Origin of the sequence: Aeribacillus composti, assembly GCF_007827555.1 — a bacterium.
GTDB lineage: Bacteria > Bacillota > Bacilli > Bacillales > Aeribacillaceae > Aeribacillus > Aeribacillus composti.
In genome coordinates this window covers 115,343-211,619 of record NZ_VISS01000002.1, presented here as the reverse complement: position 1 = coordinate 211,619, position 96,277 = coordinate 115,343, and the positions used below count along the sequence as shown (strand labels likewise).

Genomic DNA, 96,277 nt, shown 5'->3' with positions numbered 1-96,277 from the left:
TTTGGTGACACATCTATTCTAATCAAGGAATCGGGTTCATGTCTCCTTTTTTGTTCGGATGTAAATTTATGTTAGTGAATTTGCTCATCTACAGTTAATAAGTGTAAATTATTACAGGAGCTAAGAAAATAATTCTCTTACTTATTCCAGAAAATGACCCTATAGTGGCAGAGTGAAACTTAATTGTTTTTAGTTAACCGTGAATGTCACTTATTCACTAACGGGTGCTTTTTTAGTGAAAGAAAAATTAATTGATTTTAAGATTGAGATCATGTTTTAGTTATTCCATTATAGGACGCCGATGGTAGAGTAGCAAAAAGCCCAATTTCTCAAATTTTTAGAAATTGGGCTGTTAATTATCGTCATTTTCTAAGCGTTGTAAATCTGCATTTTCCTGACCTTACGCTACCCCTATTAAATTTGTATTTCTAATGCTGTTTTCTTAGTATTGCTCAATTTCAATAATATCTCCTAATTTTAAAACATGTTTTTTGGTCAAGTAATCAACAATTCGTAATTCTCTTTTTAGCTGATCGATATAATGAATATTGCCGACAAGCTTCTTTATTTCACCTTTTTGATAATAGGTGAATTGTAGAGTAATGTTCTCTTCCATAGCCTCACAGATAACTTCATTAAATTCTTCATATTTTTGTTCATCTAAAACCGGTTTTTCGACTTTATCTAAACTTTCATTGTATTTCCTTAGTAATTTCACATGCTCGGGCAGCATCATAGCTGTCCACTTTATGCTTCCACGATCCTGAATCATTGTTTATCCCATCCTTTGCTTTCTTTTCTTCATATTCGTTACGCATAATGCCCGCCGATCAGCTTGTTGCGGTGAAGACTCGTTCCTGCCTTCGTATACGAAACAGCGCGCAGCAGTGCATTGGAGCCGTGCTTGTTCCGAATCGCATCCATTACATATCCTAAACGATGCTCTTTTATGCGGTTCGGCCTAAACAAATCAAGCTGCATGCCGCTGTCTTTTTCCACGTTGGAAAGAGAGATGGAAATTTTTCTGACTGTCTTCCCCTCATAAAAACGATCAAACAGCAAAAGGCAGGCTCGATAAAGATCCATCGTAATATTTGTTGAGACATCCATCGTTTTGGAACGGTAAAATCCTCCTCCGCCTTCCTTTTGGCTGTAGCCGATTCCAAGGCTGATTGTTCTCCCCGCCATCCGGTGTTCCCTCGCTCTTTTTGCCACTTCCTCGCACATTTCTAAGATGACGCATTTCACCTCTTCGGGGTCCGGATAGTCGCGAAGCAATATTTGATTTTTTCCAAAACTGATTTGCCCCAGCATAATCGGAGAGCCTATGTCGGAAAGATCTATTCCCCATGCGTGGTAATAAAGCTGATTCCCCATGACGCCGAACTTCTTTTCAAGGAGCTCTAACGGATAATTTGCGAGCTGACCAACTGTAAAAATTCCCATTCGATTTAACGTTTTTTCAAGTCTTGTCCCAATCCCCCACATCTTACGCAACGGCTTGATGCTCCACAGCTTCGTTTTGACATCATCATACGTCCATTCCGCTATACCTTTCTTTTTCGCCTCCAAATCTAGACAAAGCTTCGCCATCAATATGTTTGGACCGATCCCAACCGCGCATGGGAGAGAAAATTCATTTCGTAAATCTTCCACAATTTTTTCGGCCAGACTATGCGCATCCCCCCAAAGTCTTTCTGTTCCATCCGCAGTAATAAAACATTCATCTACGCTGTAAACATGAATGTTTTCTTTCGGAACATAGCGGTTCAGCAGCCGAGTAATTTCAGCAGAAATCCGTAAATACGTCGCCATTTTCGGAGTGATGAGGCGGATGCGGGGGTCGTTTGGAATTTGAAATAAGCGGGATCCGGTTTGAATTCCGAAATCTTCCTTCAGTTTTGGTGAAGCGGCCAATACAATGCTTCCTGTCCGCTCTTTGTCCCCAACGATAGCAATGTGGGCTGTTAAAGGATCAAGCCCAAGTATGACCGCCGCACAGCTCGCATAAAAGCTTTTCATATCGATGCATAATATATGCCGGTTTGGAAACGATTCATAATTCATTCCATCATCCCCTCATGAGAATGTATGTTCGGTTTTATTTTATTTTTATTGTATGGGAATATACGTTCGGTTTCAATGGGAATTTGCGCCATTTTTCGCGGTACAAAAGGAGCATAACAACGAAGTACGGCATCGAAAAACAGATATTAAGCTTGGAAAGCTTATTCAAAATACAGCCGCGTTTTTTAGAAGATTTAAGTTGGAGACAAATCGGTGAAAGAGCTGAATTTTTTATCAAAATAAAAAGACGCTTGACGCGCCTTTTCAGAAGTGAGAGCGGAGATTTTAGCGAAAAGTCCGCCTTCAGCTTTCTGTTCATTTCCTGCATCATGCTCCCGGTCATTTTTGCCGAAACAAATTTCCGGCAACTTTTTCAAATAGGGAGGGCATGAGACGATAAACAAGCCCGCCAAGCTCCATCCAAACAGGCATATTAATTTCCCGTTTATTTGTCAGCATCACGCTCACGATTTTTTGTGCAACAGCTTCCGGATTAAGCATCCAGCGTTGGACGTTTTTCACATAATCCCCTGACGTATCGGCAAGATTGAAAAAATCCGTTTCAATTGGACCCGGATTGACAGATGTTACAAAAATCCCGCGGTCCGCCACTTCCATCCGCAAGCTGTTCGTAAAGCCTAAAACAGCATGTTTTGTAGCAGAATAGATGCTTGATTTCGGAGTAGCTATTTTGCCAGCCTGAGAGGCGACATTAATAATATGCCCTTCCCGTTGGGCCAGCATCTTCGGAAGAACCAGCTTTGTCGCAGCAATTAATCCGAACACATTTACTTTAAACATTTGCTGCATCTCTTCGAATGTTGCTTCCTCTGCATTTCGAAAAATACCAAAACCAGCATTATTGACTAAAACATCCACTCGGTCAAAATTCTCTGTGATGTCCGTAAATACTTCGGAAACTGCGTCAAGGTCACTGACATCCAGTTCGTAATATGTACAAGAAATAGAGTGAGAGGCTTGAAGCTCATCCGAAAGTTTCTTGAGACGATCCTTCCTCCTAGCCAGCAAAACTAAATGTCCACCGCTTTCTGCAACGATCCTTGCGATTTTTTCCCCGATCCCGCTCGATGCCCCCGTAATAACTACCAATCGATCTTTAAGCCGCGAATTCATTTATTTGTCACCTCTTCGTTGCGCGGAAAAAAGTAAAACGCCATTTTCTATTCTTTTGTTAATTTTTCCATATTGTTCTAAATAATCAAGCTGAGCAACAGTTTCTGATATAGCAAATAAAAGCTCTTGTTGATAAGCAGACGGAAAAAGAAGCTTGCAAAGAGCAAACACCGTCATTTCCTGTTTTTCTAAATGCTTTAATACGGTGAGCGCGCGTTCATGCTGTTTGTCTAAACGGTTCCGAATCAACAGGTGAGGATCGAAAAATTCATCTTTATGACCCGGAAAGACAACAGAAATCGGAATATGCAAAAGCTTTTTCAAAGATTCATTATATTGCAGCTGAGGTTTTGGACGCTCTTTTCCTTCATACGGCATTTCAAGAACAGGATTGGAGGAAATGGTTTTCAGCAAATGATCGCCGCCGATCATTCGGCAGTCTTTCTCATTGTACAAAACGATATGGCTTTGGGCATGACCAGGAGTCTCAATGACCGTAAACCCAGGCATCCCGTCTATTTCATCTCCTTCTTGAATGGAGGAGGTCAGCGGATGATTGCGTGGATATAAGGAAAGATCAAGATGATCTAAGTGTGACGCAAACGACTCCGGGACGGCAAACTGCTTCAATAATTCTAAAAAAAAATTCCTTTTGCCGATCAAAAAAACGCACATCATGAGAAAGCCAAGGAGCAAGCAAACGATGGCCCAAAACACGAAGATCGCCATCAAAAAAATCGAGCAAACCGATATGGTCAGGATGATGGTGGGTAAGAATGACTTGCTCAATATCCTCAGGCACAAGCCCTATTTCCTTCAGCTTATGTTCAAAAACTCTCCACGCTTCCTCCGTTTTCATCCCTGCATCCACTAATGTCAATGCGTCCCCTTTTACAACATACACGTTCACATCTTTAATCGGATAAGGTATAGGGATCGTTATTTTATAAATTGCATCTTTGCTGAACATTTTTGCAAACCGCCTTTAATTTTTTAATATAACTTATTTTACACATGATAAATCAATTTGTCATTTTATTCGAATAATTCATAAGTATACTTGACAAGCCGTAGGAACTGATAAAAAATTAATTCTACAACGCTTTTAGAATTTAAGGCAGGGAAACATTTCATCATACAAGCCTATCCAAAGCATGCGCTTCTGTTGCTTAACAGATGAATAGTAAAACGTTTTCTCGCTACCTTTCCCACTGAATCTCTTCTCTTTTAAACTAAGTTTATAGGGAAGAAGTTCAAAAGAAACATATAAAACGATCAGGAAGGAGTCTCTTTTTATGTACAAGTTTGGATTTATCGGAGCCGGATCTATGGCGGAAGCTATTATATCCGGATTGATCAACGGGAACAAGTGCCGGAGAGAAGAGATCGTTGTGACAAACCGTTCCAATGAAAAGCGGCTCGAGGAGTTGCAAAAAACATACGGTGTCACGATTACAAAAGATAAAAAGCATTTGTTTGACAACACAAAAACGATTTTTTTCGCGATGAAGCCGAAGGACGTTGACGAGGCAGTAAAAACAGTCCGCGAATACGCAACAGAAAACCATCTTGTTATTTCCATGCTCGCAGGCGTTTCAACGAAAGCAATTGAAACATTATTCAACAAACGTATTCCCGTCATTCGAGCAATGCCGAATACGTCCGCTACCATCAGACAATCAGCAACCGCCTTGGCACAAGGACAATATGCAACGGATGGTGACCTGTCAGCAGCTGTTGAACTGTTTCAATTGATCGGAACAGTTGAAATTGTTGAAGAAGACAAGCTCGATGCCGTCACAGGACTGGCAGGAAGCGGACCAGCCTATATTTATTACATAGTAGAAGCAATGGAAAAAGCAGCAGAAGAAATCGGTTTAGAAAAGTCCATGGCACGCTCCCTCATTGTTCAAACACTTTATGGGGCAGCATTAATGTTAAAAACGTCTGACAAAGAGCCGTCTACTCTAAGAAAAGAAATAATGAGCCCAGGCGGCACAACTGAAGCCGGCTTAAGCGTCCTAAACAATCATCACGTAGATGAAGCTATTATAAGCTGTGTGAAACGGGCAGTCGAACGGTCAAAAGAATTAAACAGCGCTTTGGAGGAAAAACTGGTGAACAAACAATAATCTGAAATCGGACTCGGGTTCAGCGAGCAATACTGAACCCCTTTTTTATATTTACCAAGCAGATCATATGACAAAAATAATCATAATTGCTAAAATTTTAAAGGAAATATTTAGGGAGGCGAATAAAAGATGAAAGACCGATTATTATTTTCTCCATTTACGATTAAAGATGTCACATTGAAAAATCGAATTGTCATGTCGCCGATGTGCATGTACTCAGCCGCAAATAAAAAAGGATTTCTTGAAGATTTTCATTTCACACATTACATTTCAAGAGCGGTGGGACAGGTGGGCCTCATCATTCTTGAAGCAACAGCTGTTACGCCGGAAGGCAGAATTTCTGAATTGGACCTCGGTATATGGGAAGATGACCATATTATAAAATTGGCTGAACTTGTGCAGCAAATCAAATCATACGGAGCGAAAACAGGCATCCAGCTTGCTCATGCAGGAAGAAAGTCAAATGTGAGCGGAGACATATTCGCCCCATCTTCAATTCCTTTTGATCAAAACAGCCGTACACCGAAAGAACTGACAAAAGAACAAATAAAAGAAACGGTTGAAAAATTTCAATTAGGAGCAAAACGAGCTAAGGACGCAGGCTTTGATATCATCGAAATCCATGCAGCCCACGGTTATCTCATTAACGAATTTTTATCTCCGCTATCAAACAAGCGCAATGATGAGTACGGAGGAAGCTTAAAGAACCGCTACCGGTTTTTAAAAGAGGTTATCCAAGCCGTAAGGAAAGTGTGGGAAGGCCCGTTGTTTGTTCGTGTTTCCGCCAGTGACTATGTTGAAGGCGGATCGACGATAAATGATTACGTACAAATTGCTAAATGGCTGAAAGAGGATGGTGTCGATTTGATTGATGTCAGCTCAGGAGGGCTTGTCCCGGCAAATATAGATGTTTATCCCGGGTACCAAGTGCCATTTAGCGAAAAAATCAGACAGGAAGCAAACATCAAGACAGGGGCAGTCGGCTTAATTACTTCACCTTTGCAGGCGGAAGAGATTTTAAAAAACAACCGGGCGGATCTTATTTTTGTCGCCCGCGAATTATTGAGAAATCCATATTGGCCTTACCATGCAGCTAATGAACTAAACGCAAAAATTGAATCGCCGACACAATATGAACGCGGATGGCGCGTATAAAAGAAGAAGCTGTCTCAAAAAAGCCTTTTGAGGCAGCTTTTGTTTGCATATTGCATTTTCCAAAGCATACAGTGAGTGTTGAATCAACATATAATTCTTTCATTGCCGCAACCGAAAAAATTTTGAAAGTTCAGAGATTCTGCAAGAATCATGTCGACGATTTTTTTGCCCGATTATAGGACTAAATATGCCTGTAGACGATTCTTTTATTCTATGTAAAAAAGGCGGCGAAAGTTTCATTTTTGGCATCCCCATACCATTTTCTACTTTTTAGGAATTGGGACACATAAAAAATCATGGGCAAGGCTTGCTTCTGGAAATACAGCCCTTGCTTCAGCAAGAAGCATTTGACAATCCTCTTCGCCTTGATATCGCGAGCTAATATGCGTCAGCCATAACGTTTTTGCGTTTGCCTCTAAAGCAATTTGCGCTGCTTGAACTGTTGTCGAATGAAAATAATTGTAGGCCAAAAGCTCTTCATCCTTTGCAAATGTCGCCTCATGCACTAAAACATCCGCATCCTTTGATAATTCGACGCTTTGCTTGCAATATCTTGTATCACCCAAAATCGAAACAATCCGTCCTTTTTTGACAGGACTTAAAAAATCTTTTCCATTCAAAACTCTTCCATCAGCAAGTTGGACTGTTTCGCCATTTTTTAATTTTTTGTATATAGGTCCAGGTTTTACTCCAATTTCTTTTAATCGATCCGCTAAAAGTGTTCCGGGCAGATCCTTCTCTATAATCCGATAACCGAATGAAGGGATACCGTGCTCCAATTTCTTTACCTTAACGATGAATTGATCATCCTCAAAAACGGTTTCATCGTCAAATATTTCTTTTGTAATAAGCGGATATTTAAGATGAGTAAAGCTTAACTTCAAAGTTTGTTCCACAAATTCTTTAATGCCGGGAGGACCGTAAATTACGAGCGGGCTCTCGGCGCCATGAAAGGATCTTGTTCCTAACAAACCGGGAAGTCCGTATATATGATCACCATGCAAATGCGTAATAAAAATTTTTTCAATTTTTGCCGGTTTGATGTTCGTATATAAAATCCGGTGCTGTGTCGCCTCGCCGCAATCAAACAGCCAAATAGAACCGCGTTCTTCAAGCAATTCAAGCGCAATGGAAGACACATTTCGATGTTTGGCCGGCAGACCAGCACCTGTTCCTAAAAAATAAAGATTCAACGTTCGCTCCTCCAAATGTCTTTTTATCTGTTATTATAATACATTCATTCAATATTTAGCAGAAAAATCAGCAAATATTATTTGCGTTACAGTACGTTTACCTTTAAAATTAAATATTTGAACGGGTACATATTTTTAGCAAAATTTATAGCAAAACGATAAAGTGAGGTACGTTCAGTGAATACAATCCAGTTACCAAAAGCAATCATCATTATATTCGGAGCAACAGGAGATTTAGCAAAAAGGAAATTATTCCCATCCATTTACCGTTTATATCAAAGCGGTAAGATCAGCGAAGAATTCGCGGTCGTTGGCGTGGCAAGAAGACCATGGACGAACGAAACGTTCAGGGAAAATGTTAAAGATTCCGTTGAAAATGCAGTTTCCGTCAACAGCGATCTAACATCCTTTACTTCGCATTTTTATTATCATCCGTTTGATGTATCGAACCAGTCTTCGTATCACAGCTTAAAAAGCTTACTTTCCGACTTGGATGAAAAATATCAAACGGAAGGGAACCGAGTCTTTTACTTGGCGATGGCGCCTGAATTTTTCGGAATCATCGCTAACAATTTAAAAGAGCACGGTTTAAAAGATACAAACGGATGGACAAGACTTGTCATTGAAAAGCCGTTCGGCCATGACCTAGCTTCCGCCCAAAAATTAAACGATGAAATCCGCGCCGCATTCGATGAAGAGCAAATTTACCGAATCGACCACTATTTAGGAAAAGAAATGGTGCAAAATATTGAAGTCATTCGATTTGCCAATGCGCTTTTTGAACATTTATGGAATAACCGTTTTATTTCCAATATTCAAATTACTTCAAGCGAATCACTCGGCGTGGAAGACCGGGGCAACTATTATGAAACATCCGGTGCGCTCAGAGATATGGTGCAAAACCATATGCTGCAGATGGTGGCCTTGCTTGCGATGGAACCGCCAATTAAATTAACGACTGACGAAATTCGTTCCGAAAAAATTAAAGTGCTTCGTGCTTTACGGCCAATTCAGGAAAATGAAGTCGACAGCTATTTTGTAAGAGGCCAATATACAAAGGGAATAATTAATGGAAAAGAGGTTATCGGCTACCGAGAAGAAGCAAATGTAGATCCCGATTCCAATACAGAAACGTTTGTGGCCGGAAAGATTTTGATTGACAATTACCGTTGGGCAGGCGTTCCTTTTTACATTCGCACAGGAAAGCGGATGAAAGAAAAATCAACAAAAATTGTTGTCGAATTTAAAGATATTCCAATGAACCTATACTTTAAAAAGGAAAGCGACCGCGTTCCAAACTTGCTTGTCATCCATATCCAGCCTGATGAAGGGATTACGCTTCATCTCAATGCCAAAAAAGCGGGAGTAAGCTCAGAGGCTACACCAATTAAGCTTTCTTACAACAATAACGGCATCGACGGCATGAACACTCCGGAGGCATATGAAAGATTGCTATATGATTGCATGCAAGGCGATGCCACGAATTTTACCCACTGGGATGAAGTCGCCTTATCATGGGCATATGTTGATCCGATTTCAAATGCATGGTCCCGCAAAAAAGCGGCCTTCCCTAACTATGAGGCAGGCTCGATGGGTCCTAAAGAAGCGGATGAACTTCTTGCCAAAGACGGCTTCCATTGGTGGCCGATCTAATGACATTTTTCAATTTAAAAGTGTTGCCTTATTAAAACACCCCTTGTACAAATAGGGGTGTTTTATCATATTGATGCTTTAATGATTAATAACGAATATCAAACTTTTGAAAGCCTTCCACTTCATCATGTTCCGTTAATTGTATATTTTCAACTTTTGAAAAAGGACTACCTTTTTGAATAGAGGCAAGAAAGTTCTGTAAATTTTGCTCCTCTCCTTCTGCAACGATTTCAACCGTTCCGTCCATCTTGTTTCGAACCCAACCGGAAATTTGGTGCTCGACCGCGTAAAATATCGAAACCCCACTCCTTGCACACGTCCTGAAACAATGATATGGTATTGCTTCATTTTTTCACTCCTTTCATAAATATTCTTCATTTCTATCTTAATTTATTTTTTACCGAATTTAGATATAAACGAAACGGTTTGTGAAAGAATTAATCAAAAAAGTGATAGTTAAAAAATATATCCAATAGAGGCTGTCTAAAAAGTCAAATCCTCATTGAAAAATATCAATCTATCAACATTTCTAAAACATTAAAAGAGCGTCTATAAGCCGAAAAACGACTTATTAAACATCCCCATCCAAATTATAGAAAGTAAAGTTCGTAGGGGGGAATTTACACAATAATTTGGACTTGACCAAAGAATTTTGCAAGTTAAAAAGATAGAAAATCAATATAAGATGGAAAAAATCCAATCACAACTAACGCCAACCGAATGAAAAATATTAGAGTTCATAGATAATACGTGAAATTGCAGATGAAATGTTCATTTCCATCCGAACGGTCAAAAACCATGTCAACAACATTTAAAAAAATGGAAGAAAAAAGCAGCAAAAAAAAATTAGGCTTATTTAAGAGGTAAGTTTAGTTATCGAACTTCTTAATTGTTTCTGGAGTTACCTATAGGCTTTTTTATTTATGTGATTTTACATTTAATAAATCACATTCCGTCCTTAGTGATTTTCCTTCGTTGAAATACGATGCCTAAATGACCACAAGGATAGGAAATGAAATGAGGTTTATTCCAAGCTTTCCATAGTTTGATATAGTCTTCATAATTATATACAGCATACTGGTACATTTTTTACCAATACAAATAGGGCTGAAACTATGAATGATATCCAAAGTTCAGCCCTTTTGTCGCAGATTTTTAACTACTTATTTTTTTTACGGCTTGCAATATCTATCCAGACTGCTAGTACAAGAATACTTCCTTTCACAATGTACTGCCAATAGGTGTCCAGCCCCATAAGGGACATTCCATTATCGAGCGATGTCATGACCATGGCCCCTATAATCGCACCAATAATCGTTCCAGATCCGCCCATTAAAGAGGTTCCGCCAATGACACATGCAGCGATAGCATCTAATTCATACATCTGACCAGCCGAAATGGTAGCAGAAGAAAGACGAGCTGTTAACACAATTGCTGCAACGGCTGATAACAATCCGCTAAATACAAACAGCATCATCGTGCGACTTTTAATATTAATTCCTGATAAACGCGCAGCTTCTGAATTTCCGCCAATTGCATAAATATGACGGCCAAATGTTGTGTTATTCGCAATAAATGAAAAAATGACGGCCAAACCGATAACAAATATAATGGGAAACGGAATTCCTTTATAGCTGTTCATCGTGATGACGAATAAAACAATGAGTGAGCTAAGAAAAAGTATTTTCATGATTTCCAATGAAAGCGGCATTACTTCAAATCCATAATTTAAGCGAGTTTTTCGTTTTCTTATTGTTAAAATAACCAAAATGACTACTGCTAGTATGGCCAACACAATCCCAAACATATTTGTAAAATAGGCACTTCCAAGGGCAATAAAATTCGCATCAAAAATAGGAATGGTTGTTGATTTCGTTATTCCCATTAAGATACCGCGAAATGCCATCATACCGCCTAAAGTGACAATAAATGCAGGAATTGCCTGATAGGCAACTAGCCAACCCTGAAGTAGGCCAACAATTGCACCAGCAACTAACGTGACAACAATGACAACAATCGTTGGCATTCCCATCCAGTTACTAAATATGGCAGCAATACCTCCTGTAAGACCTACAATGGATCCGACAGATAAGTCAATGTGTCCGGCAACAATAACGAGGACCATTCCAATCGCTAAAATAGAAGTAACAGACATTTGAGTGAATAAATTTGAAAGGTTACGCGCTGTTAAGAATGTATCGTTCAAAATTCCAAAGAACAGCCAAATCGCAACTATGGCACCAATCATCGTGTAAGCCCGTACGTCAATTTTTCCGATTATATCTTTCAACGACTTTTTTTTGACATTTGTCTTTTGTTGAGCCGTCACTTTTAATTCCATTTATTTCCCTCCTCCCGTTGCTGCTGACATAATTTTTTCTTGTGTGGCTTCTTCTTTCGTCAGCTCTTTCACAAATCTGCCTTCGTTCATGACCAGAATTCGATCACTCATACCAAGTATTTCAGGCAGCTCTGATGAGATCATAATGATTGCGACTCCTTCATTAACCAGCTGATTCATTAATTGATAAATCTCATATTTTGCCCCTACATCAATTCCCCGTGTAGGTTCATCTAAAATTAAAATTTTCGGCTTAGACATCAACCATTTGGCAATAACGACTTTTTGCTGATTCCCTCCCGATAATGCTCCAACTTTCGTTTCGAGAGATGCCGTTTTAGTTTTTAACTTCTGGACAAACTGTTGGCTTGATTTCATTTCTTCATTATGGTTCATAACGCCCCATTTGCTAATTTTTTTCAAACTGGCAAGAGTGGTATTTGTTTTCACATCCATGCTTAAAACAAGACCAAAGCGTTTTCGATCCTCTGTCACTAATGCTATCCCTTCATTAATAGCATCTTGAACGTTGCGAATGTGAACCTTTTTACCTTCTATCCATACCTCGCCTTCCCGTTTTCCCTCATATGCTCCAAAAAGACTTGTGGCAAGCTCTGATCTACCAGACCCCATTAATCCAGCTATTCCAAGGATTTCTCCTTTTCTAAGTGAAAAGGAAATATTATCATTTACCTTCATTTTTGGCATGTCTGGATGCCAGACAGAATAGTTTTTCACTTCAAGAATCGTTTCTTTTGGAGTTCGTTCAGCTTGCGGATATCGTTCCGTTAATTCTCTGCCGACCATTAAAGAAATAATTTCATCTTCACTTGTTTCATCTTTGGATAGAGTTGCAATGGATTTTCCATCACGTAAGACGGTTATGGAATCAGCTAAACGAAAAACTTCAGGCATTTTGTGAGAAATGTAAATACATGTTACCCCTTTTTTTCTTAATTCCTCTAAAATTCCCATTAATATTTCGACTTCACTCTCTGTTAAGGCAGCTGTCGGTTCATCTAAAATCAATATCTTCGTATTTTTAGACAAAGCTTTGGCAATTTCCACAAGTTGTTGCTGCCCGATGCCAAGTGAATAGATTTTCGTTTGAGGGGCCACATTTAAACCTACTGCATTTAACCATTCGGATGACTCATAAAACAATTGATCCCATTGGATGACGCCATATTTTTTCGGTTCTGCTCCTAGAAAAATGTTCTCTCCAACTGTCAAATCTTTAACGAGTGCAAGTTCTTGGTGAATAATTGCAATCCCTGCCTTTTCTGCATCTTTAATATTGCGGAAATGTACAGGGGTTCCGTTTATACGAATCTCTCCTGAATATGTTCCAGTTGGATATAATCCACTTAATACTTTCATTAACGTCGATTTACCCGCTCCATTTTCACCACAGAGCGCATGAATTTCACCTTTTTTCACTTTAAATGTTACACGGTCTAATGCTTTCACTCCGGGAAACTCTTTTGTTATTTGATCCATCTCTAACGAATACAACCATCTTCCCTCCCATTCGCAGCATGATAGAATGAGAAAGGTCTGACTCTTTTGTAAGAGTCAGCCTTTATAACATTTAATTCTGTTTTGGCCATTGATCTTTTGGAACATTTTGATAGACATCTTCTAATTTGTGAAATCCATCTTTAATGACAGTATCTAGAACATTTTCTTTCGTTACAGCAATAGGATCGAGAAGGACAGATGGAACATCGATTTTACCGTTCGGTATTTTTTGATCTGTTTCGATTTTTTCTCCTTTTGCAACAGCTACAGCTATTTCAGCCGCTTTCGTGGCAATAGCATGAATTGGTTTATAAACCGTCATTGTTTGCGTTCCTTCCACGATGCGTTGCAGCGCAGCCAGCTCTGCATCTTGACCAGACACAGGGATTTTCCCTGCCAGTCCTTGAGCCGCTAATGCTTGAATGGCGCCGCCAGCTGTGCCATCATTTGCTGCTATAACTGCTTGAATATTATTTTTATTTGCTGTTAAAGCGTTTTCCATATTTTTCAATGCTTCTTCAGGCTTCCAGTCCTTTGAGAACTGATCATAAACAATCTTAATATCCCCTTTTTCTTCAAGCGGTTTTAACACATTCATAGCTCCTTCACGGAATAGGTGAGCATTATTATCTGTATCGGCACCACCGATGTATACATAGTTTCCAGTCGGTGCTTGCTTAACAATCTCTTTCGCCTGCATTTCCCCAACTCGAACATTGTCAAAAGATACATAGTAGTCTACATCTGCATTTTTAATCAGGCGGTCATACGAAATAACCTTAATTCCTTCTTTATGCGCTTTGTCAACAATAGCTGCTGTAGCTTCTGCATTATGTGGTACAACAACTAACACATCTACCCCTTCGGAAATTAATTGTTCTGCTTGATTCAATTGAGCAGCATCATCGCCATTAGCCGCAAGCGTTTTTACTTCTGCTCCTAATTCCTTTACCTTTGCTTCAAACAGGTCTTTATCGCGCTGCCAACGCTCCTCCTTTAACGTATCCATTGAGAAACCAACCACAATTTTGTCGCCATCTTCTTTTGCTTGACTGCTTTTGTCCTCGCCTCCCGATGAAACAACGCCGCATCCTGTTAAAGCAGAAGCTAAAACAAGTGATGCAGCTGCCATAGATAAAGTTTTCCACCATTTCTTCATTTGAAACCCCCCTCGTAATGTTTACGCTTTCATTTTTAAGCCTATCACGCATATGAAAACGATTTCTTTCTTATTTCCTTCACTTTTTCGACTTATAAAGAGACATTTTTCACCTGTAAAAATTTGACCGACTATCAAAATAGGATTCTTTTAATATTTGTCAAAAAAGTGCTAAAAAAAAAGATCACCCCTCCTGCACGTATAGGAGAAGTGATCGAATTTATCATTTATTTTTCTGCAGTTGGTTTCGATACTCTTTTGGCGTCATTTTCGTAACTTTTTTAAAAACTCGACTAAAATAGTTAGGATCGTTATAACCAACATAATAAGAGATTTCTTTTACGTTAAGATGGTATTGTTTCATCAGTTCTTTCGCTTTTTCAATACGCATATGTGTTAAAAAATCAGAGAACGTTTGGCCCGTTTCCTGTTTAAATCGTTTACTAAAATAGTGTGGATGAAAATTCATCAATTGAGCGACTTCCTCTAGTGTAATATCTTCGTGAAAATGATCAGAAATAAATTGAAGTGCTATATCTAGTCCCTTCGTATTCTCTGAATTTAGTAAAGCTCGATTCTTTTCTTTCTTGTCTGAATCTTGTGCAGCCTCTACTTCTGAAATATGTTTTACCCGTCCAAAATACGGTTGAGATGTTACAGCCAGAAGAGCTTCTTGATACGACTTTTTAAAGCCTTGAATATCCTTTTGTAAGGTACCAATTCCTATTTTAATTTTTTTGTTTGTTCGTTTTTCGATTTCCTTCAACCATTTCATGGAAAGAGTAATCCATTGATTTCTCGTCATATCCTGATCGGAAGGAAAAGAAAATATCGTCATACGATGATCGATTAAAGGACTGCATAAACACTCTTGTTTATTTTTCATATACCTTTTGACAATTTGGTATAAATCTTGTTTCTCTTCCATCTTTATATCGGAAAATTCAATGACTAAGGCTACGCTAGTTCGGTGAGGGATTTTTAACAGAGAAAGCAATTCATCCACGTCTGTTTCTGATACTGCATCCATCATAATCATTAGGGCACATTCGGATTCACTAATTGAAAAAAGGTGTCCCAGCTTTTCTTTCATTTTCAGTTCCTTCTCACGATTTTGCAATTCTTCTTCTAATTCTGATATACATTTTTTCAACACAGAGACAATTTTCTCTTTTTTAGCCGGTTTTAAAATATAATCATTCACACCGAGTTCAATGGCTTCTTTTGCATAGGAAAAATAATCAAATGCAGTTAATATAATGATTTTAATCTTAGGATTTTGTTTTTTTATTTCTTCAATCGCCTCCAGTCCTTGAATACCAGGCATTTTTAAATCCATAAATATAATTTCCGGCTGATGCTTTTCCATCTGTTGTATCGCCAATCGGCCATTTTCAGCATGAAAAATTTGAAATTGATTGGGCAAACATTTTTGAATCATCAATTCTAACCCTTCACGCTCTAGAGGTTCATCATCTGCAATGAGAAGTTTATACATGCATCTTTTCCCCCCTTACTCTTGGTAATGACAACAAAATCGTGGTGCCGCGACCTTGCTTGCTTTTAATATCCACGATATCATGTACTTGGTAAAATAATCGCAAACGTCGAAACACATTTTCCATTCCTAATCCTGTTGAATGTCCTGTTGATTTTTTAATTGAAAAAGATGGTGACTCGAGTATTGTTTTCACAATCTTTTCATCCATCCCTACACCATTATCCGAAATTTTCACCAACACTCTTCCTTCTTTTTCTTTGACGCTTAACTCAATAACAGCTCCTGATTCCATTGATTCGATCCCGTGAACAAAAGCATTTTCAAGCAAAGGCTGAATCGTAAGTGCAGGTATTGATTGGTCTAAACAATGATTATCAATCTCCATTTGAAATGAAATACGGTCACGAAATCGTGCTTTTTGTATGGCAAAATACTCTTTTGCATTTTCAATTTCTTCACGCAGCATGACAGGTTCGTTTAATTTCCGCAAATTATATCGTAATAAATTGGAAGTAGAAATGGTTAGTTCACTCGTTTTTTCAGCTCCTTCAATATATGCAAGCTTTGAGATCACATTTAATGTGTTAAATAAAAAGTGCGGGTTAATTTGACTTTGAAGTGCTTTTAACTCTAATTCTCTCATTAATTTTTCTTTTTCTAGTATTTCCATATTTTTAGAGATTAATTTTCGTAAATTTTCAATCATCTGATTAAACACTTTTCCTAGTACCCCAACCTCATCATTTGGCTGGTATATCGGCACGTTCGTATTTAAGTCTCCCGCAGCGACTTGTTTAGCTGTTTGAACAAGCTGCTGAATGGGAATGACGATACTTCGAGACAGCCAGATAGCAAATACGATACTTAATGCTGTGGTTACAATAAACAAACTTCCTCCCCATTTATTCATATTTTCGTTAATTGCCAACATACTATTATACACAGGCTGGTATTCACTCAATTCCATGTCTACTAGTTGTTGGCTATCCTCCCGAATGAAAGAAGCAACTCTTTCTATTTCTTTGAATTGATCAGCTTGATCCAGAAATTTTTTTTCTTTTAAGTTTGTTAAAATAGCTTCTTCCAGTTGGAGAAAAGTATTGATCATATTTTTGTAATTATCAACTACTAAAGCATTACTGGCCGAATTGTTGCTTAAATTATTTTGCAGAGCTTCTAAATTAGCTTTATGTTTAATTAGCAAGTTAAGATTTTCTTTGTCTTGATATATGAGATAGCTACTTAAATAGCGAAGATTTTCTTGAGTTTCATTGGAAATTTGTTTGTATAAGTAAATACGATGGACCATGAAGTCATAGCTCTTTTGAACTTTTTTTCCACTATCAAAAATAAAAAATGCTATAGTATTGAGTAAAATGACGAGCAATGGAATAAAGATAAACAATTTTGTCCGTATATTCACGGTGTTACCTCCATTTGTACGTTTGATGCATCTACTTTTTTGCTTGAAGTAAAATATACGTTTGGAATAGGTTGTCCTTGCAAATGCTTGGACATTAATTGAACAGCAATAAAACCCATTTCATATGGTTTTTGAATGATGGTCGCTGTAATCTCTCCTTTTTTTATTGCCAATAATGTTTCTTCGACGTCATCAAATCCAAAAATTTGAATATCGGATCGTTGCAAATTTTTCACAGCCACTGTCATACCAATAGCATCTAAAGCACTTGTCCCAACCATCACTGAAATATCGGGATATTTTCTTAACATAATATCAGCTTGAATGGACGCTTGTATTCTTGAAATATTGGATGCTTGGACTTCCACTACTTCTAACCTTGGATGTTGTTTAATAACTGACAAAAAACCATCTAGCCGCTCCTGTTGATTGTCAGATGATTCACTCCCAATAATAACCCCAATTTTATGCTGCCCTGTTGTCATATCTACCACGGTTTTCCCAAGCAATTGACCAGCTGCAAAATTGTCTGTCCCTATATAGGAAAGACGACGGCTCGCTTTAGCATCTGTATCAATTGTGATAATTGGAATATTTTTTGATATTGCTTTATTAATGATGGGAGTAAATGTTTCTTCATCCAAACTTTGAACAATGATTCCATCTACTTTAGAAGCAATTGCTTTTTCTAATAGCTTAATCTGTTCTTCAATACTTGTTCGTAACGGAGCGACATATTCAACTTCTACTTGAAACTTTTTTGCAGCATCCTGAGCACCTTTTTCTACTTTCCGCCAGTATGGATTATCGAATTCTTGAGCAATAAGAATAAAATGCGGAGGTTCTTCATGTAGGGAAACCCTTTTGTCAAGAGCTTCCACTGTCTCTTCCATCTGCTTTGACGTCCATATAAATTGAATAAAAACATATAGAAACAAAATAATTAAGAATAAAAAAGTTAATGTCCATCTTTTGTTTGACATATATTTCACCTTTAGCTCAAATAAATTGTAACCGTTTACAGTTAATCCCATTAAATATTTTGATAATCTACAAGCCTTCTATCTATTAATATTATTATAAACTAGTGCGATTTCCTTTTTATTTTTCATAAATTTCTCATGTATGACTCCTCATAGGGAAATAATTCATAGCTTTTGTCTTACACTGATCGCTTTTTCCCTTTAGGAGTCTCGCGAATTTCACTTTAAATGAGGATAGCTTTCCATTGAAACATCGTTCTACTATTTTTCGGTAAAAAGGTTAAAAATTAATTATCAAAAATGTTACGGCCGTAGCTTTTTGCGTACAAATTTCCATCCTCTAATCACCATTTCTTTACAAAATGAGCCAATGCCAGCAAAGGAAAAATATATTCATAGCTTGGATAATGATTGTAAAATCCGCCAGGTAAGCCTTGACCTTTTGGGTATGTGATTGTCCATGAATTTTCATCTTTTGAATTTAATAAATAGTTCACTGCTTGATTCATTTGTGGTGTAACCGTTTCTTCTGTCGCTACCAAAGCGTCTAATGCCCATGCGGTATGCACTCTAGTGCTAGCTGGTAAAGGGATAAATTTTTTCTGTATATCACTTTTACAAGACTCTCCCCAGCCCCCATCGTCATTTTGAATGGAGTATAACCATTTCACAGCCTTTCGTACGGCAGGGTGATCTCTTCTCACCTTTACTGCGATTAAGCCTGTTAATGCACACCATGATCCATAAATATAACAAATTCCCCATCGTCCATACCAAGAACCATCGCTTCGTTGATTTTTTAAAAGCCACTTTACCCCTTGCTTTATAAACGTTTGATTGTAGCTTGATCGTGTAAAATTACCTAAAAACTCCAACGTTCTTCCCGTTAAATCAGGCGTTGATGGGTCAAGAAGCATTTTTCCCCGCCTTCTATCGGAAGCCAAGATAGCGATGAATTATTGACATTTTTTTCGAACGATCCCCAGCCTCCATCATCGTTTTGCATAGACAGGAGCCATTTCATTCCTCGATCCCAAAAGGAGCGATTATTTAATGCTTCTTTTCGCAACGCGCGTAAAGCCGCTGTTGTATCATCAATATCCGGATTCATCGTATTAATATTTGAAAATCCCCATCCCCCCGGTATTTGATACGGATTATGAACAGCCCAATCACCATATAGATAGTGCTGGCGAGAAAGCAAATATTGATTTGCTCTTTGAATAGAAGCTGACGCAGATGGTACACCAGCTTCTTGTAATGAATAGCTTAATAATGCCGTATTCCAAACAGTTGCCGTCGTGTATTGAATATGAGTGTGTCCATCTATTGTTGTCTTCATTGACTTTAGCCCTTGAACAGCCCGAACAATAACTGGATGCTTTTTCGAATATCCTAGAGCCATCAGAGCAAAAATCATTAAAAATGTTGAACTAAAGTAGCTATAAAAGGTACCATCTTGTTCAATTCGATTTAACATATATTGTTCTGCTCGATGTAATGCCAATCGATGAAGCTCAAAAGGAATACCTACTAATTGTTTCATGCCGTCATATATAAACGAAAAAAAAGAACGCCATTCAGAAGAGCCCAAGTCCCAAAGGTCTTCATTTCTATGAACATATAAGTCTGATAAGTCAGGAGTATGCTTTGTCTTTATACTAAACTTGCGATCAGCAGCAATCAATATTGGTATTAAATTGGCTCTTGCATAAACGGAAAAGTCAAAAAAATTTACAGGAAAAGTAGTCGGAAATAAAATGAATTCGATCGGCAGATGAAAGGATTTAGGCCATTTGATTTGGTCCGTTAAAGCAAGCATGACTTTCGTAAACATATTTACTTTTCCAATGCCACCATAGTTTATGATAAACTTCCTAGCTAGTCGCATGTTTGTATTGTTTTGATCGATGAATCCCGAATAAAGTAAAGCATAGTATGCTTCAACTGTTGTGGATAGATTTCCCTTCTCTTCATCGTAAAACAGCTTCCATGCTCCGTTTTTCTCCTGTTTACTTAATATCCTGTCAACGAGTGATTGAATGAATTGTTCATCATGAATTTCCAATGTTCGTAATAAGATAATCATATAACAATCTGTGGCAATACCCGTTTCAAATGGGAAATCCCAAGCACCGTCAAAATTTTTCCTCTTTAGGATGAATTCCGCCAATCGATTGATTTCAGCTTCAATTCGTTGTTTCATCCTATTCACCACCACTTCATGTAGTAAGTTTTAGCTTATTCTTATACATATTCAGCTTTTATGGAAGCTATTCGATGAGGGAGGAATAGGATGGTCTTTCCATGGTTGAACAACAATAAATTGATCGATCAACAGCTTTTGAAAATTAAGGAAGATCTCGTCGAAAAAATGAAATGTAACGTAAATCAGCCTATGCCTCCATTACAAACATGGGAACAAAACATCATTGATTCCATTGTGAACGTGACAAATACACTCAACGCTAACAACGTAACTAGAACAGCTGCATATTTAAAATTTTTATATCAGGCATCCAGACATCCATTGGGCGCTCTTAGGACATATGGTTTCCCGGAATGGAGGATGGCATATGACAGATTTAAAAGGAGACTTGTTAACAAGGCTAATATCAGAAAAGGAGCAAAAAAACTACTTTTTATTTTTAGAACGTGGAAATTGGTTAATCTTTCAAGATGTATTCCCGCAATTTTTACTTTATCACCACAGCTTGCGCATGAAACGAAACTTATTTTACCTCCTCCCCTATTTAAACGTATCAACATTTATGGAAACAATCTGGAATCACTATTGGGAAAACAGAAACTATTATCTACTGGCAATCGCAACGGTCATCAATGAACAAAACTATTTAGAAAAACATGTTATTCAAAATCATCATTTTCAAAAGACCGTATTAAACACGATTGGTTTCAAGCTTTATGATTTTTTGCGATTTAATCACATCATCTTTCCGTATGTTGAAAATGAAACAAAGCCTGCTTTAATCGGAGCGACACTGCAGCATTTTGCATCGCTTCATGAACGAATTATGTTAGGTAAACGTTTATATTCTTTGCTTTTTCACCAAGAGAACGTTTTACAAGGAGTGCTGCGTTGGGCCAAAAAAAATAAGCATACAGGTTCGAGAGCAGATTACTGGGGGCACCTCTTTCATCATGTGAAAGAATCATTGCCAGGCACAATCTATAAACGAAGGACAAAAAAGTGCGAGTTGAAAAAAGGAGAGCCGCGCATTTACAGCCCTCAATTAAAATTCGCTTGGGGAAATATCAAACACGAAGACGCGGACAGTGGAGATTGGTTCCATGATTGGAAGGTCATCCACTATTTAAAAGAAGAAACATTTTCAGGCGGGGATATTTATGAAGATTATTGTAAAACAATCGAAAAAATTGAACTTACCATCATGGCGAAAAAAGCAATTTTTCTTAGAAAGGAATAATATTGCTTTACTTGCTGCAACACTTTTTGCCTCTTTACTTGGAACATACTTAGATTTGATTTTTGTTGAATGCAGATTTTACGCCTTTCCAAAACGATTGTTCCCGAAAATCTTCTCTATTAACATCTTGTTTACGCTCGTCATTCTACCTATTATCACCGCCTCATTTTTAATCGTCATGCATAAAATCCGTCCTTTTGTTCGCCCAATCCTACTTTGCTTAATTGGTATTTTAGCCTGCATTTTTGAACAAGCGGCTGAACGAGCGGGCGTGTTTATCCATTCTTCTGATTGGAATCATTTCTATTCTTTTTTTGGATATATCCTTTTCTTTATAATTATATGGAGATTTTACAGCATACTGGTGAATTCTCCCCAAAACAATTAGGGCTGCAACGTTCAGCCCTTTTGAAGCTGTCGATTACGGGAAAAGAGGCTCCCAATAAAAGGATCAATGAGATCTTTCTGGAGAATGATAAATCGGTGATTTTTTCGGTCTTGACAATAATTGATGTTTTAAGCACGACAGCATAATTAACGGCATCGATTTTGAAATGGCTGAAGCATCTAGCAAAAATATTATTATATTTGATTTAACACATAATCTTCCAATTCGCTTTCGCTGTATTGATTGGCAACTTGATGAATTTTCCCGTTTTTCAGCAATAATATTTCATCGGCCAATTTATGGGCGATCGGGATCATATGCGTGGAAAGAAGAACAATATTTCCCCTTCTGGCATAAGAAACGAGCTTCTTATAAGTTTCAGCAATGTTAATCGGGTCTAAAGATACTAGCGGCTCATCCAACAGCAATACCTTCGGTTTTATTAAAAAAGCAACGGCTAAAGCCAGCTGGTGCTTCATTCCATGCGAATAATTGATGACCAGTTCGTGGATAAACGACTGAATTCCTTGTTCTTCACAAAACCTTTCCAATTCATCTTTCGACATATTCAAATGATAGATTTTTTGAATAAAATCTAAGTTGTCAAAGCCAGATAAAAAATCTAGAAAAATTGGCTTCTCTGAAACATAATGAACAAGCTCATTAAGCTTTTTGTTATCTTTTATTATAATCGTGCCGGAATCATAAGCTAGAATGCCGGACAAAATTTTCATCAATGTCGTTTTTCCCGCACCATTCCTCCCTAATAGACAATAGATATTATTTGGTTCTAATGTAAATTGAACTCCTTTTAATATTTCCATTTTCGCCAGATACGACTTTTTTAAATCCGCAACTTGAATCATCTTTTTCAACCCTACTTTATGTTAATTTTTAACATTTCCCTCTATATTTAAAGAGGAGACAACATAATCCCATTGTTGATTCGAACTTTTTATCAAGAAAAATTTTGTATTTTTCTTTTTCAAAATGAAAAATAGCAGAACGGTGCTCACGAGAAAGGAAAATCATGGCGAAATGAAAAAGCATCGGTTAAAACCGATGCTTTTTATCGTTATTTATTCAGCCAATCTGTATGGAAGATGCCTTCTTTGTCAACACGCTGATACGTATGAGCGCCGAAATAATCGCGCTGTGCTTGAATTAAGTTTGCCGGCAATGTTTCAGTGCGGTAGCTGTCATAATAAGCAAGAGCGGCAGAGAAGCACGGCACTGGAATTCCTCTTTCGATGGCAATCGCAATAACTTGTCGTAAAGCTCCCTGATAGCTTTCAACAATTTCTTTAAAATAAGGGTCCAACAGTAGGTTTGGAAGATCAGGGTCGCGATCGTAAGCGTCTTTGATTTTTTGCAAAAACGCTGCGCGGATGATGCAGCCGCCGCGGAAGATCATGGCAATATCGCCGTATTTTAAATTCCAATTATATTCTTCGCTTGCTGCTTTCATTTGCGCAAACCCTTGAGCATAAGAACAAATTTTACTCATGTACAGCGCTTTTCGAACGGCTTCAATGAGTTCTTCCTTGCTTCCTTCATAAGGCCGTACATTCGGTCCGCTCAACAGTTTGCTTGCTTTAACACGCTCTTCCTTCATGGCGGAAATAAAACGGGCAAATACTGATTCAGTAATGATCGGAAGAGGGATTCCTAAATCGAGCGCGTCTTGGCTTGTCCATTTTCCTGTTCCTTTTTGCCCGGCGGTGTCAAGAATGACATCGACAAGCGGTTTTCCTGTTTCTTCATCGATTTTTGTGAAAATATCTGCTGTAATTTCAATTAAATAGCTGTCGAGCTCTCCTTTATTCCATTCAGCAAACACTTCATGAAGCTCTTGAGCATTTAACCCAAGAACATGTTTTAAAATGAAGTAAGCTTCGGAAATTAATTGCATATCTCCGTATTCAATGCCGTTATGCACCATTTTTACGTAATGTCCTGCTCCATCTGGACCAATGTAGGTGGTGCACGGCTCACCATTTACCTTAGCGGCGATCGCTTCAAAAATTGGACGCACAAGCTCATGAGCCTCTTTTTGTCCTCCCGGCATGATGGAAGGGCCTTTTAAAGCTCCTTCTTCCCCGCCGGAAACCCCTGTGCCAATAAAATGGATGCCGCGTTCAGCGAGCTGTTTGCTGCGGCGTTGAGTATCTTTATAATATGTATTTCCGCCGTCAATTAAAATATCTCCTTCATCGAGATATGGAAGAAGCTGTTCAATAGTTGCATCAGTCGCAGCACCCGCTTTAACCATTAGTAAAATTTTTCGAGGCTTTTCAAGAGAATTGACAAATTCCTCTATACTATACGTTCCGACGATTTTTTTTCCTGCTGCTTCTTTTAGCATTTCGTCTGTTTTTTCTGAAGAACGGTTGTAGACAGAAACGCTGTAGCCTCTGCTTTCAATATTCAATGCTAAATTTTTTCCCATTACTGCTAATCCGATAACACCTATTTGCTGTTTTGACATATGAATACGTCCCTTTCTATTTCGAATAACTATTCTACAGAACTGAAAATACCATAATTAATAGATTGTTTTCAAGTCAAAGCCATATACAAAGTACAGGTTTAAAAAACTTATTTAAAGAAAAAATCTTTCCCGAAGCTCGAGCCGAAAGAATCAATCTCTTTATGCATGCTCAGTCCTTTTTTGATAATTCCTTCTCCATATTTTTCAGACAATTTTTCTATCGCCTGATGGAGCGGTTCATTTTTCGCTTCTTCTTCAAAAGTAAATAGATCAAGCTGTTTAAAAGCATTTTTTTTGTGCATCACATCCTGCCCTGTTATTCCGAGCAGGCGCACAGGCTCGTTTTTCCACAGCTTTTGAAAAACAATCAAAGCATGCTGGAAAATTGTTCTTTCATCATCGGTTGGGTTTTCTAATTTCATACTTTTTGTTACAGTCGTCCGGTCTTTATAGCGAAGCATCACTGCAACTTTTGTCGCTACCGCCTCTTTTTTCTTCAATCGGAGACTTACCGATTTCGCCAAACTTTTTAGGGCATTCTTTAACTCTTCTTCATTTGTTTCATCTTCGGGCAGCGTCATCTGATTTCCGACGCTTTTAAAATCATAAACGGACGATGGATCAACCGGGCGATGGTCAATGCCGTTTGCTTTTTCTTTTAACCTTAATCCATTAATACCAATTATTTTTTCTAGTTGAACGTCGTTTCCTCTTGCAAGGTCACCGATTGTCCGAATTCCGATCTTCTTTAATTTTTCAGCTGTTTTCGCCCCTACGCCATGCATCTCTTCTACATCAAGAGGCCACAATTTCTCTTTAATATCCCTCTTCCTTAAAACCGTTATGCCTAAAGGCTTTTTCATATCAGAAGCTGTTTTAGCCAAAAATTTATTCGGGGCAATTCCGATGCTGGACGGCAGCTCCAACTCATCAAGAAGCCGCTGTTGAATTTCCTTTGCCAGATCGAGCGGATGTCTTGCGACGTCTGTGACATCCATATATCCTTCGTCTATAGAAACCGGCTCTACAATCGGTGTGTATGAACATAAAATCGCAAACATTGCTTTCGATGCTTTTCGATAACGATCAAAACGGGGCTTTTTGACAATTAAATTCGGGCAAAGCTTCTTTGCCTCCCATACTGGCATGGTCGTCTTTACCCCAAACGCTCTAGCTTCATAGCTGCAAGTCACAACAATTCCTTTCCTCTCCTCCGGGTTGCCGGCTATCGCAAGCGGCAGCCCTTTTAACGACGGATCAAAGGCAGCCTCAACAGATGCGTAAAAACTATTCATATCAATATGCAAAATAACGCGGCTCATACACATCACCCAATATCATTGTACCATACATAAATAAAAGAGGCTCCCTTGTTCTTTTGAATGGGCGGACAGAGCTGAATGAAGCTGGCATTTCTTGCTGCCTGCTATGCAAATGCTTTAAAAATAAAGGAAAGGGGGTGTCTAATAAGTCGTTTTTACGGCTTATTGACACCCCCATTAATGTTTTAGAAACGTTGATATATCGGTGTTTATGATTTTTTATTTTCAATGGCGATTGGACTTTCTAGACAGCCCCGGGATTTCAAAATATAATTTTAAGGTAAATTCGTCGCTCCCATTAAGAAGCGATCCACTTCCCTTGCGGCACCTCTTCCCTCATGAATCGCCCAGACAATCAAGCTCTGTCCTCTTCTTGCGTCACCTGCGGCAAATACGCCTTCTACATTTGTTGTAAATTTGCCGTACGGAGCGTTCACTTTCCTGTTTACCGTTTCAACGCCAAATTGCTTCAGAACAGGCTGTTCCGGCCCTTCAAAGCCGATTGCGATAAAGACTAAATCGCACGGCCATACTTTTTCTGTGCCGGGTATTTCTTTAAACACCGCATTGCCGTTTTCATCAAATGATTTTTCCATTTGAATCGTATGCAATTCTTTTACATTGCCATTTTCATCGCCGACAATTTTCTTTGTTTGGATGCAAAATTGACGAGGATCCTGTCCGAATTTGCTTTTGGCTTCCTCATATGCATAATCTAACGTAAAGACCAGCGGAGCTTGAGGCCATGGATTGCCTTCCGCCCGCTCCTTCGGCAAGGCTGGATGTTTACCAAATTGCACAACGCTTTTACACTTTTGCCGCAATGCTGTCGCTACACAGTCAGCACCTGTATCACCGCCGCCAATGACGATGACATGCTTATCTTTTGCATCAATAAACTTTTTGTCTGCAAAATTAGAATTGAGCAGGCTTTTCGTCGTTTCTGTTAAATAATCCATCGCAAAGTGCACGCCGTTTAATTCTCTTCCTTCAATCACAAGATCACGCTGCTTTTGCGCTCCTGTGCATAAAACAACAGCATCATATTGGGAGCGAAGCTCATCAGCGGTGATGTCTTTGCCTACTTCCGTATTAGTTATAAACGTAATTCCTTCTTCTTCTAAAAGACGCACTCTTCTTTCAACAATTTCCTTCTCAAGCTTCATATTCGGAATACCGTACATTAATAACCCGCCGATTCGATCAGCCCGCTCATAAACCGTAACGGAATGTCCCGCTTGGTTCAATTGATCCGCACATGCCAGACCGGCAGGACCTGACCCAACAATAGCGACTTTTTTACCTGTGCGCTTTTCAGGAATTCTCGGCTGAACCCATCCTTCGTCAAAGCCCTTATCGATTATTGCGCGCTCGATGCCTTTAATGGCAACAGCAGGATCTGAAATCGCAACCGTACAAGATCCTTCACACGGTGCAGGGCAAACCCTTCCGGTAAATTCAGGAAAATTATTTGTTTTTAAAAGACGGTCCAGCGCTTCCTTCCATTTACCTCTATAAACAAGATCATTCCATTCAGGGATTAAATTATGAATCGGACAACCTGATGTTAAGCCGTTAATCTCCATTCCCATATGACAGAAAGGAGTCCCGCAGTCCATGCAGCGGGCACCTTGTCTGGCAAGTGTTTCATTTGAAAACGGGAATGAATATTCCTTCCAATCATCAAGGCGGGAAAGCGGATCACGTTTTTTCTCTTCTTCTCGTACATACTCCATAAAACCTGTTGCTTTTCCCACGAGTCTCCCCCTCCTTTTCATCCATTCACTAGGTGTGCAATGAGGTTAATTTGCAACAGCCTGTAAAGCGAATGGTTCACCGGCGGTTGTTTTCTCATTCGCAACCGCTTCAAATGCTGCAAGTACAGCTTCTTCTTTCGTAAGACCTGAATTTTCCATTTTTTCAATCGTGCTGATCATTAGTTTGTAGTTTCTAGGTATCACTTTAATAAATCTTCCGACATACTCTTCCCAATGATCTAATATATGCCGGGCCTTTGGACTTTCTGTATATTGGAAATGCTTCGAAATCATGTCATATACAGTGCGGATTTCTTCTTCATCTTCAAGAGATTCAAATAACACTAATTCCTTATTGGCTGTTCGTTTGAATTTCTCCTGATCATCCGCCAATACGTAAGCAATGCCTCCGGACATACCAGCTGCAAAGTTTTTGCCGACAGATCCGAGAATGACAACACGTCCTCCGGTCATATATTCACAACCGTGATCGCCGACACCTTCAACAACAGCATTCACACCGCTGTTTCTTACACAAAATCTTTCGCCGGCTCGCCCTTGAATATATGCTTCACCGCTCGTTGCACCGTAGAACGCCACATTTCCAATAATGACATTGTCACTTGATGCAAAAGATGCTTCTTTCGGGTGACGGACAATTACTTTTCCGCCGGATAAGCCTTTTCCAATGTAATCATTGGCGTCGCCAGTAAGCGTCATCGTCATTCCTTTCGGTACAAACGCTGCAAAGCTTTGACCTGCTGAGCCGTAGAAATGAAGATTGATCGTATCTTCCGGCAGCCCCTCTTCGCCATATTGTTTTGCAATTTCGCTGCCTGTAATGGTTCCAACGACGCGGTTCACATTTTTAATGTTCAAATGGAGTTCAACTTTTTCTTTCCGTTTAATTGCCTCTTCAACTTTCGGCAATACTTCGTTCACGTCTAATGACTGGTCGATTTTATGGTTTTGCGGACGTGCAAATGTTCGCGGACCCTCCACTTGATAAAGCAAGCGGGATAGGTCAAGATGCTTTGCTTTCCAATGTTTTTTTGCACGGTCGCTAACCTTCAATACATCTACTCTTCCAACCATTTCATCAATAGTTCGGAATCCGAGGCTTGCCATGATTTCGCGAACTTCCTGCGCGATGAAATACATGAAATTAACAACATGCTCTGGCTTGCCCATAAATTTTTCACGAAGTTCAGGATTTTGCGTTGCCACTCCGACTGGACATGTATCAAGATGACATACACGCATCATGACACATCCTAGAACGACTAGAGGAGCGGTTGCAAAACCAAATTCTTCTGCCCCGAACAATGCCGCCATCACAACATCACGGCCTGTCATCAGCTTGCCGTCTGTTTCAAGAACGACTCGGTCACGCAATCCGTTGAGCATAAGCGTTTGATGTGTTTCACTAAGGCCGAGCTCCCACGGAAGTCCGGCATGCTTAATGCTCGTCTTTGGAGATGCCCCGGTACCGCCGTCATAGCCGCTGATTGTAATAACGTCCGCTGCACCTTTCGCAACTCCAGCAGCAATCGTTCCTACTCCAGCTTTTGAAACAAGCTTGACGCTGATTCGGGCATCTCTATTCGCGTTTTTCAAATCATGAATAAGCTGCGCCAAGTCTTCAATTGAATAAATGTCATGGTGCGGAGGCGGTGAAATCAATTCCACACCCGGTGTAGAGCCGCGAACTTTTCCGATCCAAGGATACACCTTTTTGCTTGGCAGCTGTCCGCCCTCACCTGGCTTTGCTCCTTGAGCCATTTTAATTTGCAGCTCGTCAGCATTGACTAAATAATGGATTTTCACGCCGAAGCGGCCGGAAGCTACTTGTTTTATGGCACTTCGCTTCAAATCTCCATTTTCATCTGGAACATAGCGGTTCGGATCTTCTCCACCTTCACCGCTGTTGCTTTTTCCACCGATGCGGTTCATCGCAACCGCCAATGCTTCATGCGCTTCCTTGCTTAAGGAACCGAAGGACATTGCTCCTGTTTTAAAGCGGCGTACGATCGATTCCACCGGCTCAACTTCTTCAATAGGAATCGGTTTTCTAGATTCATTGAATTCAAACAAGTTGCGCAAAAACGTCACTTGCTCTTCATTGGCCATCTTCGAGTATTCTTTAAATAACTTATAATCGTTTTTCCGGCATGCCCATTGCAGCGTATGGATCGTTTTCGGATTGAATGCATGGTGTTCTCCGTTTCTTCTCCATTGAAATTCGCTGCCTGGATCGAGCGTTTCATCTCGATAAGTTGTTTTAAATCCTTGAGCATGACGCATTTTCGCTTCTTTTTCAATTTCTTTTAATCCGATTCCTCCAATTTGCGAGGCTGTTCCAGTGAAGTATTCCTCGATAACTTCTTCTCCAATGCCGACCGCTTCAAAAATTTGGGCTCCGCGGTAGCTTTGAATCGTAGAAATTCCCATTTTTGACATGACTTTGACGACCCCGTCTGTCACCGCTTTTTTAAATCTTTTTACTGCTTCTTTATATGAATATGGAATCGTTCCCTTTCGAACAGCATTTCGCACTGTTTCTAAAGCTAAATAAGGATTGACCGCATCTACACCATATCCTATTAGAGCCGCAAAATGGTGCACTTCTCTCGCTTCTCCGCATTCAACAATAATGCTTGCTTTCGTGCGGGTTCCTTTTTTCACCATATATTGATGCAGAGCGCTTCCGGCAAGCAGTGCTGGAATTGCTGCATATTCTTCATTTACTCCGCGATCTGATAAAACTAGAAGTGTAGCGCCGTTTTCCACCGCTTCATCAGCAGCTTGAAAGAGCTGATCTAATGCATTTTTCAAATCATCTTTAAACAAAGCTGGCAAAGTGACGCATTTAAATTCAGGATACGGATTATTTTTCAAAGCAGCGAGTTCTTCATTCGAAAGAATTGGAGATTCTAAGCGAATGCGTCGTGCTGCTGATGGATCAGGATCGAGAATATTTCCTTCTTTTCCTAACAGTGTCATCGTAGAAGTGACGATCGATTCACGAATCGCATCAATCGGAGGATTCGTTACTTGGGCAAACAATTGTTTAAAATAATTAAACAAGCTTTGCGGGCGATCTGACAGCACTGCAAGAGGAGTATCATTTCCCATTGCGCCGATCGGATCTTTTCCATCGATCACCATTGCTGCAATTGTTTTTTCAACATCTTCATACGTATAACCAAACGCTTTTTGGAGTTTGGTTAGATCGTCAACCTTTTCAACATCTTCAGGGACATTGATGTCGAAAATAGAAATCATCTGATCATTGATCCACTGGCGATATGGTTTTTCTTTGGCGATTTCTTCTTTGATTTCCTGATCAGAAATGATTCTTCCTTCTTCCAAGTCAATCAACAGCATTTTTCCTGGACTCAGCCGGTCTTTATAAAGCACATTTTCCGGTTCAACATCAATCACACCGACTTCTGATGAGAAAATAATGTAATCATCTTTCGTCACATAGTAGCGGGCTGGTCTAAGTCCATTGCGGTCCAAAATAGCTCCGATCTGCTTTCCGTCTGTAAACGAGATGGCCGTTGGACCGTCCCACGGCTCCATAAAACAGCTGTGAAACTCATAAAATGCTTTCTTATCATCATCCATTTCATCATCCCAAAACCACGGTTCAGGAATAAGCATCATCGCCGCGTGCGCCAGCTTTTTCCCTGCCAGCACAAAAAATTCAAAAGCGTTGTCTAAAATGGATGAATCGCTTCCGTTCATATCTAAAATAGGTGTGATTTTTGTCAAATCATCCCCGAAAACGTCTGAAACAAACAGCTTTTCCCTTGCAGCCATCCAATTCACATTGCCGCGCAATGTGTTGATCTCGCCATTATGGATTAAATATCTGTTTGGATGCGCTCTTTCCCAGCTTGGGAACGTATTGGTGCTGAATCGGGAGTGGACTAGAGCAAAAGCTGATTGAAATCTCTCGTCCTGCAAGTCTACATAAAATTCATCTAATTGTTCAGGCGTCAAGAGACCTTTATAAACAATTGTCCGGCTTGATAAACTTGCAAAATAAAATTCATTATTTTGAACAAGACGTTCTGCTTGTTTCCGAATAACATACAGCTTTCTCTCAAAAGTAAGCTCGTCTTGAATATCATCGCTCGCCCCAATAAATACTTGTCTGATGAAAGGTTTGCTCTCTTTTGCAAGCCAACCGATCTTTTCAGAATTTACCGGCACAGTTCTCCAACCTAATAATATTTGTCCTTCTTTTTCAATGATTTTATTGATTTCTGTTTCATAATGTATCCGATCATGTTCACGACTCGGCAAAAAGACCATTCCGACTCCATATCGTCCTTTTTCTGGAAGGTTCATTCGTCCGCAAGCAACTTTAAAATAATTGTGCGGAATTTGAACCATAATGCCTGCACCGTCTCCAGTTTTCGGATCGCTTCCTTGTCCGCCGCGGTGCTCCAATTGACAAAGCATGTGAAGGCCTTTTTTGACAATATCATGAGAAGGTTTCCCCTTCAGATGAGCATATAAACCGATCCCACATGCATCATGTTCAAATTCAGGACGATAGAGACCTTGTGCCTTTGGTAATCCTATCTGTTTCATCTCTTCTCCCCCATTCTCATGCCGATAAGTCTGTATGTATAATTGTAGTTTTCAAAAATAATATTAACAATATATAATTTAGATAATAATAATCTCATTTTGATATAAATTGCTTGGGGGTGAGTCAAATGGAACTGAGACAGCTTATATATTTTTGGGAGGTTGCGAAGCGGGAGCATGTTTCAGAAGCTGCTGAAGCCCTTCATGTCGCACAGTCGGCTATCAGCAGGCAAATAGCAAATTTAGAGGCGGAGCTCGGAGTGGAGCTTTTTGAAAGGGAAGGAAGGAATGTTAAGCTTACTCCAATTGGACGTCATTTTTTGCCCCATGTCGAGACGGCTTTAAAAGCGATCGAACACGCCAAACAGCAAATTGAAGAATTTTTGGATCCGGAAAGAGGAACAGTTAAAATCGGCTTTCCGACCAGCTTGGCAAGCCATACAATGCCGACTGTTATTTCCGCTTTTAAAGCAAAACACCCGAACGTTTCCTTTCATTTGCGACAAGGTTCTTATAAATATTTAATTGAAGCCGTCAAAAAAAGAGAAATCGATTTAGCTTTTCTCGGTCCTATTCCGACGGATGACAACGATGTGAAAGGGGATATTTTATTTACGGAATCCTTTGCAGCCCTTTTGCCGCACAATCATCCGCTTGCGCACAAAAAAAGCTTAGTGCTGACTGAATTGCGTAATGAACCGTTTGTGACGTTTCCAGAAGGTTATATTCTGCATAAAATCGTGCATGAAGCGTGTCAACAGGCTGGATTTTCCCCAATTATTTCATCGGAAGGGGAAGATTTAGATGCCATCAAAGGGCTCGTATCGGCAGAAATTGGCGTAACATTGCTGCCTGAAAGCACTTTTTATGAAACAATGCCTCGTTTTACGGTAAAAATTCCGATTGAAATGCCTCGTGTAAGCAGAAATGTCGGCATTATTATATCGAAAAATTACGAGCTGGCCCCGTCCGTTAAAGTGTTTTATCAATTTGCTAAAGAGTTTTTCTCAGTACTAGAAAAATATCAATAAAAAAGATGCTCTTCCAACACGACGCTGGAAGAGCGGAACGGCTGTCAATATTATAGAAGCCGGAGGTTGTAAAAACTATCAGAGGTCTTGCAGATGTTTTGGAGCTGTCAATTCTTATTATGAAGCCTAAGGCCTGGCACATCGGATCGTTTGCTGAGTGACGAGCTTCCGGCTTCAAATTTTCAAAGCTCTATTGGTTTGCTACCTCTTTTATAATGGCGACAACTAATTCTGCTGTTTTGACAAGCTCCTCAATCGGCATTTTTTCATTTGTTGTATGAATTTCCTCATAACCAACAGCAAGATTAACAGTCGGAATACCGAAGCCAGCGATAATATTCGCATCGCTTCCGCCCCCGCTTTTTAACAATCTGCTCTCTCTGCCGATTGTTTTGATAGCTTTTTTAGCAATTTGAACGACCTTATCTTCATCGGTAAACGTAAATCCGGGATACATTACGTTAATATCCACTTCTGCTTTTGCTCCCATTTCGGCAGCAGCTGTTTCAAAAGCTTCCTTCATTTTTTGTACTTGCTGCTCCAATTTTTCAGGTACAAGTGAACGCGCTTCAGCTAAAATATCAACGCGGTCGCATACGATATTTGTTTGCGTTCCCCCTTCAAAACGGCCGATATTTGCCGTTGTTTCTTCATCGATTCGGCCTAAAGGCATATTGGCAACTGCTTTTGCTGCAACCGTAATAGCGGAAATTCCTTTTTCTGGCGCAACCCCGGCATGAGCGGTTTTTCCGTGAATCGTCGCTTTAATTTTTGCATGTGTCGGCGCCGAAACAATAATGTCTCCAACTTTTCCGTCACTGTCCAATGCATACCCGTATTGCGCGGTAATCAGTTTTGAATCGAGCGCTTTTGCCCCAATTAAACCTGATTCTTCTCCAACCGTAATGACAAACTCGATTTTCCCGTGAGGAATGTTATTTTCTTTTAATACACGCACCGCTTCCAGCATTGCGGCAAGGCCCGCTTTATCATCAGCGCCTAAAATCGTTGTTCCGTCCGTCACAATATATCCGTTTTGTATAGAAGGTTTTACCCCTTTTCCAGGTACGACCGTATCCATATGAGAGGTAAAATAAATCGTATCAACGCCTTCTTTCGTCGCCTCTAGCGTACAAATTAAATTTCCTGCTCCATGTCCTGTTTTTTCAATTGATTCGTCTTCTATTACTTGTAGTCCAAGCTCGGTAAATTTTTGCTTTAATACATTTGCTATTTCCCGTTCAAATTTTGTTTCTGAATCAATTTTCACGAGTTCTAAAAATTCATTCACTAGCCGGTTTTCCTGAACCATTTTGTCTTTCCTCCTAATTATGTATTCATGTTTAGTGTAACCGATTTTGATTCCGCTTGTGAAATCAAAAAGAAGCTGTCGATGAAGGTTGTCCCCTCTAAAAAATCGTTGTACAATGTTTTATAAATCATGTATGTGGAGGGAATCATGATGACAAGCAAAAAAATGCAAAAGTGGGTTGTTTATATTATGTTAGGTTCATTGCTGATCACCTCAATTTTAACAGGCATCACTATGTGGCTTTAAAAATTCAACATGCACTTTTTACACCACATAGGCTGTTTGGTGAAAAACAATTTCTTTCAAATCGGTGCTTCCTCCTCTCGATTGCTCGTCCTCATCCAACCTTTTGTTACATTTTTTCCGATAAAGTCCATGAATTCCGCACATTCATTTTCGCAAAATCAATCTCGTCCGCTGCGGACTTTTGGCATCGTTGCCGCGAATTTTTTTACAGATCACGCTGATTTATTCCATAGCTGTTCACGAATATTTTCAGATCATGCGAACCGATATGGTGAACATTCTTAGCCGATTTTTTTCAGCAGACACGGTCCATTCTTCTGTTTGTATTTTGAAAAGTGCAGCTCATAAAGGCGTTTCTTCTAAACATATGTACGAAAAAAGCATTGACACGATCTCTCGTTTTATTGTGCTCAATGACAAGCGCTTCATCCTTTTCCTTTTTTGGCGTCGGCAAGACCTTTAAACTGGCTTTTAATAATTAAATATTGCTCCATTTCATATAAAAAATGATAAAGCCTTGCTCTCGTTTCAAATTCCTTTCTTGTTTTCGGAAGCGGTGCCCTTTCCATCTCTTTTTTGATGTCATCTAGCTTTTTTAAAAATTTCTTTGCTGTATTTCCGGAATGAATGTTGTCTTTTAACTCTTCAATAAACTGTGCAATAAGGTGCGCTTGTTCTACGTTTGCGGTGATCATCGTGAACGTCGGCAGCACTCGTTCAATGATTTCAAATTGTTTTTCTCTCATTTTAAAATATGCATAATATTGGTCTTCATGTCTTAGCAAACGATTTTCTACATTTCGGAGCGCCAATCCTTTCCCTTTTTCAATGAGATCGGCTGTCTCAGGAATTTCTTTTCCATCCCACGTATAGTCGCCTTCTCTTAAAAAAGCTACAATTTTTTCAAAAATAACCGCAAAGTTTTTTTCTACTTCTTTTCGATAAACATTAAGGTCATTTTCCAAGCTCGGCATATACAGATTCATTAAGAGCGCTACTCCGATCCCTGTCACAATAATCAAAAGTTCGTTTTGAACAATATCCAGCGTTATTTGACCTGCTTCATATAAGTGCAAAATAATAACAGCGCTCGTTACAATGCCTTCTGTCGTTTTAAAAAGCACCATTGTCGGTATGAAAAAAAGCAACAGAAATCCAATGACAATTGGATGGTAACCAAAAATTTCAAAAAAAAGAAAAGAAAACATCATTCCCGTTATACAAGCAAAAAACCTGGACCAAGCGCTTTTCAATGATTTCTTTTTTGTTACTTGAATACAAAGAATCGCGATGATGCCGGTGGAAACAAAATGGTTTAAATCCATCAGCTGTGCTAAAAATATCGATAGAGAAGCACCTATCGCTGTTTTTAACGTACGATAACCGATTTTAAATTTTCTCATTACTCATCACCATCATTTGCCTATTCTCTTTTCGAAATAAAAAAGGCGCCACATCTAAAAATGGCAGCCTTTTCTTTTTATACTTCGTCACAATATTGCTCGAATGCCTCTTGCAATTTTTGGACAACAGACATCGGCTCATGTCCTTCGATTTCATGGCGTTCAATCATGGTAACGAGCTTTCCATCCTTGAGCAGCGCAAAAGATGGAGAAGACGGCGGATAACCGGTAAAATAAGATCTAGCTCGTTCCGTAGCTTCTTTATCTTGACCTGCAAATACAGTCACTAATTGATCAGGACGTTTATCATAATGAAGCGCATGATATGCAGCCGGTCTTGCGATTCCGCCTGCACAGCCGCAAACAGAATTAACCATTACTAAAGTGGTTCCTTTTTTCGTTAAAGCTTCATCCACTTCTTCCGGTGTTTTCAATTCCGTATAGCCAGCGGCAACGATTTCCTCACGCGCTTGGCGAACTATGTCGTTCATGAAGAAATTAAAATCGATGCTCATTCATTCGCACCCCTTTCCCTTTTTTTCACCATTATATTGTTATCTTACAATAACAGCAATCTTTGAAGCAAATGTTAACCAATGTTGCTTAAGCATTATTTCTAATAACTCAAAGGACTAATATACGGATGTTGTTTCTTTCGAAATACCTTCTAATATTTGTTTTACTCTTTGCAAAAATCTTCCGCATACAACCCCATCTAATACTCTATGATCGAGAGAAAGGCAGAGATTCACCATATCGCGCACGGCGATCATTCCGTTTTTCATGACAACTAATCTTTTCACAATCGTTTCTACTTGCAGCAAAGCCGCTTGTGGATAGTTAATAATTCCCATTGATTGAATAGAGCCGAATGAACCTGTGTTGTTAACGGTAAATGTACCGCCTTCCATTTCCTTCGCTTCAATCGTTCCCGTTCTAACCTTTAAAGCAAGCTCGTTAATTTCTCGAGCAATTCCTTTAATGGATTTTTCATCAGCATGTTTAATAACTGGTACATAAAGCGCATCATCTGTTGCAACAGCGATCGAAATATTAATGTCTTTCTTTTGAATAATTTTATCCCCCGCCCAAGTCGAATTCATTTGCGGATATTCTTTCAACGCTTCTGCAACGCTTTTCACAAAAAACGGGAAAAATGTTAAAGGAAAACCTTCTTTTGCTTTAAATTCTTCCTTGATCGAATTTCTTAATTCAACTAACCCAGTTACATCGACCTCAATCATCATCCAAGCATGGGGAATTTCTGTTTTGCTTCGCGCCATATTTTGAGCAATGGCTTTGCGCACCCCAGAAACAGGAATTTCAGTATCACCGGCTGTTTTAGGTGATTTATAGGATTTCGTTTCTTGGATCAAGGAGCCCTTTTTCGGTATATTACCTGCTTCAATCAGCTTCAACACATCTTTTCGGGTAATTCTTCCGAAAGCTCCCGTTCCGTTGACTTTTTCTAAATCAATATCATGTTCTTGAGCTAGCCGGAGCACTGCCGGAGAATACCTGTTTTTCATAGTCTTCTTTTCCGTTTCTTCTTTTTCAGCCGGCTGATGGTCATTAGCATAAAGACTGTCTTTTGGCTGAATGTTTTTTTCTTGTTCAACCGCCACAGCCTCCACTTCAATTCTGCAAATAACTTCGCCAACTTGGAGAGTATCTCCCTCCTCAGCTAAAAGCTCTTTAATTACACCTGTATATGATGAAGGAACTTCTGCATTTACTTTATCCGTCATAACTTCTGCAATGGGATCATATTTGTTGACCTTATCGCCGATGGAGACGAGCCACTTGCTGATTGTTCCTTCTGTCACGCTTTCTCCTAATTGAGGCATTTTCATTTCTTCGATTAGCACGTTGATTCCTCCTTGAGATTAGGGTCAACTTTTAAAACTCTGCCAATTCTCTCATCGCTTTTTCAATTTTTTCTGCATTCATCATAAAAAATTTTTCCATTGTCGGTGCAAATGGCATCGCAGGTACATCCGGGCCTGCAAGCCGTTTAATTGGTGCATCAAGATCAAACAAACAATGCTCTGCAATAATGGCGGATACCTCGCTCATTACACTGCCTTCTTTATTATCCTCAGTCACGAGAAGCACCTTGCCGGTTTTTGAAGCGGCCTCAATAATAGCCTCCTGATCAAGCGGATATACCGTTCTTAAATCTAAAAGGTGGACAGAAATTCCATCTTTTTCTAATCGTTCAGCTGCCTGCAGAGCAAAATGAACGCACAATCCATATGTAATAACGGTAATGTCATCCCCTTCCAGCTTGACATCCGCCTTTCCAATCGGCAAAACATAATCATCTGCCGGAACTTCCCCTTTAATGAGCCTGTATGCCCGCTTATGTTCAAAAAATAAGACAGGATCATCATCGCGTATCGCTGCTTTTAATAATCCTTTTACGTCATACGGCGTAGAAGGTATGACAATTTTCAAACCGGGCTGGTTGGCAAATACCGCTTCAACAGACTGAGAATGGTATAAAGCACCGTGCACTCCTCCGCCAAACGGCGCCCGAATCGTAATCGGACAGTTCCAGTCATTGTTGGAGCGATACCGTATTTTCGCTGCTTCTGAAATAATTTGATTGACAGCCGGCATAATAAAATCAGCAAATTGTATTTCACAAACAGGGCGCATTCCGTACATGGCCGCTCCTATTCCAACGCCAGCGATAGCAGATTCAGCAAGGGGAGCATCGATTACCCTCTCTTCTCCAAACTGTTCATATAACCCTTGAGTCGCTTTAAAAACTCCTCCTTTTTTCCCGACATCTTCTCCTAGTAGAAATACTTTTTCATCTCGCTCCATTTCCTCACGAAGTGCAGCTGTAACTGCTTCGATATATGACATAATTGGCATCTTTTTTCCTCCTTCAGTTTCCATACACATGTTTCAGTGCATGTTCCGGAGCCGCATAAGGCGCATTTTCTGCATAATCAGTTGCTTCATCGATTATGCTTGCAATTTTCGTCTGCATATTTTGTTCCAATTCCTCTGTTAACAATCCAATTTCTTTTAAATAGGATGCAAACGTATAAATCGGATCTTTTTTCTTAGCTTCTTCGATTTCTTCTTTTGTCCGGTAGCTCCGATCATCATCATCGCTCGAATGGGGTGTAAGGCGGTGCACAAGCGTTTCAACCAATGTCGGTCCCTCTCCTCGGACAGCTCTTTCTCTCGCTTCCTTCACAACTTTATACACTTCAAGAGGATCGTTTCCATCTACAGTCACCCCGTGCATGCCGTACCCTGCTGCTCTGTCTGACACTTTTTCGCAAGCTAATTGCTTTTGAATCGGAACGCTGATGGCGTATTGGTTATTTTCACACATCAAAATGACAGGTAATTTATGTACTCCAGCAAAATTCGCCCCTTCATGAAAATCTCCTTGGTTCGATGATCCTTCCCCAAAGGAAACAAATGTGACAAAATCCTTTTTATCGATTTTTCCTGCTAAGGCGATCCCAGCTGCATGAGGAACTTGAGTTGTAACAGGGGATGAACCAGTTACAATCCGATTTTTCTTTTGGCCGAAATGTCCTGGCATTTGCCTGCCCCCGGAATTCGGGTCTTCCGCTTTTGCAAATGCTGATAGCATTAATTCTTTCACGGTCATTCCAAAGTGCAGGACAACGCCTACATCACGGTAGTAAGGCAAGATATAATCCTTTGTTTTGTCCAAGGCAAAGGCTGCACCAACTTGAGCGCCTTCATGCCCTTGACATGAGATGACAAATGGGATTTTTCCTGCTCGGTTTAAAAGCCACATCCGTTCGTCCACTTTTCTTGCAAGAAGCATCGTTTCATACATGTTTAATACGTCCTGATCCGTTAAACCTAAAGACTGATGACGATTTTTGGGCATGACAAGACCTCCCTAGCTTATATATGTATTGCTTTGCCATTTACCGCAAGAGCCGCTTCCATTATCCCTTCTGACAATGTTGGATGGGCATGAATCGTACGGGAGAGTTCCCAAGAGCTTGCATCGAGAAAGCTTGCTAAACTTCCTTCAGAAATCAGCTCTGTTGCATTTGGTCCGATAATATGAATTCCTAAAAGATCATCGGTCTTTTCATCTGCGACAATTTTGACAAACCCTTGCGGTTCTCCATAAATGAGCGCTTTTCCAACTCCTTGAAAAGGAAATTTTCCGATTTTGATGGTATAGCCTTTTTCCCTCGCTTCTTGTTCTGTTAAACCGATACTTGCAGCTGCAGGATTCGAATAAATACATTTAGGGACTTTTTTGTAGTCAATTGGCAAAACATTCTCTCCTGCAATATGTTCTACGGCGCGTATTCCTTCTTGCGATGCGACATGGGCAAGCTGAAGACCGCCGATGACATCACCGACTGCATAGATGTTTGATTCCTTTGTTTGATAAAACTCGTTTGTCACAATATAGCCATTATGGATTTCAATTTCGGTATTTTCCAATCCAATTCCTTCTGTGTTCCCTTTTCTCCCTATTGACAACAGCAGTTTTTCACTGTGCAAACTGATTTCTTGTCCATCCTGTTCGATGAACACTGTGATTCCGTTTTGTATTTCTGTTTTTTCAGGCAAAATCGATATATTCGTAAAAATGCGGACTCCTTTTTTCCTCATTAGCCGTTCCATTTCTTTACTTATTTCAATATCTTCTGACGGCAAAATTCGATCCGCCATTTCAAGGATCGTGACTTCAACTCCGAAATCAGAGAGCATAGATGCCCATTCCATTCCAATCACTCCGCCGCCCACAATGATCATAGATGAAGGAAGGCGTTGTAATTGCAATGCTTCATCTGACGTCAAAATAGTCTCGCCGTCAATCGTTAATCCAGGCAATTCACGAGGGCGCGATCCAGTTGCAATAATAACGTATTTCGGAAGTAAAATTTGGTTTTCCTCCCCGTTTTCCATCTCTACAGAAACTGTTCCTGGCTGCGGAGAAAAGATGGACGCACCTAAAATTCGTCCGATGCCATGAAACACATCGATCTTTCCCTTTTTGACTAATTGCCTGACCCCTTGATAAAGTTGAGAAACTATCTTTTCCTTCCGCTCCTGCACTTTATCAAAATTGACTTGAACATTGGACAGCTCGATTCCAAAGTCGCTGCTTTTTTTTGATTGAGCAAATATTTCAGCGCTTCGCAATAAAACTTTGCTCGGGATGCAGCCCGAATGCAAACAGGTCCCTCCAAGCTTTGATTTTTCAACAATAGCTGTTTTCATTCCGAGCTGGGATGCCCGGATCGCTGTAACATATCCTGCCGTTCCTCCTCCTAAAATCACTACATCATATTCTTTGGCCATGAAACTCTCCTTCCTTCATCTCTTCTATGTATGCTAAAAAACCGATTTTTAAAAATATTTATATAGAAAAGACGTATGCTCCTTGTCCATTCATCGTTAATAAAATGGCATATCTTCATCATAACATGTTTATTTGTATTGACAAATTGTAATATGATCGTAAAAATGAAATTGATTCGCTCTATTTTAACAGAAAGGGATATAAAGTCAAATGATAAGGCTTATTGCATTGTTGATTATGGTGATTCCAGGGATCCTGGCGGTTTACGGAATTAAATTAATGAGAGACATGCTTTTTGGCATTTTACAGCCCCCGTTTCCTTACTTATGGCTGCAATTTTTAATGGGTTTATTATTTTTCCTAGCAGGATTGTTCTTTATAGGAGGATTTATTTTGCATAGAGATAGAAAACGCAATCGAGTTCAGCCGCGTTTTCAGAAAAAAAGTAACCGCCGTTAGGCTCAGCGGTTACTTTTTTTTCAGGAGGCCTTATGCTCCAATCTCAATTTATCTGCCACCATTGCAATAAATTCCGAGTTCGTCGGTTTGGCTTTTGACATGCTGACTGTGTAGCCAAACAGCGATGAGATAGATTCAATGTTGCCGCGGCTCCATGCTACTTCAATAGCATGGCGGATAGCACGTTCCACACGGCTTGCCGTTGTGTTAAATTTTTTCGCAATATCTGGATAAAGCACTTTTGTAATCGATCCTAACAGCTCGATATCATTATAAACCATGGAAATCGCTTCTCTTAAATATAAATATCCTTTGATGTGCGCAGGAACCCCGATTTCATGAATAATGCTTGTAATACTAGCGTCTAGATTGTCATTTTTATTTTCAGAAACAGCAGAGCCAGATTTATGTAAAGATATATTTTTCATTAGAGGCGAAGGCTTTCCACTCACTTGACGAATATTTCCAGCCAGCTGTTCCATATCGAACGGTTTTAAAATAAAATAAGCAGCCCCTAGGTCGACCGCTTTTTTCGTTACATCCTCCTGGCCAAAAGCAGTTAACATGATTACGTTCGGCTTTTTCGCTTTGTTTAGCTCCTTGAGCTTTTGCAGTACTGCTAATCCATCTAAATGGGGCATAATGATATCCAAAACAAGGACGTCCGGGCTTTTTTCATTCAAAATATTTAAACATTCCTGACCATTGTAAGCAACGCCGATTACTTCCATATCCTCCTGGCTGGATAAATATTCATCCAAAAGGGCAACAAGCTCTCGATTATCATCAACGATACATACTTTAATTTTTTCCACACGCACTCCTCCCAATCCTCTTTACAAAATTATACATTGTTTGATCTACAAGATATTTTCGACAACTTTACAGAGAATCCTTTTCCTTTTTTAAAAAAAGTGAAAAATTATGTGTTTTTTCAAAGTTCTTCTTATTATGAATAAAGTTTTCGATTTCAAGCAAAATTCTCCTCTAACAAACATAAACAGCGTTTTTGTAATAAATATGTATGTCGAATTAAATAAGTTTATACATAAATTTTCGCTTGATTGAGCCAGTACACTTCCCTTGCTTTTAAAGCAAACAGCCCACTTCACAAAACTCCTTTATGTGAACGTGACGTTTTTCGCAAAAGGATTTATTTAAGAACGCTGCATCATGTAATAAGAAAAAGCGAGTGCGTTAACTCGCTTTTTGCTGCTTTTCGTCCATACTAATCCCTGCGTCTTGCAGCATCCATTCAATGTGAACACCGTAACCAGATGTCGGATCATTGACAAATACATGAGTCACAGCGCCAACCAGCTTTCCATCTTGAATGATTGGACTGCCGCTCATTCCTTGAACAATGCCTCCTGTTTTCTTAAGCAACTCCTTATCTGTCACTTTTATGACCATACCTTTTGTTGCAGGAAACTTTTGATTAACGGTACTGACAATTTCTACATCAAATGCTTCCACTTTATTTTGATCTACCACTGTTAAAATTTGTGCAGGACCTTCTTTCACTTGATGTGAAAAAGCAACTGGTATCGGTTTGTCCATAATTCCGTTTTTCACTTCTTGATTCAGCCTGCCAAATATGCCGAATGGACTGTTTTTTGAAATAGAGCCGATCACTTCATGTTTTTCTGAAAATCTTGCTAATTTTTCACCTGGACTTCCGCCTCTTCCTTTTTCAATCGACGTTACCGTAGACCGGACAATTTTTCCGTTTTCAACCACAATCGGTTTTTTTGTATCCATATCTGATATAACGTGCCCAAGAGCACCGTATTTTTTTGATTTCGGATCATAAAACGTCATCGTTCCAATGCCTGCTGCAGAATCCCGTATATAGAGACCGATACGATACGTTTTGTCGCTTTTGTCTTTGACTGGTGTCAATTTCGTGTTGAGAACTTTGTTGTTGCGTTTTACTTCGATCGCTAAAGGGCGGCCTGTTCTTCCTGCTTCTTGTATAAATGGAATAATATCACTCATTTTTTCTATTTTTGTCCCATTAATTTTTGTTATCATATCGCCGACTTCTACACCTGCCGATTCACCCGGTGATTTTTTTCCGGCTTCAGTTTCAATTTGGTGAAAGCCGACTACTAAAACACCAAGTGTATTTAACTTAACACCGATCGATTGGCCTCCAGGAATTACCTTTAATTCCGGGAGAACTTTGACATTCACGTTTTTAACCGGCATGCCTTTTATTTCATAGAGAATTTGTCCATCTCCAGATTTCGTGCCTTTTAGCTGCAATTCGTCCCCGCTTTCCGACACTTTGAAAGCGTTTTGAACATCCTGAACTTGAGCTTGAGCTGGAATAACATTTTTTTCTATTGTATAAACGTCATTTTCAAAAATGGTGATTGTTTTCGGAATGTGTAAATATTGTCGCACCTCTTTTGAAAAGCCTAAACTGATTAAAGAAACAAGGAGAATCGTACCAATTATTTTTCTGATGTATTCTAAAGTCATTTCTTCACTCTCCTCGCTCCTAACCCACACCATATGACTATTTCACATGGCTACATCTAATAATTTTTCCTTGAGCGAGGTCATTTATAACTTTTTCTTAAAGAAATTATTTCCGCTAGGAGGATTTCACCGATATAGCCAGATCCAACAGCTCTTTTGCATGCTGCTTCGACAATTCCGTCACTTCCGCTCCAGCAATCATCCGGCCGATTTCTGCAATTTTTTCTTTTTCAGAAAGCGGAATAACCTTTGTTTTCGTTCTTCCCTCTTTGCTTACTTCCTTAGCAATTAATAGATGGTTGTCAGCCATCGCTGCAACTTGAGGAAGATGCGTGATGCATAGCACTTGAGAGTTAATCGACACCTGATAAATTTTTTCTCCGATCGCTTGGGCGACACGGCCGCTTACACCAGTATCCACCTCGTCAAATATGATGGAAGTAATTCCTTGATGCTTGGAAAAAATCGTTTTTAAGGCAAGCATGATTCTTGATAATTCCCCGCCGGAAGCAATTTTCGCAAGAGGCTTAAGAGGTTCGCCTGGATTGGTGGAAATGTAAAATTCCACAAAATCCATGCCGTCACTTCCAAATTTCGTTGGAATTCCATCGATCAAAGCGGAATCTTGGGCCTCTTTCTGCGAAAATTGAACCTTAAATGTAGTTTTATCCATGTACAGCTGTTTTAATTCAGATGTGATTTGAGCAGTTAGCTTGTTTGCATATTTTTTTCTTATTGCCGTTAAATGTTGGGATTTTGTCAGCAGTTCTTCGACGACAGATTTAAGCTCATTTCTAAGCGTTTGAATATGGCTATCACGGTTTTCAATCGTATCGATCTCTTTTTCAATTTCATCTCTATATTGCAAAATGTCTTTGATTGTTTGCCCGTACTTTCGTTTTAACCGATGAATGACATGGAGGCGGTCCTCTATCATATTTAACCGATCAGGATTAAATTCCATGCGTTCTAATTCATTTCTAAGCTGAAACGTTAAATCCTCTACAACGTAAAAACTGTTCGACAGCGTTTCGGACATTTCTTTTAACTGTTTATTAAATTCTGCTGCTTCTTCTAAATGATTCATGGCAAGTCGTAAAAAATCAAGCCCGCGCTGCTCTCCCTGCAGCGATTCATAGCTATTTTTCAAGGCTTCATAAATTTTTTCAAAATTTAACATTTCCTGCCGTTCTTCCTGAAGCTTTATATCTTCATCCATTTTTAAATCGGCATCGTCAATTTCCTTTAATTGAAACTTCAATAAATCCAATCGATGCGCCATCTGCTGCTCATTTTCTGAAAGGGCTTTTAACCGCTTTGTTAAGTCCGCGTATTTTTTATAAAGCTTTACGTATGCATCCTTTGCTTTTTTCACTTCTTCGCCGCCATATTCGTCGAGAAGATGAAGATGCTTTTGCTCGTCCATCAGCTCTTGATGATCGTGCTGTCCATGTATATCGACTAATGTGCTCCCAATATCCCGGAGAATTCCGATTGTGACAAGCTTTCCATTAATTCTGCAAATGCTTTTTCCGTTAGCGGAGATATTCCGGTTTAAAACAATCATGCCTTCACTAGCATCTATTCCTAATTCATGGCATTTTTTCAAGCACGGATGGTCCTCTTCTTCCAATATAAACAACCCTTCCAATTCAGCGCGCTTTTCACCGGCTCGGACAAATTCAGAAGAACCGCGTCCTCCTACAAGAAGAGATATAGCATCAATAATGATCGATTTCCCAGCACCTGTTTCTCCCGTCAGCACTGTCAGCCCTTTTTCAAAAGAAAGAGATAGGGATTCAATAATGGCAAAATTTTTAATCGACAATTCCGCTAACATCGCATTTTCACCCCAAACTTGTTAAAGCATGTCCAAAAATTTTTCCGTCAACGTTTTGGTGTCTTCATTCTTCCTGCATATAATTAAAATCGTGTCATCGCCGCAAATTGTCCCTAATATTTCTTCCCAGTCCAAATTATCAATTAATGCACCAATTGCATGAGCATTTCCCGGCATTGTTTTCATCACAAGCAAATGTCCGGCAGAATCGATTTTAACAAACGCATCCATCAATGCTCTTTTCAGCTTTTGATGGGGATTGAAGCGCTGATCTGCGGGCAGGCTGTATTTATAACGTCCATCAGATGTCGGAACCTTCACTAAATGGAGCTCCTTGATGTCGCGGGATACGGTTGCTTGGGTGACATTAAAACCTAAATTTTTCAGCATTTCAACTAGTTCATCCTGCGTTTCGATTTCGTAATTTGTGACAAGCTCTCTAATTTTAATAAGACGCTGTCCTTTTGTCATTAGCGACCACCCCTATTCTCTTTCCTGTTATGATATCTCATAGAAAAACAGGAATAACTTGTATTCGTTATCCCTGTCTCTTTATTTTTAACGTCGAATGAGCGTTTTTCACAATTTCTTCAATTGTTTCCGTAAATTTTATGTCACCTTTTTCTTTTGCCCCTCCCCAATACAAATGGAGCAAAAACTCTATATTTCCGTTGCTGCCAGTGATCGGAGAGTACGATAAATGTAAGCAATCAAATCCTTCATTGATTGCAAAGGCCGTTATGTCATGCAAAACTTCCTCATGAACCCGAGCATCTTTCACAATTCCTTTTTTCCCGACTTTTTCTTTTCCTGCTTCAAATTGCGGCTTAATTAGCGCGACGCATTCACCAGTGGGCACCAAAATGGTTTTTAAAACAGGGAGGATCAATTTTAAAGAGATAAACGATACATCAATGGTAGCAAATTCCGGAAGCCCCTTTTGAAAATCCTCCGGCTTTACATAACGGAAGTTTGTCCGTTCCATCACGATAACACGTTCATCTTGACGCAGCTTCCAATCCAATTGATTATACCCGACATCCACCGCATAACATAATTTTGCGCCGTTCTTCAAGGCGCAGTCGGTAAATCCTCCCGTAGAAGAGCCTACATCTACCATAATTTTTCCTGCCACACTGATTTCAAATTGTTTCAATGCCTTTTCCAGCTTTAAACCGCCTCTTGAAACATACGGGATCGCATCTCCCTTTACAGTTAACGGGATGTCGCGATCAATTTTTTCGCCAGGCTTATCCAATCGTTTTTCATTTGAATAAACAAGCCCGGCCATAACGGCTCTTTTTGCTTTTTCTCTCGTTTCTGCAAGTCCTCTTTCTACAAGCAATACATCTAAACGTTCCTTTTTACCCATATTTGATTCCTTTTTCTTTTTTTGGTATTACTTCGAGCACATTTTTTATTATTCCTTCTTTTGTTAATCCAATCTCTTCTAACAGTTTTTCCACGCTTCCATGCTCGATAAAGCGATCTGGAATTCCCATTCTTTTCATTGTAAGATTTGTAAAGCCATGCTTTTCAGCAAATTCTAATACCGAGCTGCCAAAACCGCCTTCAAGAACTGCTTCCTCTACTGTTAAAATCGGTATTCCTTCGTTGAAAATCTCAAGAAGCATTTTCTCATCAAGCGGCTTTAAAAAGCGGGCATTGACGACTCGAACGGAAACATTATTTTTGGCAAGTGCTTTCGCTGCATCCAATGCCATTTTAATCGTCGTTCCAAATGTTAAAATGACAGCATCTTTACCTTGTAAAAGAACTTCCCACGTACCGATTGGAATTTCTTTCAGCTCAGGATCAAGAGGCACACCCAATCCTGTTCCTCTCGGATAGCGAAGAGCGATCGGCCCTTCATCGTACTTCAGAGCCGTATAAACCATATGCTGTCCTTCATTTTCGTCTTTCGCCATCATTAATACAATGTTTGGTATATGGCGCAAAAAAGCGATGTCAAATACTCCCTGATGGGTTTCTCCGTCAGCTCCGACGAGTCCTGCGCGGTCAATTCCGAAAAACACATTTAAGTTTTGTCGGCAAATGTCATGAACCATTTGGTCATAACCGCGCTGCAAAAAGGTTGAATAGATTGCCAAAAACGGCTTCATATTGGCAGCAGCAAGTCCTCCTGCAAGCGTCACCGCATGCTGCTCGGCAATACCGACATCAAACATTCTGTCCGGAAATTCTTCTCGGAATTTTTCAAGTTTCGAACCAACCGGCATGGCTGGTGTAATTGCAACAATTCTTTCATCGTTTCTCGCTAATTTTCGAACTGTTTCACTTACTAATTCACTCCAAGACGGAGCCGATATTTTCGGTTTAACAAAATCGCCTGTTTCAATTTTATACGGGCCTGTTCCATGCCATGTTCCAACCTTGTCTTTTTCGGCAGGCAAATAGCCCTTTCCTTTTTTCGTGATAACATGCAGCAAAACAGGGCCTTTTGTTTTTTTGGCATAACTAATGTTTTCCATCAATGCCTGAAAATCATGTCCGTCAATCGGGCCAAAATAGGTAAAGCCAAGCTCCTCAAAAAACATGCCCGAAACGAATAAATATTTCAGACTGTCTTTAAGCCGTTCTGCTGTTGAGGCAAGCTTTCCTCCGACAGCTGGAATTTTTTTTAACAAGTATTCCAACTCTTCTTTTACCCAGTGATATTTGCCTGTTGTTCTTAATCTTCCAAGTATATGATGAAGAGCACCGACGTTTGGAGCAATAGACATTTCATTATCGTTTAACACAACAATAATATCCTTTTGTTCATGGCCGATGTGATTCAATGCTTCAAGCGCCATGCCTCCGGTTAAAGCACCGTCGCCGATAATCGGCACAATATATTCATCCGTTCCTTTTAAATCGCGGGCAATAACCATTCCCATTGCCGCAGAAAGTGAAGTTGAACTGTGCCCCGTTTCCCAAACATCGTGCTCGCTTTCTGAACGCTTCGGAAAACCGGACAATCCTTTATACTGCCTCAACGTATCAAACTCTTTCGCCCTGCCTGTCAAAATTTTATGAACGTACGCCTGGTGACCTACATCCCAAATAAATTTATCTTTCGGGCTGTCAAACATTTTATGTAAAGATATTGTCAGCTCAACTACTCCTAAATTTGGTCCAATATGTCCGCCGGTCACTGACAGCTTTTCAATTAAAAATTGGCGAATTTCCGCGCTCAATTGCTCCAGTTCTTTTATTGAAAACTTTTTCAGAAATTTTGGATTTTCGATGGACAATAGATCCAAAACGGATCACTCACTTTCGCTTTTTAGATATGCTTGCTTTTTTATGATTCTTTCCTTTTTTCTCTTTCATCAAAACAATATTAAATCTTTTTTCAAAAAAATAAAATATCTTTCCGACATAAAAAATAATCGGAGTTGAAAAACGGATTGCAAACGCCTTTCCAAACGCTTTTCCTCCGACAGTAAGAGCGGCTACAATGCTTGTGAATACGATTGAAATCGTAAACTCAAGCGCCGAAGTTTGACGGTCGGCAAACGTCACCGCCAGCTGCACTACGACAACAGCCGAGGCTGTTCCGCTGATTATGCCGGAAATATCGCCAATAACATCGTTGCAAAAGTTCGAAAAGCGATCGGCATTTCGGATAATTTGAATGGCATGCTTGGCACCGCTCACACGCTTTGACGCCATCGCATGAAACGGTACCTCATCTGCTGATGTGGCAGCAATGCCGAGCATATCAAAAAAAATGCCGATTAAAACGATCACAAAAACGATCATCATACCGGCAGCCCATCCGACGCCTTCCAGAAGAACAGTTGATACAATTGAAAAAAGAGCCGCTAACACGAATGTGATAACGGCAATTCCTAAACTCCATCGTATTGAATATCGAATTAGCTCTTTCATCATGAAATGCATAACACCTGATTTCTATGTAAAAACTATATATAACGAAATGGAGTGGTCATATATAGAGTAAACATTACGGCTTAGGTCCAGTAGGTTTTCCCAGTCAAGTACCAGGCGTTGCCGCCCCGGCGGTTTCCCTTTAAACCTGACTTAGCGCTGTCGCCAAACGCTAGACTGGATTGCCACTTAGTCCGTACTACAATCCTCTATATATGTCATGTGAACAGTCTAGGAGTTTTCCTCAAACAGCCTTTAGCCGGTTCCTAGCCTCTTTTGCAGAGCCGATTTCATATGTCACATAAGAAACTCTTTCATTGGCCATATGAAAAAGTTCCTTGTTTCCATAATCCCCTCGGCCTCCACTCAAGGCAGGCTACGCTGTCCGCGCCTCATTGCACTATGAAGCGCGTAGACAGGTTCATACCCATTTTGCACATAAAATGGGCCTCCGCGGAAAGAGGGTCAACGCCCACATGCCATTGTGGATCGCCCTCTAACCTTAACCCCCAGCATCAACCCAAGGCTGGGCGCCTCAAGCCAACACCAGGAACTTCATCGATGTGCCCTTTAGCGGATTTTTAGGCCCGCCTTCAGAACCGGAGGGCTGACTAGAATACTGCACCACTCCATCATGTTTTCTGACAGAATTATATCATATAGGAGTGTTTTCCTCAACTTGTTGGAGAATGCACACATTCAAATGCGAATCCCGTTCCTCACATTTTGTCAACCCGTTGGAGGTGCACCGAATTTTCATCGTTTAATGTTCGCGCTCCCCAATTAAATCACAAAACGATAATAGAAGCTCATTGTTTATGGAACATGTTTGCAAAATAGCCTTTGATGTTTCAATATGCTCCGACAATTTTTCCTTTGCGCCTTCCAAAGACAGTACGGACAAATACGTTGTTTTTTTATTCTCTTCATCGGAACCAACAGGCTTTCCGATCTTTTCTTCGTCTCCTTCAACATCTAATATGTCATCTTTAATTTGGAAGGCAATGCCTATATGGTATGCGAATTCCTTTAATTTATTTATTTCTTCAATCGACGCCTCAGCAATGATGGCACCTGCAATAATACTGAAAGCCAGAAGCTTTGCTGTTTTATGCTCATGAATATATTCAAGCTGTTTTAAAGTTAATTGTTTGTTTTCTCCTTCCATGTCGGCAACTTGTCCGCCAACCATTCCTTCTGCACCAGCCGCCTTTGAAAGCTCTGAAATGAGCGTCAATTTTACGCGATCTGAAAGCTCTTCAGCATCAGCAATCAGCCGAAAGCTTTCAGTCAGTAATCCGTCACCTGCCAGCACGGCTATGGCTTCTCCATATACTTTATGATTGGTCGGCTTTCCTCTTCTAAAATCATCATTGTCCATGCATGGAAGGTCATCATGAATGAGCGAATACGTATGAATCAATTCCACCGCACATGCGACCGGGTAGCCAATTTTCTCTTCTTTTCCATACGAATGGAGAACGGCAAGCAAGAGCATAGGGCGCAGACGTTTCCCGCCGGCATTTAAGGAATAAATCATCGATTCTTTAATAATTTTCGGGGCATTTAATCTTTCAATATATGTGGGAAGAACGGAATCAATGGCAGCTTTGCGCGTTTTTAAGTATTCCGGAAAAGACATCACTTTTGTTCTTCCTCCTGTGCTTGGAAAGGTTTGATCGTTCCATCTTCATCAAGAATAAAATCCAATTGCTTTTCAGCTTGCGTTAATTTTTCATGGCAAAGCTTTGAAAGCTTCATTCCTTCTTGAAAATATTGGATCGCCTGTTCTAATGGAACATCTCCGTCTTCTAATTTTAAAACAATTGCTTCCAGCTCTTTCATCGCTTCTTCAAACGTTAATTCTTTTTGATCATTCATGATCTTCTCTCCTCAATTTCAGATACTTCACAATGGATGGTCCCGTCCTGCAATTTAATTTGAATAAAATCCCCTTCAGCCGTTTGTTTTACGCTCTTTACCAGCTTATCTTGTTTATACACAAGGCTGTATCCACGTTCCATAATCTTTAATGGGCTGAGCGCATCAAGTTTAGAAGCCAATGCTTGAAAGCGATTCAGCTTCTGTTGATATAAAGCTGTCATCTCGCGCAGCATTTTTTTGTCCAGATCCTTCATTCTTGTCTTCGCCCGCTCAATTTGGTCATATGGAAGTTCGTTTTTAAGACGATTCGTCAATAACAAGTATCGGTTCGTTTGATCGTTTAAGTAACGTTTTCCTGCTTTTTTAAAACGTTCGAATAAAATGTCCAGCTCCTGTTCTTTTTGCATATAAAGCTTTTTCGGATATTTGAATGCATATGAGTTGGTTAAGCGGAAAAGCTTGAGCTTTTCCTTTTTGATCCGTTCCTTTAAAGCGTTCGTCATTCTAATGTTCCGTTCCCGGATCTTTTCGATTAAATCCGTTATATTAGGAACAGCCAGCTCTGCTGCTCCGGTTGGAGTCGGCGCCCGAAGATCGGCGACAAAATCTGCGATTGTATAATCTGTTTCATGGCCTACAGCAGATATAACGGGTATTTTTGATTTAAAAATTTCCCTTGCCACCACCTCTTCATTGAAAGCCCACAACTCTTCAATCGACCCGCCTCCTCTTCCAACAATGAGGACATCGAAATAACCGAGGGAGTTGGCAAGCTGTATTTTATTCACAATCGATTTTCCCGCTTGTACACCTTGAACAATTGCGGGAATAACCACCACTTTTGCCACAGGGTATCTTCGTTTGATCGTTGTGATGATATCCCTGACGGCTGCACCTGTCGGCGATGTGATCACACCGATCGTCTTTGGAAAGGCAGGAATCGTTTTTTTATGCTTGACATCGAACAGCCCTTCTTGCTCCAATTTTTTTTTCAGCTGCTCGAATGCAAGATAAAGCCCTCCTACTCCATCAGGCTCCATTTCCTTTGCATAAATTTGGTATATTCCTCCGGGCTGGTAAATGGTAATTTCACCGCGTACCAATACGTTCATCCCGTCCTCTGGGCGAAATGGAAGAGAACGGTTAAAACTTGAAAACATAACCGCCTGTATTCTGGCATGCTCGTCCTTTAACGTAAAATAAATATGTCCGCTGTCATGAATTTTTACGTTTGATAATTCGCCTTTTACCCAAATATCGCGCAAATGTGGATCAACATCAAATTTTCGCTTAAGGTATTTTGTTAACGCCGAAACGGTTACAAATTTTTTGTTACTCATGAACAACTCCTTTAAAGCAAGTTTATGGACGTACCCGCTTCTTTGCGGATTTAACCGTATTATAAACCAGCATCGTAATCGTCATTGGACCTACTCCGCCGGGAACAGGAGTAATGGCGCTTGCTTTTTCTTTTGCCTCATCAAATTTTACATCGCCTACAAGTTTTCCGTTCTCAAGTCTATTGACGCCAACATCTATTACGACTGCACCTTCTTTAATATGATCAGCACCTATGAAATGAGGACGCCCGACAGCAACGATTAAAATATCTCCTTGGATCGTATGCTCCCGCAAATTTTTCGTTTTCGAATGGCAATATGTAACCGTTGCATTTTCGTTTAGAAGCAATTGTCCGACCGGTTTTCCGACAATATTGCTTCTGCCAACAACGACAACATGCTTTCCGGCAATTTCGATATTTGCAGATTTGATCATTTCAACAATTCCGGCCGGTGTGCACGGCAAAAACGCATCCTGTCCCGTCATCATGCGTCCAACATTAATCGGATGAAAGCCATCCACATCTTTTTCTGGAGAAATTTTTTCAATGACTGCTGTTTCATCAATATGGTCAGGTAACGGAAGCTGAACAAGAATTCCGTCATAACGATCGTCCTGATTATATTTTTCTATCACTTCAAGCAGTTCTTCTTGTGAAATCGACTCCTCCAAATGTTCCAGCTTAAAAGAAACGCCGATTTCCTCCGAAGCTTTTTGCTTCCCCTTAATGTAAGAAAGGGAAGCAGGATTATTCCCAACTAAAATAATGGCAAGGCCGGGTGTTACCCCTTTTTCCTTTAATTGTTCCACTTCTTTTTTTAACTCGCTTCGCATTTCTTTTGCCAATTCTTTTCCGTCAATAATCGTCGCCACCATCTTTTTCCTCCTAAGCTTTTTTTTCTAACTCTTCTTTTATACTTGAGAGGACACCATTTACAAATTTGCTCGACTGAACATCTCCGAACATTTTAGCAAGTTCAATCGCTTCATCAATTGTTACATTGAACGGAATATCCGGTTCATATTTCATCTCATATACAGCTAAACGCAAAATGGCACGGTCAATGTTAGCCAATCTTTCCAATTTCCAATTGGTTAAATTCCTTTTTATCAATTCGTCAATTTCGTTTTGATGTTCAACCGTTCCGAGTACAAGCTTATTTAAAAATGGATCATGTTCATTACCGTCCAAAACATGATTGATGGCTTCCTCAGGAAGCGCTTCAGCCAAGTCAATTTGAAACAGTGCCTGCAATGCCTTTTTCCTAGCTGTTCTCCGTTTCATCTTTTTGCTCCTTTTTTCAAACTATGTCGAAATGTCATATATGAATCATATCATAACTGCCTCTTGTATCACATATGAAAGTTCATCCGAAAAGAAATTTCAGAATCTTTCTTATTATTCTTTATTTTAAACAAAAAAGGGGAGGATATCCTCCGCCTTTACATTTCCTCTTGAATTTCAGGCTCTTCCGTCTTCGTTTCAAACTGAATGCCCACTACATGAATGTTGATTTCGTTGATTTCAAGCGCCGTCATCGTTAAAAGCGTTTGACGAATGTTTTCTTGTACTTTCTGTGCAACAGCCGGAATGGAAACCCCGAAATTCATGACACAATATACATCAATGACAATGCCTTCTTCACCTAAGTCTACTTTTACGCCTTTACCATGATTTTTTTTGCCAAAGCGTTCAGCGACTCCTGAAGCGAAATTGCCGCGCATTTGGGCTACCCCTTCTATTTCAGATGCGGCAATTCCGGCGATGACTTCAATGACTTCCGGAGCGATTTCCACTTTTCCAAAGCTTGCTTCATGATTCATTTCCAATCCTGTATCTTTCAAATAGTACACCTCCAAAATTATGACATGATTTTATAATTTTCAAGAAATCTAGTGTTGAACTCCCCGCTGATAAATTTTTCATGATCCATTAATTTCAGGTGGAAAGGTATGGTTGTATGCACTCCTTCTATAACAAATTCACTTAAAGCTCTTTTCATTTTGGCTATCGCTTCTTCCCTTGTCGCTCCGTGTGTAATCAGCTTTGCGACCATTGAATCATAATATGGCGGAATGGAATAGCCAGGGTAGCAGGCAGAATCAATGCGGACACCCGGTCCGCCCGGAGGCAGGTACATTTCGATTTTACCAGCTGAAGGCATAAAATTCTTTTCCGGGTTTTCTGCGTTAATTCTACATTCGATCGCCCAGCCGTTAAATGTAATGTCTTTCTGTTCAAAGCTTAGTGGTTCGTTTGCTGCAATCTTGATCTGCTCTTTGATCAGGTCAATGCCTGTGACCATTTCAGTAACAGGATGCTCAACTTGAATGCGGGTATTCATTTCCATGAAATAAAATTGCTCATTTTTATAATCAAAAATGAATTCCACTGTACCTGCACCGGAATAACGCACCGCTTTGGCTGCTTTTACAGCCGCTTCCCCCATTTTATGTCGCATTTTATCAGATAGTGCAGGAGAAGGAGTTTCTTCCACCAGCTTTTGTAAGCGCCTTTGAATGCTGCAGTCCCTTTCACCTAAATGAACGACGTTTCCATGGTGATCGGCAAGAATTTGGATTTCAACATGGCGGAAATCTTCAATACATTTTTCAATGTAAACGCCTGGGTTTCCAAATGCTGTTTGCGCTTCCTGCTGAGTAATTTGGATCCCTTTCCGCAAGCTTTCTTCGTCATTCGCAACGCGTATTCCTTTTCCTCCGCCTCCGGCGGCTGCTTTAATAATGACTGGATAACCGATTTGATTTGCGATCTCAACTGCTTCCTCTTCGCTTTTAATGATCCCTTTTGACCCAGGCACAATCGGAACACCCGCCTGCCGCATTGTTTCCCTAGCAACATCTTTTTTTCCCATTTTTGTGATTGCTTCTGGACTAGGGCCTACAAAAACAATGTTGCAATCATTGCAAAGCTCGGCGAAATCAGCGTTTTCTGCCAAAAATCCGTAGCCTGGATGAATGGCTTCTGATCCAGTCAGCGTCGCTACACTCACGATGTTCGTAAAGTTTAAATAGCTGTCTTTAGATGCAGTCGGTCCTATGCAATACGCTTCATCTGCAAGCTGAACATGCAAGGAGTCTTTATCCGCCTCAGAATATATGGCGACTGTTTCGATCCCTAATTCCTTGCAGGCGCGTATGATTCTTACTGCAATTTCTCCTCTGTTTGCTATCAGCAATTTTTTAAACATTTTCTTTCCCTCACTCTGGTTTTACAAGGAATAATGGTTGTCCGTATTCAACAAGCTGACCGTTCTCAACTAAAATGTCGACAATTTCGCCTTTTACTTCCGCTTCAATCTCATTAAATAATTTCATTGCCTCTACAATGCAAACAACGGTATTCTCTTTTACTTTTGATCCTATTGTAACATAAGGATCTGCATCTGGGTTTGGAGCAGCATAAAATGTGCCGACCATCGGTGAAGTAATTTTATGTAAATTTTCTGTTTTCTGCTCGCTTTCTTCTTTCGGCAAATGCACCTCTTTTTTCGGCTGTTCTAAAGATTCAGCAGCTGGCTGCTTTGGCAAAGCTTGAATTTCAGAAGCATTGTTATAGACAACATGCTGATTAGCGCGAGCCGCAGTTTTTTTTAATTGGACCTTTGCCCCTTCGCTTTCATATGTAAATTCATCAATGGATGAATCATCGATCAATTTGATGATTTCCTTTATTTCTTTAAAATTTAACATAAAAAAACACTCCTTAAAATGAATTCCAATTTGCTAGATATTATCATCAAGTATTAAAAGTAGCTATCATTTATGATACGATAACTTTTTGCTAAAATTCAATAACTATTAAAAATATGAGCAAACAATTCAAAGCAGCTTTTTCTTCACATGAAAAAATCCCCGATTTTTTTCGGGGAGTCATGTTACTTTGCTATTTCAAATGTTACGGCAACATCTTGCATGGACTGGATTTCATCCTTCACCAATTGAATCAGTTCGTTTGCTTGCTGCGGGGAGTGTTCTTTCGCTTTTACGGTAATTCTCACCTTGTCTCCATCAGCGCGAACTAATGCATCCTCGTAGCCTTTTGTTTTGATAAGTGTTTCTAATACCTTCTCTTTCTCTGACAGCTTGGATAATTCGCGCATCTCCTCATATGCATTGTTTTTTTCCTCAGATGAGACATCATTGGACCCAATAATTGTCTCCAGCTCCTGCTTGCGTTCACTTCTTTCATCTTCCACTTCCATTCTCAGCGCAGTAAATAAATCATCGTCCGTTATTGTGGAGACTACCGATCCATCTTCTGAGCTGGACTGCTTGCTCGATTGTTCTTTTTCTTGCTGCTTCGCATCAGTTTTTTGTTGCTCTGTTTGTTCTTTATTATTGTCATTTCCGCTTTCTTTTTCATTCGAATTCGTCTCTGTATCCGTCAACACCACATCAGGGGAAGATCCTCCTTCAGGAGATGTAATGTAATAAACGGACAGCACAACAACTAAACTTAACATGGTTAATAACCAAACAGTTTGTTTTTTTAACATGTCAAGCATCCTCCTTTACTTTTTTGGCAATACGGCTACTCTATGACTATCGACATCAAGCACCCTTGTAACTGCATCGGTGATCATTTTTTTAATTTGAACGTTTTCAGCACCTTTTGCTACTACTAACACCCCGCGTATTTTCGGCTTTTCGGTTTTTACAACGATGGGCGATTCTTGATCCCCTTTTCGAATGATTACCACTTGTTCGTCAACAGATTTATCTTCCACCTGCCGCTTTCCGCCTTCACGGTCCGTCTCATCTGTCGTTTGGTTTTGAATCGAGCGATTTTTTTCCAACACACTTTCAGATGAAGAGTCAACATTGACAATAACTTCTACCTCACCTACGCCTGAAATGGACTGAAGCGCTCCTTTTAGCTCATTTGCATACTGCTGTTCATAACGTTCAATTGTTCCTTTTTCACTTGTTGTTTGTTTAAATGCGGGCTCAACATCCTCTTCTTCTGCAGCGGTGTTTATCGTTTCTACTGTTTTGCTTTCGCCGGATAAAAAACTGCCGATCAGCATAAAAGCGATTCCAAGCGTCAAAAGTATAAGCATGAATGGATAGGTGGCTGATTTTTTGAGCATATTTCGTCCGGGAAGAAGAGAGGCTAGTCGCTGCAAAAAATTTTTCCTATCATTCACTTAGGCCGCCTCCTTCCATTTCAATCGAAATTTTTTCTTTCGATACTCCCCATGTTTCAGCAAGCTGGGCAATTATTTCGTTTTCATTTGCGAGCATTTTTTTGTCTTCTTCGTTCATGTTGATTTCAACCGGTTTAACCGTTTCAACCGTGTGGGGAAGATCTTTTTCTTCCACGAAAACTGTAACTTGCTTTAAATCGTTTTCTGATTCAATCTTCTCTTTTGTTTCATCAACCGAAAGATGAATTTTTTGAACCTTTAAACCATAGTTTTCTACCAGCTCCTCTTCCGCTAAATTTTTCATTTGGACAGCCATTTGTTCTAAAATATATGCACGGTTGTTAGCTTGTATTTCATTTTTCTTAAATTCTATTGATTTTTTTATTGAATCTTCTTTTGCTTCCGAGTTCAGCAGCTCCTCGGATAACAAGTTCGGAAAATCATAGGAAAATATTTTTAAAATCGGCGTAAGAATGACAGACACTAATAATAAACTAACAACGACTTTTACATATTTTTGCATTGCGGATCTCGGCAGCAGCATATCTAAAATAATGGCAATAAAAATAAATAATATGATATTAGTGACCCATTCGGTGATGAATGACATATACCACCACTCCTATCGAACCATCATGGTGACATTGCTCGCTGCGATAATAACTGTAATGCTTAAAAAAAACATGAACGATACAAGGATCAGTGCCGCTAGTATATAGATGATGCTCTTGGAGATGATGTCTAAACAGGAGATAATCTCTCCCGGCCCTAAAGGCTGCAAAACGGCAGCAGCAAATTTATAGATGAAGGCAATCGCCAGTACTTTCATTGCCGGAAAAATGGTGATCAAAAAGAGAATGGCAACACCAATGACGCCAATTGTGTTTTTTAACAGCATCGATGCGCTGAAGAGCGTATCAGCCGCTTCCGTAAACATTTTTCCAAGCACAGGTATAAAGTTTCCCGTTATAAACTTTGTCGTCCGCAAGGCGATCCCGTCTGTCACAGCTGCCGTCGCCCCCTGGACAGAAATCACTCCTAAAAAAATGGTTAAGAAAATGCCTAAAAGCCAGATGCTAATGCTTCTGAACAGCTGAGCAAGCTGAGTAACTTTATATTGATCCGTCATCGTGCTGATTAAAAATAACAAAGAAGACAAAAACAGCAGAGGGAGAACAATTTTTTCAATCAACAAACCGCTTCCGTTCATCAAGAAAATGGTAATGGGGTGAAAAAATGCAGCCGAAGCAACTCCTCCAGATGACGCCATTAAAGCTATTAACATCGGAATTAAGGCTAGAAGAAAGCTTGTCATCCCGTTAATCGCATTCGTTGCATAGGAAATGGCTACGTGAAAACTGTTTAAAGCTAAAATGACAAGCACCATATAAACAATGGAGTAAGCAACTTTGCTCACATTTTTTTCTTCAAAGGCGTTTTGTAAATGCTGGAGAAGAACGCTAAATATCGTTAAAATGATAATGGTTCCAAGAAGCTTTCCGTTTGCCAAGATTTCATGTAAAAGAAATTTCAAAATGCCAACGGCCCACTCTTTTATAGAAAATTGTTTTTCACCTTTAATAAAATCCATCAAGCTTCCCTTCTGGCTTTCCGGAAGAAGTCCTCCGTATGTCGTCATAATGTCATTCCAAAAATTTTTAATTTCCTCAATCCCAAGCTCGTCCATTTGTTCTGCCATATATTCTTGTTGAATCGCTTCTTCTTTTGGAGGATCTGCCGATGAATTTTGTTCTTGAGAGGCTTGTACCATGTTTGGCACAGCGAAAGCAAAAAACGCCAAAAAAAGGATGCCGCGAAAAAATGATAACTGAATCCCCATCACCCCCTAAAACTTATATATTTGGGAGAAGCTTAATCATCGTTTGTATAATCACCGTCATGATCGGAATTGCCATAGATAAGATTAAAATTTTCCCTGCCAATTCAATTTTGGATGCAATGGAGCCTTGTCCGGCATCTTTCGTAATTTGCGCACCAAATTCAGCAATATAGGCAATTCCGATGATTTTTAAAATGGTTTCGACATAAATCAAATCAATGCTTGCTTCATTCGCAATTCTTTCGACCATTCGAATCAATTCATAAATTTGATCCACTAAAAAAAGAAAAATGGAGACACCGGTAAAGACGATTAATAGAAAGGCAAAGGTCGGCTTTTGTTCTTTTATGACAAGAGCGAGCAAAGTTGCAATCAATCCTAGCCCGACAATTTGAAAAATTTCAATCTCCAAAACCTCCTATCCTTGAAAAAGAAAAACCGCTTTAATTTTTTGGAACAAATCGTTGACAATGGAAGCAACCATAAAAAGTATGTAAATAAATCCCAACAATGTAACCCATTGGGCGTACTCTTTCTTCCCCATTTGATCTAAAATGGTATGAAGAAACGCAACGATAATTCCGATTCCAGCGATTTGGAAAATTGTGTTGACGTCAACACCCATGTCCCTTTCTCCTCCCAGCTTATATCGCTACATCAAAAGAATGATAATGAGCAATCCCGCTAAAAATCCTAAGCTTTTCGTCATTTTTCCGTAATGCTCTTGATTAAACAGCGCTTCTTTTTCTTCTTTTTCCAAATGAGCCATTGTCAATTTAATATGCTTTTGCTGGCTGATTAAATCATGCTGCCCCAATGTTTCTCCAAATTGCTTTAAAACTTCCAATTCCCCTTCCTTCAGCGATGTATAAGGCCATATTTCAAGCAGACTGCTTTCCCATGCGCTTTTCACATCCATGTCGCCTTGCGATAATTTCTCAGAAAATAATGTAAATAGATTAGAAAGCGGAGGGGCTGCCTGTTTGGCAATATGAAGCGATGCATCCTGCAATGGTGTGTGGCCGTACATGATCTCAGCTTCCAAGCTTTGCAAAGAAACCTTTAATTGCCGCAATTGTCTTGTCCGCTCTGTCAATCTTTTAGCCGAATCAAACCCAATCCATGTTGTTGCTAATAAGATGAATAAAGACCCTAGCAATTTCATCGCTATTTCACACCTGCTTTATACACAATCTCTTTTTCTTTTTTTCCAAATATACGGGAAACCGTCCCTGGAGTACCTTTTTTCTCCAATTCCATGTATCGGTCAAAAATGCCTAATTGAATAAGTTCTCTTAAGGTCGGACGGTGCAGCAAATCTTCAAAGCATTCGCCATGAGCGCTCACAAACAGCTGAACACCGCTGTTCACAGCTTCCATTAATGCATCGGTATCTTCCTTACGCCCTATTTCATCAGCAATAATGATGTCAGGGCTCATCGAACGGATCAACATCATCATCCCTTCTGCTTTCGGGCATCCGTCCAATACATCAATGCGAAGACCAAAAGTAAATTGCGGAATTCCTTTTACACTGCCGGCTATTTCTGATCTTTCATCCACAATGCCGACCTTTTGAGGCGGGATCGTTTTAACCCCAGTACTTATGATCCGGGCAAAATCGCGCAGCAGAGTCGTTTTTCCTGATTGGGGAGGTCCAAAAATAAGCGTATTTAACCATTTTTTTTCATATACATAAGGAATATATTGCTCAGCTAGGCCTATTTTCTCCCTTGCTATCCGGATATTAAAAGATGTAACGTGCCGTATGGCTTTGACATTGCCGTTTTCTGTAATCACTTTTCCAGCAAGGCCGATCCGGTGCCCTCCTCCAATCGTAATAAAACCTCTCTTTAATTCTTCCTCCAGTGTGTAAATCGAATATTGGCTGATCTTGTTTAAAATCATCATCCCGTCTTCTTTTGTCGCCTCGTAGTGAAGAAAGTGCGGTTTGCCGAAAGCGATGATTTCAATCGGCTTGTACAAACGTATGCGAATTTCTTCCATCTGTTCAAAAAAAGAAGAAGGAAGCTGCTTTAATTCATTTGCAATTGTTTCGGGAAAAATTGAGATGATTTCTTTCAATCTTCCTTCCCCCTTTAATACCTTATTTATTTTCAATGTATGCAAGCTTGGCCACTTTATGACTACCGTTTCTCTTATTCCTTTTTTTGCATTTATCATTTCAATAGAATTTGATAGAATTTTCTGATTTTAACAGTTATAATGGAGTTAGGGGGTGGTGATTGAATGTTGGTTCAAATTTATGATGGACTTGTATGGCTTCTTGCGGCTTTTATTTATATTGTTATACCTTTTGCCGTTTTCAGTGAATTGAGGAAAAAGAAAAAAGCGTGGATGGATCATTAAAGGTGGACAAGCTGTAATTGAATCCTGTTCAAAAAAAGGCCAGGTTGGAAAGCTTGTGTATTCTGATCTTTTATAAACGATTGCGAAAATAGCTATAAAATCTTTCTTTTCAAAAAAATAACCCACAGAAATCAGTTATGAATTCTGCGGGTCTTTTCGTTTTCTTTGACTTTTTTCATTATTTTTTTAAGAATAATTACGCACGGGAAACATAAGAACCGTCAGAAGTATTGACGATAATAACGTCCCCTTCATTAACGAAAAACGGCACTTGCACGACAAGCCCTGTTTCAAGCGTAGCCGGTTTAGAGCCGCCTGATGCAGTGTCCCCTTTAATGCCAGGTTCTGTTTCCGTAACAGTTAATTCAACCGTGTTCGGAAGCTCAATTCCGATTGTTTCGCCTTGATACATCATGATGTATACTTCCATATTTTCTTTCAAAAACTTCAACTCATATTCAATTTGTTTTGAAGTAAGCTCAATTTGTTCATACGATTCTGTGTCCATGAAAACGTGCTGATCGCCATTTGCATACAAATATTGCATTTTCCGGGTGTCAATTTGAGCACGTGCTACTTTTTCGCCAGCCCGAAACGTTTTTTCTTGGATGGCACCTGTCCGAAGGTTGCGCAATTTTGAACGAACGAACGCCGCCCCTTTACCAGGCTTTACATGCTGGAATTCAAGAACGCGCCAAATCCCCCCATCGACTTCAATCGTTAAACCTGTACGAAAATCATTTACAGAAATCATATTTGGTCCTCCTATTACATTTTCTTTAACAACATTGATTGGGGCACTCGCTAGAGAATGATGAGCTCTTTCTTCGAATGAGTCAACACTTCATTTCCGTGCTCAGTGATCAAAATATCATCCTCAATTCTTACCCCGCCTTTTCCTGGAAGGTATATACCAGGTTCAACCGTGACCACCATGCCTGGATGAAGAACGGTATCAGAGCGAGCTGATAGTGTCGGTCCTTCATGGATTTCAAGTCCGATTCCATGTCCAGTTGAATGACCGAAATATTCCCCGTACCCTTTATCCTCAATGTAGGTACGTGTAACAGCATCCGCTTCCCTTCCAGTCATTCCAGACTTGATTTCGCGCACGCCTTTCTTTTGTGCTTCAAGCACGATGTTATAAATTTCTTTCATTTCATCTCCAGGATCTCCAACAGCAATTGTCCGCGTCATATCTGAACAGTATCCTTTATAATAGGCGCCAAAGTCAAACGTTACAAGCTCTCCCTTTTCAATTGGTTTTTCACTTGCTACACCATGGGGAAGGGCTGACCGATAACCTGACGCGACAATCGTATCGAAAGATGAGGAAGCTGCTCCTTTTTTTCGCATAAAAAATTCGAGCTCATTCGCTAGTTCAATCTCTCTCACACCTGGACGGATCATATGTAAAATGTGTGTAAAGGCAGCATCAACGATTTCAGCGGCTTCCTTTAATATCTTAATCTCTTCATCAGTCTTTATCAAGCGCAACTTTTCCACAATATTTGAGACAGGAACGAATTCAATCCCTTTTAAAACATCCTTGTACGATGTGTATGTTGAATAAGAAAGATGATCCTGCTCAAACCCGAGCGTTTTGATCCCCATTTTCTTCGCCTGTGCAGCGACTTCTTCAAAAATCGATCCTGAATGCTGCACGATTCTAAAATGCTTTACTTGTTTTTTTGACTGTTCTACATACCGGAAATCGGTAATAAAGCATGCATCCTCTTTTGCCACCAGTGCGACCCCGGCCGTACCTGTAAATCCCGTCAAATAGCGGCGGTTATATTCGTTTGTAATGAGCATGCCGTCAATATTTAACTGTTCCATTTGTGAACGAACTTTTTCAAGCTTCATGTGTTTCCTCCCTGATCAAATGTAGTAAAGATAAAGCTGCCAATTGATAGCCGTAAAACCCTAAGCCAATTATTTGCCCTTGTGTCACCGGTGCTGTGACAGAATGATGCCGGAACGGTTCCCGTTGATTTGTATTGGAGATATGGACTTCAATTACCGGTTTTGAAATGCTGGCAATTGCATCCCGTATCGCATAGCTGTAATGAGTAAAAGCTCCTGGATTTAAAATCACTCCATCAAATTGTTGATCGGCTTCGTAAAGCTTATCGATAATCTCTCCTTCATGATTCGATTGAAAAAAAGAAAATTGAACTTGTTTTTTTTCACCGAGAGATTTCAATTCATTTTCCAAATCTGCCAATGTTTTTTTTCCGTAAATATGCGGCTCCCTCACGCCTAAATAATTTAAATTCGGGCCATTGATCACAAGTATTCTCTCCATCGATTACACCTTTCTATCATGTATTAAAAAAGAATGTCCAGTATTATGAACATTCTACCATAAGATTCTTGATCTCTCATCATTTAGTTTATGATTGGATCTTGTGACCCTGACACAGTTCTATAATCTAGTTTATGATTGACGCTCCCCATATTCGTAGGAAATGGAATACCCGACAAAAACGCCAAACAGCACATACAAGCAGATGGAGGTGACAATGGTATTTGTACCAAGCCGACCGAGCGGATCGATTTTTAGAAAAGCCGGTCCCAGCCAGCAAAAAACAACGGCCCACAGCGCGACTCCGAAAACAATGCCTCCCCATATTGACCGAACTTTTTTGAACAGAACATAATATAAAAATGCAGTAAGTATAGAAATGATGCCTATGAAGGCAGCTCCCGCAAAATGCCCAGCGACTCCGTTCTTCCAATTATCAAAGGCAAATAACATGAGAGCTCGATTTGGCCCGATTTTCGTAAAGTTCAACACATACGCTAAATATCCTATCAAACTCCATAATACTCCGCCAGTAAAACCAATGACAACAATTTTCAGAAAAAAGGATCGGAATGGTTCTTTTTTCTTTTCCTTACCAGTAGAATTCTTTTTTTCGCTGTTAAGCATCCGTCCACCTCCCTTTTTTAATATGTCCACTTTTCTTTTCTTGATGAATTTTTCATGAAAAGTTTATTTTTTGTATAAAAAAATTTATTTCATTCATACTAAATAATGATAAAGTTTTTCACGCCGCCCTATTGGAAAAAAGACACATCCAACCTAGAGGTTTCATCTAATTTTTTGTAGAATAGTAATAAATAAAACTTTTCAATAGCTTTTTTATTATATAGATAGGCAGGTTGGTGCGTCATGAAAAACGAAAAGACTATGTATGGCGGGCAAGCGGTAATTGAAGGAGTTATGTTTGGAGGGAAGCATCATTTCGTCACAGCGATCAGGAGAAAAGACAATTCAATTGATTTTTTTCAATTGCCGCGAAAAAAACATCCTATATTATCCCGCTTCAAAAAAATTCCTTTTATTCGCGGAATTGCCGCCATTATTGAAGCAAGCGCAAACGGCTCCAAGCATTTAAGCTATTCTTCAGATCGATACGATGTTGATCCAGCCGATGATGAAAAATTATTGTCAGAAGAAAAAAAAGAGTCGAAGCTTTCACTCATTTTAGGAGCTGCTGCTGTCGGAGTGCTGTCATTTTTGCTTGGCAAATTTATCTTTACTTTAATTCCAGTGTTTATCGCAGAATGGTTCAGGCCGATCATCTCATCGGATGTGGGGCAAATTTTGCTCGAAGGCTTTTTTAAGCTTTTGCTGTTGCTTGCTTATATTTATTTCATCTCGATGACTCCTTTAGTAAAGCGTGTTTTTCAATACCATGGGGCTGAGCATAAAGTGATTAACGCCTATGAAAACGGGCTCGCTTTAACTGTTGAAAATGTACAAAAACAATCAAGACTTCATTATCGATGCGGTTCCAGTTTCATTTTGTTTACGGTTATTGTTGGAGTATTTGTGTATCTGCTCGTTCCGACAGACCCGCTTTGGCTTCGCGTTGTTGACCGAATCGCTCTTATACCGGTTGTTCTCGGCATTTCATTTGAAGTATTGCAGTTTACAAATAAGCTGCGGCATAAGCCTGTTTTAAAATATCTTGGTTATCCAGGACTATGGCTTCAGCTGCTGACGACAAAAGAACCTACAGACGATCAAGTGGAAGTAGCGATTGCAAGCTTTCAAAAGCTGCTTTTATTGGAAGAAGAGACGGAAAAAATGGAGCGTATTGGTTGATTTGATAAACGAGAGCTTTTCTTTTTCTTGAAAACGACTGATGGAGGTGGCCTTTAGATGAACCGTTTTCCCGTCCATCCCGTATTCGCCGTTATCGCTACTTTAGGAGGTTTAGGGCTTATTTATATGCTCTTTTTCAATCCAAAGACTTTTTTCAAATTGTTTATTTGGGCGGTTGTCATCGGGATCATCATCCTCATTTATCGCTTAGTGATGAAAAAACGTACAAATAATGAGTATTCACAGTTTTTAAAAGCTGCGAAAAGATCGAAAAAAAGATTTAAAGATAAAAAGATACATTATGCTCAAAAGCACGTACTCCACAAAAAAAACAAAACGGCTATCTCTGCTAAAAGGCGGAGAGAAAACAATCATTTGACAGTCATCGAAGGTAAAAAAGGAAAAAAGAAAAATAGAGCTCTTTTCTAATAGGACCACTTTTTTAAAAAGGTTTCCGTTTTTTCTTTGCCGAGCTGAATTAATTCCTGTTTCTTCTCATTCGTAATTTTAAATTCCGTCGTTAAAATATTTTCAACCGGAATAAAAACGATGCTGCGTTCATGCCTTGTGGCAATATGCCTTGCATCGTGCGCTTCCTTCATCGTTTCAAATAACGCGTGAAACATTGATAAAGCGTTTTTTATTTCATTTCTTGGCCTTTCCTCTATATGCGCGCTAAGCTGAAAACCGAGGATCGGTCTTTTTTTTATTTTTCCATCAAAAAGCCAAATCGGGAAATTGCTGAGCACTCCTCCATCGACAACAATACTGACGCCATCCTTCGTCCATAGTTTGACAGGTTCAAAAAAATACGGGAGGCATGAGCTCATTCTGACTGCCTTTGCAACAGAAAATCTATTAGGATTGATTCCATATTTGCTTAAATCGTCCGGCAATACAACAATTTTTCCGTTCGTAAGGTCGGAGGCAATCACACGAAGCTTTCCTTTCGGCAAATCTGCAAATGTTGAAACTCCTTTTGCTTTTAATTTTTCTTCCATCCATTCTTCTAAAAATTGTCCTTTATATAGTCCCATCCGCCAATAAACACTGATCCATTTCATGAGCATAAATGACATAATTCCTTTTCTTTTATCTAAAAACTTTCGCAGCTCTAAGCTGTCCATCAAAGAAAGGATTTCATCACTTTTGTAGCCGGCTGCAATGAGAGCGGCAATGATCGAACCGGCGCTCGTGCCAGCAACCCTGGCGAATTCAAATCCTTTTTCCTCCAAGGCCTTGTATGCTCCAATAAAAGCGAAGCCTTTGATCCCTCCACCAGAAAAAACACCGTCAATTTTCAAAGCATTCCCTCCTTACTATTCCGTTACTACATTTTAAGAAGGGAAAACGATGTTTAGAAGTTTGTTTTCAATAAAAGAATAAAGCAGCAGAACAAGTCTGCCGCTTTATTATAATCCACATTTCAATTGGGCACCGCATTTTGTACAAGTATTGCAGCCGCCGATTTCTTGAACCTTTCCTTCCCGGCAAACAGGACATGTATTGCCGACTTCGTTGCCATATGTGACATCAGTTGAGCGCAAATCTTGAACAGTGTTCATTAACACAACTTTACCTTCATTTTCTTTCGTCGATTCCGGAATGTCGTCATTCAATACATTTTCTTCCGCTTTTAATGTCAGGACTTGGGTATCACGGCTTCCGTCTACATAAACAGTTCCGCCTTTTGCTCCGCCCTTCCATAGGCGCTCATATACTTTTTGCACTTGATCAACTGTATAGCCTTTCGGCGCATTTACTGTTTTTGAAAGGCTTGAATCGACCCATCGTTGAATGATACATTGCACATCGGCATGAGCTTCAGGCGACAAGTCCATCGCTGACACAAACCAATGCGGTAAATGATTCGGATCAGCTTCCGGATGTTCGTTTAAATATTCTTGAACGATATCCGCTTTTACTTCAATAAATTTGCCAAGACGCCCGCTTCGGTAGTACGAGAAGGAGAAATATGGCTCAAGACCTGTAGAAACGCCAACCATAGTGCCAGTTGATCCTGTCGGTGCTACCGTCAGCAAATGCGAGTTGCGAATACCATATTTTAAAATGTTTTCGCGAATATCTTCCGGCATTTTTTTCATATATCCTGTATTAATGAAGGCTTGTCTTAATTTTTGCGTCTCTTCCTCCGTTTCGCCGACTAGGAACGGGAAGCTGCCTTTTTCTTTTGCCAGTTCTATTGATGCCCGGTATGCGGTCGTTGCAATTACCTTAAACACTTCATCAACAAGCTTGTTGCCGTCCTCTGCTCCATATTCTTTTTCGCAGTAGATAAGCAAGTCCGCCAAACCCATAACGCCTAAGCCGATGCGCCGTTCACCCAGCGCTTGCTTTTTGTTTTCTTCGAGAAAATAAGGCGTAGCATCAATGACATTATCTTGCATTCTGACGCCGATTTCCACAGTTCGTTTGAGCTTTTCATAGTCAACAGCTTTCTTTTCCTTGTCGACCATCTTCGCCAAGTTTACTGCTGCTAAGTTGCAGACGGAATATGGTGCAAGAGGCTGTTCACCGCACGGATTTGTTGCAACAACCTTTTGACCGTATGCTCTTGCGTTCGTCATATCATTGGCATTGTCAATGAAGAAAATACCTGGCTCCGCTGAATAGGTTGCACAAATGTTAATCAGCTTCCAAAGCTCTCTTGCGCGAATTTTGCGGTACACGCGCACGCGATGCCCCATTTTCTCCCACTCGCGCACATCGCCAACTTTATGCCATTCTTCATTGTAAATCTTCATTTCTTCATCATTGTAGCTTTCCACATCTGGGAAGCGAAGCTCATACTCCCGATCTTCTTCCACTGCTTCCATAAACTCTTTCGTCAAGCAGACAGAAATGTTAGCGCCTGTTAAAAATTCCGGATTATGAACAGTATATGTTCCTCCGACTCGAAGCTTTAATTCCGCCTCTCTAATAACAGCGTCTGAAAAGCCTCCTTTGCCCGGAACATTTTTAAAGTTGACAATTCCTTGATACATGTCGCGCTCTTGCTGTGTAAGAGGAACAAATTTGAGCTTGTCTTCAGCCGCCTTCTTAATTCCTTCATCATTTGTATTTTCAATTAAGTAGCGCAAAATGCGCGGGTTTTGCATTTTGGAAACGATAAATTCAATGATGTCAGGATGCCAGTCGGCCAGCATAATCATTTGGGCTCCTCGCCGTGAGCCACCTTGTTCAACAAGATGGGTTAATTTTGCAATGTCATCCAGCCACGACACAGATCCTGATGATTTGCCGTTTACACCTCGGGCTAATGTGTTTCTTGGTCTCAATGTTGAACCGTTCGTGCCGACACCGCCTCCGCGGCTCATAATTTCCATTACTTGTTTGCGGTGTTCAGAGATCCCTTCACGGGAATCTTTTACAAAGGGCATGACATAGCAGTTAAAATACGTCACTTCGGTTCCTGCTCCTGCGCCGTAAAGAACCCGGCCAGCCGGAATAAAATGCAGATTGACGAGCTCTTGATAAAATTTTTCAAACCATTCTTTTCTTTTTTCTTCTGTTTTTTCAACAGCAGCAAGACCTGTTGCATTTCTTTTGGCAATTTGTTCATAAAAAATTTCAAGCGGTTTTTCGATGACATCTAAAGAGCGAACGATGATTCCCGTCTCCCGTTCTTCAGGCTTTTCAAGAGTATGACGAAACTCTTCTTCGACCTGAACCTTTGCCTTTTTATTTTCCCAATCAATTTCTTTAATGTAGCCTAGCCCTCTTGCAGGAAATTTTGGATCTTCCTTGATCGTCAGCACTACAAAATCGCCTTCAGATAGCGTAATTTTTTCAGTGTCTTTAAATGAATACCTGTCCAGCATTACAAGGCGCGAAACACCTTTGTGCGTGATTTTCATATCTTCCGTAATCGGATGCACCTGCGGGAAAAGGCTGATATCTTTATTCAGCTTCTCCACATCAATTTTCATTTTCTCATTCAGCGCCACTGTCATATTCACAACTCCCTTAAAAATATCGTACTTGATATACGTTACCACATTTAGATGATATTATCAACGAAAAAATAACAATATATTGTGCTAAAGAACATTTGTTTGCTCTATATATTGTATGATATACGCTACATTATGAAAATGTCAAATGTAAAACTAACCAAAAAAAGAAGCAAGGAAAAGAAATTTAATGATCTTAGAATCATTCCGGCGGTATTTGAAGAAATTTGTCAGTTGCAGTTTTTGAAAACACATCGGCACCTTGATTTACAAGCAACGATCCATTTCATTTTGATCATACAAAAAACGGCATGTTCGCCGCTTCATCTTCTAAAATTCCATTCTTCTGTTTCATATTTCTCTTTAGCCAGTTTTTTCACATACTCTTCTTGTTCGCTAGACAATTGGTACGGTCTCAACTCAATATCAAGCCCGTATTCAAACCCTTTTTTAAAGGCGCTCCATGCCTCTTCCATTGTGACTGGAGTTTCTCTAAGGTCGTTGATCGCCACCGCTTTATTTTTAAAGTTTTTCTCTAATCTTTCCCTGACTCGCTCATTAGGATATTTAAACAAGTCGAACAGCAGCTTTTCATCTAAATCTAGCAATATCGAGCCGTGCTGCAGGATAACGCCTTTCTGGCGAGTTTGGGCACTCCCGGCAACTTTTCTTCCTTCAACTACCAGCTCATACCAAGACGGTGCATCAAAGCATACAGATGACCGCGGATTTTTTAAATGCTGTTTTTCTTCATCCGTTCTTGGAATTGCAAAATGAGCGTCTAAGCCTAACAAGCGAAATCCATGTAAAATTCCTTCCGAAATTACACGATAAGCCTCTGTCACGGTTTTGGGCATTCGCGGATGATCTTCGGATACGATGACACTATATGTAAGCTCCTTGTCATGCAGCACGCCCCTTCCGCCTGTTGGTCTTCGTACAAAGCCAAGGCCGTGCCGTCTTACAGCATCCATATCAATTTCTTTTTCAACCTTTTGAAAATAGCCGATGGATAATGTCGGCGGATTCCATCCGTAAAAACGAATCGTCGGAGCGATTTTTCCTTCACTGTGCCAGTCCAATAAAGCTTCATCAAGAGCCATATTGTAAAAAGGGGATGAAAAGCCAGAATCAATATAATTCCATATTTCTTTTCCCATATCGCAACCCTCTTTATTTTATATTTGCTTTTTTAGTCTATCAAATGAAGAGGATATTGTTAAATAAAACGCCCGAAAAGAAATGACATTTCCATTCTTGTTTTATATAATAAATGTTGTCCAACATTCGTATGTATGTTCACATGAACTTCAAACAAATAAATTCAAACAAATAAAAAGGAGTCGAACAAGCGTGGAATGGTCATTGCTCATTCTTGCAGCTATTATCATTTATTTTTTGGCCACATTTTTATATCAAAAAAAGATTATGAAAGGATTAACGGAGGAAGAATTTAAAGCCGGCTATCGGAAAGCGCAGCTCATCGATGTGCGGGAGCCGAATGAATTTGAAGGTGGCCACATTTTAGGAGCAAGAAATATTCCCCTTTCCCAATTGAGACAGCGCTATAAAGAAATCCGCCCAGACAAACCGGTTTATTTATATTGCCAGTCAAGTGCAAGAAGCGGGCGAGCCGCACAAATGCTGAAGAAAAAAGGCTATCAGGAGCTCTATTATTTAAAGGGCGGCTTTAAAAAGTGGACTGGAAAAATTAAAAAAGGGAAATAAAATGAAGTATAAAAGATAAGGATTCGCAAAACGCGAATCCTTACTTTTTTTCATATTTTAATATCGGATTTCTTGCTGCGAGTGTTTCATCGAGCCTTTTGACGACTGTTGTATGAGGAGCTTCTTGAACGATTTCCGGTTCTTCCTCCGCTTCTTTAGCAATTTGAATCATCGCTTCGATAAAGGCATCCAATGTTTCCTTTGATTCCGTTTCAGTCGGTTCAATCATCATGCATTCTTCAACATTGAGCGGAAAATAAATTGTCGGCGGATGATACCCGAAATCGAGAAGCCTTTTTGCAATATCAAGCGCACGGACACCGAGCTTCTTTTGCCGTTTCGCAGATAAGACAAATTCGTGTTTACAAATGCGGTCATACGGCATTTCGTAATAAGGCGCTAATTTTTTCAGCATATAATTCGCATTTAATACCGCATTTTCAGAGACCGCCTTTAAACCGTCCGGACCCATGGAGCGGATGTATGTGTATGCCCGCACATTGATTCCAAAATTTCCATAAAACGATTTTACTCGTCCGATCGATTGCGGCCTGTCTTCGTCGAAACGAAGTCCATTTTCATCCTTGACAAGCACAGGCTTCGGCAAAAAAGGAATTAACTCTTTTTTCACACCGACAGGTCCTGAACCGGGACCCCCTCCCCCGTGGGGGCCTGTAAACGTTTTATGAAGATTTAAATGAACGACATCAAAGCCCATATCCCCTGGTCTCGCTTTGCCTAAAATTGCATTTAAATTCGCTCCGTCATAATACAATTTTCCTCCAACTGAATGAACAATCTCCGCCATCTCTACAATATGCTCTTCAAACAAACCGAGCGTATTTGGGTTTGTTAACATAAGAGCAGCTGTATTTTCTCCTACCACTCTCTTTAAGTCGTCTAAGTCGACAAGTCCGTTTTGATCAGATCGCACCGTGACAGTTTCAAAACCGGCAACGGTCGCTGAAGCAGGATTTGTTCCATGGGCTGAATCAGGTACAATCACTTGTGTTCGATGTTTTTCTCCATTTGCCTCATGGTAGGCGCGAATCATCATGAGCCCCGTCCACTCTCCGTGCGCCCCTGCAGACGGCTGCAATGTAACAGCATCCATACCTGTAATTTCTTTTAAATGTTCTGATAAATCATACATTAATTCCATTGCTCCTTGAACCGTCGCTTCATCCTGTAATGGATGAATATAAGAAAAGCCAGTTAATCTTGCCACATTTTCATTTATTTTCGGATTATATTTCATTGTACAGGAACCAAGCGGATAAAAACCGGAATCCACACCGTGGTTCCGCTTCGACAAAGCAGTATAATGGCGCATAATGTCAAGTTCTGATACTTCCGGCAGCTCGGCATCTTCTGTCCGCAAATAGTCACTAGGAATCAGCTGATCAATATTTTCCTCCGGTACGTCTAAATCAGGCAAGCTGTATCCGATCCGTCCCGGTTTTGATATTTCAAAAATTAACGGTTGATCCTTCATTGCCATCCCTCCAACTCGTTCACAAATAAATCGATTTCTTCTTTCGAACGAAGCTCTGTTACCGCTACAAGCATATGTTTTTCAAGTTCCGGATACGTTCTGCCAAGGTCGTAGCCGCCGATGATTCCCTTTTCGAGCAGCTTTTTATTGGCCAAAGAAACTGGTTTGGACAGCTTCACGACAAACTCATTAAACATTGGACCTTGAAACGGAATGGAAAAACCTTTCTTCTCAAACATCTTTTTCGCATAGTTTGCTTTTTGGATATTTTGATAAGCCATTTCTTTTACACCTGTTTTTCCAAGAGCAGTCATGGCAACAGAAGAGGCAAGAGCATTTAACGCTTGGTTGGAGCAAATGTTTGATGTAGCTTTATCCCTTCTGATATGCTGCTCCCTTGCCTGCAGAGTGAGAACAAAGCCTCTTTTCCCCTCTTCATCTACTGTTTGACCGACGAGTCGCCCAGGAATTTTTCTCATCAGCTCTTTTTTTACGGCGAAATATCCACAAGTTGGACCGCCAAAAGACATTGGAATTCCAAACGGTTGAACATCGCCTACTACGATATCCGCACCAAATGAACCAGGCGGTGAAAGCACACCTAAAGCAAGAGGATTGCTTGAAACAATCAATAAGCTTTTCTCGGAATGGGAGATGTCTTCGATTTGGTGAAGCGGTTCAAGTTGGCCGAAAAAATTTGGATGCTGTACAATGACTGATGCTACTTCGGCGTTCATCATTTCTTTTAATGCCTCTACATCGGTCACTCCGTTTCGGTAAGGGATTTCCACTACCTCAACGTTTTGTCCTTTTGCATAAGTTTTTAGCACATCTCTCGTTTCAGGATGCACCGTTTGCGAAACGAGCACCTTTTTCTTTTTTGTTTGACCTGCAGCTAATAATGCAGCTTCTGCTAAAGCTGTCCCTCCGTCGTACATCGACGAGTTGGCGACATCCATTCCTGTCAATTCACAAATCATTGTTTGAAATTCGAATATTGCTTGGAGCTCGCCTTGAGAAATTTCTGGCTGGTATGGCGTATAAGCCGTATAAAACTCTGATCGGGAAATGACATGATCGACAATTGCCGGAATATAATGGTCATACACTCCAGCTCCTAAAAAGGAAACGTTTGTTTTTACATCTTTATTTTTGGCAGCAAGTTGAGATAGCTCGCGAAACAGCTCGGTTTCCGGTTTCGCAGCCTTTATGTTGTATTTTCCTTTAAACCGTACACTTTCTGGAATGTCGGCAAACAGGTCATCGATCGATTCGACTCCGATCGCCTCCAACATCTCTTTTCGATCAGTTTCTGTCATCGGTAAATAGCGATGCTTCATCGAAAGCTTCTCCTTTCTTTATTTTCCATTTTTTGTTGGTCGTTTATAAAATGGAGTTGGTACTACTCTTGCTTTTAATCGTTTTGTCCGAACTTCCACCTCAATTTCATTCCCGATCTCCGAAAATTCTTTCTTGACGAGAGCGATTCCAATGCTTTTATTCAAAGTAGGAGAGTGCGTCCCTGATGTAACAACTCCAATTTGTTGATTTCCAGAAAACAATTTATAGCCTGAACGGGGAATGCCTTTTTCGATCATTTCCAAGCCGACCGCCAGCCTCGATACCCCTTGTTCTTTTTGTATTTGCAATACATCTTTTCCGATAAAATTCTCTTTTTTCGTAAGCTTCACTGCAAATCCGACTCCTGCTTCTATCGGAGTAATGTCTTCCGAAAGATCTTGACCGTACAACGGCAAAGCTGCTTCCAGCCGCAACGTATCACGAGCGCCCAATCCGCATGGAACAACTTTTTCTTTATCTCCTGCTTGCAAAATCTTCTCCCATAAATAAACGGCGTCCTCACTTTGGCAATAGATTTCAAAGCCGTCTTCCCCGGTATAACCAGTTCGGGCAATGAGCGCTTTTTTACCTGCGATCTCAGCACTTTCAATAAATTCAAAAAATTTCAACTCAGATAAGTGTACGTCTGTTAAAGTTTGCAGCACCTTTTCCGCTTTCTGGCCTTGCAATGCAAGGAGAGCACAGCTTTCAGAAATATTTTGCAATTCAACATCTCCGTGTTTTTGAGACATGAGCCATTGAAAATCTTTTTGAATATTCGCTGCATTGACTACTAAAAGATATTTTTCCTCGTTTAGCCGATAAACGATTAAATCGTCTACACAGCCTCCATCTTCATAACACATAATTGTGTATTGAGCCTTTCCATCCCGAAGCTTTGAAACATCATTAGTTAATACCTTTTGCAAAAACTGAAGACTATCTTTCCCTTTTACAATGATTTCTCCCATATGAGAAACATCAAATAGACCTGCATTGGTGCGGACAGCGTAATGCTCCTCTTTAATGGAAGTAAATTGCACAGGTAATTCCCATCCTCCAAAATTGATCGTCTTTGCTCGATATTGTTTATACACTTCAAAAAGAGGAGTGCGTTTTAATTCATTCATCATTTCCCCTCCTGATCTATTTTTTGCATCTAATTTCTCTCAAAATTTTTCAGCTTAAAAAGCAGAAAAAAGGACAGAAAACGGCCTAGTATCGTCTTGTCTATTCCAATCGACAAGATTTTGCTACACCGTCTCTGTCCTTGCACCTGAAAGTTTACCTTAAAAAGGCTTTCCCCTTTGGTGGTTTGCACAATATGCAAACACTCTCCAGAGCTGCGTCAAACAAGAGTCTTTTTGCCTGAGAGATTCACATATGCTTGCTCCTTCGGCGCCTCACAAAGGAGGTCTCTCCCCTTGCTCTCATCCGCACATATTTTCTTGTAAATTGTGAAAAAATAACAAATGACATATTCGACAAAAAGGAAAAAGATGAGTAGAAAACAAAAGAAAAAGACTTCAAACGTATTTTAATGGTATCATCTTTAAACGGTTTCAGCAATACCTTTCCCAAATAATTTTAAAAAATCATTGTTAATTGTTCGTGTTTATAAAAATTTATAATCAAAAAACGGAACGGTTTTTGAATTAGCGATAAAAAAAATGAACATTTCACTTTGAATATAAAAATAAAGGATGGGGTGTGGGCAATGAATATAAACATCCGCTATAAAACAACATGGGAAGAAGAATTTTTGCAAAGATTAAAGGAAGACGGTCCGTGGGCAAACTGGGAATTATACAAATTAGCTTATGAAGTTACGAATTATTTGTCCATTCCATCATTTGAAGGTTTAGTAGCTCCTTTGCATCTTGATCATGTAACCCCTCTTCCCCACCAATTGGAGGTCGCACAAACAGTAGTAGAAAAATTAAACGGAAAAGCAATATTAGCTGATGAAGTCGGTCTCGGCAAAACAATTGAAGCCGGATTAATATTAAAAGAATATATGATTCGCGGACTTGTCAAAAAAGTGCTCATCTTAGTTCCAGCTTCACTCGTCTCCCAATGGGTGAGGGAATTAAATGAAAAATTTTACATTCCTGCCGTTGAGCAAAAGAAAAGCTATGTTTGGGAGCAATGCGATGTTGTCGTATCTTCCCTTGATACAGCAAAAAGAAGCCCCCATAAAGAAATTATTCACGGATTGGATTATGACATGGTCATCATTGATGAAGCGCATAAATTAAAAAATAACAAAACAAAAAACTATGAGTTTGTTCAAAATTTAAAGAAAAAATTTTGTTTATTATTGACGGCAACGCCTATTCAAAATCGCATTGAAGAAATTTTCAACCTTGTTTCTCTTTTAAAACCTGGACATCTCGGCAATGAACAGCTCTTTCACGATATGTTTAAGAAAAAAGGACGGAATATTCGTGACGATGAGCATTTACGAGAACTTGTCAATAAAGTTATGATACGAAACCGCCGCATTGATACAGGAATTGAATGGTCAAAAAGACATGTGGAAACGATTTGGATTCAATTTTCGAAAGCTGAACAGGCTTTATATGATGCCATCAGCCAAATTCGGTCGTCATTCTCTATTCCGACAAGCAGTTTCTCCATTTTAACGCTTCAGCGTGAAGCATGTTCGAGCAGAGAAGCAGTGTACATAACATTAAAAAAAATGCTTGATAAAAAGGATGAAGCTCCACAATTGCCTGAAAAGATCATTCGCAATCTAATGGGCTATATCGATCAAGTAACAAAAAATTCGAAAGCAGAAAAAACGGTCGAACTCATTCAAAACATTAACGATAAAGTGATTATTTTTACCGAATACCGGGCAACACAATTATATTTACAATGGTTTTTAAAACAGCACGGCATAACATCTGTTCCGTTCCGCGGCGGATTTAAACGCGGCAAAAAGGATTGGATGAAGGATTTATTTAAAAATAGAGCGCAAGTACTGATCGCGACAGAGGCAGGAGGGGAAGGGATAAATTTGCAGTTTTGCAATCATATTATTAATTATGATCTGCCTTGGAACCCGATGCGTTTGGAGCAGCGAATCGGGCGCATCCACCGTCTCGGACAAGAACGGGATGTGTTCATTTATAACATGGCGACAAAAAATACAGTAGAGGAGCATATCTTAAAGCTATTATATGAAAAAATAAATCTGTTTGAACGTGTTATTGGGGAATTGGACAGTATTTTAGCAAAACTTGACCTCCGCAATATTCATGAACATATAGAAGATATTATGATTCAGTCGAGTTCGGAAGGAGAAATGAAAATTAAAATGGAAAATTTAGCGGCTATTCTTAACTTTGGTGAACAATTACAACAGGCCGAGAATAACTGATTTCTTTATTTTCATAGCTGCTTGCAAAATTTTTAAATAGGAGGCGGAATGATGCAGCAGGCTCAAATTTCCACATTTTTAAAACGCTTTTTTCAGGCGACCAATTGTCCAATTATTGAAGAAAAAAACGGATATTTTACCGTTCAATTAACTGTTGAAATGGATAAAGAATTAATGAACCGGCCTTTTTACTGGCATTATTTAGAAAAAACCGGCGGAACTCCAAATCCGATGAAACTTACTTTCATCACGGATTCAAAGGAGGCTCCGGAAGATGTAAAAGGTGAATGGATTCATTTCGGATCGCCGAGACTGCACCAAATTTTTGCGGCAACGAAGAAAATGTCTTCTTATATTCGGTTATATGAACAGACAGCAGCTTCCAAAGCAAACGTGCCGCTGCACCCTTGGATTGGGATGAATGTAACGATTTCGTATATTTGTGACAAAAAGAAGGATCAAACTTATTCATTAGGACTGCATTTAATCAACGGAAGGATTGTTGAAAATTTTCAGGAGCAGCTAGAAAAAATTCATTTGACACCGAAAATTCCTGATTTTTGTTTTACCATTACGCCATTAATTACACCAAAAAGCGGATTAACTCGATTGAAGCATTACGTGATAAAAAAAATTGAAGAAGATGACCATCGGTGGGCGGAAGAAGCGAGAGAACGAATGAATGCCGATTTAGCATTGTTGGAGCATTTTTATGAAGATCTAGATGAAAAACCTTCTGTTTATTGGACAGAAAAGAAGGCGATTCAAGAGCTGTATGAACCGCGCATTGAAATAGAAGTCCACAATGGAGGAATTTTTTATTTATCATCGGATTCTATAATTCATTAAAATAAAATCAAGACGCAGAAAATACGCTCGAAATTGAATGATCTCATCACTTTTCAATAAAAAAGGAGCTGGTAAACGGCTCCTTTTCCTTTATTTCTTTTTCTTGATCAAAATTAAAAACGCCATCGGCAAAAATCCAAACCATCTCATTGATAATGGAAGACGATCTTTTTTCCGTTCCTCACGCCTTTGTTTCCTTGCTTCTTTTGGGGTGTCGATAAACTTTACAAACTGTTCGGTTACATATTTCACATAATCATTACCAGACATAAGTGGGCACCTCGAAATAAAATTTTTTTATATTATTTCCTAAACTCTGTTCATTTAAACAGACATTCTGGCAAATAAACGATTGGTTGAAGCTTTGATAAGGCGCTGAACGATGAAAGCTATGAATATTCATTCCAGCTCATAATCTGTTGATTGTTCAAATCATAATGAAAGTTTGCCGTATACTCCGTTCCTTTTAACGTCTTGCATGTAATGGAAATATTGACGATTCCTTTTTCTTTTTTCGTTCGTTTATACGAAATGGTTCCATTTGGGAGTTCAAGTATTTCCTGGGTATCAGAATAGTCAGCTTTTTTCAGCGAATATTGAACACCGGCAAGCATTAACGTTTCCTGCAAATAAAACTCTTTCGCATCATGCCGAAATCTTTGCTCTTGTATATATGAGGAAGCATATGCGGTAAGAATCATTATGCAAAGCAGAAATATGCCGATCGTCATTGGAAAAATATGACCATCTTCATTTTTCAATCAGGAATCACTCCTTTCACATCGCGAATGGTTCCTTCAAACCGCTTACCTTCTAAGCTTGTGATTTCAATTTTCACACCATGTGTTATTGGAATAAAATGAGCGGCTTGAACACCGCGCAGCACAATAACATGTCCTTTTCCGTCAACCTGATAGCGCAGCAAATCATTATATTGACTGAGTGTGACTACTTCTCCTTTTTGATTTTTATATTGTAAAACATTTTGCTTCACCATTATTTGTTGAGATGTTTTGATTTCACGATGAAGCTCAATTAGAAATAAATTCCACTCGCTTGGATGTAAATCTTGCTGCCTCGTATTCAATTTTAGAAAAAATGAGAGCATGGGTGCAAAGGAAGAGATGATGATGGTTGTCGCTAGAAAGGCTATCAGCATGTTTGCTGCCGTATATCCTTTATTGTTCATAAATGTAGCCGCAAACCTTTTGTTCTGCATTTTCATCCGAAAGAACACATAATTCAGCAAATTGCCCCTCCTTTCCCCACACCAGTTCGAACATCATCCCTTGCCGCTCAACTTGGCCATTTGTTTTTTTCTTTTCAAATACAAAACGTTCAAGTTCTTCTTTGAGCAGTTGATAAGCCAGCACAGATGCTGCTGCTTCTTTTTGCTGTTTCAATAAGGCTGTTGACACAGGGACCAGCGTCAGCGAAAGCAAACACCATATGGAAAATGCTATTAATATTTCTGTTATCGTATATCCGCTATAATTTTTCCACACGGAACCTTCCTCTCCCTAAATTAAAAATGATTTTGTACGTTTTTTTATCATACGAAATGAAGATTGTTCCAGCTTGATAAAAATAGCCGGAAGGAGAGTACTCGATTGGAAATTTTATGTTTCCTGATTCGACTTTTATGTTTTGATCGTATGCTCTTTCAAACAGTTCCCCTTTAAAGCCGGATCGTTCAGCTTCGTAGTAATGTTTGTCAGGATACCAAAACAAATAAATTTTTTCTTTATTAACGAATGCGTGCTGTTGTACATATAGCAAATCTTTTTCCAGTTGAACGAAAAATTGATCGATGACTTTTTCTCTGTAAATATTTACTGCTCCAATCCATATAAAAGAGCTGATCAATAAAAAGATCGAAAGAACAAGAAGCATCTCCAGAACAGTAAAACCACTTTGCCTAGTTGCTCTTAATGACGTTTCCATTTGCATCAATTTCAATCTCATCACCATTTGGACATTTTCCAGAATTATTCGGCAAGTACCCTTTAGTGATTAAATCATTAATTGTTGGTGTTTGATGAAACTCCATTTCATATGCGACGACTTGCCCCTGCACCATATCAATTAAACCTTCGCACCCTTTATTTTGAATATTTTTATTATGAGCCATAACATTCGGAATCGTTATAATAAGCAAAATCGAGATCACTAACAGTACAACCAGCATTTCCACCAATGTAAATCCATGTTCATTTTTCACTATTTTCATCCTCCTATACTTGACCCATCATTTGGTACATTGGAAGCAAAATCGATAAATAAATGATCAATACGAAGACCCCGATCATCAGAAAAACGACCGGCTGAATATAACTAATGATTCTCATTATTTTTTGTTCCATCCGCTCCAATACGAACCGGCTGTACATATACAACTCTTTAGACAATTGACCGACGGCTTGTCCATGTTGAACAACAGAGGAAAGTTCCTGTTCAAAAAATGGACTTTCAGCAAATATTATCTCTAGCGATTCTCCTTTCTTTAATTTCTCGATAAACAGATTGGCCTCTTCCCTATAAAAATGGAGAAAATGTTGTTCTTGAAACAGAGTAAAGCATTCAAAAACGGACAATCCTCCCTTCAACAAATTGCTCATTTGCAAAGAAAAATAGTAGCTGTGAAATAACCGCAAACCTTTTGAAACGATCGGAATTTTCATAAGCAGCTTCTGTTTTTCAAGCGGAGGCTTTTTTCGGAAAGAGACCCAATAGTAGAAAAAAAGGAGCAATAAGAAACTAAACAAAATGAAAAAAAACGTTTTGATGCCTTTAATGGTAAACATGACAAATGTCAGAAAGAAGGAGGCGTTCAAATCAACTGCTTCATACATATACGAAAATTGCGGGGTAACAACTGCTTGGATGACAAATAAAATAATTAAAAGAAGAGCAATTAAAAAGAGCGGATAGCGGAGAACTTGAATAAATTTTTCCAAATGGAGGAGTTGTTTTTCCAGCATTACTGAGCTTTCTTTTAAAGCAAAATGTATATCACCATGCTTTTCAGCAAAGAAAAGATAGCTTAGTACATCTCGATGAAATCCAAGCTTCTCAAAAGCCGTGTATAGCGAATTTCCTTTCGTCAACATCTGTATACAAGTCTCAATATCTTGTCGGTATTTTTCTTTTACATGAAAACTCATAAAGCGAATAGCTTCATTTAATGCATACCCTTCTGAAAGCAGCTCACTCACTTTCTTCAAAAATTGTGCCTGCATCTTTTTGTTCCATCGATGCCTATTCATATTCAAACACCCAACGATCATATATGTCCGGATATAAATACCCAAGAGCGATTCCTTTTTTAATTACATCTTTTAACTTCATATAATCTAACTCACTCTGCTCCTCTCCTTTTGCTTCCCGAATAGCGGCGGTTAAATTTTTGCCGTAAAGAAGTTCATAGACCCCAATTCTCCTAATTTCCTTTAATTTTTTGCAATAAGGCGGGCAATTCCCTTTGCAAAACGGGCATATTAAATGAACGAGACGCTGCGCAGCAACAGCGATCAAAGTTTGCTCAATTTCGGAAAAGGTTACACCAAATTCTAATAATCGATAAATAGCTCCCTTTGCATCCCGCGTATGCATGGTGGTCAGTACTAAATGTCCGCTAAGCCCAGCCCGGACCGCAATCCTTGCTGTCTCATGATCCCGAATTTCACCGACCATAATGACATCGGGATCGTGTCTTAATATTGCTTTTAACCCATTTGCATACGTAATTCCAGCTTTTTCATTGATCTGCACTTGAAGCATTTCATCGCTTTTCGTTTCCACAGGATCTTCAAGTGTGATGATGTTTCTTTTAAAATGTTTTTTTGCATAATGGAGAAGCGAATAAAGAGTGGTCGTTTTTCCCGAACCGGTCGGACCGGTAAGGATCAGGAGACCGTGAGAATGCTTTAAAAATGAAAGCATTTTTTTGGATTCTGACGGGAACAATGAAAGTTTTTCAGGCGATTGAATCGATTGCTCTAGCAATATTCGGATGACTAGACTTTCATCGAATACTGTAGGCAATGTCGATAAACGAAGATGCACCTCTCCGTAAATCGTATGGAAGGAGTAAGCACCGTTTTGCGGACGCCTTTTTTCGCCAATATCCATTTGGGCCATAAATTTAAAATGAGAAATTAAGCGTTCACAAATAGCTTTAGGCAGATGAAATATTTCTTTGATGTCATCGTCAATTCGAAATTGAATAACTGCTTTTTTCTTTTTCGGAACAATATGGATGTCTGAGGCACTAAATGAACACGCCAGTTCAATCAGTTTTTCGCTAAGCTTTTCAATTTCAATCATTCCATATCCCCCCTTTCTTTTCTTAGGATTCATCTTAACGAATTGAAGAGAAAAATGCGAACGTAGATAATGGATTTTTCTTTTCCCTTTCCTTTTGCAAAATTTAATTGAGCATAACCGAAAAATAACAATTGTTTGCAAAGACTGTTTAGAAAACAATTTTTTGCTATAAACTCATAATTTTTGAACATTTTTTTACAACATGTTTGAAAACAAAGTGGATACAATAACAATTGGAAACGGTATATTTACAATGTATCAAGCTGTACATTATAATATAAAAAGCGACCGATTGAGGGAAAAGGAGGGAAACACAATGGATCGCATGTTCCGTGTACTCGGTTTTTGGACAGGTATTTTTGCTATTATGTTTTATTTAGGCGATATGAAGACGACGTCTTTACTTTTCTTTGGTCAAACTGGATTTTTTGTTTTACTATCTTATTTAAAATTAACTGAACGTATGTATATTTATATTTTCGGAGCATATTTGACCATTTTCTTCGTCGGGTTTACATATTGGACGACGTTTATGATGGTCCCTGGACAAGGCGGCCATTAATAAAAACAGGCAATTCCGCAATGGAATTGCCTGTTTTTTGACCTTCTTCAATTTTTACGAAAGCGAAAATCCATTTAAAAAAGGATTTGTTTCCATTTCTTCTATAATGGTTGTTTCTGAACCGTGGCCAGGCAACACAATGGTTTCTTCCGGCAGCACTAGCAGTTTTTCATGAATGCTTTTCAGCAGTTCTTCATGATTCCCTCCAAGCAAATCCGTACGGCCAATGCTTCCTTTAAATAATACGTCGCCTGAAAAAACAGCATTTGCTTCTTCTAAATAGTAGGAGATGCTTCCAGGAGAATGCCCCGGTGTTTCAAATAAAGAGAACTGGAAAGAACCAATTGTCAAGCTTCCTTCTTCCCGAATGATTTCGTCCGCTTCCTCTACCATTACATTTTTTCCATTCATAAAATGACCAGATCCATTTAAAGAAGGATCGCCAAGCCATTTTTGTTCTTTTTCGTGGACATATACTGGAATATTCCAAACTTTTCGAACATCATCAATCGCTCCGATGTGATCAAAATGTGCATGTGTCAACAAAATGGCAAGGGGAGTCAACTGATGTTTGCGCAATACTTCAATTAGCTTTTCTCCTTCATCGCCTGGATCAAATAAAATACACTCATTTTTGTCATTTGTTAAAATATACGCATTTGTTTGCAGCAATCCGAGCGGGATTCTCATCCATTTCATGCTCTCACCTCAGGTCATTTTCTTTTCATTTCCATCATACAAAACATTCTTTTTTGGCGCAAAAGGAATAGTTAGAAAATTTTTGGCCAAACCTAAAATGTGCAGGACATACCGTTCATAAAATTGACATAGTCATTTTATGCAAACGTACCGTTCCTACCTCGACAAATCTAGTAAAAGAGATTAAAATATGAAGGGGAAGATATTTGCCGCACTTCAACGTATAAAAGATTGGGGGCTATACAATGGGTACTGTCATTATCTTTACTTTAGTAACTTTGCTTGGTATCTATGCTATTTTCCGTTCTTTAAAACAAAAAAACATATTGGGAATTTTGTTTGCGCTTGGAACAGTCGCTGTTTTTGGATGGTTTACCTATAAAACGATTGTTCACCACGGTATACCAGTGCCACACTAAAAAAGAAAGAATGGCGGGGCCATTCTTTTTTTTATGAATAAATAAACATTCAGTTGTCACACACCCGTCTTTTAACCTCCGCTTCATATTGCCAAAAAAGATGCTTTCACTCCTGTTTATTTTACAATCTCCTGAATCTTTTCCTTACTTAAATCCATGATTTTTTCCAATCTCGGCCCATACAAAGCATAATGACCGGATGGCGAAATGAGGATAGGATCGTTTGTCACGTTTTTGAAGATGGTTTCTTTTTTCTTAGTGATAAGGTTAAATCTTTGCAGTTCAAAGGAACCGTCCTGGGATTTGGCAACGGGCACAAATGTATAAAACTGCTGATTTTGAGCATTGAAGTCATAGTAGGGAAAAATCCATTGAGAGTAATCGGAAGCCAAAGGGACACGAAATGTAGACAACACTTTTTTTGATGAAGAATTTATAAAAACATATTGACCGAATCCTTTTTCCTGTTGATTTTCCTGCAAATACATGACAATCGATGAAAAATTTCCATTTCCGATGACATGATCAGCGATTTTTTTTTCGTGATGTTTCATTAAGTTCGCTTCATAAAGCGGAGCGCTTAACTCAGGCTCATCGTTATTCCATTTTACATATGTAATGCGATCTTCATCTGTCCATTGAAAAAAAGGTATTTGATAGGGACTATCCACAACTTTTTTCTCTTTCAAATCAAGCAAATAAGTCTTATATGACCAATCTTCAGCAAATGCTGTAACCATCAGCTCTTTTTCATTATAGGGATTCCATGTGTATTGAAGTTCAAACGCATTGATTTCCCAATGAAATAATTCCTCTCCTTCGGTGTTTACAAATGTCAGGATGGCTTGATTGGTTTCAGGGCTTGAATGAATGAGAAAAATTGTTCGGCGATCATTGGGCACTGTTTGAATAATCGGATGCTTTGTCTGAAAAAATAGTTCATCTTTTCCGCTTTGAAGATCGTGACAAATAACTTCCGAACGGTCTTCAAGATTTTTAATGTAAAGCACAGCCGTTTCATGAAACCATCCAGTAATATTTTGAAAGGTATTTTCCTCTGCTTCAATCGGTTGAATGTTCTCTAAAAGATTCTGTTCTGCTTTAAAGTTTTCAAACTCATTTTCCATTTTTTTCTCTTTTGTCACTTGTTTCTTTTCATTCGTAAGCTGATGAAATTCACAAGACGACAAAAGGAGAATCGGAAAGCACATGACGAAAAAAAAGGCTGCCCTCATCACCCTCATCCTTCTCATCCAATTTTCACTTATAATTTACGAATTTTTCAAAAAAATGTTTCAAAAAATTTATTTGCACAGCAAATAAAGCGACGCCCAAAATATTCCCTTTGCTTTCCGATAAATTTCATCAAATTGGTCAAGCGGCAAAGGGTTCCTTCCTCTGCCTAATTCAACGGTAAATCCCGGCTTTCTGTATTCTTTAATAAACCAATCGCGAAAACCGGCATGACTATCAATCATTCGGATTCCTTTATATCCGCTTAACAACTCATACTCTTTTACGATTTCTTCCGACTTCTCTGGTTCATAGTTTAAATACCCCCAATATATTTCTTCTCCTTGTGTGTGGAAGGCTACGATGAGTTCAAATTGAGACTGCTTGACTAGTTCACTCATAGCAATTGCTTCCGGCTCTGAGAGAGGATAATCACCTGGATAATCACGAGGAGCCGGGGATTTAGGGCTTTTTCTTTCTTTTTCAATTTCCCAAAAGGCAGGAAATTGATTGTTCAGATCAACGCCGCGAATATTTGCTTTCCAATCGGAAAAATCTTCACAGTTATTATTTAACTTGACGGCCTGTTCTTTCACTTGAGGATCGAACGATTCAGCTGCTAAAACAAGATTCACTCCATCCGGATTCACCATCGGGACAAACGATAAAGTAATCTGCTCATAAAGCTGTCTTACAGAAATTCCATTAATCGATTCGTTTAAAATAAGCTTCCGAACATACTCATTGAGCCATTTCATCATAATGGCTGTCGTAATCCACTCATTTGCATGAAACGAACCGTTCATATGAACTTTTTTCGTTCCGGAACCGATAAGAAGTTCAACTAAAGGATTCCCTAGAACACTGCGGCCGATAATCCTCTCTTTAATAAATGGGTAATTTTTTTTTAACACCGCAATATCGCTTGTCAAAGCAAAAAAATGATAGGGCCGTTTTGGATCAATTACAGGCCATGAAATTGGGACAGCATTGTATGTATTTTTAGTCAAGCTTGGTGAAGGATGAAACGGATTATTTTGTACGAAACCCCATCCGGGAATGACGATTTTTTCCCCTTTAAAGATTTTTTCGTTTTCGAAGAAGGGATTTGAATCCAACAACAATCGTTTCGAAAGTTGATATTTTTTTCCCAAGTACTCCAAATCCGCTGTTTCATTCATACAGATTTCCATAAAAAAACCCCTCTCCCCTTTTTATTCAGTACATAACATATTATATGAACGACATCATGTTTCATTAATAAAACGTATAAAAAAGCTCTGACCTAATGGCCAGAGCCTTTTACTGTTTTTTTGCAGCTTGCTGCTCGGTTGAATTCGGAGATGGTTCATCCTCTTTGTCAAAAAACCGCAGCAGGTCACCATAAATAATTTCATCCGAATAATCAAGCTCATTTTTCGCTTTTTCCATATATGGTTCACATGCATTTTTATCCTCAACAGCTTCGCCTGTTGATTTGTCATAGCATATTCCTCTTGTATACACATATTGATCCGTAATAAAGCTGCCGTCCCTTAACACAACAAACGGAATACGGTCTTTTGAAAAAATATCTGTACCAAATTCGATATCGTTTTTCGTATCAATGCCTAGCAGGTTTAAAATAGTTGGCTTCAAGTCAATTTGCCCGGCGACTTGATGGAACACTTTCGGATTTTTATCGGTAACCCCTGGAATATGGATAATTAACGGAACTTTTTGCAGCTGAATCGTATCAAGCGGCGTAATTTCCTCTTTCCCTAAAAATTGTGCCATCGCTTTGTTATGGTTTTCGGAAATACCGTAATGGTCGCCGTACAATATAATAATTGAATTTTCATATAGTCCAGCTTTTTTTAGATCTTCGATGAACACTTTCAAGGCTTCATCTGTATAACGAACCGTCGTAAAATAGCGATTCACGACTCCATCTTCGGAATCAAATTCATCAATCAATTTATCTTCTTCACCCAACTCAAACGGAAAATGGTTCGTTAATGTAATATATTTCGTATAAAAAGGCTGAGGAACATTTTTCAATAATTGTACCGACTGCTTAAAGAAGTCAATATCCTTCAATCCCCATCCTACCGAATTTTCTTCCGTCACATTATAATCTCTGACATCAAAGAAACGGTCGTATCCAAGAGAATTATACATCACATCGCGATTCCAGAATGTGCGGTTATTTGCATGAAATACAGCTGTGTAATAACCGTAATCCTTTAAAATTTCCGGAGTTGCATTGTACTCATTGTTCGCATTTGTAAAGAAGACTGAGCCTCTTCCCAACGGATACAAAGAATTTTCCAATAAAAATTCTGAATCTGACGTTTTGCCTTGTCCTGTTTGATGGTAAAAATTATCAAAATAGTAGCTTTGTTTAATAAAATCATTTAAAAACGGGGTAATTTCTTGTCCGTTCAATTTCTGATTGATAACAAAGTTTTGGAACGACTCCATAGAGACGATAATGACATTTCTACCTTTTGCAATTCCATTCATTTCTTTACTAGGTTCTTTTTTGTTCGCATTTAAATAATTTTGAATTTCGACCAAGTTATTGCTGTCAGCTAACGCACGTTGTGCAGACGTTTTGGACTGCAGCAAAGAATCGTAAATATGAAAATTGTATACACCGATATTTTTGACGAGCATCTCCCTGTCAAACGTTCTTGTTAAAAGCTGCGGACGCTCTGTTTCAGCCAATCCAAGATTAAAGAAAAACACAGCTGCAACCATTAAATAATATGCTGTTTTTTCTTTGCGCATTAATTTTTCCTGTTTGCGGAAAACAGGTCTCCGTGAAAGCCAAATTAAAATGGCTATATCAACAAACATTAATATATCGACAGGTTGAATCAGCTCGGTTATGCTGCTTCCCAAATCTCCCATATTGCTAGCTTGGAAGAGCACGGGAATAGTCAAAAAGTCGTTATAAAACCGATAAAAAACAACATTAGCTAATAAGAGAAAGGTCATCACAATGCTGGCACCGATCACCCAGCGATTCCGGTTTTTGTCTTTCATAAATAATCCAATACCAAAAACAAACAGCAAAAAGCTCAGCGGATTGATGAATAAAATAATCTCTTGCTTGAAATTTTCTATTTTTATATCAAAGCTAGTTTTGTAGACAATGTACGTTTTAATCCACATAAAAAATGTCGCTAATAACAAAAAAGAAATTTTTGAAAATGTGCTTTTACGCATTTTTTTACCTCCTCAAACGGTGGACCTGCGCATTTCTACACTTAAGTGTTTTTTTCCATTTTTTAGGCATCTTAGTGAATAACTAAAGATTATCTTAATACTTCTTCCAAAAAAAATCAATGTTTTTTTACAATATATTTACAATAAGATGCTAGCTTTTTATATATTATTTTATCTCAGTACCTATTATGTTTAGACGGACAAAAATTAAAAAAGTTTCATATAAACAGAATTTGTTATAATCCAAATTTAGCTGCCAAAAAAATAGCGCCTTTTTTAAAAGCGCTATCAGATTTTCTTTGCTGGACCTCGACAAGGTACATGTCGAGTTTGGGATTGTGGCTTTAGCGCACACATACTGAAAGGAGCCGGCATCCGCCAGCTACTTTCAGATGAAAATCGAACAAATATAAAAGCAAGTGGAGAGAAACACATTGTTTTTCTCCACTTGCTTCATTTTAGGGGCTTATCGGACAATTCCTTTTTAGTCTTCCTCAATTTTCAAGTATGTACGTTTTAACCAGCCATGCGCCGCCAATTACACCTGCATCATTGCCAAGCGTTGCAAGAGCAATATCTGCTGCGGAAGCTTCATGAAAAACGAACTGTTGAAAAACATTTTTAACTCTTTTTATTAAAAATTCCCCAGCCTTTGATACTCCACCGCCAATGATAATTTTGGCAGGATTTAAAGCAGTAGCCAAGTTGGCAAGAGCAAGACCAAGATGCATCGTCATGTCGTCGACAACCTGCAATGCCATCTCATCGCCGTTTTTCGCAGCATCAAACACATCTTTTGCAGTGATCGATCCTTTTCTTTCCAATTCCCGATTCAGCGTTGATCTCCCATTAAACTCTTCCATTTTGGCTATAGCCATTCGAACTATTCCAGTTGCAGAGGCGACCGTTTCCAGGCAGCCCGTTTTTCCGCAGTTGCACGGAAAACCTCCATGCAAAACGGAAGTTATATGGCCGATTTCTCCGCCTGCGCTATTTTTCCCATGGATTATTTCTCCATTTGCAATGATTCCTCCGCCGACTCCCGTTCCGAGTGTGACGCATATTAAATCCCTTTCTCCATTCCCCGCTCCTTTCCACATTTCACCAAGAGCTGCAAGGTTGGCATCATTATCAACGATTACTTGCAAACCAGTTTCTTTTTCAAGATTTTTCTTAAGCGGATAATTATTTTCCCATCCAATATTGACAGTTCTAAAAATGATTCCCTCTGTTAAATCGACAGGGCCAGGCGCCCCCATGCCGATTCCAATCAGCTTTTGCTTCGATTCACCAAGTTCTTTCAACTTTTCGTATATAGATTGAGAAATATCACTAACAATATTTTTTCCTGATTTATCGGTAGGGATTTCCCATTTTTCAATAATCTCTCCATTTATATTGATAAATGCAATTTTTATCGTAGTTCCCCCTAAGTCCACACCAACTAGCCAATTATCGATCATATTTTTCATCCTTTACTCTTTTTCTCTTATCTTTTTCTATCATTATTTCTCGTCTTAACAATAGCATGGCCATTTCAAATTCTTTTGCGTCAATCAGCTGCGACTCAAACAGCTGCTTCACCTCCTCCTCCATTAATTCAAGATCAGCCACACGATCCCCGATGTATATGATAGTACCGAAACGTTTTAAAAGCTGTTGTATGTCGTAAATCGTTTTCAAAAACATCACCTTCTAAATAAAAATGCGGATAAGCTGCACATATTGCTAAAGTTCTTTTTTTGAAAACTTCCGAACAAGTCATCGAGCTATAGATTGTCAAGCTGTTGTTTTAGCTGCTGATATTCCGCTTTTCCCGGATCAAGCTTCAATGCCTTATCAATCGCTTCTTGTGCTTTCACAACATCATTCTGTTCTGCATATATTAGGCTAAGTACATAATAAGCTTGATGAAATGTCGGATCTTTTTCCAATACATTGTTTAAATATTCAATTGAGCTTGCCACATTGTTCAAACGATATTCCGTATAAGCAAGTAAATAGATGATTTCAACTTTTGCATCATCAAGCTCCTTCGCTTCCGAAAGCACTTCGGAAGCCTTTTGGAACTCCTTGTTCTCAATTAGTGCCTGCGCCCTTGCTAAAGCCATTTCCGAATTGCGCTTAGGGGCTATTTCATATCCATAATACCCAAGACCGAAAACGAAGATGATCGATAAAATAAGCCCCACTGCTCTCGTGAAAAATTTGGACATCCTTGGAATCTGCAGAACAAAAGCTGCCAGAAATCCGCCAATTAAACCGCCTATATGACCAGCGTTGTCCACATTCGGAATCGCCCAGCCAAGCATTAAGTTAATTAAAACTACAATCAAGATGTTGGGTCCTATTGTACGGAAAAACAATTTAGGGTTTAACACACCTAAAAACAAGAGCGCACCGAACAAGCCGAATATCGCACCTGATGCACCTGCGGACAAAAAGGGGCTGAAAGCAAAGCTTGCAAGCGAACCAGTAAATCCGGCAAACAAGTATATAAGCAAAAATCGAATCGAACCATACATTTTTTCAACAGTCATTCCAATATAATAAAGGGCTAAAGAGTTCATAATCAAATGCAAAAAACCGATATGCAATAAAATTGGTGAAAAAAATCTCCACCATTCGCCATCGTAAATGGCAGGATTGTATTTCGCTCCAAATTTTATAAGAGTATCAGAATTTGTGCTTCCCCCGTACCATTCAAGAAGAAAAAACATCACAATTTGTGCTGTTAAAAAAACATATGTAAAGAAAGGCCTGCCATTTTCAAAAAAGGAGCGTTCCAGCCTTTCCTGCCTTTTTATATAAGAAAATATTTCTTCTTTTATTCGTTCAACTGATTCAAAATTTGATTCTTCTGCTGCATAATCAAGTTTTTTCAACGAAGCCGAAAGAGCATCTTCCAAATCACCTGTTTTTTCCATTATATGCTCTTGATCCAGCAGCATTGTTTTGACGACTGTTTTCCCATGCGCAAAAGGTTCTTTAATCCGAAATTCCCAATCATCAACAGGAGGAAATGTGGTCACATAAATGTTAAGAATATTTAAGTCCCTTCTCATAGATTGTTTTCGGATCGTTTCAAAAATATGCGCCGTATGTTCAATGTCTTGAGAGATCCAATTTCCCCAGTCAATATCTTTTCTGACAAATCGTACAAGCTGAAAATATTTGTTGCGAAACGGCTCAAGCCAAACCTCCGAATGATCGCCGGATATATTGATTAGCCTGTAATTATGCTCCACCACAAGACTTCGCAAAATTTTCCAAAAAATAAAATCTAGCTGAGTCCCCATTTAAAATCTCTCCGCATGTTTTTCCTTTATTATACCAATGTGGAAGGGCAGTTTGAAGAAAAAAGCTGAATCAAAAACGATTCAGCTTTCCATTTCCACCTATTTAAAAGCACCTTGGAGAAATTTCCTGCCAATTAGCGGTATCTGCATTGTCAGTTGAATAAATTTCTCACGCATCCATTTGCTTTTTAGGCATACGTTCATAATTTTGTATCGATTTGAATATATGAAGAAAATGCCGAATACTAGAAGAATTCTTTTTAATCGCTTCATAATTTAATCCCTCCATTAATTAAAATAAACTTTTTGCTCAATTTTTATCCAAAATAAAATACGCAATTACTGTTGAAATGAAAATTGATAAAAAATTAACTGCGTCATTATTCATCCAGACAAAACCTTTCGTCTTTACCGTATATTCCCCGCAATGTATTCTTTTTTCCGTTTCAGCATGGCAGACGAGACATTTATTTTTTCGTTGAAAAAAGCATCCGAACAGCGTGTCAATCAAAGCTCCAATAAATCCAAATAATATAATGAAAGGTAAAATTTGAGCATCATTTTTTATAAAAAAAGAACTCCCCAGCGCAACAAACGAAGAACCGAGGATGGAAGCAAAAGTTCCGAGAACGGTAACAGCACCTGATGTTCCTTTTTCGACAAATTTTGGAGGAAATAAAAGAATCGGTTTTATTCGGCTTAAGCTGCCAATTTCGGAAGCCCATGTGTCCGCGTTGGCGCAAGCGAATGAAATGGTTAAAAGAATGAACCAAAAATTGCGGTCATCATGATCCACTATATTGAAAATGCTGATCAATACTGGAATCCCGCCATTTGCCAGCACTTGAACATAGTCGCGTCTTTCCCCTTTTTCAAGAATTGATGCCATTTGCGCTTTTCGTTCCTTCTTCCATTTACTGATCATGCTTGATGACGCAAAAAATAATCCAAGGGGGACCAGCCCTGGAAAACCAAAACTAAAATAGATGCTAGCGCCGACAAATACGGAGCTTATTGCTCCAGAAATCGACAAAGCTTTTGACTTATAGGAAATATAAGCGATAGTCGCAATAAAAATAATGAACAATAAAGGAATGATCATTTCCTGCACTCCACCAATTCTTTTTCAGTAATGATGATATCAACCGGAATATCATGGGATTCAATCGGCACTTCCTCAACTATTTGAAAGGAAAAAGCAAGCGCAATAGTTACATTTGCGTATTTATGTAAATAACGATCAAAATAACCCCCGCCATATCCGATCCTGTGCCCACGCCGGTCGAAGCAGATGCCAGGGACGATGAGCAAGTCAATTTCTTTTGGCGTTATGAGTGTTGTTTGCTCAAAGATCGGCTCCTGTAAATCTAAATAAACATTCTCTAATTGATCAAACGATTTTATTTCCCTGAACTCCATTTCTTTTATATTTGGGTCGCATTTAGGCACAGCTGTTTTTTTCTTTTCCTGCCAGCAGCGAAAAAATAAACTTTTTGTATCGACCTCGAAGCCTTTGGATACTGTAAGGCCAATGGTATTCGCCTCCTGCCAATAGTCTGTTTCAAAAAGAGTTTCAGCAATTTTGTTTGACCAGTCCGCATGCAATTCATGCCCCATGTTTTTTAACATCCGTTTCACTTCATTTCTAATTTCAAATTTTTTTTCCAACTTAAAAATTCCTCCCATTTACCTTTTTTATAATAAAAAAACAGCAGGAAATATCTTCCCACTGCTTTTACTTCGTTTCACGATGCAAAGCATGACTTTTGCATCTTGGACAATATTTTTTCAATTCGATGCGTTCTGTGTTTGTACGTTTATTTTTTGTAGAGATATAATTTCTATCGCCGCATTCTGTGCAAGCAAGAGTAATATTTACGCGCATATCTTTCCCTCCAAACTATTTCATGTTCAAATTCAGACTTTTATATAATATCATTTTTGCATTGTAAAATCTACATTATGTTTATTTTTGAACACAAAGTTTCAAGTCGTTTCAAATTACATTTTTTTTAAGTTAACATGAAATTTCGTTAAAAGCCGTTTTGTTCTATTAAAATATATGATATAACAATAAAGGGACAACTAATGGAAGGTGAGATGCATGGAAATTGTGATTATTATTCTTTTCCTTGTCAGCATTGCTTTATTAGGAATTGCTTATACTCAGCGTGACGATATAAAAGAGTTGGAACAAGAAGTTGAGCATTTATCCGTTTCTGCGATGCAAGAAATATACAAAATGAAAAAGAAAATGAGGGTATTGGAAGAAGAATTGCTGCAAGGAACAAACACAAAGCCTGTTTCGCAAGACACACAGTCCGTTATACACTTTGATTATTACACGAAAAACAAAATTTTATCAAAATATCAGCAAGGCATGTCAATTGCTGAAATTGCAAAATCGGAAAATGCCACAACCGATGAAGTAAAGCTAATAATCGAACAAAATAAGAGGGAACTATCATGAATAAACGAATTTTACAAGCATTCTCAGCAGGGATGATCGTTTCCACCTCAATTTTGACCCTCACTTTTTATTTAGGGAACTATGATCAAAAGGTTGTGGCTGAAAAAGAGTTGACGGACAAATCAGTTAACGAGTATTTAGCTCAAAATAATAAAATTGCTGTATCCAATAAAGAATATGAAGAATTTCTTTCTTACAAAGATACAAAAGTAAAAAATCTGAATAAAACACCTCAACAAAATGAACAGCAGCAGAAGCAGCAAAATCAAAATGCACAAAACCA

General features: G+C 39.2%; 92 protein-coding genes, 3 pseudogenes and 1 riboswitch (1 of these 96 only partly in view). Of the genes and pseudogenes, 18 read left to right on the top strand and 77 right to left on the bottom strand.

Translation table 11 applies throughout. The annotated features are described in order from the left end of the window. Positions 1-442 precede the first annotated feature (442 nt). The 5 genes from FB379_RS02080 to FB379_RS19085 form a co-directional block, all read right to left on the bottom strand. Positions 443-772: a YolD-like family protein gene (locus FB379_RS02080; RefSeq protein ID WP_066247653.1), complete on the bottom strand. Its 330-nt coding sequence runs from the start codon at positions 770-772 to the stop codon at positions 443-445. Positions 773-810: 38 nt separating this feature from the next. Further along, on the bottom strand, positions 811-2,067 hold the full coding sequence (locus FB379_RS02075) for a Y-family DNA polymerase (protein ID WP_094246170.1): 1,257 nt from the start codon (positions 2,065-2,067) through the stop codon (positions 811-813). A 339-nt stretch (positions 2,068-2,406) separates the two neighbouring features. After that, complete coding sequence (locus FB379_RS02070; protein ID WP_094246172.1) at positions 2,407-3,201, bottom strand: SDR family NAD(P)-dependent oxidoreductase; 795 nt, start codon at positions 3,199-3,201, stop codon at positions 2,407-2,409. Beyond that, the gene (locus tag FB379_RS02065) at positions 3,202-3,876 is read right to left on the bottom strand and encodes an MBL fold metallo-hydrolase (protein WP_338420487.1); all 675 of its coding nucleotides are present in this window, start codon (positions 3,874-3,876) and stop codon (positions 3,202-3,204) included. Beyond that, entirely contained in the window at positions 3,779-4,171 is a 393-nt protein-coding gene (locus tag FB379_RS19085) for an MBL fold metallo-hydrolase (protein ID WP_338420486.1), read from the bottom strand. The genes FB379_RS02065 and FB379_RS19085 overlap by 98 nt, the downstream gene beginning before the upstream one ends. Before the next feature lie 325 nt (positions 4,172-4,496). Here FB379_RS19085 and proC point away from each other — a divergent pair, with 325 nt between their 5' ends. Both proC and namA read left to right on the top strand, forming a co-directional pair. Further along, positions 4,497-5,333, top strand: coding sequence for a pyrroline-5-carboxylate reductase (gene proC / locus FB379_RS02060; RefSeq protein ID WP_144596830.1), 837 nt, complete (start codon positions 4,497-4,499; stop codon positions 5,331-5,333). A 129-nt stretch (positions 5,334-5,462) separates the two neighbouring features. Then, positions 5,463-6,488: an NADPH dehydrogenase NamA gene (namA, locus tag FB379_RS02055; RefSeq protein ID WP_144596827.1), complete on the top strand. Its 1,026-nt coding sequence runs from the start codon at positions 5,463-5,465 to the stop codon at positions 6,486-6,488. A gap of 263 nt (positions 6,489-6,751) precedes the next feature. On the opposite strand, the gene rnz is transcribed toward namA, so the two are convergent. Then, positions 6,752-7,681 (bottom strand): ribonuclease Z, encoded by a 930-nt coding sequence (gene rnz, locus FB379_RS02050; RefSeq protein ID WP_144596825.1) that lies wholly within the window; start codon positions 7,679-7,681, stop codon positions 6,752-6,754. Between the two features lie 177 nt (positions 7,682-7,858). Between rnz and zwf the strand changes: the two genes are divergently transcribed. Continuing rightward, positions 7,859-9,334, top strand: coding sequence for a glucose-6-phosphate dehydrogenase (gene zwf / locus FB379_RS02045; RefSeq protein WP_066247642.1), 1,476 nt, complete (start codon positions 7,859-7,861; stop codon positions 9,332-9,334). A gap of 85 nt (positions 9,335-9,419) precedes the next feature. Here the strand turns inward: zwf and FB379_RS02040 are convergent. Continuing rightward, positions 9,420-9,682, bottom strand: a pseudogene (locus FB379_RS02040) (acylphosphatase). A gap of 395 nt (positions 9,683-10,077) precedes the next feature. Between FB379_RS02040 and FB379_RS19160 the strand changes: the two are divergent. Continuing rightward, positions 10,078-10,149 (top strand): LuxR C-terminal-related transcriptional regulator, encoded by a 72-nt coding sequence (locus FB379_RS19160; protein WP_395994372.1) that lies wholly within the window; start codon positions 10,078-10,080, stop codon positions 10,147-10,149. A gap of 344 nt (positions 10,150-10,493) precedes the next feature. On the opposite strand, the gene FB379_RS02030 is transcribed toward FB379_RS19160, so the two are convergent. The 7 genes and pseudogenes from FB379_RS02030 to shc all read right to left on the bottom strand — a co-directional run bounded on the left by FB379_RS02030 (position 10,494) and on the right by shc (position 20,468). Further along, a complete protein-coding gene (locus FB379_RS02030) occupies positions 10,494-11,675 on the bottom strand; it encodes a sugar ABC transporter permease (protein ID WP_063388156.1) in 1,182 nt (393 codons plus the stop codon). Continuing rightward, a complete protein-coding gene (locus FB379_RS02025; protein ID WP_130157813.1) occupies positions 11,676-13,175 on the bottom strand; it encodes a xylose ABC transporter ATP-binding protein in 1,500 nt (499 codons plus the stop codon). Positions 13,176-13,266: 91 nt separating this feature from the next. Further along, a complete protein-coding gene (gene xylF, locus FB379_RS02020; RefSeq protein WP_063388155.1) occupies positions 13,267-14,355 on the bottom strand; it encodes a D-xylose ABC transporter substrate-binding protein in 1,089 nt (362 codons plus the stop codon). Positions 14,356-14,578: 223 nt separating this feature from the next. Beyond that, on the bottom strand, positions 14,579-15,853 hold the full coding sequence (locus tag FB379_RS02015; RefSeq protein ID WP_144596823.1) for a response regulator: 1,275 nt from the start codon (positions 15,851-15,853) through the stop codon (positions 14,579-14,581). Continuing rightward, positions 15,846-17,279, bottom strand: a complete 1,434-nt coding sequence (locus FB379_RS02010) for a sensor histidine kinase (RefSeq protein WP_144596820.1) — start codon at positions 17,277-17,279, stop codon at positions 15,846-15,848. Before FB379_RS02010 ends, FB379_RS02015 begins: the two co-directional genes overlap by 8 nt. Further along, on the bottom strand, positions 17,276-18,262 hold the full coding sequence (locus FB379_RS02005; protein WP_144596818.1) for a sugar-binding protein: 987 nt from the start codon (positions 18,260-18,262) through the stop codon (positions 17,276-17,278). Before FB379_RS02005 ends, FB379_RS02010 begins: the two co-directional genes overlap by 4 nt. A gap of 344 nt (positions 18,263-18,606) precedes the next feature. Next, positions 18,607-20,468: pseudogene (gene shc, locus FB379_RS02000) on the bottom strand (squalene--hopene cyclase). A gap of 90 nt (positions 20,469-20,558) precedes the next feature. Between shc and FB379_RS01995 the strand changes: the two are divergent. Together FB379_RS01995 and FB379_RS19080 are read left to right on the top strand one after the other, a co-directional pair. After that, positions 20,559-21,711 (top strand): annotated as a pseudogene (locus FB379_RS01995) (DUF2515 family protein). Next, entirely contained in the window at positions 21,632-22,099 is a 468-nt protein-coding gene (locus FB379_RS19080; RefSeq protein ID WP_338420485.1) for a CBO0543 family protein, read from the top strand. Before FB379_RS01995 ends, FB379_RS19080 begins: the two are co-directional and overlap by 80 nt. A gap of 194 nt (positions 22,100-22,293) precedes the next feature. Here the strand turns inward: FB379_RS19080 and FB379_RS01985 are convergent, their stop codons facing one another. The 5 genes from FB379_RS01985 to gltB all read right to left on the bottom strand — a co-directional run bounded on the left by FB379_RS01985 (position 22,294) and on the right by gltB (position 32,274). Next, the gene (locus FB379_RS01985; protein ID WP_144596816.1) at positions 22,294-22,965 is read right to left on the bottom strand and encodes an ABC transporter ATP-binding protein; all 672 of its coding nucleotides are present in this window, start codon (positions 22,963-22,965) and stop codon (positions 22,294-22,296) included. Between the two features lie 209 nt (positions 22,966-23,174). Further along, complete coding sequence (gene gndA, locus FB379_RS01980; protein ID WP_063388147.1) at positions 23,175-24,587, bottom strand: NADP-dependent phosphogluconate dehydrogenase; 1,413 nt, start codon at positions 24,585-24,587, stop codon at positions 23,175-23,177. A gap of 110 nt (positions 24,588-24,697) precedes the next feature. Beyond that, a complete protein-coding gene (locus FB379_RS01975; protein WP_144596814.1) occupies positions 24,698-25,918 on the bottom strand; it encodes a DNA polymerase IV in 1,221 nt (406 codons plus the stop codon). Between the two features lie 269 nt (positions 25,919-26,187). Further along, positions 26,188-27,669, bottom strand: a complete 1,482-nt coding sequence (locus FB379_RS01970) for a glutamate synthase subunit beta (protein ID WP_144596811.1) — start codon at positions 27,667-27,669, stop codon at positions 26,188-26,190. 45 nt (positions 27,670-27,714) lie between these two features. After that, the gene (gene gltB / locus FB379_RS01965) at positions 27,715-32,274 is read right to left on the bottom strand and encodes a glutamate synthase large subunit (RefSeq protein ID WP_144596808.1); all 4,560 of its coding nucleotides are present in this window, start codon (positions 32,272-32,274) and stop codon (positions 27,715-27,717) included. Between the two features lie 128 nt (positions 32,275-32,402). On the opposite strand from gltB, the gene gltC reads away from it, so the two are divergent. Further along, positions 32,403-33,305, top strand: coding sequence for a glutamate biosynthesis transcriptional regulator GltC (gltC, locus tag FB379_RS01960; protein ID WP_063388144.1), 903 nt, complete (start codon positions 32,403-32,405; stop codon positions 33,303-33,305). Between the two features lie 190 nt (positions 33,306-33,495). Here gltC and FB379_RS01955 read toward each other — a convergent pair whose 3' ends face one another. Continuing rightward, positions 33,496-34,617 (bottom strand): tripeptidase T, encoded by a 1,122-nt coding sequence (locus tag FB379_RS01955; protein ID WP_063388143.1) that lies wholly within the window; start codon positions 34,615-34,617, stop codon positions 33,496-33,498. A 150-nt stretch (positions 34,618-34,767) separates the two neighbouring features. On the opposite strand from FB379_RS01955, the gene prli42 reads away from it, so the two are divergent. Further along, positions 34,768-34,863, top strand: coding sequence for a stressosome-associated protein Prli42 (gene prli42, locus FB379_RS18400; protein ID WP_153028099.1), 96 nt, complete (start codon positions 34,768-34,770; stop codon positions 34,861-34,863). A 425-nt stretch (positions 34,864-35,288) separates the two neighbouring features. On the opposite strand, the gene FB379_RS01950 is transcribed toward prli42, so the two are convergent. The 6 genes from FB379_RS01950 to lpdA form a co-directional block, all read right to left on the bottom strand. Next, a complete protein-coding gene (locus FB379_RS01950; RefSeq protein ID WP_063388142.1) occupies positions 35,289-36,266 on the bottom strand; it encodes an aromatic acid exporter family protein in 978 nt (325 codons plus the stop codon). A 77-nt stretch (positions 36,267-36,343) separates the two neighbouring features. After that, positions 36,344-36,781 carry a BrxA/BrxB family bacilliredoxin gene (locus FB379_RS01945; RefSeq protein ID WP_063388141.1) on the bottom strand — a complete coding sequence of 146 codons (438 nt, stop codon included), beginning with the start codon at positions 36,779-36,781 and terminating at the stop codon, positions 36,344-36,346. Between the two features lie 117 nt (positions 36,782-36,898). Then, positions 36,899-38,134: a dihydrolipoamide acetyltransferase family protein gene (locus tag FB379_RS01940; RefSeq protein WP_063388140.1), complete on the bottom strand. Its 1,236-nt coding sequence runs from the start codon at positions 38,132-38,134 to the stop codon at positions 36,899-36,901. A gap of 31 nt (positions 38,135-38,165) precedes the next feature. Beyond that, a complete protein-coding gene (locus FB379_RS01935; RefSeq protein WP_063388139.1) occupies positions 38,166-39,149 on the bottom strand; it encodes an alpha-ketoacid dehydrogenase subunit beta in 984 nt (327 codons plus the stop codon). 13 nt (positions 39,150-39,162) lie between these two features. After that, entirely contained in the window at positions 39,163-40,155 is a 993-nt protein-coding gene (locus FB379_RS01930; protein ID WP_063388138.1) for a thiamine pyrophosphate-dependent dehydrogenase E1 component subunit alpha, read from the bottom strand. Positions 40,156-40,172: 17 nt separating this feature from the next. Then, positions 40,173-41,594 carry a dihydrolipoyl dehydrogenase gene (gene lpdA / locus FB379_RS01925; protein ID WP_063388137.1) on the bottom strand — a complete coding sequence of 474 codons (1,422 nt, stop codon included), beginning with the start codon at positions 41,592-41,594 and terminating at the stop codon, positions 40,173-40,175. Positions 41,595-41,805: 211 nt separating this feature from the next. Here lpdA and FB379_RS01920 point away from each other — a divergent pair, with 211 nt between their 5' ends. Beyond that, complete coding sequence (locus FB379_RS01920; protein WP_063388136.1) at positions 41,806-42,054, top strand: DUF2627 domain-containing protein; 249 nt, start codon at positions 41,806-41,808, stop codon at positions 42,052-42,054. 20 nt (positions 42,055-42,074) lie between these two features. Here FB379_RS01920 and spo0A read toward each other — a convergent pair whose 3' ends face one another. The 27 genes from spo0A to FB379_RS01785 form a co-directional block, all read right to left on the bottom strand. Continuing rightward, the gene (gene spo0A / locus FB379_RS01915; protein WP_063388135.1) at positions 42,075-42,869 is read right to left on the bottom strand and encodes a sporulation transcription factor Spo0A; all 795 of its coding nucleotides are present in this window, start codon (positions 42,867-42,869) and stop codon (positions 42,075-42,077) included. A gap of 382 nt (positions 42,870-43,251) precedes the next feature. After that, positions 43,252-44,541, bottom strand: coding sequence for a SpoIVB peptidase (gene spoIVB, locus FB379_RS01910; protein ID WP_144596806.1), 1,290 nt, complete (start codon positions 44,539-44,541; stop codon positions 43,252-43,254). Between the two features lie 115 nt (positions 44,542-44,656). Beyond that, a complete protein-coding gene (gene recN, locus FB379_RS01905; RefSeq protein WP_144596804.1) occupies positions 44,657-46,381 on the bottom strand; it encodes a DNA repair protein RecN in 1,725 nt (574 codons plus the stop codon). A gap of 21 nt (positions 46,382-46,402) precedes the next feature. Beyond that, positions 46,403-46,852: a transcriptional regulator AhrC/ArgR gene (gene ahrC / locus FB379_RS01900; RefSeq protein WP_063388132.1), complete on the bottom strand. Its 450-nt coding sequence runs from the start codon at positions 46,850-46,852 to the stop codon at positions 46,403-46,405. A 67-nt stretch (positions 46,853-46,919) separates the two neighbouring features. Continuing rightward, complete coding sequence (locus FB379_RS01895) at positions 46,920-47,753, bottom strand: TlyA family RNA methyltransferase (RefSeq protein ID WP_144596802.1); 834 nt, start codon at positions 47,751-47,753, stop codon at positions 46,920-46,922. Then, positions 47,746-49,647, bottom strand: coding sequence for a 1-deoxy-D-xylulose-5-phosphate synthase (gene dxs, locus FB379_RS01890; protein ID WP_063388130.1), 1,902 nt, complete (start codon positions 49,645-49,647; stop codon positions 47,746-47,748). The genes FB379_RS01895 and dxs overlap by 8 nt, the downstream gene beginning before the upstream one ends. A 10-nt stretch (positions 49,648-49,657) precedes the next feature. After that, complete coding sequence (locus FB379_RS01885; RefSeq protein WP_066247695.1) at positions 49,658-50,278, bottom strand: CNNM metal transporter family protein; 621 nt, start codon at positions 50,276-50,278, stop codon at positions 49,658-49,660. A gap of 763 nt (positions 50,279-51,041) precedes the next feature. Beyond that, a complete protein-coding gene (locus FB379_RS01880; protein ID WP_144596834.1) occupies positions 51,042-51,920 on the bottom strand; it encodes a polyprenyl synthetase family protein in 879 nt (292 codons plus the stop codon). Next, complete coding sequence (locus tag FB379_RS01875) at positions 51,920-52,159, bottom strand: exodeoxyribonuclease VII small subunit (RefSeq protein ID WP_063388128.1); 240 nt, start codon at positions 52,157-52,159, stop codon at positions 51,920-51,922. Before FB379_RS01875 ends, FB379_RS01880 begins: the two co-directional genes overlap by 1 nt. Then, the gene (xseA, locus tag FB379_RS01870) at positions 52,156-53,502 is read right to left on the bottom strand and encodes an exodeoxyribonuclease VII large subunit (RefSeq protein WP_144596800.1); all 1,347 of its coding nucleotides are present in this window, start codon (positions 53,500-53,502) and stop codon (positions 52,156-52,158) included. Before xseA ends, FB379_RS01875 begins: the two co-directional genes overlap by 4 nt. Positions 53,503-53,524: 22 nt before the next feature. Then, a complete protein-coding gene (folD, locus tag FB379_RS01865) occupies positions 53,525-54,379 on the bottom strand; it encodes a bifunctional methylenetetrahydrofolate dehydrogenase/methenyltetrahydrofolate cyclohydrolase FolD (RefSeq protein ID WP_063388126.1) in 855 nt (284 codons plus the stop codon). Between the two features lie 10 nt (positions 54,380-54,389). Further along, positions 54,390-54,788 carry a transcription antitermination factor NusB gene (nusB, locus tag FB379_RS01860; protein ID WP_063388125.1) on the bottom strand — a complete coding sequence of 133 codons (399 nt, stop codon included), beginning with the start codon at positions 54,786-54,788 and terminating at the stop codon, positions 54,390-54,392. 158 nt (positions 54,789-54,946) lie between these two features. Then, entirely contained in the window at positions 54,947-55,348 is a 402-nt protein-coding gene (locus tag FB379_RS01855) for an Asp23/Gls24 family envelope stress response protein (RefSeq protein ID WP_063388124.1), read from the bottom strand. A gap of 17 nt (positions 55,349-55,365) precedes the next feature. Then, complete coding sequence (gene accC / locus FB379_RS01850) at positions 55,366-56,715, bottom strand: acetyl-CoA carboxylase biotin carboxylase subunit (RefSeq protein ID WP_063388123.1); 1,350 nt, start codon at positions 56,713-56,715, stop codon at positions 55,366-55,368. A gap of 10 nt (positions 56,716-56,725) precedes the next feature. Further along, complete coding sequence (gene accB, locus FB379_RS01845; RefSeq protein ID WP_066247610.1) at positions 56,726-57,217, bottom strand: acetyl-CoA carboxylase biotin carboxyl carrier protein; 492 nt, start codon at positions 57,215-57,217, stop codon at positions 56,726-56,728. Between the two features lie 185 nt (positions 57,218-57,402). Further along, on the bottom strand, positions 57,403-58,023 hold the full coding sequence (locus FB379_RS01840; protein WP_066247608.1) for a SpoIIIAH-like family protein: 621 nt from the start codon (positions 58,021-58,023) through the stop codon (positions 57,403-57,405). Between the two features lie 15 nt (positions 58,024-58,038). After that, a complete protein-coding gene (spoIIIAG, locus tag FB379_RS01835; protein WP_066247694.1) occupies positions 58,039-58,617 on the bottom strand; it encodes a stage III sporulation protein AG in 579 nt (192 codons plus the stop codon). A gap of 49 nt (positions 58,618-58,666) precedes the next feature. Then, positions 58,667-59,284 carry a stage III sporulation protein AF gene (gene spoIIIAF, locus FB379_RS01830; RefSeq protein WP_063388120.1) on the bottom strand — a complete coding sequence of 206 codons (618 nt, stop codon included), beginning with the start codon at positions 59,282-59,284 and terminating at the stop codon, positions 58,667-58,669. A 12-nt stretch (positions 59,285-59,296) separates the two neighbouring features. Next, on the bottom strand, positions 59,297-60,514 hold the full coding sequence (spoIIIAE, locus tag FB379_RS01825; RefSeq protein WP_063388119.1) for a stage III sporulation protein AE: 1,218 nt from the start codon (positions 60,512-60,514) through the stop codon (positions 59,297-59,299). A gap of 13 nt (positions 60,515-60,527) precedes the next feature. Next, entirely contained in the window at positions 60,528-60,926 is a 399-nt protein-coding gene (spoIIIAD, locus tag FB379_RS01820) for a stage III sporulation protein AD (RefSeq protein WP_094246193.1), read from the bottom strand. A gap of 6 nt (positions 60,927-60,932) precedes the next feature. Next, on the bottom strand, positions 60,933-61,139 hold the full coding sequence (gene spoIIIAC, locus FB379_RS01815) for a stage III sporulation protein AC (RefSeq protein ID WP_063388118.1): 207 nt from the start codon (positions 61,137-61,139) through the stop codon (positions 60,933-60,935). 27 nt (positions 61,140-61,166) lie between these two features. Beyond that, positions 61,167-61,679 carry a stage III sporulation protein SpoIIIAB gene (spoIIIAB, locus tag FB379_RS01810; protein ID WP_066247606.1) on the bottom strand — a complete coding sequence of 171 codons (513 nt, stop codon included), beginning with the start codon at positions 61,677-61,679 and terminating at the stop codon, positions 61,167-61,169. Positions 61,680-61,681: 2 nt separating this feature from the next. Further along, entirely contained in the window at positions 61,682-62,599 is a 918-nt protein-coding gene (gene spoIIIAA / locus FB379_RS01805; protein ID WP_063388116.1) for a stage III sporulation protein AA, read from the bottom strand. Between the two features lie 481 nt (positions 62,600-63,080). Then, complete coding sequence (gene efp / locus FB379_RS01800; RefSeq protein ID WP_063388115.1) at positions 63,081-63,638, bottom strand: elongation factor P; 558 nt, start codon at positions 63,636-63,638, stop codon at positions 63,081-63,083. Between the two features lie 50 nt (positions 63,639-63,688). Beyond that, positions 63,689-64,750, bottom strand: a complete 1,062-nt coding sequence (locus FB379_RS01795) for a M24 family metallopeptidase (RefSeq protein ID WP_066247605.1) — start codon at positions 64,748-64,750, stop codon at positions 63,689-63,691. Further along, positions 64,740-65,192, bottom strand: a complete 453-nt coding sequence (gene aroQ / locus FB379_RS01790) for a type II 3-dehydroquinate dehydratase (protein ID WP_063388113.1) — start codon at positions 65,190-65,192, stop codon at positions 64,740-64,742. The genes FB379_RS01795 and aroQ overlap by 11 nt, the downstream gene beginning before the upstream one ends. 132 nt (positions 65,193-65,324) lie before the next feature. Then, positions 65,325-65,819, bottom strand: a complete 495-nt coding sequence (locus tag FB379_RS01785) for a YqhR family membrane protein (protein ID WP_063388112.1) — start codon at positions 65,817-65,819, stop codon at positions 65,325-65,327. A gap of 243 nt (positions 65,820-66,062) precedes the next feature. Here FB379_RS01785 and FB379_RS01780 point away from each other — a divergent pair, with 243 nt between their 5' ends. Next, entirely contained in the window at positions 66,063-67,001 is a 939-nt protein-coding gene (locus tag FB379_RS01780) for a DUF1385 domain-containing protein (RefSeq protein WP_066247604.1), read from the top strand. Positions 67,002-67,058: 57 nt separating this feature from the next. Further along, positions 67,059-67,430, top strand: a complete 372-nt coding sequence (locus FB379_RS01775) for an SA1362 family protein (protein WP_066247602.1) — start codon at positions 67,059-67,061, stop codon at positions 67,428-67,430. Here FB379_RS01775 and FB379_RS01770 read toward each other — a convergent pair. From FB379_RS01770 to FB379_RS01760, 3 genes are all read right to left on the bottom strand, one after another. Continuing rightward, positions 67,427-68,305 carry a patatin-like phospholipase family protein gene (locus tag FB379_RS01770; RefSeq protein ID WP_066247600.1) on the bottom strand — a complete coding sequence of 293 codons (879 nt, stop codon included), beginning with the start codon at positions 68,303-68,305 and terminating at the stop codon, positions 67,427-67,429. The two genes, FB379_RS01775 and FB379_RS01770, sit on opposite strands and share 4 nt — an antisense overlap. A 108-nt stretch (positions 68,306-68,413) precedes the next feature. After that, positions 68,414-70,975: a vitamin B12-dependent ribonucleotide reductase gene (locus FB379_RS01765; protein ID WP_063388108.1), complete on the bottom strand. Its 2,562-nt coding sequence runs from the start codon at positions 70,973-70,975 to the stop codon at positions 68,414-68,416. 323 nt (positions 70,976-71,298) lie between these two features. Further along, entirely contained in the window at positions 71,299-72,135 is an 837-nt protein-coding gene (locus tag FB379_RS01760) for a lipoate--protein ligase family protein (RefSeq protein ID WP_063388107.1), read from the bottom strand. A gap of 193 nt (positions 72,136-72,328) precedes the next feature. On the opposite strand from FB379_RS01760, the gene FB379_RS01755 reads away from it, so the two are divergent. Next, positions 72,329-72,703 (top strand): rhodanese-like domain-containing protein, encoded by a 375-nt coding sequence (locus tag FB379_RS01755; protein WP_063388106.1) that lies wholly within the window; start codon positions 72,329-72,331, stop codon positions 72,701-72,703. Positions 72,704-72,743: 40 nt separating this feature from the next. On the opposite strand, the gene gcvPB is transcribed toward FB379_RS01755, so the two are convergent. The 3 genes from gcvPB to gcvT are packed head-to-tail and all read right to left on the bottom strand — an operon-like array spanning position 72,744 to position 76,672. Continuing rightward, entirely contained in the window at positions 72,744-74,204 is a 1,461-nt protein-coding gene (gene gcvPB / locus FB379_RS01750) for an aminomethyl-transferring glycine dehydrogenase subunit GcvPB (RefSeq protein WP_144596798.1), read from the bottom strand. Further along, positions 74,195-75,538, bottom strand: coding sequence for an aminomethyl-transferring glycine dehydrogenase subunit GcvPA (gcvPA, locus tag FB379_RS01745; RefSeq protein ID WP_144596796.1), 1,344 nt, complete (start codon positions 75,536-75,538; stop codon positions 74,195-74,197). The genes gcvPB and gcvPA overlap by 10 nt, the downstream gene beginning before the upstream one ends. A gap of 18 nt (positions 75,539-75,556) precedes the next feature. After that, positions 75,557-76,672 carry a glycine cleavage system aminomethyltransferase GcvT gene (gene gcvT, locus FB379_RS01740; RefSeq protein ID WP_082829399.1) on the bottom strand — a complete coding sequence of 372 codons (1,116 nt, stop codon included), beginning with the start codon at positions 76,670-76,672 and terminating at the stop codon, positions 75,557-75,559. 213 nt (positions 76,673-76,885) lie between these two features. Continuing rightward, a riboswitch (glycine riboswitch) is annotated at positions 76,886-76,973 on the bottom strand. Positions 76,974-77,256: 283 nt separating this feature from the next. On the opposite strand from gcvT, the gene FB379_RS01735 reads away from it, so the two are divergent. Both FB379_RS01735 and FB379_RS01730 read left to right on the top strand, forming a co-directional pair. Continuing rightward, positions 77,257-78,924 (top strand): DEAD/DEAH box helicase, encoded by a 1,668-nt coding sequence (locus FB379_RS01735; protein WP_144596794.1) that lies wholly within the window; start codon positions 77,257-77,259, stop codon positions 78,922-78,924. 51 nt (positions 78,925-78,975) lie between these two features. Then, positions 78,976-79,773: a YqhG family protein gene (locus tag FB379_RS01730; RefSeq protein WP_063388101.1), complete on the top strand. Its 798-nt coding sequence runs from the start codon at positions 78,976-78,978 to the stop codon at positions 79,771-79,773. Positions 79,774-79,863: 90 nt separating this feature from the next. On the opposite strand, the gene FB379_RS01725 is transcribed toward FB379_RS01730, so the two are convergent. The 8 genes from FB379_RS01725 to comGA form a co-directional block, all read right to left on the bottom strand. Further along, on the bottom strand, positions 79,864-80,043 hold the full coding sequence (locus FB379_RS01725) for a YqzE family protein (RefSeq protein WP_063388100.1): 180 nt from the start codon (positions 80,041-80,043) through the stop codon (positions 79,864-79,866). 119 nt (positions 80,044-80,162) lie between these two features. Further along, the gene (gene comGG / locus FB379_RS01720) at positions 80,163-80,534 is read right to left on the bottom strand and encodes a competence type IV pilus minor pilin ComGG (protein WP_066247591.1); all 372 of its coding nucleotides are present in this window, start codon (positions 80,532-80,534) and stop codon (positions 80,163-80,165) included. Continuing rightward, on the bottom strand, positions 80,531-80,962 hold the full coding sequence (comGF, locus tag FB379_RS01715; protein WP_206752135.1) for a competence type IV pilus minor pilin ComGF: 432 nt from the start codon (positions 80,960-80,962) through the stop codon (positions 80,531-80,533). The genes comGG and comGF overlap by 4 nt, the downstream gene beginning before the upstream one ends. Next, a complete protein-coding gene (locus FB379_RS01710) occupies positions 80,952-81,278 on the bottom strand; it encodes a hypothetical protein (RefSeq protein WP_063388097.1) in 327 nt (108 codons plus the stop codon). The genes comGF and FB379_RS01710 overlap by 11 nt, the downstream gene beginning before the upstream one ends. After that, positions 81,262-81,723: a competence type IV pilus minor pilin ComGD gene (comGD, locus tag FB379_RS01705; protein WP_158640149.1), complete on the bottom strand. Its 462-nt coding sequence runs from the start codon at positions 81,721-81,723 to the stop codon at positions 81,262-81,264. Before comGD ends, FB379_RS01710 begins: the two co-directional genes overlap by 17 nt. Continuing rightward, complete coding sequence (gene comGC / locus FB379_RS01700; RefSeq protein WP_063388095.1) at positions 81,692-82,003, bottom strand: competence type IV pilus major pilin ComGC; 312 nt, start codon at positions 82,001-82,003, stop codon at positions 81,692-81,694. Before comGC ends, comGD begins: the two co-directional genes overlap by 32 nt. A 4-nt stretch (positions 82,004-82,007) precedes the next feature. Further along, the gene (gene comGB, locus FB379_RS01695; protein ID WP_066247584.1) at positions 82,008-83,039 is read right to left on the bottom strand and encodes a competence type IV pilus assembly protein ComGB; all 1,032 of its coding nucleotides are present in this window, start codon (positions 83,037-83,039) and stop codon (positions 82,008-82,010) included. Continuing rightward, on the bottom strand, positions 83,032-84,099 hold the full coding sequence (gene comGA / locus FB379_RS01690) for a competence type IV pilus ATPase ComGA (protein WP_066247583.1): 1,068 nt from the start codon (positions 84,097-84,099) through the stop codon (positions 83,032-83,034). Before comGA ends, comGB begins: the two co-directional genes overlap by 8 nt. Before the next feature lie 316 nt (positions 84,100-84,415). On the opposite strand from comGA, the gene FB379_RS01685 reads away from it, so the two are divergent. Further along, positions 84,416-84,661: a DUF2626 domain-containing protein gene (locus tag FB379_RS01685; protein WP_063388092.1), complete on the top strand. Its 246-nt coding sequence runs from the start codon at positions 84,416-84,418 to the stop codon at positions 84,659-84,661. Between the two features lie 54 nt (positions 84,662-84,715). Here FB379_RS01685 and FB379_RS01680 read toward each other — a convergent pair whose 3' ends face one another. After that, on the bottom strand, positions 84,716-85,360 hold the full coding sequence (locus FB379_RS01680) for an MBL fold metallo-hydrolase (RefSeq protein ID WP_066247578.1): 645 nt from the start codon (positions 85,358-85,360) through the stop codon (positions 84,716-84,718). A gap of 245 nt (positions 85,361-85,605) precedes the next feature. On the opposite strand from FB379_RS01680, the gene FB379_RS01675 reads away from it, so the two are divergent. Then, a complete protein-coding gene (locus tag FB379_RS01675) occupies positions 85,606-85,779 on the top strand; it encodes a DUF2759 domain-containing protein (RefSeq protein WP_065095533.1) in 174 nt (57 codons plus the stop codon). 116 nt (positions 85,780-85,895) lie between these two features. Here the strand turns inward: FB379_RS01675 and FB379_RS01670 are convergent, their stop codons facing one another. The 9 genes from FB379_RS01670 to rpmG all read right to left on the bottom strand — a co-directional run bounded on the left by FB379_RS01670 (position 85,896) and on the right by rpmG (position 95,409). Beyond that, positions 85,896-87,014 carry a YqgU-like beta propeller domain-containing protein gene (locus FB379_RS01670; RefSeq protein WP_144596792.1) on the bottom strand — a complete coding sequence of 373 codons (1,119 nt, stop codon included), beginning with the start codon at positions 87,012-87,014 and terminating at the stop codon, positions 85,896-85,898. 69 nt (positions 87,015-87,083) lie between these two features. Then, positions 87,084-88,205, bottom strand: a complete 1,122-nt coding sequence (locus FB379_RS01665) for a M14 family metallopeptidase (RefSeq protein ID WP_066247575.1) — start codon at positions 88,203-88,205, stop codon at positions 87,084-87,086. 109 nt (positions 88,206-88,314) lie between these two features. Next, entirely contained in the window at positions 88,315-90,225 is a 1,911-nt protein-coding gene (locus FB379_RS01660) for an LTA synthase family protein (protein ID WP_144596790.1), read from the bottom strand. A 494-nt stretch (positions 90,226-90,719) separates the two neighbouring features. Then, positions 90,720-91,688, bottom strand: a complete 969-nt coding sequence (locus FB379_RS01655; RefSeq protein WP_144596787.1) for an ROK family glucokinase — start codon at positions 91,686-91,688, stop codon at positions 90,720-90,722. Further along, positions 91,678-91,908: a YqgQ family protein gene (locus tag FB379_RS01650; RefSeq protein WP_066247571.1), complete on the bottom strand. Its 231-nt coding sequence runs from the start codon at positions 91,906-91,908 to the stop codon at positions 91,678-91,680. The genes FB379_RS01655 and FB379_RS01650 overlap by 11 nt, the downstream gene beginning before the upstream one ends. Positions 91,909-91,994: 86 nt before the next feature. After that, positions 91,995-93,524, bottom strand: a complete 1,530-nt coding sequence (locus FB379_RS01645) for a rhomboid family protein (protein ID WP_063388085.1) — start codon at positions 93,522-93,524, stop codon at positions 91,995-91,997. A 310-nt stretch (positions 93,525-93,834) separates the two neighbouring features. Further along, on the bottom strand, positions 93,835-94,626 hold the full coding sequence (locus FB379_RS01640; protein ID WP_066247569.1) for a DUF92 domain-containing protein: 792 nt from the start codon (positions 94,624-94,626) through the stop codon (positions 93,835-93,837). Then, positions 94,623-95,192 (bottom strand): 5-formyltetrahydrofolate cyclo-ligase, encoded by a 570-nt coding sequence (locus FB379_RS01635; RefSeq protein ID WP_063388083.1) that lies wholly within the window; start codon positions 95,190-95,192, stop codon positions 94,623-94,625. The genes FB379_RS01640 and FB379_RS01635 overlap by 4 nt, the downstream gene beginning before the upstream one ends. Positions 95,193-95,259: 67 nt before the next feature. Next, positions 95,260-95,409: a 50S ribosomal protein L33 gene (gene rpmG, locus FB379_RS01630; RefSeq protein WP_063388082.1), complete on the bottom strand. Its 150-nt coding sequence runs from the start codon at positions 95,407-95,409 to the stop codon at positions 95,260-95,262. Between the two features lie 219 nt (positions 95,410-95,628). Between rpmG and FB379_RS01625 the strand changes: the two genes are divergently transcribed. Next, a complete protein-coding gene (locus FB379_RS01625) occupies positions 95,629-95,994 on the top strand; it encodes a DUF6115 domain-containing protein (protein WP_063388081.1) in 366 nt (121 codons plus the stop codon). Next, positions 95,991-96,277: the 5' portion of an endolytic transglycosylase MltG gene (locus FB379_RS01620; protein WP_066247568.1), read on the top strand. The gene runs 259 nt beyond the window's last position; 287 of the gene's 546 nt are visible here — the first part of the coding sequence; it begins with the start codon at positions 95,991-95,993; its stop codon lies off the right edge, out of view. Before FB379_RS01625 ends, FB379_RS01620 begins: the two co-directional genes overlap by 4 nt.

Bases quoted from the DNA above. Each gene is read 5' to 3' on its own strand.
- FB379_RS01895 (WP_144596802.1), bottom strand. From the start codon at position 47,753: ATGGGTAAAAAGGAACGTTTAGATGTATTGCTTGTAGAAAGAGGACTT.
- FB379_RS01765 (WP_063388108.1), bottom strand. From the start codon at position 70,975: ATGACAGTGGCGCTGAATGAGAAAATGAAAATTGATGTGGAGAAGCTG.
- spoIIIAG (WP_066247694.1), bottom strand. From the start codon at position 58,617: ATGCTCAAAAAATCAGCCACCTATCCATTCATGCTTATACTTTTGACG.
- prli42 (WP_153028099.1), top strand. From the start codon at position 34,768: ATGACAAGCAAAAAAATGCAAAAGTGGGTTGTTTATATTATGTTAGGT.
- gndA (WP_063388147.1), bottom strand. From the start codon at position 24,587: ATGTCAAAACAGCAAATAGGTGTTATCGGATTAGCAGTAATGGGAAAA.
- FB379_RS01670 (WP_144596792.1), bottom strand. From the start codon at position 87,014: ATGAGGGCAGCCTTTTTTTTCGTCATGTGCTTTCCGATTCTCCTTTTG.
- comGA (WP_066247583.1), bottom strand. From the start codon at position 84,099: ATGATTGAAATTGAAAAGCTTAGCGAAAAACTGATTGAACTGGCGTGT.
- xseA (WP_144596800.1), bottom strand. From the start codon at position 53,502: ATGAGTAACAAAAAATTTGTAACCGTTTCGGCGTTAACAAAATACCTT.
- FB379_RS01875 (WP_063388128.1), bottom strand. From the start codon at position 52,159: ATGAATGATCAAAAAGAATTAACGTTTGAAGAAGCGATGAAAGAGCTG.
- FB379_RS02075 (WP_094246170.1), bottom strand. From the start codon at position 2,067: ATGAATTATGAATCGTTTCCAAACCGGCATATATTATGCATCGATATG.
- gcvPA (WP_144596796.1), bottom strand. From the start codon at position 75,538: ATGAAGCATCGCTATTTACCGATGACAGAAACTGATCGAAAAGAGATG.
- FB379_RS02065 (WP_338420487.1), bottom strand. From the start codon at position 3,876: ATGTGCGTTTTTTTGATCGGCAAAAGGAATTTTTTTTTAGAATTATTG.
- spoIVB (WP_144596806.1), bottom strand. From the start codon at position 44,541: ATGACTTTAGAATACATCAGAAAAATAATTGGTACGATTCTCCTTGTT.
- gcvPB (WP_144596798.1), bottom strand. From the start codon at position 74,204: ATGGCAATGAAGGATCAACCGTTAATTTTTGAAATATCAAAACCGGGA.
- aroQ (WP_063388113.1), bottom strand. From the start codon at position 65,192: ATGGAGAGAATACTTGTGATCAATGGCCCGAATTTAAATTATTTAGGC.
- FB379_RS02030 (WP_063388156.1), bottom strand. From the start codon at position 11,675: ATGGAATTAAAAGTGACGGCTCAACAAAAGACAAATGTCAAAAAAAAG.
- FB379_RS01950 (WP_063388142.1), bottom strand. From the start codon at position 36,266: ATGAGAAAATTTAAAATCGGTTATCGTACGTTAAAAACAGCGATAGGT.
- spoIIIAF (WP_063388120.1), bottom strand. From the start codon at position 59,284: ATGTCATTCATCACCGAATGGGTCACTAATATCATATTATTTATTTTT.
- FB379_RS01975 (WP_144596814.1), bottom strand. From the start codon at position 25,918: ATGTGTATGAGCCGCGTTATTTTGCATATTGATATGAATAGTTTTTAC.
- FB379_RS01885 (WP_066247695.1), bottom strand. From the start codon at position 50,278: ATGAAAGAGCTAATTCGATATTCAATACGATGGAGTTTAGGAATTGCC.
- FB379_RS01945 (WP_063388141.1), bottom strand. From the start codon at position 36,781: ATGAGCATCGATTTTAATTTCTTCATGAACGACATAGTTCGCCAAGCG.
- FB379_RS19085 (WP_338420486.1), bottom strand. From the start codon at position 4,171: ATGTTCAGCAAAGATGCAATTTATAAAATAACGATCCCTATACCTTAT.
- FB379_RS01685 (WP_063388092.1), top strand. From the start codon at position 84,416: ATGGATCGCATGTTCCGTGTACTCGGTTTTTGGACAGGTATTTTTGCT.
- FB379_RS01625 (WP_063388081.1), top strand. From the start codon at position 95,629: ATGGAAATTGTGATTATTATTCTTTTCCTTGTCAGCATTGCTTTATTA.
- gltC (WP_063388144.1), top strand. From the start codon at position 32,403: ATGGAACTGAGACAGCTTATATATTTTTGGGAGGTTGCGAAGCGGGAG.
- FB379_RS01730 (WP_063388101.1), top strand. From the start codon at position 78,976: ATGCAGCAGGCTCAAATTTCCACATTTTTAAAACGCTTTTTTCAGGCG.
- gltB (WP_144596808.1), bottom strand. From the start codon at position 32,274: ATGAAACAGATAGGATTACCAAAGGCACAAGGTCTCTATCGTCCTGAA.
- gcvT (WP_082829399.1), bottom strand. From the start codon at position 76,672: ATGATGAATGAATTAAAACGCACTCCTCTTTTTGAAGTGTATAAACAA.
- FB379_RS01640 (WP_066247569.1), bottom strand. From the start codon at position 94,626: ATGATCATTCCTTTATTGTTCATTATTTTTATTGCGACTATCGCTTAT.
- rpmG (WP_063388082.1), bottom strand. From the start codon at position 95,409: ATGCGCGTAAATATTACTCTTGCTTGCACAGAATGCGGCGATAGAAAT.
- comGF (WP_206752135.1), bottom strand. From the start codon at position 80,962: ATGAACAATAAAGGATATACGGCAGCAAACATGCTGATAGCCTTTCTA.
- FB379_RS01930 (WP_063388138.1), bottom strand. From the start codon at position 40,155: ATGCCCAAAAATCGTCATCAGTCTTTAGGTTTAACGGATCAGGACGTA.
- FB379_RS02080 (WP_066247653.1), bottom strand. From the start codon at position 772: ATGATTCAGGATCGTGGAAGCATAAAGTGGACAGCTATGATGCTGCCC.
- FB379_RS01655 (WP_144596787.1), bottom strand. From the start codon at position 91,688: ATGATCGATAATTGGCTAGTTGGTGTGGACTTAGGGGGAACTACGATA.
- FB379_RS01985 (WP_144596816.1), bottom strand. From the start codon at position 22,965: ATGATTCAAGTTGCGGATTTAAAAAAGTCGTATCTGGCGAAAATGGAA.
- FB379_RS01680 (WP_066247578.1), bottom strand. From the start codon at position 85,360: ATGAAATGGATGAGAATCCCGCTCGGATTGCTGCAAACAAATGCGTAT.
- FB379_RS01675 (WP_065095533.1), top strand. From the start codon at position 85,606: ATGGGTACTGTCATTATCTTTACTTTAGTAACTTTGCTTGGTATCTAT.
- proC (WP_144596830.1), top strand. From the start codon at position 4,497: ATGTACAAGTTTGGATTTATCGGAGCCGGATCTATGGCGGAAGCTATT.
- FB379_RS02005 (WP_144596818.1), bottom strand. From the start codon at position 18,262: ATGTCAAACAAAAGATGGACATTAACTTTTTTATTCTTAATTATTTTG.
- FB379_RS01955 (WP_063388143.1), bottom strand. From the start codon at position 34,617: ATGGTTCAGGAAAACCGGCTAGTGAATGAATTTTTAGAACTCGTGAAA.
- FB379_RS01780 (WP_066247604.1), top strand. From the start codon at position 66,063: ATGAAAAACGAAAAGACTATGTATGGCGGGCAAGCGGTAATTGAAGGA.
- FB379_RS01760 (WP_063388107.1), bottom strand. From the start codon at position 72,135: ATGGGAAAAGAAATATGGAATTATATTGATTCTGGCTTTTCATCCCCT.
- FB379_RS01775 (WP_066247602.1), top strand. From the start codon at position 67,059: ATGAACCGTTTTCCCGTCCATCCCGTATTCGCCGTTATCGCTACTTTA.
- efp (WP_063388115.1), bottom strand. From the start codon at position 63,638: ATGATTTCTGTAAATGATTTTCGTACAGGTTTAACGATTGAAGTCGAT.
- accC (WP_063388123.1), bottom strand. From the start codon at position 56,715: ATGTTTAAAAAATTGCTGATAGCAAACAGAGGAGAAATTGCAGTAAGA.
- FB379_RS01725 (WP_063388100.1), bottom strand. From the start codon at position 80,043: ATGTCTGGTAATGATTATGTGAAATATGTAACCGAACAGTTTGTAAAG.
- FB379_RS01795 (WP_066247605.1), bottom strand. From the start codon at position 64,750: ATGAAGCTTGAAAAAGTTCGTTCACAAATGGAACAGTTAAATATTGAC.
- ahrC (WP_063388132.1), bottom strand. From the start codon at position 46,852: ATGACAAAAGGACAGCGTCTTATTAAAATTAGAGAGCTTGTCACAAAT.
- nusB (WP_063388125.1), bottom strand. From the start codon at position 54,788: ATGAAACGGAGAACAGCTAGGAAAAAGGCATTGCAGGCACTGTTTCAA.
- FB379_RS01785 (WP_063388112.1), bottom strand. From the start codon at position 65,819: ATGCTTAACAGCGAAAAAAAGAATTCTACTGGTAAGGAAAAGAAAAAA.
- FB379_RS01920 (WP_063388136.1), top strand. From the start codon at position 41,806: ATGATAAGGCTTATTGCATTGTTGATTATGGTGATTCCAGGGATCCTG.
- spoIIIAB (WP_066247606.1), bottom strand. From the start codon at position 61,679: ATGAAATTGCTAGGGTCTTTATTCATCTTATTAGCAACAACATGGATT.
- spoIIIAC (WP_063388118.1), bottom strand. From the start codon at position 61,139: ATGGGTGTTGACGTCAACACAATTTTCCAAATCGCTGGAATCGGAATT.
- xylF (WP_063388155.1), bottom strand. From the start codon at position 14,355: ATGAAGAAATGGTGGAAAACTTTATCTATGGCAGCTGCATCACTTGTT.
- FB379_RS01735 (WP_144596794.1), top strand. From the start codon at position 77,257: ATGAATATAAACATCCGCTATAAAACAACATGGGAAGAAGAATTTTTG.
- recN (WP_144596804.1), bottom strand. From the start codon at position 46,381: ATGTTAGCGGAATTGTCGATTAAAAATTTTGCCATTATTGAATCCCTA.
- FB379_RS02070 (WP_094246172.1), bottom strand. From the start codon at position 3,201: ATGAATTCGCGGCTTAAAGATCGATTGGTAGTTATTACGGGGGCATCG.
- comGB (WP_066247584.1), bottom strand. From the start codon at position 83,039: ATGAATAGGCATCGATGGAACAAAAAGATGCAGGCACAATTTTTGAAG.
- FB379_RS02015 (WP_144596823.1), bottom strand. From the start codon at position 15,853: ATGTATAAACTTCTCATTGCAGATGATGAACCTCTAGAGCGTGAAGGG.
- FB379_RS01935 (WP_063388139.1), bottom strand. From the start codon at position 39,149: ATGCCAATTATGTCATATATCGAAGCAGTTACAGCTGCACTTCGTGAG.
- lpdA (WP_063388137.1), bottom strand. From the start codon at position 41,594: ATGGCCAAAGAATATGATGTAGTGATTTTAGGAGGAGGAACGGCAGGA.
- FB379_RS01880 (WP_144596834.1), bottom strand. From the start codon at position 51,920: ATGTCTTTTCCGGAATACTTAAAAACGCGCAAAGCTGCCATTGATTCC.
- FB379_RS02025 (WP_130157813.1), bottom strand. From the start codon at position 13,175: ATGGATCAAATAACAAAAGAGTTTCCCGGAGTGAAAGCATTAGACCGT.
- comGC (WP_063388095.1), bottom strand. From the start codon at position 82,003: ATGAAAATAGTGAAAAATGAACATGGATTTACATTGGTGGAAATGCTG.
- spoIIIAE (WP_063388119.1), bottom strand. From the start codon at position 60,514: ATGGGGATTCAGTTATCATTTTTTCGCGGCATCCTTTTTTTGGCGTTT.
- accB (WP_066247610.1), bottom strand. From the start codon at position 57,217: ATGTTAAATTTTAAAGAAATAAAGGAAATCATCAAATTGATCGATGAT.
- FB379_RS01660 (WP_144596790.1), bottom strand. From the start codon at position 90,225: ATGCGTAAAAGCACATTTTCAAAAATTTCTTTTTTGTTATTAGCGACA.
- namA (WP_144596827.1), top strand. From the start codon at position 5,463: ATGAAAGACCGATTATTATTTTCTCCATTTACGATTAAAGATGTCACA.
- FB379_RS19080 (WP_338420485.1), top strand. From the start codon at position 21,632: ATGAAGATTATTGTAAAACAATCGAAAAAATTGAACTTACCATCATGG.
- comGD (WP_158640149.1), bottom strand. From the start codon at position 81,723: ATGCAAATGGAAACGTCATTAAGAGCAACTAGGCAAAGTGGTTTTACT.
- FB379_RS01645 (WP_063388085.1), bottom strand. From the start codon at position 93,524: ATGGGGACTCAGCTAGATTTTATTTTTTGGAAAATTTTGCGAAGTCTT.
- folD (WP_063388126.1), bottom strand. From the start codon at position 54,379: ATGGTGGCGACGATTATTGACGGAAAAGAATTGGCAAAAGAAATGCGA.
- FB379_RS01840 (WP_066247608.1), bottom strand. From the start codon at position 58,023: ATGTTAAAAAAACAAACTGTTTGGTTATTAACCATGTTAAGTTTAGTT.
- FB379_RS01665 (WP_066247575.1), bottom strand. From the start codon at position 88,205: ATGGAAATCTGTATGAATGAAACAGCGGATTTGGAGTACTTGGGAAAA.